The organism is Psychroserpens mesophilus (assembly GCF_000826645.1).
In the GTDB taxonomy this organism is placed as follows: domain Bacteria; phylum Bacteroidota; class Bacteroidia; order Flavobacteriales; family Flavobacteriaceae; genus Psychroserpens; species Psychroserpens mesophilus.
Map to the genome: position 1 here is coordinate 461,373 of NZ_JXJP01000008.1, position 115,343 is coordinate 576,715.

The 115,343-nt window shown below is 33.9% G+C and carries 96 protein-coding genes and 2 tRNA genes (2 of these 98 cut by a window edge); 34 read left to right on the plus strand and 64 right to left on the minus strand.

All coding sequences use genetic code 11. The annotated features are described in order from the left end of the window. A protein-coding gene (locus TD18_RS09455; RefSeq protein ID WP_040251661.1) for an N-acetylmuramoyl-L-alanine amidase family protein crosses the window boundary here: on the minus strand, positions 1–1,071 show its 5' portion. Its footprint begins 51 nt before the window's first position; 1,071 of the gene's 1,122 nt are visible here — the first part of the coding sequence; its start codon is at positions 1,069–1,071; its stop codon lies beyond the left edge, outside the window. Between the two features lie 127 nt (positions 1,072–1,198). Here TD18_RS09455 and TD18_RS09460 point away from each other — a divergent pair, with 127 nt between their 5' ends. Further along, positions 1,199–3,961 carry a putative LPS assembly protein LptD gene (locus TD18_RS09460; RefSeq protein WP_040251664.1) on the plus strand — a complete coding sequence of 921 codons (2,763 nt, stop codon included), beginning with the start codon at positions 1,199–1,201 and terminating at the stop codon, positions 3,959–3,961. A 30-nt stretch (positions 3,962–3,991) separates the two neighbouring features. Here TD18_RS09460 and rimO read toward each other — a convergent pair whose 3' ends face one another. Then, a complete protein-coding gene (gene rimO, locus TD18_RS09465; protein WP_040251667.1) occupies positions 3,992–5,299 on the minus strand; it encodes a 30S ribosomal protein S12 methylthiotransferase RimO in 1,308 nt (435 codons plus the stop codon). A 181-nt stretch (positions 5,300–5,480) separates the two neighbouring features. Here rimO and TD18_RS09470 point away from each other — a divergent pair, with 181 nt between their 5' ends. Further along, complete coding sequence (locus TD18_RS09470) at positions 5,481–6,497, plus strand: serine hydrolase domain-containing protein (RefSeq protein ID WP_241480663.1); 1,017 nt, start codon at positions 5,481–5,483, stop codon at positions 6,495–6,497. Here the strand turns inward: TD18_RS09470 and TD18_RS09475 are convergent. The 14 genes from TD18_RS09475 to TD18_RS09535 all read right to left on the minus strand — a co-directional run bounded on the left by TD18_RS09475 (position 6,494) and on the right by TD18_RS09535 (position 19,768). Next, entirely contained in the window at positions 6,494–8,128 is a 1,635-nt protein-coding gene (locus TD18_RS09475) for an amidase family protein (protein WP_040251672.1), read from the minus strand. The genes TD18_RS09470 and TD18_RS09475 overlap by 4 nt on opposite strands. 42 nt (positions 8,129–8,170) lie before the next feature. Beyond that, on the minus strand, positions 8,171–8,443 hold the full coding sequence (locus tag TD18_RS09480) for a hypothetical protein (protein WP_040251675.1): 273 nt from the start codon (positions 8,441–8,443) through the stop codon (positions 8,171–8,173). A gap of 110 nt (positions 8,444–8,553) precedes the next feature. Further along, on the minus strand, positions 8,554–9,528 hold the full coding sequence (gene ftsY / locus TD18_RS09485) for a signal recognition particle-docking protein FtsY (RefSeq protein WP_040252008.1): 975 nt from the start codon (positions 9,526–9,528) through the stop codon (positions 8,554–8,556). Positions 9,529–9,701: 173 nt separating this feature from the next. After that, complete coding sequence (locus TD18_RS17030; RefSeq protein WP_076616978.1) at positions 9,702–9,854, minus strand: DUF4295 domain-containing protein; 153 nt, start codon at positions 9,852–9,854, stop codon at positions 9,702–9,704. A gap of 7 nt (positions 9,855–9,861) precedes the next feature. Then, positions 9,862–10,044, minus strand: coding sequence for a 50S ribosomal protein L33 (gene rpmG / locus TD18_RS09490; protein WP_007648529.1), 183 nt, complete (start codon positions 10,042–10,044; stop codon positions 9,862–9,864). A 27-nt stretch (positions 10,045–10,071) separates the two neighbouring features. Next, positions 10,072–10,308 carry a 50S ribosomal protein L28 gene (gene rpmB / locus TD18_RS09495; RefSeq protein ID WP_040251681.1) on the minus strand — a complete coding sequence of 79 codons (237 nt, stop codon included), beginning with the start codon at positions 10,306–10,308 and terminating at the stop codon, positions 10,072–10,074. Positions 10,309–10,389: 81 nt separating this feature from the next. Next, entirely contained in the window at positions 10,390–11,637 is a 1,248-nt protein-coding gene (locus TD18_RS09500; protein ID WP_040251682.1) for a CinA family nicotinamide mononucleotide deamidase-related protein, read from the minus strand. Further along, a complete protein-coding gene (locus TD18_RS09505) occupies positions 11,637–11,978 on the minus strand; it encodes a hypothetical protein (protein WP_040251685.1) in 342 nt (113 codons plus the stop codon). Before TD18_RS09505 ends, TD18_RS09500 begins: the two co-directional genes overlap by 1 nt. Continuing rightward, complete coding sequence (locus TD18_RS09510) at positions 11,979–12,590, minus strand: fumarylacetoacetate hydrolase family protein (RefSeq protein ID WP_040251687.1); 612 nt, start codon at positions 12,588–12,590, stop codon at positions 11,979–11,981. A gap of 36 nt (positions 12,591–12,626) precedes the next feature. Continuing rightward, complete coding sequence (locus tag TD18_RS09515; protein ID WP_040251689.1) at positions 12,627–13,403, minus strand: 3'-5' exonuclease; 777 nt, start codon at positions 13,401–13,403, stop codon at positions 12,627–12,629. Positions 13,404–13,560: 157 nt separating this feature from the next. Beyond that, positions 13,561–14,895, minus strand: a complete 1,335-nt coding sequence (locus tag TD18_RS09520) for a dihydrolipoamide acetyltransferase family protein (RefSeq protein ID WP_040251691.1) — start codon at positions 14,893–14,895, stop codon at positions 13,561–13,563. 86 nt (positions 14,896–14,981) lie between these two features. Beyond that, positions 14,982–16,082: a glycosyltransferase family 2 protein gene (locus TD18_RS09525; protein WP_040251693.1), complete on the minus strand. Its 1,101-nt coding sequence runs from the start codon at positions 16,080–16,082 to the stop codon at positions 14,982–14,984. A gap of 6 nt (positions 16,083–16,088) precedes the next feature. Next, positions 16,089–16,706, minus strand: a complete 618-nt coding sequence (recR, locus tag TD18_RS09530; RefSeq protein ID WP_040251696.1) for a recombination mediator RecR — start codon at positions 16,704–16,706, stop codon at positions 16,089–16,091. A gap of 83 nt (positions 16,707–16,789) precedes the next feature. Then, on the minus strand, positions 16,790–19,768 hold the full coding sequence (locus TD18_RS09535) for a VPS10 domain-containing protein (protein WP_040251699.1): 2,979 nt from the start codon (positions 19,766–19,768) through the stop codon (positions 16,790–16,792). A gap of 148 nt (positions 19,769–19,916) precedes the next feature. On the opposite strand from TD18_RS09535, the gene TD18_RS09540 reads away from it, so the two are divergent. Next, entirely contained in the window at positions 19,917–21,395 is a 1,479-nt protein-coding gene (locus tag TD18_RS09540; protein ID WP_040251702.1) for a sodium:solute symporter, read from the plus strand. On the opposite strand, the gene TD18_RS09545 is transcribed toward TD18_RS09540, so the two are convergent. Continuing rightward, the gene (locus TD18_RS09545; protein ID WP_040251704.1) at positions 21,382–21,744 is read right to left on the minus strand and encodes a CoA-binding protein; all 363 of its coding nucleotides are present in this window, start codon (positions 21,742–21,744) and stop codon (positions 21,382–21,384) included. The genes TD18_RS09540 and TD18_RS09545 overlap by 14 nt on opposite strands. Positions 21,745–21,912: 168 nt before the next feature. On the opposite strand from TD18_RS09545, the gene TD18_RS09550 reads away from it, so the two are divergent. Beyond that, complete coding sequence (locus TD18_RS09550; RefSeq protein WP_040251705.1) at positions 21,913–24,399, plus strand: outer membrane beta-barrel protein; 2,487 nt, start codon at positions 21,913–21,915, stop codon at positions 24,397–24,399. 476 nt (positions 24,400–24,875) lie between these two features. Here TD18_RS09550 and TD18_RS09555 read toward each other — a convergent pair whose 3' ends face one another. Next, the gene (locus tag TD18_RS09555) at positions 24,876–25,247 is read right to left on the minus strand and encodes a DUF3703 domain-containing protein (protein WP_040251708.1); all 372 of its coding nucleotides are present in this window, start codon (positions 25,245–25,247) and stop codon (positions 24,876–24,878) included. Between the two features lie 27 nt (positions 25,248–25,274). Then, on the minus strand, positions 25,275–26,285 hold the full coding sequence (locus TD18_RS09560) for a 3-oxoacyl-ACP synthase III family protein (RefSeq protein ID WP_040251711.1): 1,011 nt from the start codon (positions 26,283–26,285) through the stop codon (positions 25,275–25,277). Positions 26,286–26,492: 207 nt separating this feature from the next. On the opposite strand from TD18_RS09560, the gene htpG reads away from it, so the two are divergent. The 9 genes from htpG (at position 26,493) to TD18_RS17385 (ending at position 35,244) form a co-directional block, all read left to right on the plus strand. Continuing rightward, positions 26,493–28,406: a molecular chaperone HtpG gene (htpG, locus tag TD18_RS09565; protein ID WP_040251714.1), complete on the plus strand. Its 1,914-nt coding sequence runs from the start codon at positions 26,493–26,495 to the stop codon at positions 28,404–28,406. Positions 28,407–28,678: 272 nt separating this feature from the next. Then, the gene (gene sqr / locus TD18_RS09570; protein ID WP_040251717.1) at positions 28,679–29,923 is read left to right on the plus strand and encodes a type III sulfide quinone reductase, selenoprotein subtype; all 1,245 of its coding nucleotides are present in this window, start codon (positions 28,679–28,681) and stop codon (positions 29,921–29,923) included. A 22-nt stretch (positions 29,924–29,945) separates the two neighbouring features. After that, positions 29,946–30,260, plus strand: a complete 315-nt coding sequence (locus tag TD18_RS09575; RefSeq protein WP_052461113.1) for a TusE/DsrC/DsvC family sulfur relay protein — start codon at positions 29,946–29,948, stop codon at positions 30,258–30,260. An 18-nt stretch (positions 30,261–30,278) separates the two neighbouring features. After that, positions 30,279–30,794 carry a DsrE/DsrF/DrsH-like family protein gene (locus TD18_RS09580; RefSeq protein WP_052461114.1) on the plus strand — a complete coding sequence of 172 codons (516 nt, stop codon included), beginning with the start codon at positions 30,279–30,281 and terminating at the stop codon, positions 30,792–30,794. Positions 30,795–30,908: 114 nt separating this feature from the next. Next, positions 30,909–31,988 carry a serine hydrolase domain-containing protein gene (locus TD18_RS09585; protein ID WP_084205893.1) on the plus strand — a complete coding sequence of 360 codons (1,080 nt, stop codon included), beginning with the start codon at positions 30,909–30,911 and terminating at the stop codon, positions 31,986–31,988. 120 nt (positions 31,989–32,108) lie between these two features. Further along, entirely contained in the window at positions 32,109–32,693 is a 585-nt protein-coding gene (locus TD18_RS09590; RefSeq protein WP_040251725.1) for a Crp/Fnr family transcriptional regulator, read from the plus strand. A gap of 248 nt (positions 32,694–32,941) precedes the next feature. Continuing rightward, positions 32,942–34,600, plus strand: coding sequence for a serine hydrolase (locus TD18_RS09595; protein ID WP_040251728.1), 1,659 nt, complete (start codon positions 32,942–32,944; stop codon positions 34,598–34,600). 19 nt (positions 34,601–34,619) lie between these two features. Further along, a complete protein-coding gene (locus TD18_RS09600; RefSeq protein WP_040251730.1) occupies positions 34,620–35,093 on the plus strand; it encodes a DinB family protein in 474 nt (157 codons plus the stop codon). After that, the gene (locus TD18_RS17385; protein ID WP_162835792.1) at positions 35,080–35,244 is read left to right on the plus strand and encodes a hypothetical protein; all 165 of its coding nucleotides are present in this window, start codon (positions 35,080–35,082) and stop codon (positions 35,242–35,244) included. The genes TD18_RS09600 and TD18_RS17385 overlap by 14 nt, the downstream gene beginning before the upstream one ends. Before the next feature lie 21 nt (positions 35,245–35,265). Here TD18_RS17385 and TD18_RS09605 read toward each other — a convergent pair whose 3' ends face one another. After that, positions 35,266–35,925: a uracil-DNA glycosylase family protein gene (locus TD18_RS09605; protein WP_040251731.1), complete on the minus strand. Its 660-nt coding sequence runs from the start codon at positions 35,923–35,925 to the stop codon at positions 35,266–35,268. A gap of 83 nt (positions 35,926–36,008) precedes the next feature. On the opposite strand from TD18_RS09605, the gene TD18_RS09610 reads away from it, so the two are divergent. Beyond that, on the plus strand, positions 36,009–36,134 hold the full coding sequence (locus tag TD18_RS09610; protein ID WP_084205900.1) for a 30S ribosomal protein THX: 126 nt from the start codon (positions 36,009–36,011) through the stop codon (positions 36,132–36,134). Here TD18_RS09610 and yaaA read toward each other — a convergent pair whose 3' ends face one another. The 6 genes from yaaA to TD18_RS09640 form a co-directional block, all read right to left on the minus strand. Then, positions 36,135–36,893, minus strand: a complete 759-nt coding sequence (gene yaaA, locus TD18_RS09615; RefSeq protein WP_040251736.1) for a peroxide stress protein YaaA — start codon at positions 36,891–36,893, stop codon at positions 36,135–36,137. 106 nt (positions 36,894–36,999) lie between these two features. Further along, positions 37,000–38,379: a DUF5672 family protein gene (locus tag TD18_RS16695; RefSeq protein WP_052461115.1), complete on the minus strand. Its 1,380-nt coding sequence runs from the start codon at positions 38,377–38,379 to the stop codon at positions 37,000–37,002. A gap of 1 nt (position 38,380) precedes the next feature. Then, positions 38,381–39,556: a glycosyltransferase family 9 protein gene (locus TD18_RS09625; protein WP_040251739.1), complete on the minus strand. Its 1,176-nt coding sequence runs from the start codon at positions 39,554–39,556 to the stop codon at positions 38,381–38,383. Between the two features lie 97 nt (positions 39,557–39,653). Beyond that, complete coding sequence (locus tag TD18_RS09630; protein ID WP_040251741.1) at positions 39,654–39,839, minus strand: hypothetical protein; 186 nt, start codon at positions 39,837–39,839, stop codon at positions 39,654–39,656. A gap of 59 nt (positions 39,840–39,898) precedes the next feature. Further along, positions 39,899–40,936 carry an RluA family pseudouridine synthase gene (locus TD18_RS09635; protein ID WP_040252016.1) on the minus strand — a complete coding sequence of 346 codons (1,038 nt, stop codon included), beginning with the start codon at positions 40,934–40,936 and terminating at the stop codon, positions 39,899–39,901. Position 40,937: 1 nt separating this feature from the next. Continuing rightward, positions 40,938–41,498 carry a PASTA domain-containing protein gene (locus TD18_RS09640; protein ID WP_040251743.1) on the minus strand — a complete coding sequence of 187 codons (561 nt, stop codon included), beginning with the start codon at positions 41,496–41,498 and terminating at the stop codon, positions 40,938–40,940. Between the two features lie 120 nt (positions 41,499–41,618). On the opposite strand from TD18_RS09640, the gene TD18_RS09645 reads away from it, so the two are divergent. Both TD18_RS09645 and coaD read left to right on the plus strand, forming a co-directional pair. Next, positions 41,619–42,593, plus strand: coding sequence for a D-alanine--D-alanine ligase (locus tag TD18_RS09645; RefSeq protein ID WP_040251745.1), 975 nt, complete (start codon positions 41,619–41,621; stop codon positions 42,591–42,593). Between the two features lie 61 nt (positions 42,594–42,654). Next, on the plus strand, positions 42,655–43,110 hold the full coding sequence (gene coaD / locus TD18_RS09650) for a pantetheine-phosphate adenylyltransferase (RefSeq protein ID WP_040251748.1): 456 nt from the start codon (positions 42,655–42,657) through the stop codon (positions 43,108–43,110). A gap of 98 nt (positions 43,111–43,208) precedes the next feature. On the opposite strand, the gene TD18_RS09655 is transcribed toward coaD, so the two are convergent. The 7 genes from TD18_RS09655 to TD18_RS09685 form a co-directional block, all read right to left on the minus strand. Then, positions 43,209–43,859 carry a response regulator gene (locus TD18_RS09655; RefSeq protein WP_040251751.1) on the minus strand — a complete coding sequence of 217 codons (651 nt, stop codon included), beginning with the start codon at positions 43,857–43,859 and terminating at the stop codon, positions 43,209–43,211. Positions 43,860–43,906: 47 nt separating this feature from the next. After that, complete coding sequence (locus TD18_RS09660) at positions 43,907–45,811, minus strand: tetratricopeptide repeat-containing sensor histidine kinase (RefSeq protein WP_052461116.1); 1,905 nt, start codon at positions 45,809–45,811, stop codon at positions 43,907–43,909. Positions 45,812–45,863: 52 nt separating this feature from the next. Then, positions 45,864–47,909, minus strand: coding sequence for an ATP-binding protein (locus tag TD18_RS09665; protein WP_052461117.1), 2,046 nt, complete (start codon positions 47,907–47,909; stop codon positions 45,864–45,866). A 100-nt stretch (positions 47,910–48,009) separates the two neighbouring features. Further along, positions 48,010–49,878 carry an outer membrane protein assembly factor BamB family protein gene (locus tag TD18_RS09670; protein WP_040251755.1) on the minus strand — a complete coding sequence of 623 codons (1,869 nt, stop codon included), beginning with the start codon at positions 49,876–49,878 and terminating at the stop codon, positions 48,010–48,012. An 11-nt stretch (positions 49,879–49,889) separates the two neighbouring features. Beyond that, a complete protein-coding gene (locus TD18_RS09675) occupies positions 49,890–50,432 on the minus strand; it encodes a DUF6252 family protein (protein ID WP_040251757.1) in 543 nt (180 codons plus the stop codon). Positions 50,433–50,592: 160 nt separating this feature from the next. Continuing rightward, entirely contained in the window at positions 50,593–51,543 is a 951-nt protein-coding gene (locus TD18_RS09680; RefSeq protein WP_040251760.1) for a GSCFA domain-containing protein, read from the minus strand. 55 nt (positions 51,544–51,598) lie between these two features. After that, a complete protein-coding gene (locus TD18_RS09685; protein ID WP_040251763.1) occupies positions 51,599–52,558 on the minus strand; it encodes a tetratricopeptide repeat protein in 960 nt (319 codons plus the stop codon). 185 nt (positions 52,559–52,743) lie between these two features. On the opposite strand from TD18_RS09685, the gene TD18_RS09690 reads away from it, so the two are divergent. Together TD18_RS09690 and TD18_RS09695 are read left to right on the plus strand one after the other, a co-directional pair. Then, positions 52,744–58,857, plus strand: a complete 6,114-nt coding sequence (locus tag TD18_RS09690) for an alpha-2-macroglobulin family protein (protein WP_040251766.1) — start codon at positions 52,744–52,746, stop codon at positions 58,855–58,857. 85 nt (positions 58,858–58,942) lie between these two features. Beyond that, positions 58,943–59,317: a DoxX family membrane protein gene (locus TD18_RS09695; protein ID WP_040251768.1), complete on the plus strand. Its 375-nt coding sequence runs from the start codon at positions 58,943–58,945 to the stop codon at positions 59,315–59,317. Positions 59,318–59,369: 52 nt separating this feature from the next. Here the strand turns inward: TD18_RS09695 and TD18_RS09700 are convergent, their stop codons facing one another. The 4 genes from TD18_RS09700 to TD18_RS17035 all read right to left on the minus strand — a co-directional run bounded on the left by TD18_RS09700 (position 59,370) and on the right by TD18_RS17035 (position 63,201). Beyond that, positions 59,370–59,894, minus strand: coding sequence for a DUF4136 domain-containing protein (locus tag TD18_RS09700; RefSeq protein ID WP_040251770.1), 525 nt, complete (start codon positions 59,892–59,894; stop codon positions 59,370–59,372). Between the two features lie 87 nt (positions 59,895–59,981). Beyond that, positions 59,982–60,692, minus strand: coding sequence for an ion transporter (locus TD18_RS09705; protein ID WP_040251773.1), 711 nt, complete (start codon positions 60,690–60,692; stop codon positions 59,982–59,984). 287 nt (positions 60,693–60,979) lie between these two features. Further along, complete coding sequence (gene obgE / locus TD18_RS09710) at positions 60,980–61,978, minus strand: GTPase ObgE (protein ID WP_040251775.1); 999 nt, start codon at positions 61,976–61,978, stop codon at positions 60,980–60,982. A 113-nt stretch (positions 61,979–62,091) separates the two neighbouring features. Continuing rightward, positions 62,092–63,201: an adenylate kinase gene (locus TD18_RS17035; RefSeq protein ID WP_084205894.1), complete on the minus strand. Its 1,110-nt coding sequence runs from the start codon at positions 63,199–63,201 to the stop codon at positions 62,092–62,094. Between the two features lie 176 nt (positions 63,202–63,377). Between TD18_RS17035 and TD18_RS09720 the strand changes: the two genes are divergently transcribed. From TD18_RS09720 to TD18_RS09745, 6 genes are all read left to right on the plus strand, one after another. Next, on the plus strand, positions 63,378–64,535 hold the full coding sequence (locus TD18_RS09720) for a 5-(carboxyamino)imidazole ribonucleotide synthase (RefSeq protein ID WP_040251779.1): 1,158 nt from the start codon (positions 63,378–63,380) through the stop codon (positions 64,533–64,535). Position 64,536: 1 nt separating this feature from the next. Next, positions 64,537–65,019: a 5-(carboxyamino)imidazole ribonucleotide mutase gene (gene purE, locus TD18_RS09725; RefSeq protein WP_040251782.1), complete on the plus strand. Its 483-nt coding sequence runs from the start codon at positions 64,537–64,539 to the stop codon at positions 65,017–65,019. A gap of 216 nt (positions 65,020–65,235) precedes the next feature. Then, positions 65,236–67,269 (plus strand): M3 family metallopeptidase, encoded by a 2,034-nt coding sequence (locus tag TD18_RS09730; protein ID WP_040251784.1) that lies wholly within the window; start codon positions 65,236–65,238, stop codon positions 67,267–67,269. A gap of 77 nt (positions 67,270–67,346) precedes the next feature. Continuing rightward, the gene (locus tag TD18_RS09735) at positions 67,347–67,553 is read left to right on the plus strand and encodes a DUF1731 domain-containing protein (protein ID WP_084205895.1); all 207 of its coding nucleotides are present in this window, start codon (positions 67,347–67,349) and stop codon (positions 67,551–67,553) included. 44 nt (positions 67,554–67,597) lie between these two features. After that, the gene (locus TD18_RS09740; protein ID WP_040251788.1) at positions 67,598–68,149 is read left to right on the plus strand and encodes a sigma-70 family RNA polymerase sigma factor; all 552 of its coding nucleotides are present in this window, start codon (positions 67,598–67,600) and stop codon (positions 68,147–68,149) included. A gap of 2 nt (positions 68,150–68,151) precedes the next feature. Beyond that, positions 68,152–68,403 (plus strand): hypothetical protein, encoded by a 252-nt coding sequence (locus tag TD18_RS09745; RefSeq protein ID WP_040251792.1) that lies wholly within the window; start codon positions 68,152–68,154, stop codon positions 68,401–68,403. Here the strand turns inward: TD18_RS09745 and TD18_RS09750 are convergent. After that, positions 68,386–69,219: a UbiA prenyltransferase family protein gene (locus TD18_RS09750; RefSeq protein WP_040251795.1), complete on the minus strand. Its 834-nt coding sequence runs from the start codon at positions 69,217–69,219 to the stop codon at positions 68,386–68,388. The two genes, TD18_RS09745 and TD18_RS09750, sit on opposite strands and share 18 nt — an antisense overlap. A gap of 122 nt (positions 69,220–69,341) precedes the next feature. Between TD18_RS09750 and gcvP the strand changes: the two genes are divergently transcribed. From gcvP to proC, 3 genes are all read left to right on the plus strand, one after another. Further along, positions 69,342–72,191, plus strand: coding sequence for an aminomethyl-transferring glycine dehydrogenase (gene gcvP, locus TD18_RS09755; RefSeq protein ID WP_040251798.1), 2,850 nt, complete (start codon positions 69,342–69,344; stop codon positions 72,189–72,191). A gap of 108 nt (positions 72,192–72,299) precedes the next feature. Next, a complete protein-coding gene (locus TD18_RS09760) occupies positions 72,300–73,358 on the plus strand; it encodes a 3-oxoacyl-ACP synthase III family protein (protein WP_040251801.1) in 1,059 nt (352 codons plus the stop codon). A 1-nt stretch (position 73,359) separates the two neighbouring features. After that, complete coding sequence (gene proC, locus TD18_RS09765; RefSeq protein ID WP_040251804.1) at positions 73,360–74,151, plus strand: pyrroline-5-carboxylate reductase; 792 nt, start codon at positions 73,360–73,362, stop codon at positions 74,149–74,151. On the opposite strand, the gene TD18_RS09770 is transcribed toward proC, so the two are convergent. After that, on the minus strand, positions 74,152–75,720 hold the full coding sequence (locus tag TD18_RS09770) for a T9SS type A sorting domain-containing protein (protein WP_040251807.1): 1,569 nt from the start codon (positions 75,718–75,720) through the stop codon (positions 74,152–74,154). It lies immediately after the preceding gene. Positions 75,721–75,770: 50 nt separating this feature from the next. On the opposite strand from TD18_RS09770, the gene TD18_RS09775 reads away from it, so the two are divergent. Next, complete coding sequence (locus tag TD18_RS09775) at positions 75,771–76,292, plus strand: methyltransferase domain-containing protein (RefSeq protein ID WP_040251809.1); 522 nt, start codon at positions 75,771–75,773, stop codon at positions 76,290–76,292. A gap of 75 nt (positions 76,293–76,367) precedes the next feature. Beyond that, on the plus strand, positions 76,368–77,216 hold the full coding sequence (locus tag TD18_RS09780; RefSeq protein ID WP_040251812.1) for a glycosyltransferase: 849 nt from the start codon (positions 76,368–76,370) through the stop codon (positions 77,214–77,216). 111 nt (positions 77,217–77,327) lie between these two features. On the opposite strand, the gene TD18_RS09785 is transcribed toward TD18_RS09780, so the two are convergent. Next, positions 77,328–78,134 (minus strand): DNA/RNA non-specific endonuclease, encoded by an 807-nt coding sequence (locus TD18_RS09785; protein WP_040251814.1) that lies wholly within the window; start codon positions 78,132–78,134, stop codon positions 77,328–77,330. Between the two features lie 2 nt (positions 78,135–78,136). After that, positions 78,137–79,780 carry an alkaline phosphatase PafA gene (gene pafA, locus TD18_RS09790; RefSeq protein ID WP_040251816.1) on the minus strand — a complete coding sequence of 548 codons (1,644 nt, stop codon included), beginning with the start codon at positions 79,778–79,780 and terminating at the stop codon, positions 78,137–78,139. A 105-nt stretch (positions 79,781–79,885) separates the two neighbouring features. On the opposite strand from pafA, the gene TD18_RS09795 reads away from it, so the two are divergent. Continuing rightward, positions 79,886–80,623: an MlaE family ABC transporter permease gene (locus TD18_RS09795; protein WP_040251818.1), complete on the plus strand. Its 738-nt coding sequence runs from the start codon at positions 79,886–79,888 to the stop codon at positions 80,621–80,623. Then, positions 80,623–81,390, plus strand: a complete 768-nt coding sequence (locus tag TD18_RS09800; protein ID WP_040251820.1) for an ABC transporter ATP-binding protein — start codon at positions 80,623–80,625, stop codon at positions 81,388–81,390. The genes TD18_RS09795 and TD18_RS09800 overlap by 1 nt, the downstream gene beginning before the upstream one ends. Positions 81,391–81,424: 34 nt before the next feature. Here the strand turns inward: TD18_RS09800 and TD18_RS09805 are convergent, their stop codons facing one another. From TD18_RS09805 to porU, 11 genes are all read right to left on the minus strand, one after another. Next, a complete protein-coding gene (locus TD18_RS09805) occupies positions 81,425–82,921 on the minus strand; it encodes a DUF389 domain-containing protein (protein WP_052461118.1) in 1,497 nt (498 codons plus the stop codon). 2 nt (positions 82,922–82,923) lie between these two features. Beyond that, complete coding sequence (locus TD18_RS09810; protein WP_040252028.1) at positions 82,924–84,003, minus strand: mannose-1-phosphate guanylyltransferase; 1,080 nt, start codon at positions 84,001–84,003, stop codon at positions 82,924–82,926. An 86-nt stretch (positions 84,004–84,089) separates the two neighbouring features. Continuing rightward, positions 84,090–84,689, minus strand: coding sequence for a SprT-like domain-containing protein (locus TD18_RS09815; protein ID WP_040251821.1), 600 nt, complete (start codon positions 84,687–84,689; stop codon positions 84,090–84,092). Between the two features lie 23 nt (positions 84,690–84,712). After that, the gene (locus TD18_RS09820; protein ID WP_084205901.1) at positions 84,713–88,744 is read right to left on the minus strand and encodes an FG-GAP-like repeat-containing protein; all 4,032 of its coding nucleotides are present in this window, start codon (positions 88,742–88,744) and stop codon (positions 84,713–84,715) included. A 74-nt stretch (positions 88,745–88,818) separates the two neighbouring features. Beyond that, on the minus strand, positions 88,819–89,508 hold the full coding sequence (locus TD18_RS09825; protein WP_040251826.1) for an SDR family NAD(P)-dependent oxidoreductase: 690 nt from the start codon (positions 89,506–89,508) through the stop codon (positions 88,819–88,821). Beyond that, on the minus strand, positions 89,495–90,445 hold the full coding sequence (locus tag TD18_RS09830; protein ID WP_040251829.1) for a M20/M25/M40 family metallo-hydrolase: 951 nt from the start codon (positions 90,443–90,445) through the stop codon (positions 89,495–89,497). The genes TD18_RS09825 and TD18_RS09830 overlap by 14 nt, the downstream gene beginning before the upstream one ends. A 113-nt stretch (positions 90,446–90,558) precedes the next feature. After that, positions 90,559–92,229, minus strand: a complete 1,671-nt coding sequence (locus TD18_RS09835) for a pyruvate dehydrogenase complex dihydrolipoamide acetyltransferase (protein ID WP_040251832.1) — start codon at positions 92,227–92,229, stop codon at positions 90,559–90,561. A 3-nt stretch (positions 92,230–92,232) separates the two neighbouring features. Further along, the gene (gene pdhA, locus TD18_RS09840; RefSeq protein ID WP_040251835.1) at positions 92,233–93,231 is read right to left on the minus strand and encodes a pyruvate dehydrogenase (acetyl-transferring) E1 component subunit alpha; all 999 of its coding nucleotides are present in this window, start codon (positions 93,229–93,231) and stop codon (positions 92,233–92,235) included. A gap of 155 nt (positions 93,232–93,386) precedes the next feature. Next, a complete protein-coding gene (gene cdd / locus TD18_RS09845) occupies positions 93,387–93,869 on the minus strand; it encodes a cytidine deaminase (RefSeq protein WP_040251838.1) in 483 nt (160 codons plus the stop codon). Positions 93,870–93,943: 74 nt separating this feature from the next. Beyond that, positions 93,944–95,182: a type IX secretion system outer membrane channel protein PorV gene (gene porV / locus TD18_RS09850; protein ID WP_040251841.1), complete on the minus strand. Its 1,239-nt coding sequence runs from the start codon at positions 95,180–95,182 to the stop codon at positions 93,944–93,946. Between the two features lie 65 nt (positions 95,183–95,247). Beyond that, a complete protein-coding gene (gene porU / locus TD18_RS09855) occupies positions 95,248–99,096 on the minus strand; it encodes a type IX secretion system sortase PorU (RefSeq protein WP_040251844.1) in 3,849 nt (1,282 codons plus the stop codon). A 251-nt stretch (positions 99,097–99,347) separates the two neighbouring features. Between porU and gldJ the strand changes: the two genes are divergently transcribed. Together gldJ and TD18_RS09865 are read left to right on the plus strand one after the other, a co-directional pair. After that, on the plus strand, positions 99,348–101,036 hold the full coding sequence (gene gldJ, locus TD18_RS09860) for a gliding motility lipoprotein GldJ (RefSeq protein WP_040251847.1): 1,689 nt from the start codon (positions 99,348–99,350) through the stop codon (positions 101,034–101,036). Between the two features lie 70 nt (positions 101,037–101,106). After that, positions 101,107–102,372, plus strand: a complete 1,266-nt coding sequence (locus tag TD18_RS09865; RefSeq protein ID WP_040251850.1) for a UDP-N-acetylmuramoyl-tripeptide--D-alanyl-D-alanine ligase — start codon at positions 101,107–101,109, stop codon at positions 102,370–102,372. 98 nt (positions 102,373–102,470) lie between these two features. On the opposite strand, the gene TD18_RS09870 is transcribed toward TD18_RS09865, so the two are convergent. The 11 genes from TD18_RS09870 to TD18_RS09920 form a co-directional block, all read right to left on the minus strand. Then, a tRNA-Val gene (locus TD18_RS09870) sits at positions 102,471–102,545 on the minus strand. 52 nt (positions 102,546–102,597) lie between these two features. Further along, positions 102,598–102,672, minus strand: a tRNA-Val gene (locus TD18_RS09875). A 62-nt stretch (positions 102,673–102,734) separates the two neighbouring features. Beyond that, complete coding sequence (locus tag TD18_RS09880) at positions 102,735–103,955, minus strand: bifunctional folylpolyglutamate synthase/dihydrofolate synthase (RefSeq protein ID WP_040251853.1); 1,221 nt, start codon at positions 103,953–103,955, stop codon at positions 102,735–102,737. Next, the gene (locus TD18_RS09885) at positions 103,955–104,809 is read right to left on the minus strand and encodes a hypothetical protein (RefSeq protein ID WP_040251855.1); all 855 of its coding nucleotides are present in this window, start codon (positions 104,807–104,809) and stop codon (positions 103,955–103,957) included. The genes TD18_RS09880 and TD18_RS09885 overlap by 1 nt, the downstream gene beginning before the upstream one ends. A 34-nt stretch (positions 104,810–104,843) precedes the next feature. Beyond that, on the minus strand, positions 104,844–105,239 hold the full coding sequence (locus TD18_RS09890) for an ExbD/TolR family protein (RefSeq protein ID WP_040251857.1): 396 nt from the start codon (positions 105,237–105,239) through the stop codon (positions 104,844–104,846). Beyond that, complete coding sequence (locus TD18_RS09895) at positions 105,239–105,934, minus strand: MotA/TolQ/ExbB proton channel family protein (protein WP_040251859.1); 696 nt, start codon at positions 105,932–105,934, stop codon at positions 105,239–105,241. The genes TD18_RS09890 and TD18_RS09895 overlap by 1 nt, the downstream gene beginning before the upstream one ends. 67 nt (positions 105,935–106,001) lie before the next feature. Beyond that, positions 106,002–107,396, minus strand: coding sequence for a sodium:proton antiporter NhaD (gene nhaD / locus TD18_RS09900; protein WP_040251861.1), 1,395 nt, complete (start codon positions 107,394–107,396; stop codon positions 106,002–106,004). A gap of 8 nt (positions 107,397–107,404) precedes the next feature. After that, the gene (locus tag TD18_RS09905) at positions 107,405–108,631 is read right to left on the minus strand and encodes a Glu/Leu/Phe/Val dehydrogenase dimerization domain-containing protein (protein ID WP_040251864.1); all 1,227 of its coding nucleotides are present in this window, start codon (positions 108,629–108,631) and stop codon (positions 107,405–107,407) included. A gap of 92 nt (positions 108,632–108,723) precedes the next feature. Beyond that, positions 108,724–110,232, minus strand: coding sequence for a hypothetical protein (locus tag TD18_RS09910; protein WP_040251866.1), 1,509 nt, complete (start codon positions 110,230–110,232; stop codon positions 108,724–108,726). 1 nt (position 110,233) lies between these two features. Next, entirely contained in the window at positions 110,234–110,881 is a 648-nt protein-coding gene (locus TD18_RS09915; protein WP_040251869.1) for a hypothetical protein, read from the minus strand. An 87-nt stretch (positions 110,882–110,968) separates the two neighbouring features. Then, positions 110,969–112,033 (minus strand): anhydro-N-acetylmuramic acid kinase, encoded by a 1,065-nt coding sequence (locus TD18_RS09920; RefSeq protein WP_040251872.1) that lies wholly within the window; start codon positions 112,031–112,033, stop codon positions 110,969–110,971. A gap of 92 nt (positions 112,034–112,125) precedes the next feature. Here TD18_RS09920 and TD18_RS09925 point away from each other — a divergent pair, with 92 nt between their 5' ends. Continuing rightward, positions 112,126–113,268 carry an acyl-CoA dehydrogenase gene (locus tag TD18_RS09925; protein ID WP_040251875.1) on the plus strand — a complete coding sequence of 381 codons (1,143 nt, stop codon included), beginning with the start codon at positions 112,126–112,128 and terminating at the stop codon, positions 113,266–113,268. Positions 113,269–113,321: 53 nt separating this feature from the next. Here TD18_RS09925 and TD18_RS09930 read toward each other — a convergent pair whose 3' ends face one another. After that, positions 113,322–115,343, minus strand: partial view of a helix-turn-helix domain-containing protein gene (locus tag TD18_RS09930; protein WP_040251877.1) — the 3' portion only. It continues 411 nt past the right edge of the window; only the last 2,022 of its 2,433 coding nucleotides appear in the window; the start codon falls outside the window, past its right edge; its stop codon occupies positions 113,322–113,324.

Sequence of the window (115,343 nt, forward strand, 5' to 3'; positions counted from 1 at the left end):
TTGAAAGGCAACAACAAAACTACTCGTGTATCCCTTTTGCTTTGCAATAGCCTCTAACCGTCTAATTTCATTATAATCAGACGTATTTCCAAAATAATATTTATACAAATCACCAACTTTTTCTTTTGAAATATCTGTAAGCCCTTTAAAGTTGTAAGATTTTGGTTCTAAATCTCTTGAGCTTGCTGCTATCTGAACTTTAAATACAATGTCATCAAAAATCAAAGTCTCGTCACCTGGCATAGTAGTCATAACCGGATTAGTTTCTTCGTAAATTGTGTCACTGACGTTTTGTTGCACACTGTTTTTGTATTCAACGATAGCATCTTTAATAGCAATTGCCAACTCTTTTTGTCCTTTTTTAGAATTTAAGTATCTCCCCTCTTGTGTATTTGTTATAAAACCTGTTTCTACCAACACACTTGGCATCACAGTTTGATGCAATACAATAAAACCTGCTTGTTTTACACCTCTATTCTTGCGTTTTAATTTATTGGTGAACTGATTTTGAATATTTGAAGCCAACTGAATACTCTGGTCAAGGTATTCTTCCTGCATTAATGTTAAACCAATATAGGATTCTGGCGAATTAGGATCAAACTCACCATAGTTTTTCTTATAATCCTTTTCTAAAAATATAACTTCGTTTTCAGCTTTAGCCACATTAAAATTAGTTTCATTTCTATGCAATCCTAACACATAAGTTTCAGAGCCATATGCTTGTGAAGTATGAGCATTACAATGTACAGACACAAATAAGTTAGCGTTGGCTTTATTTGCAATTTTCCCTCTGACAAATAAATCGACAAATACATCTGTTTTTCTCGTGTAAACCACTTCAATGTCAGGATTTTTTTCAAGTTCCTTACCTATAGCTAAAACGATACTTAAAGCAATATCTTTTTCTTTATACCCATGTTTTGAGGGTTTCCCAGGATCTTTTCCACCATGTCCTGCATCAAGAACTACAACAAACTTTTCTTTGTTCTTGGTAATATTAGTTGCAGATGTTAAAAAACATGTAAATATTAAGGCAATGGATACGATTATATAATGTAAGTTCGTTTTCATATTTGTACTAACGGTTAATACTTTCGGTTTATTTTAAAATTCCCAGTTTACACGTGTTACGACTGAGTTTCAGGACTTTTTATAATTTGCTCAAATTATAAACTAATCATAAAAAATATATGTAATTTTGGCAATTCAAAAACCGAGCCATACTTTAGCAAAAATACATTTAAAAGCATTGCATACAAAAAGCTTTCATATACTTTTTACCTTAAGTTTTACCGTGTTTATCAACATGTTTTGCTTTGCACAAGAATTGCCAAAACCCAAAGATCCAATTAAGCCAAAACCTATTACAGATTCAACTGTAGTAAAAACAGATTCTCTTTTAGGCTTACCAATGCCTTTTAAGGAAATTGACAGTACACGCAAAGATTCGGTAGCTCCAAAAAAAGAATTTCTTACAGACATCGTAAAGTATAAAGCAAAAGATTATGTATCCTTAAACCAACGCTTGCAACAAACTACACTTTACAACGAAGCTGAAGTAAAATATGGTGATATGACCATTACCTCTGGCATCATTATCATAGATCACAATAAAGATCTGGTGTATGCTGGAAGACTAAAAGACTCTGCTGGAGTTTACTCACAATCTCCTGTTTTTACGCAAGGTTCAAATGTTGTTGAACCCGATTCTATTATCTTTAATACTGTCACAAAAAAAGCCCTGATTTACAATTCTAGAACCGAACAAAGTGGTGGTACTATTATTTCTGAAATCACAAAAAAAGAAAACGATTCTGTATACTTTGTCAAAAACGCTAAATACACAACTTCTGAAAACTTAGATGATCCTGAATACTATTTCTTAATGCGAAGAGCTAAGATTGTTCCAGGAAAAAAAGTAGTAACTGGCCTCACAAACATGTTTATCTATGATGTACCAACTCCAATTGGTTTACCGTTTGCTTATTTCCCGATGACAGACAAGCACACTTCAGGTGTTATTTTTCCGTCTTTTGGTGAAGATAATGGTAATGACAGAGGTTACTTTTTACAAAACGGAGGCTACTATTTTGCTATTAGTGATTATATCGATTTAGCTGTACTTGGTGATTATTACACCAATGGGAGTTACGGATTACGTTTTGAAACGAACTACGCTAATCGATACAGATATAATGGAAATTTAAGTATAAGATATGAAAATCTAATCAATAGTGAAAGAGGATTTCCAGATTTTTCAAAAGCAACTATTTACAATATTCGATGGTCGCACAGTCAAGATGCCAAATCAAATCCCAGTTCAAGATTTTCGGCAGCTGTTAACTTAGGAAGTAGTACGTATTTCAGACAATCTATAAATCAATTAAACCTTTCAAATTCTCAAAATAACACGTTAGCTTCCTCTGTTTCGTATTCAAAAACGTTTCAAGGTGAACCTCAAGCTAACATGAGCATTACTGCGACGCATTCACAAAACACTAATACCGAAGTCATCAACATGACTTTACCAACTTTTCAAGGGAGTGTGAGTCGTGTGTTTCCTTTTGCGCCAAAAGTAGGTTCAAAAAAAGGTGCTATTCAAAACATTAACTTTCAGTATAATGTACGAGCAGAAAACAGAATTCAAACCACAGACTCCTTATTTTTCAAAAAAGAAATGTTTGATACTGCTAAAATAGGAGCCTTACACTCTATTCCTATATCGACCAACTTCAAAGTATTTAAATATTTTAGTATGAGTACCAGTGTTAATTTTGAAGAAAACTGGACGTATAACACGATAAGAAAATATCAAGATGAAGAAGGAGATATTATAACTGAAGACCTGACAGGTTTTGATCGTTTTTATACGTATAATTTTAGTACGAGTATAGGAACTACGGTCTATGGCTTATTTAATTTTAAAAAGGAAGGAAAGGATCCAAAAATTCAAGCCATTAGACATGTGATCAGACCATCTATTAGTTATAATATTAATCCGGCTTTTGATCAATATTACGATTCATTTGAAGTGATCGATGCTGATGGAACAACAAAAGAAGAATACACGCGTTTTCAAGGTTCCATTTTTGGCGCTCCAAATCAGAATTTTTCTAGCGCTTTAGGCTTTTCTGTTGGTAATAACTTTGAAGCAAAAGTAAGAGACAAAGACAGTACTGCTACTGAGCCTAAAAAAGTGATATTACTGAACAACTTAAACTTTCAGACCTCCTATAATTTTGCAGCAGATTCGTTGCGATGGAGTCCTTTAAGAGTTAGTGGTGGAACCTCAATTTTAAATGACAAAATGAGTATCAATTTTGGTGCAACGCTAGATCCATATGCACTAGATAACAATAATCGAAGAATTAACCAGTACAATATTGACAATGGTGGAAGTCTGTTTAGATTAACAACCGCCAATTTGAATATGAGTTATTCTCTTTCAAGTAAATCATTTGATGGTTCTGGCAATCAAGAAAATGATCCTGCCATACAGGAATCGATTAGAAGTGGTGGTCGTGCTGACGACTTGTTTGGAAGACCAGAAGATTTTGCAGACCGACGGCTTACAGATGACGATAAAGACGAAGACAAAGATAAAGCCTTATCAGAACTATATAATTATAAAATTCCTTGGAGTTTGCGCTTAGCTTATGCAGTAAATTATTCAAATAATACGAGACAAAATGAAATCTCATCACATTCACTGATGTTTTCTGGCGATGTCGAGTTATCACCTAGATGGACGGTTGGCGCCTCATCTGGTTATGATTTCAAAAATCAAGGATTTACACTAACACAATTCAGATTTGAACGCGATTTATTATCCTGGCGTCTGAATTTTAGTTGGGTGCCTTTTGGAACCTATAATTCATGGAATTTCTTCGTAGGAATTAAATCCAGTCTGTTGAAAGATCTTAAGTACGATAAACGAAGACAAAGAGACCAACAGCTTTAGGGTTTTCTAAATGGAAGTATTTATTGAGAATTAGGAAGTCATAACTTCTCCATACAAATCAAAGTCTTCTGCTTCAATCACTTTTATAGTTGTAAATTCTCCAGTTTTTAAATAGGTGTTAGATGCATCAATTAGAACTTCATTGTCAACATCAGGCGAATCATATTCGGTTCGACCAACAAAATAGTTACCTTCTTTTCTATCAATTACCACCTTAAATTCTTGTCCGATTTTAGACTGATTCAATTCCCATGAAATTTGAGACTGAATTTCCATAATCTGATTTGCTCTATCGATTTTCACCTCTTCAGGCACATCATCTTCCAGATTATAAGCATGTGTATTTTCTTCATGAGAGTAGGTAAAACATCCTAAACGCTCAAAACGCATCTCTTTAACCCAATCTCTAAGGGTTTCAAAATCTTCTTCAGTTTCACCTGGATAACCGACAATTAAAGTCGTTCTGATGGTCATTTCCGGAACTTTAGCTCTAAACTCTTGTAGCAGTTTAGTGGTCTTTTCTTTCGTAGTACCTCGACGCATGCTCTTTAATATTGAATCACTAATATGTTGTAAAGGTATATCTAAATAATTACAAACTTTAGGCTCACGATTCATGACTTCTAACACATCCATCGGAAAACCAGTTGGAAATGCATAATGCAAACGAATCCATTCAATACCTTCTACTTTTACCAAATGTTCAAGTAATTCAGCCAAATTTCGCTTCTTATAAAGATCCAAACCATAATAGGTTAAATCCTGAGCAATTAAAATAAGTTCTTTAACACCATTAGCTGCTAATTTTTCAGCCTCAATAACAATGTCTTCAATAGGTGTGCTTTTATGCTTTCCTCGCATCAAAGGGATTGCGCAAAAACTGCAAGGTCTGTCACAACCTTCAGCAATTTTCAAATAGGCATAATTTTTAGGTGTAGTTGTTAATCGCTCACCTATTAATTCGTGCTTATAATCTGCACCTAAAGCCTTTAATAACTGAGGCAATTCAGTTGTACCAAAATACTGATCTACATTAGGGATTTCTTTCTGTAAATCTGGTTTATAGCGTTCACTCAAGCATCCTGTCACAAAGACTTTATCAACTTCACCAGCTTCCTTTTTTTGCATAAATTCTAGAATAGTATTTACGCTTTCCTCTTTGGCATTATTGATAAAGCCACAAGTATTAATTACAACAACATTCCCTTCTTCCTCATGAACAACATCTTTACCACTGGCTTTTAGTTGCCCCATCAACACTTCACTATCGTACACATTTTTGCTACAGCCAAGTGTGACAACATTGATTCTATTTTTCTTAAGTGATTTCGTTCTCATAATTAAATTTCAGTGGGCAAAGATACGCAATGATTTGTGATATATTTGCTACAAATGAATTAAACCTTCTGAAATAGGAATGGTCTAAGATTAAATTGAAGTTATGAATCGTTTATATATTTTAACTAATCTGTTTTGCTGCTTACTACTTGTTAATTGCTCTTCAAATGATAGCTCTGATATGGAAACTCCAATAGACCAAACTCCTGAAGTTGAGGCTATTTATTTTCCACCTACTGACGGAAGTGAGACTTGGGAAACCAAATCTGCTTCAGAATTGGAGTGGAATTCAACTCAATTACAACCACTTTTAGATTTTCTTGAAGAGAAAAACACCAAAGGTTTCATCATTCTTCATAACGGAAAAATCGTTGTTGAGTCTTATATGAATAATCATACTGCAACATTGCCATGGTATTGGGCAAGTGCAGGAAAAACCTTAACAACTGCCGTTACGGGAATAGCCCAAGATGAAGGCTTATTATCTATTAATGACAAAGTATCAGATTATATAGGAATTGGCTGGACGAGCAATCCATTAGAAAAAGAAAATTTAATTACCTGTAAAAACTTACTATCGATGACTTCAGGATTAGATGATACTTTAGGTGATGGTATTTCTCCCGAAGATTTACAATACATTGCAGATGCAGGCAATCGCTGGGCTTATCATGGTGTGTTTTTAAAATTACAGGATGTTATTTCAGCAGCAAGCAATCAAACTTGGAACACTTATTTTAATACGAGTTTGAAAGATAAAATAGGCATGTCTGGTTTATGGATTCCTTTTGAAAACACAAATGTCTATTGGAGCAACACAAGAAGTATGGCGCGCTTTGGATTACTTACTTATGCAAATGGTAAATGGAATGACACTCAAATTGTTTCTGAGAATTTTGTAAATGAAGCTGTCAATACATCACAATCAATAAATCAAGCTTACGGCTATTTATGGTGGCTTAACGGAAAATCGTCTTATCATTTACCTCAGTCGCAGTTTGAATTTTCAGGAACTTTAATTCCGAATGCACCAAGTGACATGTATTGCGCTTTAGGAAGAGATGATCAAAAAATTTACATCGTTCCAAGTAAAAAACTGGTGATTGTAAGAATGGGAGAAGCAGCAGATGATACCAACTTTGCCTTATCAAACTTTGATAATGAATTATGGCTGAAAATAAATGCTTTTATAAATTAATCATAGTTTTTTGGTGCAAGTCGCATCTTTGACGCTTGTTCATACACATAAGCCCATTGTAACAAAGCACTTTCTGTTAAAGGTTTTGAAATAAATGTCAAACCTCTAGGAACTCCTGCTTCAGTGTAACCCATTGGAACTGTAAGCGCAGGATATTCTGCAACTGCAGCTTCAGCAGCATGAAAATTATTAACTGATAATATGCCATCTAGATTCTGACGGTCCATAGGAACGTCAAAAAATTGCTTTCCGTTGGTCTTTAATGTGTTTTTTATGGCATCAAACTCTTCTTTTGTACTGTTATCTTTTGAAACACCTTCAAATAATTTTTGACCATAAGGCATGGCTTTTTCCGAGTTTTTTGAATTGAAGTCCATGACATCTTCAATGGTGCTGTAAGTAAGATCTTTATTGGCTGATGTTTTAAAATAGGTCGCTAAATCTGCTTTCATATCTAAATTAAGCAATCTTAAAAAGTCTGGCAAATCAATTTTTTCTTCGGAAATTTCTACAATTTCAGCACCTTGTTCTTTAAGAACATTTATCGCATCGACATACAATTCATCATCCATCAATTCTTTAAATGCTCCAAAGCGTTTTCCTTCTAAACTTGCATCTGAAAGTTCGTTGAAGTAAGACACCGACTTAGGATTTACCGATTTAAAATCATCTTTATCAAGTCCTTTCATTGCATCTAACATGATGGCGCTATCTGTGACATTTTTTGTAATTGGTCCTGGTGTATCTAAGGTTGAAGAAATTGGAATGATTCCGGTTCTACTAAGCAAACCAACAGTAGGTTTTAAACCTACAGCAGAATTCTGACTTGCTGGAGACAAGATTGAACCTGCTGTCTCACTACCTACAGCAGCAGCACAAAAGTTTGCAGCTACTGCTACTCCACTTCCAGAACTTGAACCTCCAGTATCGATGGTTCGTCTTCCATATGGGTTTAATGTTTGTCCACCAACAGCACTATAACCACTTGGACATTCACCACAGAAAAAATAAGCCCACTCGCTAAGATTTGCTTTTCCTAGAATTAATGCACCTGATTCCTTGAGTCGTTTTGTAACAAATGCATCTTCAGTCGTATTGTTTTTTAAGGCTAGAGCTCCAGCTGTTGTAGGCATTTCAGTGGTATTGATATTATCTTTTAATAACACTGGCATTCCAAAAATAGGATGCTTCAATTTTTTATTTAACAGCTCGCGATCCTTTTGCATAGCTTCTTCAATAACATTTGGATTTAAAGAAATTACAGCATTTAACGACAAATCGTTTTCTCTGTCAAATGTTTTAATACGAAATAAATAGAATTTAACAAGCACTTCATAACTTAGTTTGCCTTCAGAAATTTGCTTTTGAAGCGTAGGAATATCTTGGTCCAAAATTAGAGATTTGAGCGCCTCGTACTTTTCTTCAGAAAAATCGGCCAGTTGCTTTTCTAAAGATTTCCAGATTTGTTCATTAGCTATAATTTCAGAATCTAAGATTTTAAAATCTCTAAAATCTTTAGTGGAAATAGCACTAATGCCGGAAGAAGATTCAACGTCTGTCTCTAGGTTTTTAGAATCTTTCTTGCAAGATAATAGAACAAAAAATAGGCAAAGGCTTAAAAAATATCTCATCGTTTCTTTTTTATAAAAATACGAAATACACATGAAACACAATTATGATGTATATGGATTTATATCCATAATAAATTCATAAATATATGATTGATAAAAATAAACCAATAGTGCCAGAGAAAATAATGCATAAACCACTTTAAAATTATACTGTTTTGTTATTATAATGCGACCAGAAAGCACCATTATAATTGCAAAGTATGGTATAATAAAATATGATGGAAAAGCTACATAAGAATTGATATGCTTCGGGATTAATGGATTTTCAGGTTTAGAGATAAGTCCGAAAAGTGGTTGAAGATTTTTAACAAACATTATAACCGAATACATGAAGGTTACAAACGTTATCAACTTTAAAATATAATAATTTTTAAAACTGAAACTTGTAGTCATTATGTAGAGATTCCTCCCAGCACAGGAATTTATTATTTGAAGAAAGAATCGACAAACTCATATTTATTGAAGACTTGTAAATCTTCGATACCTTCTCCAACTCCGATATACTTTACTGGAATTTTGAATTGATCACTAATCCCAATAACAACTCCACCTTTAGCTGTACCGTCTAATTTAGTTACTGCTAAAGACGTCACTTCTGTTGCAGCAGTAAATTGTTTAGCTTGTTCAAAAGCGTTCTGTCCTGTCGAACCATCTAACACTAAAAGCACATCGTGAGGTGCATCACCAACCACCTTTTGCATGACACGTTTTACTTTAGTCAGCTCGTTCATTAAGTTGATTTTGTTGTGTAAACGACCAGCAGTATCAATAATAATCACATCTGCATCTTGATTTACACCAGATTGAAGTGCATCAAATGCAACACTTGCAGGATCAGATCCCATTTCTTGTCGTATCATAGGCACATCAACACGATCAGCCCAAACCTGAAGTTGATCGATAGCTGCTGCTCTAAACGTATCTGCAGCACCAAGCACAACTTTTAAGCCTTTCTTTTTAAACTGATAAGCCAGCTTACCAATAGTTGTCGTTTTTCCAACACCATTAACACCAACAACCATTAATACATAAGGTGTTTTGGAACCATCTGCTTGCTCTGGCAGTTGCGGAATCACATAATCTGTATCTTCTCCTGAATTGGTTTCAGATAACAAACCAGCAATTTCATCTCGTAATATCTGATTTAGCTCTGAGGCACCTAAATATTTATCTTTTGCTACGCGTTCTTCGATACGCTCAATAACCTTTAATGTTGTATTGACACCGACATCACTACTGACTAAAATTTCCTCAAGATTATCTAAGACATCATCATCAACCTTAGATTTACCAGCAACCGCTTTATTTAATTTTGAGAAAAATGAAGTTTTCGATTTCTCTAAGCCTTTATCTAAGGTTTCTTTTTTTTCTGAAGAAAATATTTTTTTAAAAAAACTCATAGTATTGTTTAGTTGTTTGTTGTTCATAAAGGATGTGATTCCTCTAAATTACAAGGCAAATTCCTTGCCTTAAAATTACACTGCTAAAATGGCAGTAAAACACTCAAATATAGCCATAAAAAAACTGCTTTCAAATATGAAAGCAGTTCGTATTTAGATCAATGTTGACTAAATTATTTTTTGTCTAAAAAATCATTGACAAACTCTGGTGCCATTACTGACTCAACAAACATGTAAGCGCCTGTTTTTGGAGACTTTACCATTTTGATCGCTTTTGTAAGTCTTTTAGATCCTGTTTGTAATGATGCTACTGATTTCTTTGCCATGACTTAATTATTTAATTTCTTTATGAACTGTCATACGCTTTAAGATAGGATTAAATTTCTTAATCTCCATTCTGTCTGGCGTATTCTTTTTATTTTTCGTTGTAATGTAACGAGAAGTTCCTGGTTGCCCAGACTCTTTATGCTCTGTACATTCTAATATTACCTGTATTCTATTTCCTTTTTTTGCCATTTTGGGTGACTTTAAGCAGTTACGCTATTATTTTAAAAATCCTTTAGATTTAGCTTCTTTCAATGCAGCAGAAATACCAATTTTATTGATAGTCTTTAATGCTGAAGTAGACACCTTTAAGGTAACCCACTTATCTTCTTCAGGAATAAAGAAACGCTTCTTGATTAAGTTAGCGTTAAATTTACGCTTCGTTTTGTTCATAGCGTGAGAAACATTGTTTCCAACCATCGCTTTCTTTCCTGTAAGTTCACAAACTCTTGACATTTCTTTCTAACTTTTAATTATCTTTCTGTAAAACAGGGTGCAAATTTAGTAAATCTTTATAATATCAACAAACTAATAGTGCTACTTTTTTAAAATTTCTTTTTGTAGCATTTCAAAAGCTTTATTTGCTGCTTTATTAATCACTTTAACGCGATGATTTCCAAAGCTAAATTGTTCAGAATACACTTCGCTTTTTGTAGCTATAGCAATACATACAACACCTAAATCTTCATCTGTATCGTCTTTCGTAGGGCCAGCATTTCCTGTTGTAGCAATGGCATAATCTGTCTTCATAATTTGTAAAACATTTTTGGCCATGGCCTCAGCAACCTGTGTGCTCACAACTGAATATTTATCAATAATATCTTCAGAAACTTTAAGAACATTAACCTTTATATCCTTCGTGTAACTCACAATACTCCCTTTAAAATATTTAGATGCACCTGCATTTGCAGTAAATCGTTCAGCAATTAAACCTCCTGTACAACTCTCGGCTGTTGCGACTGTTTTACCTATTTCAGTTAAATACTTGCCTATTACTGCCTCAATGGATAAATCTTCTTCAAAACCTGCAAATATATCTTCTATTTGTGGCAACAATACATCGGTTTGCTTTTGCATTTCGGCTACAATAAGGTCTTTATTATTACCTTTAGCAGACAAACGTAAACGCACACGACCTAAACTGGGCAAGTACGCTAATTTGATAAACTCTGGCAACTCATTTTCAAAAGCTTCAATGCGTTCGGCTAGAGAGCTTTCCCCTAAGCCATAGGTCAAAAATGTTTTGTGTTCAATGTAAGGGAACTTAAAACGGGTTCTTAATTTCGGAATGACTTCCTCTGTAATTAAGGCTTTCATTTCGTATGGGACACCTGGCAAGGACACAAATACAGTATTATTTTTTTCAAGCCACATACCTGGTGCGCTTCCGTATTTATTCATTAACACCTCGGCTTTTGAGGGCACTAAAGCCTGATCTAGATTGACCTGCATTACAGGCTTTTTAACATATACGTTCCAGAGATGTTCTATATTTTTTCTAACGGAAAGATTTTCAGTTAGTGAATCGTCAAAATAATCTGTAATTGTTTTTTTGGTAATATCATCTTTAGTAGGCCCTAAACCACCTGTTAAAATAACAAGATCGGCATTAGCTTCAGCTTCTGAGAGTGCTTTTAGAATGTGCAACCTGTCGTCTTGTACGGAAGTAATTTGATAGACTGAAACACCGATTTTATTGAGTTGCTTAGCTATAAATGCGGAATTGGTATCCACAATTTGACCAATGAGAATTTCATCACCAATGGTAATTATTTCTGCTTGCATTATATATTAAAGTCTTCTTTGAGTTCTGCCGTTGCATTTTCAACAGCTGTAAGCACGAGTTCTAATTCTTTAGTACAATCTTCTCCAGTTTTTTCAAATTTTCCCCAATCCTGTACTACGATTAGGTCCTGAAGCACACCTAATTCGAAAAGATCTACAGTAGGTTTCATTTTATGAGCAGCCTGATAGGCATTGTAGTAATCTTGTTCTGCCACTGCTTTTTTGAGACGTTCAGCATCAACAGGTACTTCTTCTAAAAATGCGGCCGCTAATGCTGCTATAAAGTCTTCGTCATTATCAGCTAATTCACGTACTCTGTATAATTTGTAATGTTGTTCCATTTATTTTACTGTTATTGAAAACAATTGTTTGTCTTCTATAAATCCGGTTAGTTTGTCATTAGCAATAACTCTGCCAACTCCTGCAGGAGTTCCCGTAAATATAATATCTCCAATCTTTAAAGTAAAATATTTTGACACATATTCGATGATTTCGTCAATTTTGTACAACATTAAACTGGTATTACCCTCTTGTACAATTGCTTGGTTTTTTTGCAAACTGAAATTAATGTTATTAAGATCTTTAAAATCTTGTTTTGGAAGCCATTCACCAATAACAGCTGCACCATCAAAGGCTTTTGCTTTTTCCCATGGCAGCCCTTTTTCTTTCAATTTTGATTGCAAATCACGAGCGGTAAAATCGATTCCTAAACCAATTTCACTGTAATATTTGTGTGCAAATTTTTTTGCAATATGCTTTCCAACCTTATTGATCTTAACCAATACTTCAACTTCATGATGTACATCTTCGGAAAAATCTGGAATAAAAAACGGTTGTTTTTTTAATAAAATAGACGTATCTGGTTTTAGAAAAACTACAGGATCTGTTGGCTTTTCATTTTCAAGTTCTTTAATGTGATCTGTATAGTTTCGACCAATGCAAATCAATTTCATACTGTAGACTAGTTAGACGTGTTAGACTATTTAGATTTAAAGCAATTTATTATTGAAAGCTCTCAATTTAATAGCAGTAAGTACTTTCTTCGTATAAAGTGGAAAGTCTGCGTTAAGCAACCAGCCGAAATAACCTGGTTCATTTTCTAGTACTTCTGTAACCAGTTTACCTTTATGCTTTCCGAATGAGAAACACTCCTCACCTTCTTTAGTGTACGCTATAAATCCTGCGAAATCTGCAAACTTTTTACGCGAACTGAATTCTGCCAAAAAATTAGCATCATTTTCTAATTCTTCGTATTTATCCAATTGCGCTTTTAAAACTTCATAAGTCGCTAGAGTATCGGCTTCAGCACTATGTGCATCATCCAAATTTTTATCGCAATAAAATTTATAAGCAGCACTTAATGTACGTTGTTCCATTTTATGAAAAATAGTTTGCACATCGATGGATTGTCTGTTTTTCATATCAAAATCAACCTCAGCACGCAGCATTTCTTCAGCTAATAAAGGAATATCAAAACGGTTAGAATTGAAACCTCCCAAATCTGAATCTTTAATGATGTTGTGCACCTCTTTAGCAATCTCTTTAAACGTAGGTTTATCTGCTACATCAGCATCTGAAATTCCATGAACTTGCGTCACAACATAAGGAATTGGAATGGTTGGATTTACACGTTGTGTGTAGTTTTCTTCCTTTCCGTTAGGATGGACTTTTAAGATTGAAATTTCGACAATTCGGTCGTTTGTGATATTTATTCCTGTAGTTTCTAAATCGAAAAAACAGATAGGTTTAGTCAGGTTCAGTTGCATTCAAATATATTTTGGATAAAGATAAATAGAATATGTGAAAAAGCGGATTTTGAGTCTTATAAACATTTACATCAACTTTATTCTTTTGACAAAAAAAGCACAATTTTAAAATTGCGCTTTTCTATATATTAATGAGATTCCTGTCTTCACCGGAATTTTAAATTTCTCTATTTGGATCCCAAGCCTCTAAGTAATCTTTTACAGCCTTAACAAATTGTCCGCCAAGCGCTCCATTGACCACACGATGATCATAAGAATGTGACATAAACATTCGGTAACGAATTCCGATAAAATCACCTTCAGGCGTTTCAACGACTGCTGGCACTTTCCTGATGGCTCCAAGTGCTAAAATACCAACTTGAGGTTGATTTATAATTGGCGTTCCCATAATACTTCCGAAGGTACCTACATTAGTTACTGTGTATGTTCCTCCTTGAATATCATCTGGTTTTAATTTATTTTCTCTTGCTCTATTTGCCAAATCATTTACCTTTTTGGTCATACCAACGAGGTTTAGCTGATCTGCATCTTTAATGACTGGAACAATTAAATTCCCATCACCTAAAGCAGCTGCCATTCCTAAATTAATATGCTTTTTCTTGATAATGCTATCTCCTTGAACCGAAATATTCATCATTGGAAAATCGCGCAAAGCTTTGGCTACTGCTTCCATAAATATTGGAGTAAACGTCAGGTTTTCACCTTCTCGTTTAAAGAATTCATCTTTAACTTTTTTACGCCAGTTCCAGATTTTGGTGACATCGGCTTCAATAAAACTTTGCACGTGTGCCGAAGTTTGAACTGACTCGACCATGTGATGTGCAATTAATTTACCCATTCTGGTCATTTCTATAATTTCATCGTCACCATTTGCCACAACAGGTGTTGGAGCTGGTTTAGATTCTGGAACTTTCACTTCTGGAGCAGTTTCTGGAGCTTTTTCCGTATTAGAAGGTGCTGCCTGAGGTTGAGAACTTTTATTTTCTATGTAAGACAACATATCATTTTTAGTGACACGCCCTTCTTTTCCTGTGCCTTCAATGCTATCTAATTCGGCTTGAGAAATCCCTTCCTGCTTCGCCATATTTTTAACTAATGGCGAATAAAAACGCTCTCCTGAATTCACTATAGGTGAAGCTGTTTCTTTTGCAGCAACTACTGTTTTCGTGACTTCTGCAACAGCAGGCGATTCTTGAACGGCTTCCTTTACAGGTTCTGATTTAGGAGCTTCAGCTGAAGCATTACCTTCACCAGCAATTTCAATTATAGCTATAGTTTGACCAACCTGAACGACATCATCAACATCGAATAGTTTTTCGATTAAAACACCATCAACTTCACTAGGTACTTCACTATCTACTTTATCTGTTGCAATTTCTAAAACTGCTTCATCTGCTTCGATAGTATCACCTACTTCTTTTAACCAAGATGTTATTGTTGCCTCAGCAACACTCTCTCCCATTTTAGGAAGCTTTAATTCAAATTTTGCCATATCTGTAATCTAGCGTCAATTATTCATTTAACGATTGCAAAATTAACGAAAAATCAATACAATCGTTGCGATTTTTTCAATTAATTCTAACTAAGTTGTATAACAGCTCCTCTTGTTTTAGAGCTATTACTTCCGATGATAAAGTTAGAATTTTTTGGTAGAATTTTGAAGGTCGCACTACAATTTTTAGGTGTATCGGACAGTATTTCGATAATTGACTTAAAACTGAGATAATTATTGTCTAAAATATATTCGGTGTTATCTTCGTAGGTATCTATTTGTTGACGACACGCTAATTTTTGTTGTAATACGTTTTCAAGTAAAGGATTAGGTTGAGAACCTACAAGTATATATTGTTTCGGATTTACATGAACTTTTTCTGAAGGCTTTAAAAAGGAAGCTCCCAATTTAATTCCAATCCAAACTAAGGCATCAAAAACCACATTAGATTTAAAGTGTTTATTATAAAAAATCTGCATGGCACCATAAAACCGATTCGCATAGGCTTGATCTTTAAGTGTGCTTTCACCTTTGAAATGAATTATAGCAACTTTGCCATTATATGTATTGTTGTATTCTGCTTGTTCAACCTTATACGATAGATCGATATCTTCGCCATACATAAAGTAATCTTCATCAAAGCCTTGCACCTGATTATAGATGTCTCGTTTCATAAGCATAAATGCACCAACAAAAACCGAAGCATTTCCTATACTTTTTTCGTTTAAATCAGACGTATAATATGATTTAGAAAAACCTAGCATTTTTTTTATAGCAATCAGTGGTCGTGGCACATTTCGCTTACTTTCCGGCAGAAATCGACCTTGACCATCAATAAGCCTACAACCTAAAATTCCAAGATTTGACTGTTGATCTGCAAATTGAAGTAAATCTTCAAACGTGTTCTCTGCAACAACTGTATCTGGATTTAAAATACAAACATACTCACCTATAGCTTCTGCTACTGCAATATTGTTTCCTTTTGAAAATCCGAAATTATCTTTATTCTCAATAAGCTTTACCTTTGGAAACATAGTCTTAACCATAAGACAGCTATCATCTGAAGACTGATTATCAACAACTATAATTTCGGCATCAATATGAACCAGTGACGCTTCAACACTTTTTAGACACAACTCCAAAAAATAGCGAACATTGTAGTTTAATATGACAACCGATAGTTTCAAATTTGATTACGATTTTAGAGACGCTTCAAAAGGAATTCGATTAATGATACTTCTTCCCAACGTAATTTCATCGGTATATTCCAATTCGTTTCCTACTGAAATTCCTCTGGAAATCGTTGATGTAATAACCTCAAAATCCTGAATTTGTTTATAAATGTAAAAGTTGGTAGTATCGCCTTCCATCGTTGAGCCCAAAGCAAAAATAAGCTCCTTAACATAACCTTGCTTCACTTTATCAACTAACGATTTGATGTTAAGTTCATTTGGACCAATCCCATCCATCGGTGAAATTTTTCCACCTAAAACGTGATACAAGCCACGAAATGAACTTGTATTTTCAATAGCCATGACATCTCTAATATCTTCAACAACACAAATGGTGTCCTTTAAGCGATGTGGATTGGCGCAGATTTCACAAAGGTCTGTGTCACTAATATTATGACAACTTTCACAAAACTTAATTTCACTTCTCATTGAGTTTAAAGCTTGAGTCAGATTTAAGGTTTGAGATTCGGGTTGACGTAATAAATGAAGAACTAAACGCAATGCTGTTCGTTTACCAACTCCTGGCAACTGAGACATTTCGTTGACCGCATTTTCAAGTAGTTTTGAAGAGAATTCCATAGCTGCGAAATTACAATATAATATGACGCTAAAAAAACCACTTCCGAATAGAAAGTGGCTTTATTGTTTTGTTTAAATCAAGACTACTCAATGACAAGTTTTTTCGTAACCACACCATTTATTGTGTTAATGGATACAAAATAAAGTCCTGAATTGTAATGAGATGTGTCTATTTTTAATGTATTCAGTAAACTTTGACCTCTAGTATAATACATCATTTTACCCAATGAATTATAAACTTTAATGGTTACTTGCTCACCTTTATCCCAAGCGAGACTCACTTGATTTTTTGCTGGATTAGGATACATTGAGATGGTGTTTAATTCAAAATCTTCAACACTTAGCGTATCATCAAAAAGATCCGATCTCCACAGTCCACGACCATAAGTTGCCGCATAAATCTTATTATCTGCAGTATTGATTTCAATTTCACTAATGATAACGTTAGGTAAATTATTACTAAACGGCTGCCATTCGGAAAAGGTATTATTAATGTAAAACACACCGTAATTCATTCCGAGGTATAATCCATCATTATCAGTATGATCCCAAACCAATGCACGAGCACTAAAATTTGGCAAATTAAATCTGTAGGGCGTCCACGAATTACCTCCATTCGTTGAGACATAAACTTTATCTGCACCTGTAGTTGCAATAGCTATTTTATCTGGATCGGTTGGATGAATTGCAATTGAATTAATGGAACCAGAAAATCCGGTCAATTGACTCCAAGTACCAATAACTCCACCCGATGATGTTTTATATAAACTATTGCCAATAGCAGCGTACATAGTTACACTATCTGGACCAATTTTTAAGTGATTTAAATTTCCTCCAAAGTTTTGTGAGATAGACACCCAAGTATTTCCACTGTCTGTTGATTTATAAACCTCATCATAACCCGTATAGATAACATTTGTTAAATTCGGATCTTGTTCGAAGGGTGTGATCCAATTACCAGATTTACCTTCTGGTGTCACTATACCACTAGAGTTATTTCCTTCAGTAATGGACCTGTAAAGGGATCCAAATTGTGATGTTCCGTAAATAATATTACTATTATTTTTGTCCACAAAAGTTTCCATGCCATCTGCACCAAGCCAATCTCTCCACAGACCATCTGAACCTAATACCGAAGTTCCATTATCTTGTGAGCCACCAGAGACTATTACAGGATTCGTTTGACTTATTCCTATTCTGTAAAACTGTCTAATAGCAAGTCCAGGTGTTAAGTCTCTATAATAAGAACTAGTTACATTTAAAGGATTATCTGCAACGAAAATTCCACCATCACTACCAATATATAGTTTGTAGCCGTCGGTATCATTTCCAACGTATTCCATAATATCGATATCTGCATGACAGTAACCAATGTTTTCGAATGCTGCATTTTGAGGAATCCATTGGGAGGTGATACTAAAATTGTTACCTCCATCAATAGAACGCCAAGACAAAACACCCGCAATATGAACATCTAATGCATTTTGAGGATTAACTACAATATCCATATCTCTCGGAGCTTGTCCTGCAGTATCATTTGCAGTTGAGCTATACCCAAAGTAATTTTTTCCTGTATGGTCTAATTGTGTAAATGTATTTCCGCTATCTGTTGATTTATGAAAACCAGCAAAAACACCTCCTGAAGCTTCAAGAACATAAACAACATCAGGATCATCAGGTGATACACCAATCATTTTTGGTCCGCTGGAAAATGAATTTGACAAATTTTCAAAGCCATCTTCAAAAATGGTTCCTAATAAAGGGTCTTCAATTGAAATATCATCAAGTGTTAGACCTCGACCGTAATTAGCAGTACCTTCAAAAGCTATATAATATTCTGAACTTGTATTAGGTAAATTTAACGTAATATCGTTCCAAGACGCTGATTCTAATGTATAGCTATCAAGCTGAGTCCAACTCCCTCCAGCCGAAGATTTATACAGAACTCTTAAAGTATCTAAATCTCCTTCCCAATTAACATTCGTAAAGGAAAAGTTCAATACAGGATTAGTTGCATCTGCGAGATTCAAAGCTGGAGTCACAAGGTTTGTCACAGGCGATGAAAAGTTACTCACATAACATAATGCCATTCCATTGCCAGTTCTAGGAGCTACAGTGTTATTTTGATTAGAACCTGAAGTGGTCCAGTTATTTGTACCAGAAACATACTCTTGAGTCCACTGCGTTAGTGCCTCTGGAGCTGAAAATGTCACACCACCATCGGTAGAAATGAAATAGTCGTTACCAGTTGCATAAATCACATTCGTATTACCTGGTTTAAACTCTATATCGTAGCCATTTGTTGCACGACTATTGACAATCGTCCAATTTAAGCCTGCATCAGTAGATTTATAAATTCCTCCACCTTCAACTGTGCAATACATTTTATTAATATCGACTGGATCAATAAGTATTTTATTAACTGTACCATTTCCAGTATCTGAGTAAAAATTCCAGGTTATTCCAGAATCTGTTGATCTAAATATTGTACCTCCACTTGAACCCCAAAAATAAATCGATGGGTTTGTTGGGCTCATAGCCAGAGCACTTACCGTTAGTGTTGATAGATTATCTGTAAGGACTGTCCAAGATGAACCTCCATCTAGTGATCTCCATACACCACCTGTATCTGCACCAGCAATTATATGATCTGGGTTAGCAGGTTCGATAGCCACAGAGGTTACGCGACCAACCCCTGGATTCCATCCAGATGTCTGGTTCCAATAATCTGGACCTAAAGGTTGCCATGCACCAACCGCAGTTCTTGCTTCACCGTAATTTTGATTAACGTAACTGTTGTAACTTGCTAATTCGTTGAAATAAAATTCTGGAGTTGGAAGCATCCCATTCTCATCCATATCTTGTAACGCCTGATATTCCCAACGTTTGTATGGTTTGTATCCTTTCCCACGTTCGGTACCAACCTCTGCAAAATAGGCTTCAGCACTTTGTTGAATTTCTTGTACTGTATAGGTTCCTTTAGCTATCATTTGTCTGTATTCTTGAGACCAAGAAACCATTGCTGATACTAAAAACACAATAAGTAGATAGTAATTTTTCATTTTTAGAGGATTTAGGTAAACTAAAATAACACCCTTACAATCTGTATTGAAGAAAACAAGTTTGTTTATAATAAATTACTTAATATTGTTTGCGATTTTTTTTGTAAATATAAGGTTTTCAAAAAAAAGAAATGTTAAAAACCTAATTATGTCAACTACCGCTATCATACTATTAATCCTTGCTTATTTTAGTGTGCTTATTTTAATATCCTATTTTACAGGGAAGGAAGATACCAATGAAGCTTTTTTTAAAGCCAACAAGTCTGCTCCATGGTATCTTGTTGCTTTCGGAATGATTGGTGCTTCACTATCTGGTGTAACATTTATTTCAGTTCCTGGAGCTGTTGAAGTCAAACAATTTGGTTATTTTCAAGTTGTACTAGGTTACTTTTTTGGATATCTAATTATAGCATATGTGTTATTACCACTATACTATAAGATGAATTTAACATCCATTTACACCTATCTCAAAGAGCGATTTGGTGTTACGAGTTACAAAACTGGATCTGTTGCTTTTTTAATATCAAGAACTGTTGGTGCTGCTTTTCGATTATTTTTAGTTGCTAAAGTGTTACAATTACTCATATTTGATAACATTTACATTTATGACGATTATACCATTCCATTCCCGGTTACGGTTATAATTACTATCGCACTAATTTGGTTGTATACGTTTCGAGGCGGAATTAAGACCATCATATTCACCGATACACTACAAACCTTATTCATGCTGGTTTCGGTAGTAGTCACTATTTCCTTTTTAGCGAGCGCATTAGATTTAAACAGTATTTTAGAAATCTATACGAATGTAGCAGAAAGTAAGCTCAGTAAAGTGTTCTTTTTTGAGGACGGAAACAATCCACAGTACTTTTTCAAGAGTTTCTTTGCTGGTGTTTTTATAACGATTACCATGACTGGCTTAGATCAAGATATGATGCAAAAAAACTTAACCTGCAGAAATTTAAAAGATGCACAAAAAAATATGATTAGTTTTAGTGTGATCCTGGTTTTTGTAAATCTACTTTTCTTAGCCTTAGGTTTATTACTAACTCAATATGCTCAACAGCATGGTATAACTGCAACAAAAGATGATTTATTTCCAACAATAGCGATGCTACCAGAAATTGGAGTTGTGACTTCAGCTTTCTTTTTATTAGGACTCATTGCTGCTGCTTACAGTAGTGCAGACAGTGCTCTTACTTCGTTAACCACCTCTTTTTGTATTGATATTATAGAACTCGAAAAGAAACCACAACAAGATCAAAAACGGGTTCGCAAACAAATTCACATCTTATTTAGTTTAATATTAGTTTTAGTTATCATTTTGTTTGACGTACTTTTTAAAGATGTTTCTGTAATTTGGGAGTTATTTAAAGCAGCAGGTTACACATACGGACCATTACTAGGCTTGTTTGCTTTTGGAATATTAACTAAAAAACATATTAAAGACAAATATGTATGGATCATAGCTATCGTAGCACCTTTATTATCTTACTTAATTAACATGTACTCCGCAGAATTACTCAATGGTTACAAAATAGGTTTTGAAATTTTAATAGTTAATGGCTTTTTAACTTTTGTAGGCTTGATGTTTATTACAAAAAAATCTAAACTTAGTATTGATTAGTCCCTAATAAAACTAAGGTACAAGACTCTTCGAAATTTATCTTATTTTGTTTTAGTATATTCTGAAACTCTTTGTTCTCAGTTCCTGGATTGAAAATAATCCGTTCTGGTTGTAATGATATAATATAGTCGTAAAACGCTTTTTGGCGTTCCGCATTTAAATATAAAGTTACGGTATGCACGTCTCTATAAGGCATTAGATTCGTATCTATATTCACGCCTGCAACTACACCTTCTTTTAGTCCGAAAGCAACTACCTCTTGATTATAATTAACCAATCTGTTAATAGCAATATTTGAGTATCGCTGTGGTTTTAAGGATGCTCCTATGACTAAAGTCTTTTTTTTCATAATACTGTATTTGTCGCAAATATTTCAATTAATAACTCCTACGTATAGCAGGCTTCTGTTAAAAAGGTGTTAAGTAATGTTAAAACCAGTAACACAACTCAAAAATAAACGTCTATGTGGTAACAACCTATTCTGAAAAGAATAATTTATAACTCAATCAATCAAAAAATGAAAAACATTACACTTTTGTGTATGCTATTCCTATCGGTATGTGCATACGCTAATCCAACCGAAAATGTTGCAGCAAGACATGGTACGATATCTGGTCGTGTTATTGATGCATCGCTCAATCAACCCTTACCTTACGTAAATGTAATTATTAAAGATTCTAACGATAAAACCATCACTGGTGGCATCACTCAAGATGACGGTACATTTCAAATAGAAAACATACCTGAAGGCGAAGTCACACTTAGCGTTCAATACATTGGTTTTAAAACACTTAAAAAGGTTTTAACTATTAGCAAGGATAATTATACAATTAATGTTGGTGACATTTATCTAGAAGAAGACATCGCTAGCTTAGATGAAGTGACAGTTGTTGCCGAAGTGACTACCATTCAACAAAAGGTAGATCGAAAAGTGATCACCATTGGTAAAGACCTCACAACTTCTGGTCCGACCGCTGGTGATATTATGAATAATCTGCCTTCAGTAAATGTAGATCAACAAACAGGAAATATTAGCTTGCGTGGTAACGAAAATGTACGAGTAATGGTGGATGGAAAACTATCAAATGTTCCTATTGCTCAGCTTTTAAAACAGATTCCTTCAACATCTATCAAGCAAATTGAACTCATTACAAATCCGTCAGCAAAGTATAATCCTGAAGGTATGAGTGGTATTATTAATATCATTCTTCATAAGAATACGACGATTGGTTTTAATGGAAACATTAATGTAGGATTAACGAAAGAAATATTCGCGAAGTTTAATAGTTCGATCGATATGAATTACAGAAACGGAAAATTTAATTTCTACGGAAACTATGGAAACAATATTGGCCAATATGCAAATTACGGTGAAATTGAACGTATAGATTCTGAAACAACCCAAGCATTTGATTTTGGTAATAAAAACAAATCTCATTTATATAAAGTGGGTGTCGATTTTTATATGAATGACAACAATACCGTTTCATTTTTCACCAATCAAAATTTGTTTAATGGCATTGGAGAAGGCACAACTGCTGTACAATTTCCAAATCAACCTTTGCAACTTCAAAACTTTAATAATGATACCGAAAATGTAGTTTCTCAATACAATGGTATTTACAACCATAAGTTTAATAAGGAAGGTGAAAAAATAGATTTAGAAGTTGACTACAGCGTCTTTGAACAAGATGAAGTTGCAAATTTCAAATTTACAAATATTCCGTTTCCTCCAAACTATGTGGATTTTGTAAATACAAACAGAGATCAAACGGTTGTTAATTTAGATTACACCAATCCCTTAGATGACAAAACTAAATTAGAGGTTGGTGCTGAAGCGCGTCTTTTTGAAACGAATATCGATTACAATTCTACTGGACTTTCGGTAAACCCAATACAAGATGCCATACCAAATAATGGTGATGAATTTATAGGAACACCCAGTACAGATTTTGTTTACAAAAGGGATATTTATTCTTTATACGCAACCTTTGGCAAAACTTTTGAAAAATGGAGTTATCAGGTTGGTGTAAGAGCAGAAACAGTTACCGAAGATGCTTCGGCCTTAAGTCAATCTGAAAACGGACTTGAAAACAACACGTTTGAAAATGATTACATTCAAGTCTATCCTTCAGCATTTGCAACCTATTCTCCAAGTGAAAAAAACACCTATCAAATGAGTGTGAGTCGTCGTGTAGACCGACCAGGTTTACAGCAAGTTAATCCTATTAGAGAATGGAGTACGCCTCTAGTGTCGTCCTTTGGAAACACAAATTTACAACCACAGTTTACCAATTCGGTCGAATTCAATTATACTAGAAATCTTGAAAATGGAAGTGTAACTGGTGGTGTGTTTTTCCGTCTGGTTGAAGATGAAATAAACAGAGCTGTTTTTATTGATCGATTAGACATCAACAAGAATATATTAACGTATGATAATTTTGAAAACACCACTGCTTTTGGTATCGAATTAAGCAGTAACTACAGACCAACAAAATGGTGGAGTTTAAATGCAAGTTTTGATTTATTTGCCAGAAAACAAAAAGGTATTGCCGAAACTTTAACTCAACCTTTAGATGTAGCCACAGCAAATGATATTGAACGATCTACTATTGAAGTTGACAATATCGTATATAACCTAAGATGGTTCAACAATTTTAAAGTTACTAAACAATTAAACCTTTCCATTTTTACAATGTATAGAGGTGAAGAAAAAGGATTACAGTTTACAAGAAAACCAATGTTTATGCTAAACACTGGATTACGCTATAGTTTCTTGGAAGATAACAGAGCAACGTTTAGCTTCAATTACAGTGATATTTTAAATACCATGAAATTTGAATTTGAAGGCGACAGACCATATCCTCAGGTTGGAGAATTTAATTGGGAAAGTAATACTTGGAACGTCGCGTTATCTTACAGATTTGGTGGTGGAAAGTACAGAGCCTTACAACGTAAAAACAGAGATGATAATGAAAAATCTGGAAGCGGAGGTTTTATGTAAATCATTAAAAATAAATCAAAGTACATTTAATAGCCTACATAATAGTTGATGGTTAGTGTTAAGTTTGGTTATTAAATGTTACAGCCCGAAGCCCACAAGCTTCGGGTTTTTTATAAAATTATGTTAAAAACTGATAATCAACGTAATGCAATAGCACTTCATACGACTAAGCATCTATAATAGTGATCTAATCTCTTAAGAATTAGCCCTATGTAATTACAAAGTTTTTAGATTGATTAATAGCAAATGGTCCGTAGATTTTATCTGCGGACTTTTTTTATGTTAATTAAAACGTTAAATATGAACTTTGATATAATAAAAGTAAAGTTTTAGCGTCTAAGTAAATGTGATAAGTTTTAAAGTTAATCAGTTTAACATATCACTTGTTTTATAGTTTTAGTGTTAGTGAGAATTGGTTAATAGCGAGGAAATCCGGAACTGAAAAGTTTCGGATTTTTTTTAGATTACATTCTCATTTAGTTGATTCCTGATTTCACAAAAATATCTTGTAAATCCTTTTCTATTGGATAAGATTTTAAAGGTGGAACATTAGCTCCACCAGGATTTCCAACAGGAATTTTACCAACAAAAGATTTAACTCCACCAAAAATAAGGCGTGGGATTTGTCCAATAATCTCGGTTCTATTTTTAATTAGAATTCCGAAATGTAACATCTTCCAATGAACTAATGTGTGTGCATAAGGATATTTTTGTCCGATAATATGTGCACGCTCTAAGTGATTCCAAGCCTTAATAAAATTTCCGCATGACAATTCGTTCTCATATATTTCTAATTCTGAGTTAAAATATGGTTTAAGTTCTTTCGGAATTGAAGTATAAAATTTCATGATTTTATTATTTAGATTCACAATGAATTACCATTTCATAATCACGCTTCCCCAAGTAAATCCGCTACCAAAAGCAGCCAACACCACTGTATCGCCTTCTTTTATTTTACCTTCTTCCCAGGCTTCAGTTAAAGCAATTGGAATGGAAGCAGCAGTTGTGTTTCCATATTTCTGAATATTATTAAACACCTGATGATCTTCTAATTTAAATTTACGCTGAATAAATTGTGCAATACGTAAATTCGCCTGATGCGGAATAAGCATATCAATATCATCTACTTGTAGCTTATTTTTCATTAAGCCTTCCATAATCACTTCACTAAAACGAACCACTGCATTTTTAAATACGAATTGTCCATTCATATATGGGAAATAACTTTCATCATTTGGATCGTTATCAGCAAGAATATCACTTACCCAACGTTTGCCCATACCTGGAGCAATTAGCACTAATTCTTCGGCATGTTCACCTTGAGAATGTAAATGTGTAGATAAAATCCCTTTAGAAGAATCTTCTTCTCTGGTTAATACCGCAGCTCCTGCGCCATCACCAAAAATCACGGTCACACCTCGTCCTCGTGTCGTTTTATCTAATCCGTGAGAATGCAACTCACTTCCGATAACCAAAATATTTCTATACATCCCTGTTTTGATAAAATTGTCAGCTACAGACAACGCATAGACAAAACCCGAACACTGATTACGAACATCTAAGGCACCAACCGTTTTTATATCTAAAGCATGCTGAACCTGAACACCAGGACCAGGAAAGTACATGTCTGGACTCAAGGTTGCAAAAATGATAAAATCGATATCATTTTTATCAATTCCAGAACGTTCAATAGCAATTTTAGCAGCTTTCACTCCCATTCCAGCTGTTGTATCTTCTGTACCTTTTACAGCCCAACGACGCTCTTTAATTCCGGTTCGTTCTTGAATCCATTCGTCATTTGTATCCATCATTTTGGATAAATCATCATTGGTAACTACATTGTCAGGAACATAATGTCCTAAACCTATTATCTTGGAATTGTACATAATATAATTTAGTATTAAATAAGTATTACAAATTTAACTATTTAAGTCCTATTCCAATCTGTATTCGTTATGCATGCATAACATCATAAAAATGTCAGTTTGTCACCTTATGCGTCTTGGTACTTTTTTTGACTAGTACATGTGAGTAAATTAAAATAATCATTAACAAGATTTCTGCCTTCGCAGGAATGACAAATAAATTATATCATGACAAAAGGAAACATTAATGTATCGGTAGAAAATATTTTTCCGCTCATTAAAAAATTCTTGTACAGCGATCACGAAATATTTTTACGTGAATTAATTAGTAACGCTACTGATGCCACGCTAAAACTTAAACATCTAGCTAGTATTGGCGAATCGAAGTCAGAATACGGAAGCCCAATAATTGAAGTTAAGATTGATAAAGAAGGTAAAAAACTTCACATCATTGATCAAGGTTTAGGGATGACCGCTGAAGAAGTTGAAAAATACATTAACCAGGTTGCATTTTCTGGTGCTGAAGAATTTTTAGATAAGTATAAAGATTCGGCTAAAGATTCTGGAATTATTGGTCATTTCGGATTGGGATTCTATTCTGCGTTTATGGTAGCTGAAAAAGTTGAGATCATTACAAAATCTCATACAGATGCTCCAGCTGCACATTGGACCTGTGATGGTTCACCAGAATTTACTTTAGAAGCTTCAGACAAATCAGAAAGAGGAACAGAAATTATTCTTCATATTGCCGAAGATTCAACAGAATTTTTAGAAGAAGCCAGAATTAGAGAATTACTTCTTAAGTATAACAAGTTTATGCCTGTTCCAATTAAATTTGGAACTAAAGACATTAACGATCCTGATTTCACGCCTAAAACAACAAAAGATAAAGACGGCAAGGAAACCACTGAGCCTCATAAACAAATTACAGTTGATAACATCATCAATAATCCTAATCCAGCATGGACGAAACAGCCAACGGAATTAGAAGATGAAGATTATAAAAATTTCTACAGAGAACTGTATCCAATGCAGTTTGAAGAGCCTTTGTTTCATATTCATTTAAATGTTGACTATCCGTTTAACTTAACAGGAATCTTGTATTTCCCTAAGATGACGAATGATTTGAATATTCAGAAGGACAAAATTCAGCTGTATCAAAATCAGGTGTTTGTAACCGATAATGTGGAAGGCATTGTTCCTGAATTTTTAACGATGTTAAGAGGTGTTATTGATTCTCCAGATATTCCTCTAAATGTTTCTCGTAGCTATTTGCAAGCTGATGGAGCAGTGAAGAAAATCTCATCTTACATTACTCGTAAAGTTGCAGATAAATTGAAATCCTTATTCAATTCTAATCGTGAAGATTTTGAAAAGAAATGGGATGACATCAAAATCGTTATCGAATACGGAATGCTTTCCGAAGAAAAATTCTTTGAAAAAGCAGATGCATTCGCTCTATATCCAACGGTTGATGGCACATTCTACACCTATGAAGAATTATTCAACAAAATTAAAGCGAAGCAAACAGATAAAGATGACAAACTAGTAATCTTGTATGCTTCTGACAAAGATGCACAACATTCATACATCGAGTCGGCTAAAGCCAAAGGTTATGAGGTTTTATTATTAGACTCACCAATTGTATCGCATTTAATTCAGAAGTTAGAGACTACGAAAGAAAATATTTCTTTTTCACGAGTTGATGGTGATCACATTGATAATTTAATTAAGAAAGATGAGACAGCAATTTCTAAATTATCTGAAGAAGAGAAGACTGCCTTAGATACCTTACTAAAGGAAACGATTTCTTCTGAAAAATTCATGGTGCAATTGGAAGCTATGGATAGTAACGCAAGTCCGTTTATCATTACCCAACCTGAATTTATGCGTCGTATGAAAGAGATGCAACAAACAGGTGGTGGCGGCGGAATGTTTGGAATGGGTAACATGCCAGAAATGTACAATCTTATCGTGAATACCAACTCTGAATTAGTTAGTGAAATTCTAAACACCAAAACCAAGAAAAAGCAAGAACGTTTAATAAATCAAAGTTTAGACCTAGCGCGCTTATCGCAAGGTTTGCTTAAAGGGGAAGAGTTAACTAATTTTATCAAGCGCAGTTATGACATGATAAAGTAGTTAAATTATCTAGAGATTAATATACATTTTAAATTTAAGCCGCCTTTAATCGAGGTGGCTTTTTTATTTAAAAAACTTTCTCATTGTTAATGAATACGTAACACTAGTTACATTCCAGCATGACATATATCATATTATTTTGAAAGAGGATTATTTACCTTTAAGTAGTTACTGAAGCTAAGAATCATAAAGTCACTAAAAGCTGTATGTCTCAATTGAATTCATTGGTAAACGCATACAGCTTATGACCTAAACCGATAAAAATAGATATAATGAAAGAGCTACTCATATTAGGCGCAGGCACATCAGGAACAATGATGGCAAATCATCTTAGAAAAACGCTTCCAAAAAAAGAATGGAATTTAACTATAGTCGATCAGGAAGAAACCCATTATTATCAACCTGGCTTTTTATTTCTGCCTTTCGATTTGTATAAGTCTAAAGATGTCAAAAAGAAAATAGATAAGTTCATTCCGAAAGGGGTTAATTTAATTAACGCAAAAATTGAACGTATAGATAAGGATAATGATATCGTATGGCTTAAAAATGATACATCTTTAAAATATGATATTTTAATTATTGCCACAGGCACTAATATCGCTCCTCAAGAAATTGAAGGCATGTTGGGCGATCATTGGTACCAAAGCGTATTTGATTTTTACACGTTTGAAGGCGCAAGAAACTTACGCAATAAATTAAGACAATGGGAAGGCGGGAAACTTGTGGTGCATATCTCTGAAATGCCTATTAAATGTCCAGTGGCACCTTTGGAATTCGCTTTTTTAGCAGACTCTTATTTTATTAATAAAGGCATGCGAGATAAAGTTGAAATTACTTATGTAACACCTATGTCTGGAGCATTTACAAAACCAAAAGCAACTGAAGCATTAGACTATTTGTTAAAACAAAAAAACATCAAAGTTGTTCCCGATTTTAATATAGAACGTGTCGATGCAGAGCATAAAAAAATCATAGATTACGGAGGTGAAGAAGTTTCTTATGATCTCCTGGTAACTGTTCCAACAAATATGGGTGACGCAATGATTGAGCGCTCAGGATTTGGTGATGAATTAAATTTTGTACCAACCGACAAAGCAACGCTTCAATCCAAAGTAAAAAACAATATTTTTGCTATTGGCGATGCTACAAATATTCCTGCATCTAAAGCAGGTTCTGTCGCACATTTTGAGGCTGAAATCCTAACCGATAATATTATGAGATATATAGCAGGAAAAGCCCTTAAAAAAGAATATGATGGTCATGCCAATTGCTTCATAGAGACAGGTCATGGAAAAGCTTTATTAATAGACTTTAATTACAATCAAGAACCAGTAAAAGGCACATTTCCATTTCCAGGTATTGGTCCATTAAGTTTATTAAAGGAAACGCATATGAATCATATGGGAAAATTGGCTTTCCGATGGATTTATTGGAACATGCTAATCAAAGGTAAACACATTCCGTTTGTATCTGCAAAAATGGATACAGCAGGAAAGGAATTAGAAGAATCAAATTAATCATAACTTAAATTTTAAAACAATGGTAGTAGAAAAAATATATGGCGAAGTTTGTGTTACTTGTAATGAACAAGGATATTTAACCGATTTAAATCAATGGACTAAAGACATCGGATTAGAAATCGCTAAAGAAGAAGGCATTGAAATGACTGATAAGCATTGGGAAGTCATTGATTACCTAAGAGATCAATGTAAAAAACAAGTGCCTCTGAGTATTCGAAAAATAGGAAAAAGTGGCGTGGTGAGTATTAAAGAATTCTATCAATTATTTCCAAAAGGCCCTTTAAAAATATCAAGCAGAATAGCAGGAATCCCAAAACCTGTAAGCTGTATCTAACGCATTAAAATATTAATCATGGAAAATACGATAACAAACCCAACGGCTGAAAAAACAGAAGATAAAAAACCCATCAAAAAAATGATGCTGATTCTTTCTAAAGCAACAATAGATAATGTATACGCATGTTTTATTCTTGCTAATGGCGCCAGAATGGAAGGCATAGAATCTGAAATTTTCTTTACGTTCTTTGGCTTAGAAGCCATTCAAAAAAAGAAATTAGAACATTTACATGTTGCTACAGTTGGCAATCCAGGCATGCACATTCCTACTCTTCTTGGTGGTTTACCAGGTATGGAAGCGTTAGCAACAAAAATGATGAAATCAGAAATGGAAAAGCTTGATATTCCACCAGTTGGGGAGTTTTTAGAAATTCTTGCTGCCTCTGGAACAAAACTTTGGGCTTGTAAACTAGCTATGGATATGTTCCATATTGAAAAGGAACATTTAATTGATGATCTTGATGGTGTTTTAACTGTTGGTGATTTTTATACTCGTGCACAAGGAGACAATACGCAACTCATGTTTATATAATATCTTCTAGATTACATAATAAACCACTTTGTTCCTTCAAGGTGGTTTTTATGGTTCTAGTTATTAATAAAAAACTTAACTTGTTTCCATCAATCAAATTCCAAATAATTGCTCATGAACAAGTTCGTTATTACATTCGTTATTCTAAACATGATCACCTTGTGTTTAGTCGCTCAATCAAGAACTGAAATATCAAACAGCTTATTTAAAAGCTTAAGCAATGATGGCCATGTAGTTGGGGCATCAGCTGGATATTGGGTTAACGGACAAACATTATGGGAATCGTCCATTGGATATGCCAACCAAAAGGACAAAAAAGGTTTCAATGTAGACACCAAAGTTCGTATTGCATCTATCGCTAAATCAATGACAGCGGTTGCTGTTATGCAATTAGTAGAACAAGGACAAATAGATCTTGATCTTCCAATTGACACCTACATTTCTGATTTTATTCAAAAAGGAAAAACCAAAATCACAACAAAACATATTTTATCTCATACGTCTGGAATAAATGCATATAAGAACAAAAAAGAAGCTGAAAACACAATCAATTATGAAACTCTGAAGGATGCTTATGACGTTTTTAAAGACCGAAAATTGCGCTTTGAACCAGGAACAGAATACTTTTATACCAGTTATGGCTATGTGGTACTCGGAATGTTAATTGAGAATGTTTCAGGCCTATCTTATGAATCATACATGAAAACTTATATTTGGGATAAGGCTGGAATGACACATACAGGCGTTGAAAAGTTTAATGAAAAACCAGAGCATTCTTCTGAACTATATCATAAACAAAAACAATTTAAACTAATAGAAGCCATCCCTAACAACCTAAGTAATCGCGTTCCTGGAGGTGGATTGTACAGTACTGCATCAGATATATTACGTTTTGGAAATGCTTTACTCAATTATGATTTAATTCGTGAAGACACACTAGCGTTGATGCTGCAACATCATAGTTTAGAAAAAGTAAACAATGGTTATGGTCTTGGTTTTTACCTTTATGGAAAACAACCTAATGAAAGCACTATTTATGGTCATGGTGGTGCACAAACTGGTTCCTCAACACAACTGTTTGTAATACCCAGTCTAAAAACTGTAGTTGTTGTGTTATCAAATACATCTGGAGCTGGAGAACATGTTTCTGCTGTTGCCGGAAAATTAATTGACATTTCGCAAGAGCAAGACTAAACAGCTTCACTTTGTCATAAAAACGTCAGATAACCTAATTTATCATTAGAATATCGTTGCTTATACACATATTTGAAAGCTTTTACGTATTTTATAGTAAGAATTAAGTTTTTTTCAAAAATGCGATCTGATAACACGGTCATATATAAGGTTTTCAAAGATCTCAATTTCTCTCAAGCAGAAATAAAGATCATAGAAGCTGCAATGGAGAAGATTGTTTTAAAAAAGGGAGTTATACTTATTCAAGCAGGTGACAATGTAGATGCCATGTATTTCATATTAGATGGCTGCCTAAGAACTTTCTACATTGATAGTCAAGGAAAAGAACACACTATCCAATTTGGAATAAATGATTGGTGGATTACCGATTTTACGGCATTTTTCACAGAATCTAAGGCCATAATGAATTTAGAAGTATTACGTGATGCCATAATTTATAAAATTTCAAGAGATGCCCGAGAGTATATGTTTGCGCAGATTCCTAAAACGGAAACCTTTATCAGAAAAAAATTGGAAAACGCTTATGCCGCTTTCCAAAAACGCATACTTTCAAATTTGTCACAAACAGCAACAGAGCGTTATTTGAACTTTATTTCAACATATCCTAATATAGAAAAATCGATTAAAAATTACCACATTGCCTCTTATTTAGGAATAACAACAGAAAGCCTAAGTAGAATTCGAAAAGAGTTAGCAAAACAGTAAATTTCTTATCATACATCAATTTTTTTATTCCTAGATTCATATATCTTTGTCGCATAATTGGAAATAAATATCCCCTTTATAAATCCCTAATGATTAATAGCTAAAAAAGCGCAAGTAGAAATACCTGCGCTTTTTTTATGACTTAAAATTATACTGTTAAAATAATTAAATCAAAATACTGTAACCTAATATCATTTTAATCGTCCTATATAAAATCGTAAATTTCAGCAATCAATTCTACAATCATTATGACAATCAATTCTCTATCATTAAAACTAAGCTTCATCTGTGCATTTTTATTTGTTTCTGTAGCTGCTGTATCTCAAAATCTTGACGAGCAACTTAACACTTATCTTGACGAACAAGGCTTTACAACCGAATCGCCAGGATTATCACTTCTAGTTGCCAAAGATGGTAAAACCATTTACAAAACTGGTTTAGGAATGGCTGATTTAGAGAACGATGTCAAAGCAAATACAAATCATGTCTTTGAAATTGGTTCAATTACAAAACAATTTACGGCTGTAAGTATCTTAATACTTGAGGAACAAGGTAAGTTGAGTGTCGATGACGACATCACAACATACATCAAAGATTATCCTACTCAAGGCAAAACCATTACAATTCACCATTTATTAAATCACACTTCTGGTATAAAAAGTTACACAAACATGCCGAGTTTTATTCAACATGCCAGAACAGATATGACTCCTACTGAACTCATTGACGTGTTTAAAAATGAACCAATGGAATTCGATCCTGGAACCCAATATAATTACAACAATTCAGGTTATGTTATTTTAGGTCATATCATTGAAATCGTTTCCGGACAAAGTTATGCCGATTTCTTAAAAGCCAATATTTTTGACAAGCTAGGCATGTCTAATTCGTTTTATGGCAGTATGACTCAAATCATTCCAAATCGTGCTCGAGGTTATTCTGAAACGGAATCAGGTTTTAGAAATGCCGATTATTTAAGCTTAACCTTACCTTATGCTGCAGGCTCTATCATGTCAACTACCGAAGATTTGCTGAAATGGCAAAATGCTATTAGTGCGAACACCTTAATTTCTAATAACACATTAAACAGAGCTATTAATGGTTCTAAATTAGATAATGGCGATGACATTCCTTATGGTTATGGCTGGATAAAAGGAAACATTAGAGGCTCAAGAACCTATGAGCATTCTGGTGGAATTTTTGGATACTCTTCAAACGGTATTTTCCTTCCGGAAGAAAACATGTACATTATAGGTTTGACAAATTGCGACTGCGGAAATGTTGGAGCAATAACTACAAACGTAGCTGCCATAGCTTTAGGTAAACCATTTCCGAAGAAAGAAGATGCTATTGCTTTAGGTAAAGAGCAAATGGCCAAATGGGTTGGCGCTTATGAGTTTGATGGTGGTGTGATTAGACATATTACAATTAAGGACAATCAATTATTTAGTCAACGAGAAGGCAGCATAAATCTTCAAATTTATCCAATGACTGAAACTAACTTTATTTTTGATGGTGGTGATGTGTCTTATGATTTTTATATGGAAAACGGAAAACGTATGACAAAATTCACAGCCAGTGGAAATACACTTATTGGCCATGGAATTGACAAAGCGCCTCCTGCTGAAAAGTCAGAAATGAGCTTACCTGTAGACGTCTTATCACAATATGAAGGAAAATACGAATTACAACCAACATTCATTATTTCAATTGTAGTTAGAGAAAATCGATTGTTTGCTCAAGCCACAGGTCAACCTGAGTTTGAAATCTTTGCTACCGAAAAAGACGAATTCTTTTTAAAAGCAGTTGCTGCTGAAGTTTCATTTAACAGAAACTCCAATGATGTCGTTGAAAGTTTAACATTAAAACAAGGCGGACAAGTAATGCCTGCAAAGAAGATTGAATAACTTCTAGTATATTTGTCTTATGGAATCTTCTAAGCAATTAGCACAACGTTTTAGGGAACTATTTCTAAATGGAACATGGATTGCTAACACCAATTATCAAAAACTTCTCACTGATGTAAATTGGCTACAAGCGACTCAAAAAATAGGTACGATTAATACCATTGCTGTTCTAACTTTTCATATCAATTATTATGTGGAAGGTGTTTTACAAGTAATTGAAGGAGGTTCTTTGGATATTAGAGATAAGTATAGTTTTGATGCGCCTAGAATTACTTCTGAAGGCGACTGGAAGTCTTTAAGAAACCTTTTTTTCAAAAACACTGAAGTCTTTGCAAAGCACATTGAATCCATGACTGAAGACCAATTAGAATCAGTCTTTGTAGATGAAAAATACGGTTCCTACCGAAGAAATATTGAGGGCTTAATTGAACATAGCTACTACCATTTGGGTCAATTGTCTCTCATTAAAAAAATGATATATGAAAAAAGATAACAGATCTACGATTGGAATTGTGTTAGGTGTTGCCATTGGTACAGCTATAGGTGTTGCCACAGGAAAATTAGCGTTATGGTTAAGCATAGGGGTTGCACTTGGTGTAGCCTATTCCGCTAAAGTTAAAAAGGAACAGAAAAAAGATCATTAGTTGCAAAAACCTATTTCACGGCTAAGAAAAAAACTCGCGATACTGCATCACGCGAAAATCGAAAGTATTGAATTCTGGGTTTTTAGATTTTAATTTTTTGTACAACGGCAATCGACTTATTGAAATATTTGCTGCTCCTGAACCTGAAGTTAATGAAACCGTTTTAATCATTCGCTGATCATCTAAAACAAACTTATGAATTCTAGGAACTTCATTGGATACAACTTCTAACTTCAGATGAAACGCTTTCATATGTTTTCTGAAAAAATATTCTGGACCATTTTTACTATTTCCGCCTGTAAATAATAAGGTATCAATATTTGGATACACTTTTAAATACTGAATTATATTTCTAAGCTTAATGTTTTTCATTCCTAAATCTGAAGCATCAATTTTATCGCGTTCAGCACTTTGTACTATGTCGCAAACGCCAATGTTATGTTTGATGAGAAAATTTTTTCGTTCATCAACAGCGGCTTTCGAATTATCATATCTTAAATTAAGATTATGGATTTTATCAATAAATAACCAAAGTGAGTTGTAATGGCTTCCGTAGCAAAAATCAACATCTTGTTCTAAAAGATCTCCTGTCGAAAAACGTGGAGGAGGCAAGGTACCAACAATTAATTTCGTTGTATCTTCTTGAATAAAGGGCTGGTATGGATGTATATGATTGAACATGATGGATTCCTGACTTCGCAGAAATGACAGTTGGACTTTTAATTAAATTTCGTTATCTTATAAAGATTGTAAAACACAGAGCAATGGGAAAAGGTGATAAAAAATCAAAACGAGGAAAAATTCACAAAGGAACCTTTGGCACTCGACGACCTAGAATAAAAAAACGACCAAGAACCGAAGATAAAATCAATCCAAATAAACGCAAGTAATTATCTGGTAAAGACTAATTCTTTGTCTGAAGACAAACTTTCAGTAAATCTGTAATTATCATAGTTAAACCCTTTGATATCTTCCAAGGTTTTTGCATCCGTATCAATGATGTAGCGTGCCATTAAACCTCTTGCCAATTTTGAAAAAATACCAATGGTTTTATATGTACCGTTTTTCAATTCCTGAAATTTGATATCAATCACTGGTACTTTTAACACCTTAGTGTCTATGGCTTTAAAATATTCATTACTCGCCAGATTTAAAAAAAGCTCACCATCTTTCAATTCTTTATTTAAGGCTTCAGTCACTTGTTTTCTCCAATACTCATATAAATTTTTGCTTTTACCTACTGGAAATTTTGTTCCCATTTCCAAACGGTAAGGCTGAATTAAATCCAGAGGTTTTAAAACACCATACAATCCTGATAATATACGAACTGTGTCTTGAAGTTGATTTAATTTTTTAGTATCGATGGTATAAGCATCTAAGCCTCTGTACACATCACCATTGAATGCATAAATGGCTTGCCTCGCATTATCCTTAGTAAAAGGCAAACTCCACTCCTGATTACGCTCGTAGTTTAATTGTCCGAGATTATCAGAAATATGCATCAGCTTAGATAAGCTTTTAGCCGATTTCTTTTTCAATAATTTATTCAAACGTTCAGCTTCATTTAAAAAACAAGCTTCCGTTGTTTTGGTTGTTGGCAGTTTACTATCGTAGTCTAATGATTTTGCAGGAGACAATACTAATTTCATACTTTGTGATTTTCTATTTTCAAAGTTACGATTACAGAAACTAAAATTCAACATAAGAATTTTTTAATTTCAATAGTATAATAAGTAGAATTTATCCTAAAAGCAACTAATCCATTGTACCTTCCTGAAGCACTTGCCAAGTAAAGTTCAAATACAAATCACTTCTAGCCTCCATAGGATCTCTATCATCAGATCGAACAATTTTCATCTTCTTATCTAAAATTTCAAGATTTCGACTGGTATCTCTTATCAGTTTATTGTGTTGTGTATGTTCAAAATACTTATGTTCTTTATGCACAATATTTGAATAACTATACATATAAAATTTTGTGCCAATTGCTTTTTGAAGAAAATAGAAAAACACATCATCCTGACCATAAGCTCCAGAAAATTCTTCATCAACACCTTTTGTTCTTAGAAAAACCTCTTTGTTCATAAAAAACACATTAAAATGAGGATCAACTCGTTTCATTCCTGCATAGGTTATAAATTTAAATATGGAATTTCTTGGTGGATGAAAATAGATTAAACTCTCAAATAAATTTTCTGGGAAAAAGATATCTAAATCAGTAACTACAATATTTTCAGACTTAGCAAACTGAACACCCAAATTTCTTGCTCCTGGTTGATTCCATTTAATATTTTCATTAATTCGAACTAAGGTATAATTCAGTTTAACATCATCGGCAATCGTAATCGGAGTTTTTGAACCATCATCAACAAATACAAAATGAATTTGTTTCAAAATATCTTCTTTGTATGTGCTGTAAATTTCAATTAGCTCTTTTATGGGATCGTAGGTGTTATCTTCTAAGTAATATTGAACAATATAAGTTAGTCTAATATTAGATTGCACAAAATGTTCTTTAAAGTAAGAAATGTATTTTTTGTGTTTTATGGGATTTGTATAGGCATCAATATCCCAAGAAGAAATATCTGCATTGTGATACCCAAACTGTTGATTCCAAATTCCATTCTCTACCGCAAATTCATGAGCAATTTCCAACGAAGCAAATTCTATACCTTTATGTTCCAAATAGGTTTTATAGGTTTTACAAATACTATAATCTTCTGGGTGAACAATTTCAATTTGTGGGTCTTTAGCTAAAATTTCAAGAAGTTTTTTTGAGCGAAGACTAAAGCCTCCATTACCCATTCCCCATTTTGCTGGAGCACCTATATAATCATAATTTAAAAACTTCGGATTCCATTGTTTTGGATTTAAAACAAAACCATCATACTGAATGATAAGAACAAAATCAGTATCAACATAATTATGGAGTCGCTTGATCATAAACTCACTATAAGCTTCAATCGTATTGATTTTTGGAATGTTCACAATTCGATTATCATCAGATTCAAAATGTGTTAACAGTTTAACTTCTTTAAACTTAATTTCTTTCTGAGAGACATCTGCAGCATAAATCAATCGTTCTATGTCAATACAATCAATACCTAAAAGGGTTACATTATCTAGATTAATCATACTAATACTGGTGTTTTACAGAAGTCAAGTCAGGAATAGCCACAAACAGCTCAAGTTCAATTAGAGCTTGAAAAATATCTCTAAACTGATATGGAATAGTATCAATATTGATATGTGTTTCACCTAAATTATGTTTCATAAACGCAAAGCTTTCTGAATCTTTTATATCAATTAGATACTCATTATCCTTACTTTGAAAAATGATACTATCGTCTTCAAATATAAAGCTGAAGTCTGGGTTTAATTTATAAATTAAGGTTTGCTTAATATTCATTTTTTTGAACAAACGATATAACAAAAACATCATTTTTTCCGGTGAGACGTTATTTAAACAAACTCGATTTTCACAAGCTAAAATCACATGATAATTACACCTTAAACCACAATTTCCTCGTTTTCCCCATATAAGCTCAACCTGTTCAGAAAATGCTCCCCAAGAACCTGGTCCGGTTGGTCCGTAAATAGTTAATATAGGAATATTAAAAGCACCAGCTAAATGTGTGATTCCTGCATCATTTCCAATATGAAAAAATGCTCCAGAGACTTCTTCTGCAACAACATCGATGTCACCTGTAATGAGTTCATATTTCAAATTCGGAATAGTAAAATAAGGCTCAGGGTTCGGATCGTTCGGACCAATTATAATTTTTGCTTTTAACTCAGGAAAATCCTCATGAATATGCTCAATGAGTTTCGCATAATAATCAATTGGCCAAGCTTTTAATAAAAATCCTGCTCCTGGATGAACTGTGTAATACAATTCTTCAGAATTGGTTTTTTCAAAATATGGATACTGATTTTTAGATTTTTTAATATCTGGAAACAGCGCAACAATACCATCTTTGTAATGCTCAATAGAATGTTGCTTCACTTTCTTATGTGTATGATAGGTAATTTGAGGCCGCTTTTCTAAATCGTTTTGAAATTTCGGATAGTTACCTAGTTCAATGACCTCATCAAAATCGTCTTCATTAACCTCATTTTCATCAATTACAGAGATTCCTTTGAGATGTTTTCTGAATAAATTAACTAATCTTGGTTGCGTGGCATAAGTCACAACATTGAACTTCTGCTTCAGCATATAAAGCGAAGGCATTGTAAAAAAAATATCTCCTATGCCTCCATAACTTTTGTAAACCAGAATTGATGTGTTTTTTATTGAATTAGCTTCAGACATAGATTGCTTAAATATAAAAACTTCCTTCTTGCATCATTATGCTTAAAGGAAGTTTACTAAAATTTTAAAGTTTTGAACTATTTAAAAAGGACAGGTTTTAATAACCTCCATCGTAGTAACCATTATCATAGTATCCATCATCAAAATACTGGTCATTGTAATAACCATCATCAAACATTCCGTTATCGTCATCATCTGATGAACATGAAACACCTACAATACTTGCTACAGATGTAATTAATAATGTTTGTCCAGTCTTCTTTATAAAATCTCTTCTTTTCATGTGTATGTGGTAATATCCTTAAACAAAAATAACAATTTATTTTAATTTGTGTGTATTATTTATTCCTCTGTATGCTTAGCGTACTGACGCCATTTTTCGATACATAGCTGCATATCTTCGGGAATGGGCGAGTCAAATCGCATCTGCTCTCCAGTAGTTGGATGCATAAATCCTAAGGTTTTCGCATGTAAAGCCTGTCTTGGCAATAGTTTAAAACAGTTATCTACAAACTGTTTATATTTTGAAAACGTAGTGCCTTTTAATATGCGTTCTCCTCCATAACGTTCGTCATTAAATAACGTGTGACCAATATGTTTCATGTGTACTCGAATCTGGTGTGTACGACCAGTTTCTAGTTTACAAGACACTAATGTTACATAGCCCAAACGTTCAATAACTTTATAATGTGTTACAGCTGGTTTGCCTTTATCTTCATCATCACCTTCAAAAACAGTGTTCTGTAAACGGTTTTTAGGATGACGACCGATATGACCTTCAATCGTTCCTTCATCGTCTTCAATATTTCCCCAAACTATAGCGACATATTCACGCTCACTAGTTTTATTGAAAAACTGTTTCGATAAATGTGTCATTGCTTTTTCCGTCTTAGCAATCACTAATAATCCACTGGTATCTTTATCAATTCTGTGTACTAATCCAGGACGTTCGCTACTGTTATTTGGTAAGTTTTCAAAATGAAACACCAAAGCATTAATCAGTGTTCCCGAATAATTCCCATGACCTGGATGCACAACCATTCCGGCAGGTTTATTTACCACTAGTAATTGGTCATCTTCATAAACTATATCTAATGCAATATCTTCGGGAGTCAGCAAATATTCGTAAGGTGGATGTTCTAAAAGAACCCGAATCTTATCTAAAGGTTTTACCTTATAATTAGATTTTACAGGAGTTCCATTAACATAAATACTGCCATCTTTTGCTGCTGCCTGAATTTTATTACGAGTGGCATTTTCAATACGATTCATTAAATATTTATCGATACGAAGAGGTGCCTGACCTTTATCGGCAACAAAAGAATGATGTTCGAATAACTCGTCATCATTCGCATCTGTTGGTTGTGTTGTAGTTGTCATGTTAGTTTGATGAACGATTTCCATTACCTAATACAACATCTATTTTAGACGTTAAAGGCAACATGTCACCAGCTTTTATGGTTTCGCCATTATGTTTAATTGCAAGCACTTCGTCTTTACCAATATCATCAGCATAAGTGATTTTACCAACTTCAAAACCAAGGGCTTCTAAGGTTGGTTTGGCTTGACGAAATGTACGACGTACAATATTAGGTACTGCTACTTTTCGGTAGCCTGACGGATTTAAAATTAAATAAATCTTTCTGTTTTCTTTTACCTGACTACCAGCTTCAGGATATTGTTCTATAACCGAATACTTAGGGTATTTAGGATTGAAATTGGCTGAGTCTTGAATTTCCATTGCCAGATCTTTATCGCTTAATTCAATCTTTACGGTTTCAATTGTTTTTCCTTTTAAATCTGGAACCTGAATAAACTCACCATGATTGGTCGTACTTCTCAACCACCACATCATTAAAAAAACAAGAACAATGATGGCCACAATTGCTAGTGCTAATTGTTTAAAAAATGTTTTGCTGGTTATAAATTTGATAAAACTCATGTCATAATTTAACTGTTGACAAATATATAAAAACGAAAGCGTTTACTTATGTGTTTATTTGGTATTTTAGCTTAACTGATAATTCTTTAGTTTTATTGTTTGTAAAACAAATTAGGCATAATGAAAAAAAATATAGCCATCATCATGGGAGGTTATTCAAGTGAATATGAAATCTCCCTTAAAAGTGGACAAGTCGTTTACAAATCTCTTGATAAAAATAAATACAATGCATATCGCATTCATATTTTTAAAAACAAATGGGTTTTTGTGAATGATTTTAACGAGGAATTTGAAATTGATAAAAATGATTTTTCTGTTCGTGTCAATGAAACTAAAATCAATTTCGATTGTGTGTTTAATGCCATACATGGTTCTCCTGGCGAAGATGGTTTTATGCAAGGCTATTTTAAACTATTGAATATGCCTCACACTAGTTGTGGTATGTATCAGGCTGCTTTAACGTTTAATAAACGCGATTGCTTAAGCACTTTAAAACCTTATGGCATCAAAACAGCTGAATCTTATTTTGTCAATTTAGGAGATCATATAGACGAAGAAGCCATCGTTAACAAAGTAGGATTACCTTGTTTTGTTAAAGCCAATCGTGCTGGAAGTAGCTTCGGAATTACAAAGGTTTATAGAAAAGAAGAACTTCTCAACGCTTTAGATGTTGCCTTTAAAGAAGATGATGAAGTGATTATAGAATCTTATTTAGATGGTGTTGAAGTTTCTGTTGGTGTGATTACTTATAAAGGAAAAGTTACTGTGTTACCTATAACTGAAATCGTTTCAGACAATGATTTCTTCGATTATAAAGCTAAATACTTAGGAGAATCTCAAGAAATTACTCCCGCTCGTATTGATGATGACCTTGCTGAAAAGGTAAGAAACACGGCAAAAAAAGTATATGACGTTCTAAAATTAAAAGGGTTTAGCAGAAGTGAATACATTTTTAAAAATGGAGAACCTCACCTTCTGGAAGTCAATACCGTTCCAGGTTTAACTGAAGCAAGCATCTTACCACAGCAAGCAGCAAAATCAGGTATAAGTCTAAGTGATTTATTTGAAAATGCTATTGAAGAAGCACTCAAATAATTAATATTTATATTTGTAATACAAACCTTAAATGATATTTCTGCTTTAGCAGAAGGTACAAATGAAACGAGCATTATTTCCTGGATCTTTTGATCCCATAACTTTAGGTCACTATGACATCATTAAACGAGGCATCAAGCTTTTTGATGAAGTTATTGTTGCTATTGGTAAAAACGCCGACAAAAATTACATGTTCTCACTTGAGCAACGAAAATTGTTTATCGAGAATGCCTTTAAAAATGAGCCAAAAGTTAAAGTGGTTACCTATGAAGGTTTAACTATCGATTTTTGTAAAGAAATTGACGCCCAATTTATATTAAGAGGTTTAAGAAATCCTGCCGATTTTGAATTTGAGAAAGCAATCGCACATACCAATCGAAAACTCTCTAAAATTGAAACTGTGTTTTTATTAACTGCTGCGCAAACCTCTTATATTTCGTCTTCAATAGTGAGAGATGTCATCAGAAATAATGGCGATTATACAGTTTTAGTTCCTGAAAGTGTAACGCTTAAATAAGGTTTCACACATGAGATTTCTCGTCACGTGTTCCTCGTTCTGTCGAAATGACAAATTTTTATTTCTTCCATTGAACTCAAAAAAATATTAATCTGATATTAAATAAGATTATTTTTCTTCGCTTTTTGAACCGCTTCCAATTTGTTGTGAACTTGAAGTTTACGGTATATATTTTCAATATGTTTTCTTACTGTACCTGTGGACAATATCAGATTTTCAGAAATCTGAATATAATTTAGACCTTTACTTAAATGCTCCAATACTTCAGTTTCTCTATTGGTTAATTTGATATCTTCCTTGTCCTTTTCATTTTCAATACTCATTGGGTTTCTGAGTAATTTCAACGTTTTTAAAGCAATAGAAGGATTCATTGCAGCGCCTCCATTTAGTGTATCAATGATGCCATCATGAAGATCTTTTGCATTGATTTCTTTTAGTAAATAACCATCTGCTCCAGCTTTTATAGCATTAAAGATATTTTCATCATTATCAAAAACGGTAAGCATGATAATTTTGATGTGAGGATACTTTTGCTTGATAATTTCTGTCGTTTCAATACCATTGAGCACAGGCATTTCAATATCCATTAAAATCAAATCAATATTGTGATTGTCTTCAATTTGAGCCAGAAGATCAGAACCATTCATTGCTGTACATTTGATATTGAATGTATCAAAAAAAGAAAGTTTTTCTTTTACCGCTTTTATTAAAAAGGTGTTATCGTCAACTATGGCAATCTTAATAGACATACAATTGGTTTTAAAAAATGAAAAGTTACGAAAATCTAAAAGTATTTCTATACGTCATTTGTCGTATATTTCTTTAAGTCATTTATTTGCAACTGAATATGAGTTCCTTGGTTTTTGTTAGAAATCACACTAATTTCTCCGTTAATTTCAAGCGCTCGCTTTTTCATATTATGAATACCGTTTCCTAACTGCTCATTTTCAATATCAAACCCTTTTCCATCATCAATTACATCAACTTTAAGTTGGTCTTCAGTGTAATTAAATTCTACTGAAATTGTATTCGCGTCAGCATATTTTAATGCATTATTAATAGCTTCCTGAATGATGCGATACACATTCATTCCTTGAACAGATGACAGTTTAATATGTTCATTTTCTGAAGTATTCGTAATAAAATTAAAGGTAACAGTATTTGAAGTAAGGTTAGCTTTATCGATAAAATTAGAAATTCTTGATTGTAAATCTTCCAAGCTAATTTCATTTTTATTCATTGCCCAAATGGTATCGCGTAATTCGTAAATGGTTGTGGTTGTAAATTCACTTATCGTCTTTAGCTTATCTGAAAGTTTCTCAGGAAGTTTAAATCCGTATTTAAGATTATCCAACGACGAAATAATAAAGGTCAATTGTGCACCAATATTATCGTGTAAATCTCTTGAGATTCGCAATCGTTGTTCCTGAAGTCTGTTTTGTGTTTCAATTTTTAACAAGGCATCTTTAAGTTCATTTTCCTTTTTTAATTGTCTGTTTTTTAGTCGTTGCTGACTGTAAAACAAATAACCTAACAAACTCAAAATAACAGCCAGAACAGCTAATCCTAAAAGCTGCGTATTCTTTTCATTTAATTCTAATTCTTGTTCAGCTAAATCAGCTCGCTGTGATAATATTTCTTTCTCTTTTTTTTCAGTTTGATATTCAATTTCTAACTCTGTAATCTTTTCATTGGTTTTAATATTAAGTAAACTATCTCTATATACAACCAGCTCTTTAAAATAACTTAGAGCTGTTTTGGTGTCATTTTTAGCTTCATAATATTTTGAATAATTATCTAGAGCAGACTCAATATCGACAGCTATTTTAGACTTTTGAGCAAAATGCATTGCACTATCGATATAGGCTTTAGTACCATTTAATCTTTCAGTTTCAATTAAGACATTCGCCAGATTATTATAGCTTGCGGAAATACCAGCCATATCTCCAATTGATTTTTCGATGGCTAAGGACTTTCGAAAATATACCAATGCGGAATCAATTTCATTTAAATAATAATATACTGCTCCAACATTATTGACCGATTCTGCCATTCCTTTTTTATCATCGAGTGCCTCTTCAATTTCTAAGGAATATTTGAAATAATCGAGCGCTTTTTCCAATGCACCATCATTTGCGTAAATAATAGCGATGTTATTATATACCTCAGATATGCCTTTTTTGTTATCCAGACTTTCAAAAATATCTTTCGCTTTCAGATGATACTCAATTGCTTTTTCATTAATTCCATTATAACTATACACCAAACCAATACTATTGTAAGTCGTGGCTATCTCACTTTTCATGTTTTTTGCCTGATAGATATCTAAAGCACTTAAGTAGTTTTTCAAAGCCTCATCATATTTCGCAAGGTTTCTATTCACGACTCCAATATTATTATAAGCCGAAGCTTTTAGTAGTGAATCATTAGTGCTTAATGCTTCTGAAGACAATTGCTTTGCTTTCTCAAAATTGCCTAAATCTCTGTTGACAATTCCCAAATTATTTTTAGACTTCGAAATCTGAAACTGGTCGTTATTTTCTTTAGAAATTCGGAGTGCTTCCTCTAAAATAGTTAATGCCTTTTGAGGATCATTTTTATATAATGCCATTGCAGAATCGTTAAGCATTGCAGCGTTTTGTTGTGCACAAATAAAAGATAGTGGTAAAACCATCAATAGCACGAATAAGAAGTATTTCATGGCTTAGTTAATTAATAGCGAGAAAAAGATACAAATTTCCAAGGTAACCTTTTTACACCTTCAGAATAATTTGAGTGCCAGAATTTTGCTCGGAAACCATAGCAAGTTCGCCTCCAATATGCTTAGCACGCTTGTCCATATTGGTTAAACCACTTCCCTTCTTCACTGAATTGACATCGAAACCGTTTCCATTATCAGAAATGGTAATTTTAAGTTGCTCTTTGAATTGTTTAATTCGAACTTTAATTTCGGTCGCAGACGCATGTTTTAAGCTATTATGAATGGCTTCCTGAATGATACGATGAATATTCATGCCTTCAATTGAAGACAAGGTTTTTTGCTGATTTACACTATCTTCAACATCAAACGAAAACTGAATATGATCATCGTACACATGGGCTTTATCAATGTAGTTGGAGATTCGGGATTGCAAATCTTCAAATGTGATTTCGTTTTTATTCATTGCCCAGATGGTATCTCTCAATTCGTATATAGTTTCAGAGGTAAACTCACTTATTTTATTAAGTTTGGACGTCAACTTTTCATCTTTTATATCGAAACCATATTTTAGATTATCAATTGATGAAATGATAAAAGTAAGCTGTGCACCAATATTGTCGTGCAAATCTCTTGAAATTTGTAATCGTTGTTCCTGCAAACGATTTTGAGTTTCAATTTTTATAAGCGCATCTTTAAGTTCATTTTCTTTTTGAAGTTGTTTGTTTTTTAGTTTTTGCTGATTAAAAAACAAATAACCTATTACTCCGAAAATAAATGCAAGTCCAAGCAGACCATAAACCTGATAGTTTTTTTTCTGAATGGTTAATTCTTGTTCGGCAAGATTAGCACGTTGCTTCAGAATTTCTTTTTCCTTCTTTTCAGTATCGTATTTAACTTCTAAATCGGCAACTGCCTGAGCATTTCTATCTGAAAAAATAGAATCTTTTACTGCTATAAATTTTGCAGTATGAGTGCGTGCTTTTTTAAAATCACGCAACATGTAATAACTTTCAGCTGCATGAAGATTTAAATCTGCAGACATGCCTTCAATATGCGGAAACTTCTTAATGAGATCAAATCCTTTATTAGCGTAATTTAAAGCTGTTCTTGGTTGATTTATTTCGTTATATAATGATGTTAAATTACTAAATGTTGATAATGAACCTTTTTCATCAGCAACAAATCCTTCGGGTTTATCAAGTGCTTTTAAATAATGTTCAATTGCTAAATTGTAATCGCCATTATTATAATAAGCATTAGCCAGATTATCTAAAACTCTATAATAATCTATTAAATTTTGTGAACGTTCAGCAATAATCAAAGCTTTTTTATAAGCCATAATAGCGTCATCAATTCGTCCTAAATCTTTAAGGTTAATTCCTATATTATTTAAAGAAGCCACCTGATCTGTTTCTAAATTTAGTTGTTCTCTAATCTCGAGTGCTTCATTGTGATACTTTAATGCCTTCTCATTGAGATTCATTTCCTGATATATGAGCCCAATATTATTTAAATACACACTACGCCCTTGAACGCTTCCATCATTATCATTCATTTTTAAGGCTTCAAAAAAATATCGTAAGGCTTCATCAAATTCACTTCTATTCCAATGAAACATTCCAAGGTTATTGATACACATAACCTCAATGCTCTTAAAATTATAATCTCTACTTAGTTTCAGTGCTCTGGAAAAATAATAATTCGCTGAGTCAGATTGACCAGTAACATCCATATAAATACCATGAGTATTGGTGAGTTCAGTTAGCCCAAAATTGAACTCAGCAGTTTTTGCAAGTGATTTTCCTTCATTTATAATTTGAAGAGCTTTATCAGTATCATTAAATATATAACTGAAGGCAATTTTGTTTAACATTCTAATTTTTGTAGAATCATCTTTAGTAGAACGCGCAACCGTTAACAAGCTATCTAAATTTTGAGAATAAGAGAAAGAAACAAAGAAAAGGACAAGAAGTGATGAAAACTTAATTCTCATTTTAGGATATAAAAAAAGCATCAGAATTGATATGTCTTTTGGGACGATAAAATTAGCTGATGCTTTCTTAAAAAATTGATTAATAGCAAAACGAATATATAACATAATGAGGATGGTGTGTCTTTTTTTTCGACAAGTTGCAATTAAAAAAGATTAAGCGTAATCCTACAAAAATTACGCCCAATCATAATCTCAACAACAAGATTTAATTATTAAGATTGTATGTAAAAATGGTTCTGTCATTAGCTTTATAGTACAGATAACCACCAAATTCATCAACTTGATATTCTGGTTTTTTATCTTTTAAAATAATTTCTTTTTCTACCATCCCACTATCTTTATTTATCTTGACCAAACCTACACCGTCGTCTAACTTGGTTAAAATAAATTGAGCATTTTCTGTTGCCGCTGTAGCTTTAAAACGTTTAAGCATTTCTGCAATTGAAGCACCTGAAGCCGCAGCCATACCATCACCAAAATCGGCGTAACGCTGACCTCTGTCGGTATATCTCCCTAAACTATTTCTATTTTGATTAGCGGCATTGTAAGACGCTACTGCAGTAGTTGCTGTTGCCACAGCTGTTACTCCAGCAAGGATAGCTCCGAAAGCACTTTTACCTGGTGCTCGATGATATTCGTGCCATGATGTTTTACCATCCCAATCTAAGAGCATCATGTTTTGATCTGAAGTTAACAAAATGCCTTCATTTCTAACTTCAACTCCTGTTGGATCTTCTTTACCTTCAAATTTAGATTCAGCTAAAGTTGTTGCTTCTCCGCTTGCTTCATCTATGGCAAATAACTCATCATCTGCACTAATTAAGTATCTGTTATTTTTACTGTCGTAGCATGAGCTAATAGCAGCAGCTCTTTTATATTTTAAGGGTTTATTCCAGATTTGTTCACCTGTTTCAAGATTTACAATATTGGCATCTTCAGATGTAATATAAATTAAGCCTTGTGGTGTTTCTGCCATCGTTAAAATATTTTCACCTGTTTTTAATGGTTTTTTAAATAAGGTATTGCCTTCATAAGAGATTTTGTTTATTCCACCAGAAGCAATTCCGAATAATATCCCATCATCCATAATATAAAAATGCTGAACATAACCTTTAGTTTTTGGTGCTTTTTCCCACAAATCCTCACCTGTTGTAGCGCTAAACATGGTTATTTTTGATTCTGAAGCAGCTCCAAAAGCTCCATCTCCTCCTGCAACATCACTTACAACAGCTAAACCTTGAGGTAAGATTTGAAAATTAGAGACGTTTCCTTTTACTTTACGCTCGTCTTCCCATGCTTCGCTCCCATTGGCATTAATTTTATAAATTCGCGTATTCTTTCCATTAGCTGTTCCCGCAAATGCATAAATGTCAGTTTCCGATAGATTATTAGTCATCCAGCTCACATTCTTGACTTTGTTTTCCCAAACAGTTTCGCCTGTTTTCGTTTTAGCTAAAATCCCTTGACTTGTTGGAATTAGCAATTTATCTTTAAGTAGTAATGGTCGTCCTGTTACCATAAAATTTTTCATCGTCACTTTTGTTGGATCGATTAAATTAAATCGGTAATCTTCTGCTCCAGTATTTAAATCATAAACTGCTACAGCACTTGCATATTTTTCATTTGCACGTCGTTGACCACTCACAACTAATTTATTCTGTGGCATCATGACATCGCAGGTGTAAACTTGTTTCCAACCGTTATCTTCAGTACTAAAGAGTTTTTTTCCAGACATATAATCAATAACAGCCTTTTTTGTTGAAAGATTAGCAAAGCCTGTCTGACCAATAATAACATAAGGTGCCTGAGGTACATAAAATAATTCTTCAGGTTTTACACGTCCATAATCAGTAAAATTAAATAACAAATCATTTTGACCTGGTTTAATTCCGACCAATCCATCGTTAGTTGCGACAACTACTGTTCCCCCTTCAGTAATGGTCATTTCATTTATTTTTGCACCTAAGTCATAGTTATGATCTGGTGTTTCTGCTTTTTGAGCATATAGTGAAGTTGCACTCATTACGAATGCAACCATCACTAAGCTCTTAAATTGAATTAATAGCGTTTTCATCTGGATAAGGTTTAGTTTACAACCTTTTCAAGGTTAAAAGAACCTTCTGTAATCGTTTTGATAGATTGATCACCACCAACATTTTTACATGTAAAATTAAACGTTCCTTTAACTTTAGTATCTGTGATCTCTGTGATTACAAGCTCTCCTGCAACAGTATCGTCGTAAGGCGCCTGCCAGATTTCAGTTGTAGAGTTTTGAGGGTTATTTAAATTTACATCCGTTTCTGAATAAGATGCACTATTAAAAATGTTACTTCCTCCACCTAAAGGATAGGTACCAGTTCCATCAAATCCGAAAACTGAAAACGAAAATGCCTGTGCTGTTGTGCTCGTCGCAATAATTACTAAATTTTGGCCATCGTTTGCAATAGTTGCTGAAGATGAAAGCGCTAACGATTGAAAGTTATTTCCATTTACTTTCGCTACCATAACTCCTGAAGGAGTTCCACTTTGTCCTGGATCGCCATCTCCTGTATCATCATTTGAACATGATGTAAAAGTTACTGCGGTTAATGTCATGATTAATACCATGAAGTTTTTAAAATGTCTCATTGTTGATTGTTTTTGAGGTTAATAATGACACAAATTTGTCATAAAATAGAAGTGCAAACAATACGTCATATGACGTATATTTTCACAAAGACTTGAAAAACAGGTATTTAATTCAATAATCGCAGTGAAAAGTCAGAAAAATTAAATGTCAATAAGAGGTTTAAAATTGAATATGATGAAATTGAGATTGCAAATCAGCTTGTTTAATTTTTAAATTTTGAAGAAATAATTGATGCGCTTCAGACACCACATTAAATGGTCGATGCTTCAGTCCTTTTTGAATTTGATCAACATCTTGCATCGTTTTGTTTGACTCTTCAGAAATCCAAATTTGATGAAAACGCTCCCAAATATAGCGTATAGCCAAAGCATTTGGATGCAACATATCATCATTATAGAATCTGTAATCGCGCAGTTCGTCTAGCATGATTTCGTAAGACGGAAAATAATACAATTGCTGTCTTGGTTCTACAACCTGATGTATAGCAGAAATTAAATGCGACTTACTTTGGGTGTTTTCAACAAAACCATCTTTTATATGGCGCACAGGCGATACTGTAAATATAAATGATACTTGAGGGTTTACGCTTCTAACTAAACTAATGATGGCTTCAAGAGATTCTGAAATAGCTTCAACAGATAACAATTCTTTTAAAAACTTCTTTTGAGGAACTTTATGACAGTTAGCAACAAACGTATCAGTTTCTATCAATCGATAAGCCCAAGCTGTTCCTAAAGTTATTACGATATGAGATGCCTCCTTTAAAAAATCATGAGTAGCACTAATTCGTGTGTTTAATGCATTTAACACATCTTCCTTTAATCTTCTGCTTAATTTGGAATGCGCTTCAAAACAGTGCCATTGTTCATTGTGAAGAAAAATATCTGCTTCTGAATACTGTTTCTTATTGACTGCATTTAAAAGCAACTGTTCAATAGCTAAGGGATGAAATAAAATTCCGAAGGGATTGTCAAATTTCTGAAACTTATAATATTCAAATTTTTCAGCCATGTATTCAGAAAAACAAGAACCAATCAATCCTATTTTAGAATGATAATCAATTTGATTGTGTTGTTGTGGTTGAAGCGGAAGTCTGGTTTGAAGTTCCATAAAAAAGTGATGTTATTTAAAAGCTTAAAGATAAATAACTCCCTTAAACCTGATACTAAAGTTTCAGAATATCTGATTTCTCTTCCTGAAACACTTCTATCTTAGGTAAAGCTGCTATTGCTAAATCAATATATCTTAAGGCTTCAGATTTGTCTCCTTTATGCTTCTGAATTTGTGCCAACCTGTAATGTGCCCAAGCTTTAGGCACGCCATCTGCCGCTGAATAATTTTTAATATAGATTTGTAAACATTGCTCACCTTTATCTAATTGTAAATTGTATTCTGCAGCGACTTTTCCTATTTGATAATGTAATGCATTTCGTTTATGTTTAACTTGTGCTTCTTCAATATTAGCAATGGCTTTTTCAGGCTTTTTTTGAGTTTCATAAAGATGAGTAAGTTTATCAAAACAGGTTAATGATCCTCCAATCTTAATCGCTTTTTTATAATATTCTTCTGCTAATTCAGGCTCATTATCATATTCATAAATATAGCCTTTAGCGAGATATCCATCGACTTTTGACAGGACTTCTAACTCTTCAGCATACTTAAGTGATTTGCTTTTACTTCCACCAACAATACCAGGCAATTGCATGTACAATTCAACTAATGCCCATCGTGTATTAACATGTTTAGCATCTAATTCTGCTGCTTTCAAAAATGCAGATTTTATATCACCAATATAAGCTACTGCTCTAAGCTTACTCACGCTCAATGCTTTCATTCCTAAAGCACCACCATATTTGTAATGATAATTTGCGACGTACGGTTTCTGCTCTACTAATTTTTTGTAAGACTCAATAGCCTCATCCCATTTTTCCTGCTGGCCATAGGCATCACCAAGCAATTCAATACCTTCTATATCATTCGGAGCTTCAATGAGATAAGCTTCTAAGGCTGTTTCAGCTTGATTGTATTTTTTGTTCTGAAGGAATTGCTTTGCGGTATCTATTGTAGAAGATTGACCTAAACCAATAAATGGAACTATTAAAATAAAAATAAACAGAGGTCTCATATATAATAGTTACGCAAATTAATTGTTTTTAGTTTCTTGGTATTGTTTTTGATTTTGAATCAACAAAGATAATGTGTTTACAGTTAAAATTTATAACTTCACTAAATCAAACGATTCAATCGCTCATTTGTTATTTAGTAGTTGAAGTTTTGAGTCTAAATTGAACACAATTTAAACACCTATTCATGAAATTAATTACCAATATATTGATGATCTTATGCTTTGCGAATTTTTCTGCTGCTCAATCTGATGATTTTGAAACCTTATGGAAAACCGTCTCAAAGCACGAATCTGAAGGCTTGCCTAAATCGGCTTTAAAAGTTGTCGAATCCATTTCGCAGCTCGCCAAAACCCGAAATAACACACCGCAACAAATAAAAGCTTTGCTTCATAAGAGCAAATACATCCTAACACTTGAAGAGGAAGCGCAACTTAAAATTGTTGAAGACTTTAAAACTGAAATCTCCAAAAGTAAAACGCCTACTAAAAATATTCTTGAGAATATGTTAGCCACGATGTATTGGCAGTATTTTCAACAGCATCGTTATCAATTTTACAATCGTACCAATACCTCTAAAAAAGTAGATGACGACTTCAGAACTTGGGACTTACAAACCTTATTCAGTGAGATACAAACACATTACCAGAACTCTTTACACAACGGACTCATCCTTCAGCAAACACAACTTTCAGATTACAAAGACATCATTAACGAACAGGAAGGATCTAAAACGTTTCGACCTACACTTTTCGATTTACTGAGCCATAATGCGCTTCAATTTTATAAAACTTCTGAAACTGCCATTTCGAAACCTGCGTATAAATTTGAGATCGACAATACATCGCTATTAGGTCCAACAAAAACATTCACTGCTGTTCAATTAACATCAAAAGATTCCACTTCGCTTCAATTACAAGCACTTAAAATTTTTCAGGAATTAATTCAGTTTCATTCAAAAGATGCTAATCCTGAAGCATTAGTAGAAGTTGATTTAGAGCGTTTAAAATATGTTGTGCAACATGCAACCTTTGAAAATAAAGATGCCGTCTTATTGGAAACATTGCAATCTTCAAGTGATCGCTGGAAATCACAACCTGTGTCTGGTTTATATGATTTTGAAATCGCCTCGGTCTGGTATCAACAAGGACAACAGTACAACCCAACGACAAATCCTGATGTACGTTGGAAACTCAAAGAAGCACTCGCTTTATGTAATATTGTGATTAGTCGTTATCCAAACAGCAGAGCTACACAACAATGTGAGGTCTTGAAATCACAAATTCTATCAGGTCGATTAGGTCTGACAGCAGAAACAGTGATTCCTATTAACAGTTACTCTAAATTTTTGGTGAGTTATACGAATGTTGACGCTTTAAATTTCAAAATATATAAGGTGAGCCTGTCTCAAAAAGAAACTTTTGAAAACATTTACAGACCTGAAGAAAAATTAAGTTTTCTGAAAAACAAAAATACGTTTACAACATGGAACACGTCCTTAAAAAATGAAGGTGATTATCAAAATCACACCACAGAAGTTGTCGTTCCAAAATTTGAAAACGGATATTACATTGTGTTAGCTGAAAGCGCTGACAATAAAAATACCTTTGCTACCCAAGTACTTCAGGTGACAGATTTTGCTGTTATCGATCGTTCTTCAGGAAGTGATATGATTTACCAGATCATCGACAGAACCAACGGAAACCCAATACGTGGGGTTTCAGCAACCATTAAGTACAAAAAAGATTATAGCAACCGATTTTATTCAGATATCTTAACATCTGATGCTCATGGCGAAATTCGTTTAAAGAAAACGTCTGAGCGTTATTTCAATTTGAGTATAGCCCTTTCAAAGGAAAACCAATCGGCTTTTTTTGATGGTTATTATGCTTACAGAGATTATGAACGCAACTCAGATAACATCAGTTACAATTCGTTTTTATTTACAGACCGAAGTATTTACAGACCTGGACAAACCATTTACTTTAAAGCGATTTTGCTGGAGCGTCAAAGAGGCAAATCCTCTCCTTTTTCTGAACAAAAGGTATCTGCTACGCTTCACAATGTCAATGGAGAACAACTTACAAAATTAGAATTTAAAACTAATGATTATGGGTCAATTGCAGGCGAATTCATTTTACCAGGTTCAGGTTTAAATGGTCAGTATTTTATTCAAATCACAACGACCAAAGGTGACATTAGACAGAATAATTATTTTTCAGTAGAAGAATACAAACGACCAAAATTTGAAACCCAATTTGAACCCGTTACTGAAACTTTTAAAGTTAATGATTCTGTTGTTGCTAAAGGAACTGCTGTAGCCTATGCTGGAAGTAACATCACTAATGCCAAAGTTGTGTATCGCGTGGTGAGAAAAGTGCAATATCCTCGTTGGTATTATTGGTACAGACCTTGGTTTAACAGTGAGCCACAGGAAATTTCACATGGAGAAACAATCACAGATGATAAAGGAGTATTCGATATTACATTTAAAGCGCTTCCAGATGAAAGCGTTGTCAAAAGTTCGTTACCAATTTTCAACTATGAAGTTACAGCAGACGTCACAGACCTCAATGGCGAAACTCAAAGTGCGACTACCACAATTAATGTTGGTTACCATGCATTAACTGCTCATATTTCAATTGCTGAACAATTAGATAACACAAAAAAAGACCATAAACTCAACATTTCTACTAAAAACTTAAATGGTGAATTTGTTCCAGCGGAAGGCAGTATCAAAATCTATAAGCTCAAAGCTCCTGATCGCGTCTTACGTCCAAGACCATGGAATACTCCAGATTATCAGGTGATTTCTTCTGAAGAATTTAAAACCAAGTTTCCTCATGAAGCTTATACCAATGAGCAAAACCCTGTTAACTGGGAAAAAGGCAAACTAGTTTTTGAAGATTCATTTGACACTAAAGATTCCAAAGAATTAGCGCTTGGCAACATCAAAAAATGGGATTCTGGTCAATATATCATTCTGTTGGAAAGCAAAGATAAATTTGGTCAAACCGTTACTGACGAAACCAGAACAACCTTATTTAGCGACTCTGACAAAACCTTATCAGATCAACAGCTATTTAATGTTTCAACTAATAAAAATCAATACGCTACTGGAGATACTGTAGAGCTCACTTTAGCTTCTGCAGCAGAAAACATCACAGTTACTGTAAGTGTTGAAAAGAATCAAAGCATCATCAACACCTATGTTATTACATTAAATAACAATAAAAAAACGATTACGATTCCAGTTACTAAAGACGATGTTGGCGGATTTGCAATTCATTACAGTTATGCTGCTTTCAATACATTTTCAGGCAGTCAGATACCAGTAAATGTGCCTTATCCAAAAAGTGATTTAGACATTGAAACGAGCACGTTTAGAGATAAGCTTCAACCAGGAACTGATGAAACCTGGAGTTTTAAGGTTAAAGGTCCGAAAGGCGAAAAAGTCACTGCCGAAATTTTAGCGAGTATGTACGACATGTCGTTAGATCAGTTTCAACCACATGCATGGACGTTCAACCCAATACAAAAGCCAACCTATTATTCAAGGTACGGACTAAGCGGACGACAAAGTTTTGGAGTTGGAGTATTTAGAGTTCATAACCAGCAAGCAAATTATCCTGGTTATCAGCAGCAACAATATGATCAGCTGAACTGGTTTGGGTTTTATTTTGGAAATAGTTATAGTTACAGATATAATATAGAAATAGTAGAAGATGATTCTGAATTAGAAGAGGTTGTTGTTGCGGGTTTTTCATCAAAAAGTAAAGATGAATTAACAAGTGCTGTTATGAATGTCTCTACAGAATCTATTTCTGGAGATGCATTAGGAATGACATATATTCCAAAAAACAAACAAAGTGGAGGAACCATATTATCTGAAATTTCAGAAAAAGAAAAGGAAGAAGAACAAAAGTTAGAAACCATTAAAGTTCGTAAAAACCTTCAGGAAACCGCGTTTTTCTTTCCACAGTTACAAACCGATAGCGTAGGTCATGTAAGTTTCAAGTTTACAACACCTGAAGCTTTAACCAAGTGGAAACTTCAGTTATTAGCTCACACCAAAACCATGGAAAGTGCTGTATCAACCTTAGAGTCTGTAACTCAAAAAGAATTGATGGTCATTCCTAATGCACCTCGATTTTTACGTCAAGGTGATGTGATTTCAATAAGCACTAAAATTTCTAATCTTACTGACCAAAACTTATCAGGTCAGGCTAAATTGATACTCACAGATGCCATTTCTGGAGAAGACATCACTCAAAAACTGGAGATGCTTCCTGTTTCAGACTACGCAATCTTCAATGTTGATGCAAAAGGAAATACACAAGTGTCTTGGACTTTAAAAATTCCTGAAGACCTTCAAGCCGTAGAATATAAAATCCTAGCGAAGTCAGGAGATTTTAGTGATGGTGAGCAAAATTTCCTTCCTGTACTAACAAACAGAATGTTGGTGACCGAAACCTTACCCATGTGGATTAAAAGTAACGAATCGAGAACGTTCACTATGGATAAATTGAGAACCACTACCTCAACAACTTTAAAACACCATAAACTTACTTTGGAAATGACGTCAAATCCAGCCTGGTATGCTGTGCAAGCTTTGCCTTATTTGATGGAATATCCTTACGAGTGTAATGAGCAAACGTTTAGTCGTTATTATGCAAATGCTTTGGCAAGTCATATTGCGAATAGCAATCCGAAAATCCAGGAGGTGTTCAACCAATGGAAAAATGCAGATGCGCTACTATCTAACCTAGAGAAAAACGAAGAATTAAAGTCCATTTTAATTCAGGAAACACCTTGGTTACGAGATGCTCAAAATGAAACCGAACAGAAAAAACGCATTGCCTTATTATTCGATTTAAACAAAATGAATTACGAGTTAGATGCTGCAAAACGTAATTTGAAAAACAATCAAATGCATAATGGTGCATGGCCTTGGTTTAAAGGCGGAAGAGAAAACCGTTTCATCACACAACACATTATTACTGGTTTTGCGCATCTTTCAAAGTTGAATGTCGCATTAAGCGCAGACGAGACGCAAATGATTAGCAATGCTATGTCTTATTTAGATGCTGAATTTGTAAAAGAATACAAGAACATCAGAAAATACAATCCGGAAGCTGATTTATCTAAAGACCATTTAACCAATACGCAACTTCAGTATTTATATATGAGAAGTTTTCTTCCAAACTTAAAAACCTCTAAAGAAGTTTCAGACATTATGGATTACTATTATGATCAGATTAAAACCTATTGGCTAAAAAAATCCTTGTATTCAAAAGGGTTGATGACTTTGGTTATGCACAGACAACAAGATCCTAAAACAGCTGGTAAAATTTTAAAATCATTGGAAGAAACCAGTATTACTTCAGATGAATTAGGCATGTATTGGAAAGAAAACACGAGTTCGTGGTATTGGTATCAGGCACCAATTGAAACGCAAGCTTTGCTAATAGAAGCGTTTTCAGAAGCTGGATCTATAATACTAAGTGAAGCAAAACAACTTGAAACTGTAGATAACTTAAAAATCTGGTTGTTAAAGAACAAACAAACCAATCAATGGAAAACCACAAAAGCAACCTCTGAAGCGGTTTACGCCTTATTATTACAAGGAAGCGATTGGTTAAGTGTAACAGATATGGTTGATGTGGTTATTGGCGGACACGTGATTGCGCCTTCAAAACTAAAAGATGTTGAAGTTGAAGCAGGAACTGGTTATTATAAAACGTCTTGGTCTGCTGAAGAGATCAATCCTTCAATGGCAACTGTTGAACTGAACAAAAAAGGTAAAGGGATTGCCTGGGGAAGTTTATACTGGCAATATTTTGAAGATTTAGACAAAATTACTTCAGCCAAAACACCATTATCTTTGAAGAAGAAACTCTTTAAAAAGACCAATACAGCTACTGGTGAGCAGATCACTGAAATTACTGCAGAATCAGAATTGAATGTTGGTGACTTAGTAACAGTTCGTATTGAATTACGAAGCGATCGTGACATGGAATTTATTCATATGAAAGATATGCGAGCAGCTGGTTTGGAGCCTGTGAATGTGTTATCTCAATACAAATGGCAAGACGGATTGGGTTATTATGAAAGTACAAAAGATGCTTCAACCAATTTCTTTTTCGACTATTTACCAAAAGGTGTTTATGTATTTGAATACGATTTAAGAGTGAATAATGCTGGTAATATGAGTAATGGCATCACAACCATTCAAAGTATGTACGCTCCAGAATTTAGTAGTCATAGTGAAGGCGTTAGGATTTTGGTTGGTTCTAATTAACTGTTAGGAAGTTAGTAATCGTTCGACAATATCAAACTTATAGTTAAAATTACTATATTTAAGATACTAACTAATAACTAACAATATGAACTCAAAAGTTTTTATGGTCTTGAGAATTTTACTCGGACTTTTCGTTTTAGTCTTCGGACTTAATAAATTTTTAGAATTTTTGCCAGCACCTGAAGGCATGTCTGAAGATGCTATGGCCTATTTTGGCGCATTGATGAATTCAAAAACTATGGCACTTGTAGCTGTTGTAGAAATTGTTGCAGGATTAGCATTAATCTTAAATAAATTTGGCGCATTACTTGCTCTCATTTTAATGAGTGTTTCTGTAAATGCTGTTTTATTTCATGCTGCTTTAGATCAAGCAAATATTGCTGGAGCCTTGGTTTTACTCGTCTTAAACATTGCTGTTTTATTTGGTTATAAAGACCAATACAAAGCTTTATTACATTAGAAAAACTATTCACAAGTAAAAAGAGGCTTAAATTAAGCCTCTTTTTTGTTTTTTATTTTATTTCCGGAGGAAACCCTTGAAGCACTTTAGTCACTATGGCTTGAAACTGAACTTCACGTTTTTCAGGAGAGGCATTCGGGCTGTAACTTGACTCTGAAACCGCCTGCCAGAACAATCCGTTTTTATTTTCGTCAACAAACTCGAAAATAATTTGACGGTTTAATTTATTTTGTCCCACAGGAATTCCAATAGAAACTCCACCACCTACGCGACCTCCTGTTCCACCAACACCTACTCCAACATTGCTTCGAGATGCTTCTTGGTATTCACTACTTTTAATATCAATAAAAAAATCTGGTGTTTCAGATAATGAATACCCATGGCTTTGCATGGCTTTATCCAATGCATTTAAAAGTCGTTTGGTATCTAATTCGCTTAGTCCAGTATTTAAATCGGCGTAATAATTATAGGTCTTATAAGCTTTAAAATCTGTTGTTTTCTCGTAATCATAATTCACACGTACTGGTGCACAAGATGATACGAAAAGTATCATTAAGAGGATTGAAATATTTTTCATTTACAATTTTGATGAGATCCTAATTTACATTAGGATTAGTTCAACTAAATCAATTTAAAAATTGAAGTTTCACTAAGATAACAAAAATTATTCCGTTTCTTTTGTATCAACCGACTTCGTTAGTGCAGAAGAAATTATTCCTGTTGGAATGGCTACAATTCCCAATCCGATCATCAAGATGAAAAACGTAAACACTTTTCCGCCAACAGTAATCGGATAGACATCACCATAGCCTACAGTTGTTAAGGTGATAATTGCCCACCAAAGGCTATCAAAAATGGATGAGAAATGTTCGGGTTGGGCTTCATTTTCAAAATAATAAATTCCAACTGCCGAAAAATAAATAAGAATTAATGTAATAAACACAAAGAGTAGAATTTCCTCTTTAGCCGATTTGATAGCTCGCGTGAAATGGTTCATCGCTTTATTGTAACGCACTAATTTTAAAATTCTGAATAATCTCAAAAAGCGTAATGCTCTTAGCGAACGTAAATCAATTCCGAAGGATAAGTAAAACGGAAGAATGGCTAATAAATCGATGATTCCGAAAAAACTAAATATAAATTTAGGCTTACTGTCAGCAACATAAATCCTTAACACATATTCCATAGTAAAGACACTAACACTAAACACTTCAATAGCATAGAGAATTGATTTCGTCTGAGGTTTGAGATTTGGAATCGTTTCTACTGAAAATGTAACTATCGAAACTAAAATTAAAGCCTGAATAAAAAATGCAAAATAACGACTGGTAGGATTGTCATTAATTTCTACAATGCTTTTAATTTTTTCTTTCATTTTTGATACCTTATAATTTGATCGCAATATATTAAAAATCAGACCTAAATTATAAAAGTCTTATCGATTTTGCGTTAAGGATGGAGGCTTTGTTGGAGCTCTTTTTTACTTTTATCTCGGCTGCGATCGATATGACAAATAAAAAAAAAAGCGACTGCCGAGAGACTGGTCTAGTTTTACTGTAAGGTTTAAATGAAAAGGGTTCTAATTTAAGACCTACAAGATTTTGAAAACCTTGCAGGTTAACTTATAAGACGCCTTACAGGAAAAGTAGAAACGCCAGAAACTTAAACATTAAGCATCTTCCAGAGTTTATCCTTTAATTCTGTAATGCCTTTTTGAGCAACAGAAGATATAAACATATAATCAATTGGTAAGGTGTTATCTAATTCTGCTTTCATTTCTGCCTGAAGCTCTTCATCAAGCATATCACTTTTAGAAATGGCAATCATTCGTTCTTTATCCAGCATTTCAGAATTGTAACGCTTGAGTTCATCTAACAAAATATCGTATTGTTTACGAATATCTTTAGCATCTGCAGGAATTAAAAACAGCAAAATAGAATTGCGTTCAATATGACGCAAAAAGTAGTGACCAAGTCCTTTACCTTCGGCTGCACCTTCGATAATTCCCGGAATATCTGCCATGACAAAGGTTTGAAAATCGCGATACTTCACGATTCCTAAATTAGGTTTAAGGGTTGTAAACTCGTAATCGGCAATTTTAGGTTTTGCAGCAGTGATCACAGATAGCAAGGTCGATTTTCCAGCATTTGGAAATCCAACCAGACCAACATCTGCTAATACTTTAAGCTCTAAAGTCACATGCTTTTCTTCCAGAGGTTCTCCAGGTTGTGCATAACGTGGTGTTTGGTTTGTAGAGCTTTTAAAATGCCAGTTTCCTAGTCCGCCACGACCACCTTGAGCAACGATTCGTTCTTCGTTGTTTTCGGTAATTTCAAACAAAACTTCGTCGGTTTCGGTATCTTTAATCACAGTTCCTAAAGGCACATCTAGATAGACATCTTCACCATCAGCACCAGAACTTCTGCTCTTACTTCCATGTTCGCCATGGCCAGCTCTGGCATGACGTTTAAATTTGAGGTGTAATAAGGTCCATAGATTTTCATTACCACGAATGATAATGTGACCTCCTCGTCCACCATCGCCTCCATCTGGACCACCTTTCTCTATATATTTTTCGCGATGTAAATGCGCAGAACCTTGTCCGCCTTTACCAGAAGACACGTGCATTTTTACGTAATCAACGAAATTTCCTTCAGTCATTTGTTTTTGTTTAGTTGTTTAATGTTTTGTGTAGTTGTTTAGCTGTGTATGTGTTTGATGTAAACATTTTATAAATTATAAAATCCAAACAACTAAACAAATAAACGTCGCAACTAAAGCTTATCAATTACCGCATTAAGACGCTTAGTAATTTCACTAATGCTTCCGACGCCATCAACTCCAAAATATTTATCCTGAGCTGAGTAATAGTCTTTCAAAATAGCTGTTTTTTTGTAATATTCGGTGATTCTGTTTCTAATAATAGACTCGTCAGCATCATCCTTTCTACCACTTGTTTTTCCGCGTTCTAATAAACGTCCAACCAAAACTTCATCATCCACTTCAAGAGCAATCATAGCATTTATCTGAGAATCTTTAGAATCCATTAATTTATCTAAGGCTTCGGCCTGAGCATTTGTTCTTGGAAAGCCATCAAAAATAAAGCCCTTAGCATCACTATTTTTTTCAACCTCAGCACTCAACATATCAATAGTAACCTGATCTGGAACCAACTCACCTTTATCCATAAAAGATTTAGCAAGCATCCCTAAAGCGGTTTCATTTTTTATATTGTATCGAAACACATCTCCTGTAGAAATATGAACTAGGTTGTATTTGTCTTTTAAAAATTCTGCTTGCGTTCCTTTACCTGCACCTGGAGGTCCAAATAGCACTAAATTTGTCATGTGTTGTGTTGTTTTTAATTGATATATTTCTGGTAAATCTCTACCTAATCCGTTGTAATCTAATCCATAACCTACGATGAATTTATTTGGTATTTCGAGACCTACATAATGTAATTTAAAATCTTTTTTATAAGCTTCTGGTTTATAAAATAAGGTTGCTATTCTGAGTTCACCAACATTTTCATTTTCAAAAATGCGATGCACTTCTTCCAACGTATTACCAGAATCGATAATATCTTCAAGAATAATCACTTTTCTACCTGTCAGATCCTGAGTTAACCCAATAAGTCGTTGAATGTCTTCGGAAGATTTTATGCCTTCATAAGACGCCAACTTGATAAATGTCACTTCACATGGCTTTGGATATTTTTTTACAAAATCACTCACGAACATGAACGATCCATTTAAAATCCCAATAAAAACAGGTACATCGTCTTTAAAATCATTTGCAATCTCATCAACCATTCTCTGTACAGCAGTATCTATTTCTGCTTCAGAAATAAAAGGTTTAAAGTATAAATCGTTGAGCTTAATCACTTGTTTTCAAATTTAAAAAAACAAAGATAATCAATAGATTGTCGAATACCGATTTTTGAATTCCATTTTTGCTATGGCTTTCTATTTTATAATGTATTTTTGTAGTGCAATATTTCGAATTTTAAAGCAGAAGACGTTTTAGCTGCACTCATGGTCACAATTATTACTAATTACAAATGACAAATTATTTTTCTTCAGATTTCAAACTCGGTATTCTTGGTGGTGGTCAATTAGGCAAAATGATGCTTTACACCACTAGAAAGTTTGACATTTCAACGTATGTCATGGATGCCAGTGATGAAGCGCCTTGTAAAATTGCCTGCAATACATTCATCAAAGGTGACTTAATGAATTATGACGATGTTTATAATTTTGGAAAACAGGTAGATCTTCTCACTTTTGAAATTGAAAATGTCAATGTGAATGCTTTAGAGGCTTTGGAAAAAGAAGGCAAAAAAGTGTATCCGACTTCAAAAACACTGCGCGCTATTCAAAATAAAGCCACTCAGAAATTATTTTACAGAGATCATCAAATTCCAACATCAGATTTTACGCGATTTGCATACCTTTCTGAAATTGAAGATGCTATCGACAATGGTGGATTGGAATTTCCGTTCGTCTGGAAAGCTGCTCAATTTGGTTACGATGGGAATGGTGTAAAAGTCGTACGAGAACTTTCCGATTTAGACACTTTACCAAAAGGCGAATGTATTGCTGAAGACTTAATCCCATTTAAAAATGAATTAGCAGTAATAGTTGCCAGAAATCCTTCAGGTGATACAAAAACTTATCCTGTTGTAGAAATGGAATTTCACCCAGAAGCCAATCAGGTTGAATACGTTATTTGTCCGGCACGAATAGATGATTCTGTTGCGAAAAAAGCGACAGAGGTTGCTTTGAAAGTTTCAAAAGCTTTTAATCATGTCGGACTCCTAGCTGTTGAAATGTTTCAAACTCAAGAGGATCAGATCTTAGTGAATGAAGTTGCTCCAAGACCACATAATTCGGGCCATCAAACCATTGAAGCCAGCTATACATCGCAATTTGAACAACATGTTCGCGCCATTTTAGATTTACCTTTAGGTCAAACGGAAAGCAAAGTTGGTGGTATCATGGTTAATCTGGTTGGTGCTGAAGGCCATACTGGTGACGTTGTTTACGAACATATAGAAGATATTATGAAACTAGATGGTGTAACACCTCATATTTATGGAAAAAAACACACCAGACCGTTCCGTAAAATGGGACATGTGACCATTGTAAATGAAGATTTAAATAAGGCAAGAGCAATTGCTGAAATTGTAAAAAACACAATAAAAGTTATAAGTAAGTAATATGGGAAAAGTAGCAATTATTATGGGAAGCAAAAGTGATCTTCCAGTTATGCAAGATGCTATTGATATTTTAAAAGAATTTAAAATTGATGTTGAAGTAGATATTGTTTCAGCACACAGAACACCAGAAAAAATGTTCGATTTCGGAAAAAACGCACATTCTCGAGGCATCAATGTCATCATTGCTGGTGCTGGAGGCGCTGCGCATTTGCCAGGAATGGTAGCGTCGTTATCACCTTTACCTGTTATTGGAGTTCCTGTAAAAAGCAGTAATTCAATTGACGGTTGGGATTCTGTCCTATCTATTTTACAAATGCCAGGTGGAGTTCCTGTAGCGACTGTAGCTTTGAATGGCGCAAAAAATGCTGGTATTTTAGCAGCACAGATTATAGGAGCTTCAGATAAAGACATTCAGAACACAATAATAACTTACAAAGAAAGTTTAAAAACGAAGGTTATCGATTCTTCAAAAGATTTAGCATAAAAAAACCTCGCTATAAGACGAGGTTTTTAAGCTATTAATCAACTATTTGTATAGAGTTGGTTAACTCCTTTAAAAATAATTATGACAAAACTAAAATTTATTTTGTCATAATATCAAAAAGTTATGATAAATAATAAACAAAGTAATTCACAATTTGCATTATCGTAAGGAAACGACTACTATTTAGGTATTTATCTTACAAATTCATAAAACACCATGACAATTTTAAATACACCTTTCAATACATTATATCAAACTGCTCCATTTTCGAAAATTAAAAACGAGGATTATTTACCCGCTTTTTTAGAAGCCATAAAAGATGCTAAAGCAGAAATTGAAACCATAACAACCAATCCTGAAACACCAACGTTTGAAAACACTATCGAAGCCTTAGATTTTTCAGGTGAGCAATTAGATCGAATTTCCAGCATTTTCTTTAATTTGAATAGTGCTGAAACAAATGACACCATTCAAAAAATCGCTCAAGAAGTTTCTCCATTACTTTCAGAATTTAGTAATGATATTACATTAAATGAAGATTTATTCAAACGTGTAAAAACTGTTTATGACAATAAGGATAGTTTTAAACTAACAACAGAGCAAAAAACCTTACTCGATAAAAAGTATAAAGGCTTTTCAAGAAATGGTGCTAATTTACCTGAAAACAAGAAAAGTCGTCTTCGTGAAATCGATAAACAACTAAGTCAGTTAAAACTAAAATTTGGTGAAAATGTATTAGCAGAAACTAATGCTTACGAATTACATATCACCAACGAAGATGACTTATCAGGATTACCTGAAGGCGCCAAAGAAGCTGCTCAGCAACTGGCAGAAGCAAAAGGAAAAGAAGGCTGGCTAATTACTTTAGATTATCCGAGTTATATTCCGTTTATGACTTATGCCGACAATAGAGAATTGAGAAAAGAACTCGCTATTGCTGCTGGAGCTAAAGCATTTAAAGGCGACAAACTTGACAATCAAGAGAATGTTTTACAAATTGCGAAGCTTCGTCATGAACGTGCCAATCTATTAGGTTACAAAACACATGCACATTTTGTATTGGAGGAACGCATGGCAAAAACACCTGAAAAGGTAAAACAATTTCTAAACGAACTTTTAGAAAAAGCAAAACCAGCTGCTGAAATAGAGTTTAAAAACCTTGAAGACTTTGCTAAAGATTTAGATGGTATTGAAACTCTTCAAAAATGGGATGGTTCCTATTATTCTGAAAAATTAAAGCAAAAATTATACAGTTTAGATGACGAACAGCTCAAGCCGTATTTCAAATTAGAAAATGTTATTGATGGTGTATTTGCTATTGCCGAACGTTTATACGATTTGAAGTTTGAAGAAATCGATACGATTGACAAGTATCATGAAGATGTGTTAACCTACAAAGTAACAGATTCACAAGGCAATTTGGTCTCAATTTTTTATGCTGATTTTTTCCCTAGACCTGGCAAACGAAATGGTGCCTGGATGACGGTTTACAAACCACAGTATATCAAAAATGGTGAAAATAGCAGACCGCATATTTCTATCGTATGTAACTTTACGAAACCGACAAAAAGCAAACCTTCACTGTTAACCTTTAATGAAGTAACGACGTTATTTCATGAGTTCGGTCATGCGCTTCATGGCATGTTGGCCAACACTACGTATCCGAGTTTATCTGGAACAAGTGTGTTCTGGGATTTTGTTGAGTTACCAAGTCAGGTTTTAGAAAACTGGTGTTACGAAAAAGAAGCCTTAGAATTGTTTGCAACTCATTATGAAACAGGAGAACTCATTCCGATGGAACTTATTGAAAAAATAAAAGCTTCAGCAACCTTTCATGAAGGCATGCAGACCTTAAGACAAATAAGTTTTGGATTATTAGATCTGAGTTGGCATAGTCAAAACCCAAACGCTATTACTTCGGTAAAAGCACATGAACATAAAGCATTTGAAAACACCAAATTGTATCCTGATGTGGCTGAAAACTGTATGAGTACGTCATTCTCTCATATTTTCCAAGGTGGCTACAGTTCTGGCTACTATAGTTACAAATGGGCTGAAGTGTTAGATGCAGATGCGTTCGAATACTTTTTAGAACAAGGTGTGTTTGATAAAAACGTTGCTCAAAAATTTAAAGATCATATCTTATCACAAGGAGGTATTGAAGATCCGATGACGCTTTACAAACGCTTCAGAGGAAAAGAACCTCAGCCTGATGCATTATTAAAACGCGCTGGATTGATAGCGAAATAGATCGTATTTCTAGCACTATCTATTAGACTTCAACTACACGCGATCTGAGACCTAAACCAACAGACAATGAAACCTTAATGAGAAGTTTTAGGAAGGTGATGAAGGTTCCATTTGGAGTTTCTCATCCTAAATGGCTCATTAAGTCTGGAGCTAAATTAATTGGAACTGAAGCTGAATTAGTTCTTAAAAGCAGAAATGTAATCCCTCAGCGATTATTACATAGTGGCTTTAAATTCCAATTTGTTCAAATAGAAAAGGCCTTATCGAATTTATTACTATCCTAATGTTTTATTGCTTATTTTTGAAATAAAAATTTTCAGAAAGAGAAATGCCAAAACACGTTATTGATCCTAACCAATGGATAAATTTGTATTCCGATTATCTTTTTAATTACACAATCACAAGAGTAAATGATAGTGAAATTGCGAAAGATTTGGTTCAGGATACGTTTGTTGCTGGTTTAAAATCTATGAAAAATTTTAAAGGAGAAGCCAGTGAGCGTACCTGGCTAATCTCCATTTTAAAACGAAAAATTATTGATCATTATCGTAAAATGAATTCTAATAAAGGTAAAGCCGAAGTTAGAATGACTTACAGTACAGACGAAAATGAAGGAGATTGGCTTGAAGAACGTGTGGCTGATCCTTTTGATAAAACGGCTGAAGACACTATTGAAAATACCGAATTAGGTTTCGCAATCGATCAATGTTTAGAGAAATTACCAGAAAAGCAAGCGAAAGTTTTTGAAATGAAAACTATTTTAAATTATGACACTGAAGCTATTTGTAATGAATTGAATATTACTGCGTCTAATTTATGGGTAATTATCCATAGAGCTAGAGTCGCTATGGCAAGCTGTCTTGAAAAAAATTGGTTTTAATAATGAAAGGTAAATTTTTTATTCCATGTGATGAAGCGAATCATGTCTGTGATAAAACACAATACAAAGAGGCAACGCTGTGGGAAAAAATTAAGTTAAATATTCATTTAATTTATTGCTTTGCGTGCAGAAAATACACAAAGAAAAATTCGAAATTAACAAAACTTGTGGCAAAAAAATCTGTGACCATGGACACTGCTGCTAAAGCAAGTTTGAAATCTGCTTTTGAAAAAGAATTAGCTAAGCACCAATAACACCAACAACCAGAAAATAGGTAAACTTTCTACCCAAAAAGCACTGTAATATTTTCCTTGTTGCTGTGTTGAAAATTTTAAAAATAAAACGCTTACTAAAACTATTCCTATCAATGATAGTAAGTGATTTATATGGATATTATTCTTAAAATATTCTAAAGACACTAACACTAACGACAGTAATAACCCAGCAACTTTTGTTGACCTCACTCCTATACGCTGCGGAATGGTTGATAATTTCAAACTATCATAATTCAAATCTCTGATTTCAAAAGGCAACATAAGTAAGACGACAAAAATAAAACGTTGTACTGCGCTAATAATAACATCGTCAAATATTTCAAATTCATTATTAATTAAAGGCAGGCATACGGTTACTCCTGACCAAACTAATGCAATGATATAAATTTTAAGTCCGCTAATACTTCGTAATTTTTTCTTCTTATCCACAAAAATACGATTGGGCAATAATGGAATTGCATACAAAAATGTGACAGCTCCAAATATTAGAATTGCAATTAGTGAAGCCGTATTTAATCGTAACGCAAAAAAGCACATGGCTAAAAAACAAAGTAAAGAAAATACTTGAATGGCCTTTAGCTTGTTAGAAAGGCTTCTATGATGAAATTTTGCCAATCCAAAATACTTTACAAAGTTATAACCTGTAATAGAAGCAAATCCCACAAAACATAACAAATTTGAATCTATGGAAACATTAAATTCTAAATAGGTAACACACGTCATTGCAACGATGGCTAAAGCCACATGAATACTACTGTTGATATAAAAATCAAATACCGTTTTTAAGACACGCATAACACAAAAATAACGAAACTGTTAATAACCAATTCAAATGGTTGAAAAGTTTCATTTTCGTTAACATTTTAAGGTCAATAATTCCTTAATTTTGCATCATAAAATTCAACACAAATAATTTAATGAATACAGCAGATTTTTCACTTCGTCACATTGGTCCGAGAGAAGCAGATCAAAAACACATGTTACAAACGATTGGTGCGGATTCTATGGAACAATTAATCCATCAAACTATTCCTGACGGGATTCGCTTAAAATCCGATTTAGATTTAGACGAACCAATGAGCGAGCAAGAATATTTGCTTCATATCTATAACCTTTCAAAGAAAAATAAAGTCTTTAAAACATATATTGGTTTAGGGTATCATCCAACCATCATGCCTGCTGTAATTCAACGTAACATTTTAGAAAATCCAGGTTGGTACACTGCTTACACGCCTTATCAGGCAGAAATTGCTCAAGGACGTTTAGAAGCGCTTTTAAATTTTCAAACCATGGTTACCGATCTCACAGGAATGGAGATTGCCAATGCGTCGCTTTTAGATGAAAGTACAGCTGCAGCTGAAGCCATGAGTTTATTGTTTGCTGTGAGAGAAAGAGATCAGAAAAAAGCTGGTGTCAATAAATTTTTTATTTCTGAACATATCCTTCCTCAAACCTTATCATTATTACAGACCAGAGCAACACCAATAGGCATTGAACTGGTTGTTGGTAAAGAAGACGAATTTGATTTTTCTGAAGATTATTTTGCTGCTATTTTACAGTATCCAGGAAAATTTGGTCAGGTAACTGATATCAAATCCTTCATAGAAAAAGCAAATGCTTCAAATATAAAAGTTGCTGTTGCAGCAGACATTATGAGTTTGATTAAACTTGAAGCTCCTGGAAAATTCGGTGCTGATGTCGTGGTTGGAACTACACAACGTTTCGGAATTCCTATGGGATATGGTGGTCCGCATGCAGCATATTTTGCTACAAAAGAAGCTTACAAAAGAGATCTTCCAGGTCGTATTATTGGTGTCACCAAAGATGCAAATGGCAACAGAGCTTTACGTATGGCTCTACAAACTCGTGAGCAACATATTAAACGTGACAAAGCGACATCAAATATATGTACAGCTCAAGTTTTACTTGCTGTAATGGCTGGGATGTACTCAGTATATCACGGACCAAAAGGCTTAGAATATATTGCCAACAACATTCATCATAAAGCAGTTGCTATTTCCAATGCCCTTGGTAAATTAGGATTTGAACAGGCAAACCATTCTTTTTTTGATACCCTTCATATCAAAGCAAACGCAAAAGCGATAAAGGCTGAAGCTGAAAGCAAAAAAATAAACTTCTATTACCCTAATGATAACGAGGTTGTCTTATCAATTAATGAACCGACTACGCTAGAAGAGGTCAATAAAATAGTTTCAGTTTTTGCGAAAATTGCGAATAAACCAACTGTTGAAATTCAAGAAATCCCTAAAGAAAATGCTATTGATTTTAAATTAAAACGTCAATCTGAATTTTTGCAGGAACCCGTATTTAATTCACATCATTCTGAAACAGAATTAATGCGATATATTAAACAATTAGAACGTAAAGATTTGGCATTAAATCATTCTATGATTTCATTAGGTTCTTGTACAATGAAACTTAATGCTGCGTCTGAAATGCTTCCTTTAAGCTGGTTTAAATGGGGAAAAATACATCCATTTGTTCCAATAGAGCAAGCTAAAGGCTACCAAATTGTTTTAAAAGAACTTGAAGATCAACTAACAGAAATTACGGGTTTTGCAGGTACATCATTACAACCAAATTCTGGAGCACAAGGTGAGTTTGCTGGATTAATGGTGATACGTGCTTATCATGAATCAAGAGGTGATCATCATAGAAACATCTGTATTATTCCGTCGTCTGCACATGGAACAAATCCAGCAAGTGCTGTTATGGCAGGAATGAAAGTTGTAGTCACCAAATCTACTGAAAAGGGAAATATTGATGTTGACGATTTAAGAGAAAAAGCAGAATTGCATAAAGATAACTTAGCTGCTCTTATGGTAACTTACCCATCAACTCATGGAGTCTATGAAGCTTCTATAAAAGACATAACCAAGATCATTCACGATAATGGTGGTCAAGTATATATGGATGGTGCAAATATGAATGCTCAAGTTGGACTCACTAATCCTGGAAATATTGGAGCAGATGTGTGCCATCTTAATTTACATAAAACCTTTGCCATTCCTCATGGTGGTGGTGGACCAGGTGTTGGTCCGATTTGTGTAGCCAAGCAATTGGTTCCTTTTTTACCTAGCAATCCATTAGTAAAAACCGGAGGAGACCAAGCAATTACAGCAATTTCTGCGGCGCCTTTTGGGTCTTCATTAGCCTGCTTAATTTCTTATGGCTACATCAAAATGTTAGGTGCATCTGGATTAAAACGCTCTACTGAAGTTGCTATTTTAAATGCAAATTACATTAAAAAACGCCTGGAAGGATCTTATGAAACCTTATATTCTGGTGAACTTGGACGTGCAGCTCACGAAATGATTATTGACTGCAGACCTTTTAAAGCTCATGGTATTGAAGTTGTTGATATCGCAAAACGTTTAATGGATTATGGTTTCCATGCTCCAACAGTATCGTTTCCGGTTGCAGGAACCATGATGATTGAACCAACAGAAAGTGAAAGCAAACAAGAAATGGATCGTTTTTGTGATGCAATGATTTCCATTAAACATGAAATTGACAGTGTATCAAAGGACGATGAAAATAATATTTTGAAAAATGCTCCTCATACTATGGATATGATTACTGATGATGAATGGTTACTCCCTTATACACGTCAGCAAGCTGCTTTCCCACTAGACTATGTAAGAGCTAATAAATTCTGGCCAAGTGTACGTCGAGTAGATGACGCTTATGGCGATAGAAATTTAATCTGTACATGCGCACCAATTGAAGCCTATATGGAAGCTTAAATAGGACGTTTGAACATCGTAAAAACAAAAGGCAATTTATTAGCATTTGATTAAATGTTAGTATATTGCCTTTTACTTTTAATAGTATAAATTATACATAACTTTTTTATGAGTATCAAAATCACTGGAACTGGAAGTTACATTCCGAAAATGATAGAGAAAAATGAAGATTTTTATCATCATGATTTTTTAAATATTGATGGATCATCAATAAATCACCCAAATGAAATAATTGTAGATAAATTTAAGGCAATTACAGGCATTGCGGAAAGACGCTATGCAGATGATCAATTAACATCTTCAGATTTGGGATTTTTAGCGGCTCAAAAAGCTATAGAAGATGCTAATATTAATCCTGAGGAATTAGATTATATCATTTGTGCTCACAATTTTGGAGACGTTAAAGCTAATACCATTCAAAGTGATATATTACCATGCCTTGCTTCTAGAGTCAAACACAGATTACGAATTAAAAATCCAAAATGTGTTGCTTACGACATTTTATTTGGATGTCCTGGTTGGGTTGAAGGCGTAATTCAAGCTAAAGCTTTTATCCAATCTGGAATGGCTAAACGTTGTCTGGTTATTGGTTCTGAGACTTTATCTCGTGTAGTAGATAAACACGATCGAGATTCGATGATTTATTCTGATGGTGCAGGCGCAACTATTGTAGAAGCGTCAGACGAAGAAGGTGGTATTTTAGCTCATGAAACTGCATCATTCACATATGATGAAGCCTACTATCTTTACTTCGGAAATTCAAACAATCAAGAGCTCTGTAAAGACACTCGCTACATTAAAATGCATGGTAGAAAAATCTATGAATTTGCTTTGACGAATGTGCCGTTAGCCATGAAAACATGTTTAGATAACAGCGGTGTAGATATCAGCGACGTCAAAAAGATTTTAATTCACCAAGCTAATGAAAAAATGGATGAAGCGATTATAAAACGTTTCTACAAATTGTATAAAAAAGACGCACCAGAAAATATCATGCCTATGAGCATTCATAAGTTAGGAAACAGTTCTGTAGCAACAGTTCCAACACTCTATGATCTGATTATCAATAATAAAATGGAACACCATTCTATTAACAAAGGTGATGTTATTATTTTTGCAAGTGTTGGTGCAGGAATGCATATTAATGCCATAGTTTACAAGCATTAAAATGAATCAAAAAATAGCAATTATAGGTGGTGGTAATTTAGGTCAGGCTATCGCTTCTGGTTTAATGTCAGAAGATTATATTGCTTCAGATTTAACAATTACACGTCATAAAATTGAGCTATTATTCGATTTTAAAAATCGAGGTGTTAAGGTTACTACGAATAACTGTGAAGCTGTACAAACGTCGCAGATCATCATTATTGCAGTAAAACCTTATAAAATTCAATCGGTTTTAAAAGAAGTCTCGCCTTACATCACTAAAGAACATTTACTAATTTCAGTTGTTAGTGATTTTACCATTGAAAGCATTGCTTCAGAATTACAATCGACTCCAGTGATATTTAGAGCGATGCCTAATACAGCGTCTTCAGTTAATGAATCGATGACATGTATTGCATCTCATAATGCTTCCGAAGAAAATATTAAAACGGTCACTTCTATATTTAATGCTTTAGGAAAAACCATTTCAATTGACGAACAACTTATGGATGCTGCAACCGTCTTAGGTGCCTGCGGAATAGCTTATGTACTTCGCTTTATTAGAGGCATGATTCAAGGTGGTATTGAAATAGGTTTCGATGCAAAAACTGCAACCCAAATTGCAACACAAACTGTAAAAGGCGCCAGTGAATTATTATTACAAAAAGGTAATCATCCGGAAGCTGAGATTGATAAAGTAACAACTCCTAAAGGTTGTACAATTGCTGGATTAAATGAAATGGAACACCAGGGCTTTAGTTCCGCATTAATTAGAGGTATCAAAACCTCTTATGATAATATTGCAGACGATTAATTACTTTTTTAACAATCTAAATGTTGAAATACTATTTGATGTATTCATCGTTAATTGGATGAAATACGTGCCATCACTTAAACTTGAAATATCATAAACGTTTTCATTTTTTTTATCCATTTCTTTTATTAACCTACCATTAACATCAAAAATATTGATTTTAAAACCATCTTGACTATTTGTTTTTATTGAAAAAAATGTATTAGTAGGATTAGGAAATAACTTAAAATCATCTTTATTTTCAATGTCCATTACAGATAAAACTCTAACCAATTTTAATACCCAAACGGCTCCTTTTTGAAAACCATTTTCGCTATCACCATATGCTCCAACTACCAAACTTAATTGACCTCCCAAATTCCCAACAGAACTGACTGAAAATCCAAAGTAATTATCTTCACTAAGATTTTCATTGAAACCATTCAAATTAGTAGCATATTTTTCAAAACTATCTACCGTTCCATCTTGATTTAAATTAATTATGTAGAAAGAACCTGCGTTTTCATTAGTTCCATTAACATACCCACTACTTCCAACTAGAATTTCTTTTTTACCATCCTCATTAATATCCATTACATTAGCTATAGACTTTCCAAAATGAGAAAACTGAGATAAGGTATCTGTAAAACCTCCAACAGTTTCACTAATTTTCTGATGACTAGAAACAGTACCATCACTATTAAGAAATAAAATATAAACTGCTCCTTTATTAAATCCGCCATCATCATCACGATAGGCACCTACAGCCAAATCAATAACACCATCATTATTTAAATCTCCAATATTGCATACAGAACCGCCAAAAGAATCTTCTATATCTAGAGTTCCTGTGAAACCACCAGATGTTGAACTTATTTTTTGATAATTATTTACCGTAAAATCTGCATTTAAAAACAAAATCCAAACAGCTCCTTTTTCTAAACCACCATCACCATCTCGTCTTGCAGCAACTGCAATATCTGTATGTCCATCTCCATTAAGATCTCCTAAACTTTCAATATCTGTCCCAAAAACATCCCAAACATCTAAACTTCCACCAAAACTCCCTTCTACACTACTTATTTTCTGATGAGAATAGACTGTACCATCATTATTTAATGACAATATCCATATAGCGCCATGTCTATAACCACCATCACCATCATATTCAGCGCCTACAGCTATTTCTGTTTTTCCATCACCATCTAAATCACCTAAATAAGAAATAGATGCTCCGAAAATATCCCACTCTTCTAGAACTCCACTAAAACCTCCTGAATTGTTTCCGATTTTTGTATAATTGCCAACAGAACCTGTACTGTCAAGAAATAAAATATAAACTGAACCAGCATTTAAAGCACCTTGATTGTCTTTTAATGAACTAACTGCTAGGTCAGGAACGCCATCATTATTTAAATCACCAATACCTTCTACTGTGTAACCAAACCAATCTTCCGATTCTAAAACTGCATTAAAATTGCCATTAGAATCATTAATTTTAGTTTGTGATGCAACGTTATATACTTGAGAAAAACTTAAATTGCAAACCAATGCTAAGGTGAGAGTTAAAATTTTTGAGTTAGATTTCATTTAAGAGATTTTTTTGATACAGCCTACGGCGATTAACAAATATAACAAAAATGTACGAAGGAAAATTTCCACATAAAAGATACAAGCTTACTTTAGAGTTTCTTAACAAACACATAGATAGTTCAAAAACTATATTAGATTTAGGAGTTCGAAATCCGTTTACCGAAATCATGATCCAAAATGGATATTCTGTTGAAAACACCTCTGGTTTGGACTTAGATTTAGACACCTCTGAAATAAAAAATTCAAACGCAGACGTGGTAACGGCCTTTGAAATCTTTGAGCATCTTCTTTCTCCTTTTACTGTTTTAAAGTCAATACAAACTGATAAATTGGTTGCAAGTGTTCCGCTTAAATTGTGGTTTGCATCTGCATATCGAAGTAAAACTGACCTTCGAGACAGGCATTATCACGAATTTGAAGACTGGCAATTTGACTGGTTACTTGAAAAATCTGGCTGGAAAATCATTGCTTCAGAAAAATGGACAAATCCAGTAAAAAAAATTGGAGTTAGACCGATTTTACGTAGGTCTACTAACAGATATTATATCGTATATGCTGAAAGATTGTAAATTTGAAACTTTGAATTCCAGATTCCCATTCGTTTTCTTTAGATTTGAAAGTAAGCATTTACATTTGAGTTTTAAATGAATTTCTACATTGTCATTCCAGCCCATAACGAAGAAGATTCTATAGGCTTAACACTTGAATCTTTAGCAGAACAAACGCTTTTGCCTAAAAAAGTTATTGTAGTAAATGATCATTCAACAGATAAGACAGTGTCTATCATCCAGAAATATGTAAATCAGCATCATTGGCTAAATTTAGTAAACACGAGTTCATCAAATGAACATATTCCTGGTTCGAAAGTAATTAATGCATTTTACAAAGGTTATGAAATCCTTGATGAAAATTATGATATAATCTGCAAGTTTGATGCAGACATCATTCTGCCAAAAGATTATCTAGAAAATATAAAACTCCTTTTTGAAACCGATAAGTCAATAGGCATTGCTGGTGGATTAGCGTATATTAAAAGAAATGGTGCTTGGGTTTACGAAAACATCTCCAATAAAAATCATGTTCGAGGACCTTTCAAAGCTTACAGAAAATTATGTTTTGAACAAATAGGTGGCTTAAAAACATCTATTGGCTGGGATACAGTAGATACTTTACTCGCAAAATATCATGGATGGAAAGTGGTCACTGACAAAACCTTACATATAAAGCATTTAAAACCTACAGGTTTTAGTTACAATACCTCATCCAAATATTTGCAAGGTGAAGCCTTGTATAAAATGCGTTACGGATTTACAATTACTTTAATTACCGCTTTAAAAATGGCACTAAAAAAGCGAAGTTTTAACATTTTTATTAATTATATGAACGGCTATTTTAAGGCCAAACGCTCTAATTTGGAATATTTGGTTACAGAAGATGAAGGTAAATTTATCCGGAATCTTAGATGGAATGGGATTTTCGAAAAATTCAAGTAACCCTTTGTCAATTGTATCAATTAATGAGAACCTGAAATCGAAGATTCATCAATACCTTAGTTTAAAATATATTTAAGAATAATCAAGTTCAAGATGCCACAACTAACAAAACTAAAAACTCCAACCTTTATAGCTGCTCGACGATTCTAGTTTATTTTCTATACCATCTTCAAGCTCTGAAAAGAAATCAATTCCTGTCAATTCTTCAATTTGATCAACAGATACGACAAACTTATATAAAGGTTGATTTGAATCTTCATGAGGCATTAAAAAGGCAATCATCTTTGCATTTCCGGTATTTGTGTCAATTAATACTTTATAAAATTGATTTGGAACACTCACATCTTCGTCTCCAATGGTTTTCATTTCACCTTTTAAAATTCCACCAGTAATTACAAAAACACCATCATATTTTCCTGCCCAATACCTTACCTTCTGCTCAAGTGTATTCCAGATACCAGAATTGAATTGATGCTCTTGCGGACTGATATTACTAGTTAAAAATGTTTCATCATGTGCTTGTTTACTAAAACGTCTGTCACCTGCAGGACACAAATGACCTCTGTCGTACCCTGAATTTTTATAGTTTCTCCAATGTGCAGCTCCAGTTTTAACAGCCTCATCAATTTCAAAATATGGTCGCTTAAAATTGGTATTAGATAAATGGGATTTTTTTAATTCGTAAGCCACCCATTCGGCTTGTTCATGAGTTTCACTGTATGACAACGAATAGTGTTCGTGATGTACAATTTGTCCTGTAGTGCTTGAAGGCAGGAAGTATTCGTTTGTATTGGTTTTAACTGTTGAGCCTTCTTTAATAATTTCTGACGCTTCTTTAGACTCTAGAACATATTCGTAACCAAAAATTGCTAGAATTAGGAATAAGGCTATGACGGAATATAAGGTTCGTTTTTTCAAAATTAATCGATTACAAATTCTAAAGGTTCACCAATGGACGCATTTGGAAAACTAATTCCTAAAAGTGCTGAAATGGTTGGCGCAATATCAGTAATATATGTACGCTGCAACGTTTGTCCTTGCTTAATCCCCTTTCCGAAGAACAACAAAGGTACATGCGTATCATAATTAAATCCGGAATGATGATCTGTACCTGTTCTATTCCAATTGGTATCTTTAAAGACTTCAGGAGTAAATGTAAACAAAATATCTCCAGAGCGTTTTTGGTGATGTCCATTATACAACATCATTTCCTGATATCCTGATGATTCAGGAAACAAGTTAATTTCTGAAGTTATATACACATTACTAATTAACTTATAACTTAATAATTTGCGAGATACTTTAGTTTTCAATTCCTGAAGATCAATCTCATGAGCTTCAATTTTTTGATGATCTAAAAATATCTGATTATTTATTCTGCTCAAAGCCAAATCTGAAACCTTATAAGTGTCGAACAAATACGCGTTAACATCGTTCAACATTGCATTTAAATCAAACAAGCCTGAAGGAATTTTACTATCTTTCAAATAAGCAGGTACGTGAGGTGCTCCATGATCTGAAGTTAAAAACACGGTATATTCTCCCGTTCCAACCATTTCATCTAGAGCCTTAAACAAACGTTCAAGTTCAAGATCTAAACGTAAGTAGGTATCCTCAACTTCGATAGAATTCGGGCCATAATCATGTCCAACTTTATCTGTACTGGAATAGCTAACTGTAAGAACATCAGTAATATTATCTTTCCCTAATTGTTCGGCTTCAATCGCTTTGATGGTAAAATCGGTTATAAGACTATTTCCAAAAGGCGAATTCGCTACCACATGAAAACCACCATTGTCAGTCTTTAATTCGTCTAACTTATGGGGAAAACCTGATTGATGTTCACCTTTCAACACACGTTCATAAGCGTTAGCATCCACTCCACTTTCTTCATAAGAACTAATATCATATAGAGTATTCCAGGTTTTGAAATAACTCTGGGCTTTCCCTGAAGCATTAAACTCATTTACCCATTGAGGTAGCGCATCCATATAAAATGTACTAGAAATCCAGTTGCCCTCTCCACCATGTTCATAATCCCACCAATAGGCAGCATTTGCAGTATGACCTGCAGCAAATACAGCGCCTCTATGTTTTACAGAAATCCCAATAGTTTTTCCTTTCATTTGGGTAAATAATCGATTTTCGTCAGCAAAAGTTGTGACCAACATTTGAGCTGGAGATTTTTTTCCGTCTTTACTTTTTGTGCCTACAGGTTCTACCGTAAGATCTTCTACACAATTGATATTTCGCAATAGTGTTTTATCAAACCAATCATTTCCTATTATGCCATGGTATTTTGGCGTAGTTCCTGTAAAAATTGAAGCATGGCCTGGACCTGTTTTAGTTGGTATATAATTGTAATGATTATTTTTACATTGATACCCTTCATTTATCATTCGCTTGAATCCACCTTCTCCATATTTATGATAAAACCTGGTTAAATAATCATATCGCATTTGATCCACTACAATTCCTACGACTAGTTTTGGATTATCATTTTGTGACTGTAAAGTGTTTATGACAAATAAAATACTGAAAAATAAGAATACGTTCTTTAACATAATAGCGTGCTTGAAGTTTCAAAAATACAGATTTTAGAACATCGAAGTTTAAATTTAAGGTTAAATAAGATTAGTTTTTTTACTTTAGCATAATCAAAATTCGCTATGCAATACCTTCATAATATTGGCACCTATTTTTTAATGATTGCTGAGATGTTTCGCAAACCTACCAAATGGTCTGTAATGCGAACGCTCATCTTAAAAGATATAGATGACTTGATTATTGGATCTTTAGGTATCGTAGCCTTTATTTCGTTTTTTGTTGGTGGTGTTGTTACGATTCAAACAGCATTAAATATTAGCAATCCACTAATTCCAAAATACTTAGTCGGCTTCGCTACGCGACAATCTGTGATTTTAGAATTTGCGCCTACATTTATTTCCATTATTATGGCTGGTAAAGTAGGCTCTTTTATTACATCCAGTATCGGAACGATGCGAGTTACAGAACAAATTGATGCCTTAGAGGTCATGGGAATTAACGCTCTTAATTATTTAGTGTTTCCAAAATTTATTGCATTAATGCTATATCCGTTTGTAATTTCAATAGCCATGTTTTTAGGCGTTATAGGCGGAATGGCTGCCTGTGTTTATGGTGGATTTAGCACTTTAGAAGATTATATCACTGGTGTTCAAACTGATTTTATTCCATTTCATATTGTATATGCCTTTATTAAAACGATTGTATTTGCATTTCTTTTGGCTACCATCCCATCGTTTTATGGTTTTTATATGAAAGGTGGTGCACTAGAAGTTGGGAAAGCCAGCACAACATCGTTTGTTTGGACGAGTGTCATGATTATATTATTAAATTATATACTAACCCAAATGCTTTTAAGCTAATGATAGAAGTCACTAATGTAGAAAAATCATTTGGAGATGCTCATATTTTAAAAGGCATCAGCACTACTTTTGAAAAAGGAAAGACCAGCTTAGTTATTGGTCAAAGTGGTTCTGGAAAAACGGTATTCTTAAAGTGCTTATTAGGCTTGTTTACTCCTGAATCTGGAACTATTTCTTACGATGGAAAAATTTATTCTCAGTTAAGTGATGACGAAAAACGAAATTTAAGAGCTAAAATGGGAATGGTATTTCAAGGCAGTGCGCTTTTCGATTCGATGACCATTGCTGAGAATGTGATGTTTCCCTTACGCATGTTTACCAAACAGAGTAAAAGCGAAATGGAAGATCGTGTGAATTTTGTACTCAACAGAGTTAATCTTACTGATGCGCATCATAAAATGCCAAGTGAAGCTTCTGGAGGCATGCAGAAACGTGTTGCTATTGCAAGAGCTATTGTTAATAAACCTATGTATTTGTTTTGTGACGAACCTAATTCTGGTTTAGATCCAAAAACGGCCATTGTCATTGATAACCTCATTCAAGAGATTACAGATGAATATAACATCACTACTGTAATTAACTCTCATGATATGAATTCTGTAATGGAAATCGGAGAAAAAATCGTATTTCTAAAAGATGGCTACAAAGCTTGGGAAGGCTCTAAAGAAACCATTTTTAAAACAGATAATGAAGTTGTAACAGACTTTGTATATTCTTCTGAATTATTTAAAAAAGTAAGAAAAATGTACATTGAAGAAAACGAATAAAGCATTCATCATCTTCAATGTATTAATCAAGTTTTTAGTCTTCCTTTAAAATTAAAATTCGATCCTCTTTTAACTTGTCGTTAAGCCAGGTCTTAATCTCGTTTTCTTTCAATTTTACCAGACTATCATTTAGTTTTGAATTCCATTTTAAGCTCACCACAGTTACCGTGTCAACCTTAATAAAATCAGATGATTCTAACATTTTAGCATAGCCGAAATATTCCAAATCTGAAAACCTGATTTTAGCATCTTTTGCCACTGTAGAATACAAAACATTATCGGTATTTTTTACTCTGTTCTCTAATTGATCATTCAAACTAATGACATTACTTTTCAAAGTTTCTATTTCCTCTCTCAACCCAGTAATAATGTAATCTTTTTGTTCTAAATCTATAGTTGCTTTATCATAGAGTTCGATAATTTTATCTGAACTTCTATTTTTATTTCCACTTATTCTTAAATCAAAGGACTGAATGTTTTCATAGCCTTTAAGCTCATTTTCTAAATCGGTTATAGTTGCTTCTGCTAATTCTCCATTAAAATATAACGAAATTGTTCTGGCATCCATGTCCATATTCTCACGTTGCAACCATAGATTAGGATTTGGTTCAATTTCATTCTTTATAAAGTTTTTATAGTCACGTTGGTACTTACTTTCTGTTAACACATTCAAAAAGGTCCAAACAGCAGGCACCATAACTAAAACAGCGACCAAAGATGCTAACTGAGCAATACGTTTACGTTTTTTAGAGTTAGCGTATTTAAGCATCGGAAAACGCAATATCTTTAAGACTAAAAATGTAGCTAGTGCAATAAAAATAGTGTTGATGGTAAACAAATACATGGCTCCACCAAAATACTGAAAATTGCCTTCAGCCAAGCCGTAACCAGCAGTACATAAAGGAGGCATTAAAGCCGTAGCAATGGCTACACCAAATATTACAGAGGCAATTGTTCCTTTTTTTGTTCTGGCAATTATTAATGCCAAACCACCAAAAAATGCTATTAACACATCACGAATATCAGGACGTGTTCTTCCTAAAAGTTCTGAAGTTTCTTCACTTAAAGGAAACAACCAGAAAAACAAAAAGGCCGTTAATAAACTCAGCACTATCATAGTTGCTAAATTGATAAGCGACTTTCTTAAGGTGTCAATATCGTTAATAGCAATTGACATTCCAACACCTAAAATCGGACCCATTAGAGGAGAAATAAGCATGGCTCCAATAACTACAGCTGTTGAATTGGCATTTAATCCAATCGATGCCACAAAAATTGAACACACTAAAATCCAGGCTGTAGCTCCTTTAAATGGAATATCGCCTTTTATAGCCTGAATGGTCGCATCTCTGTCTGTATCATCTCTAAAATCAAGAAGCTCAGTAAAAAAATGAGTCATGCTCTGGAAGAGTCCCTTGGCATCTTTTCTTACTGCCTCTTTAGATTGTTCGACAGCTTTATCTTTATTCATCTCATTCGTTGCGCGCTGCTGCTCTTCTTCAGAAAAATTGAATTTACTTTCTTCACTCATAACTATCCGTAATGCTCTCCAAAAGTTGACTTCACCTTCTGGAGCACTTTTTTAATATCTTGTTCTTTTGCCTTCGGAAAGATAAGCAAAACTTCGTCTTTATCTACAATAATATAATCCTGTAGCCCATCAACTACCACAATTTTATCTCCTTTCGTTCGAATCATATTACCTGAAGCATCTTCAGTTAAAGTTCTGGCATTAACAACAGCATTATTAGCTTTGTCTTTATCAAGCTTATCATAAAGACTTCCCCAAGTCCCTAAGTCATTCCAATCAAAGGTAGCTGGCAATACATATACATTTCGAGAAGATTCCATTATAGCATAATCAACTGAAATATTTTCAGCTTTCTTATAATTTTCACGTATAAAATCGTCTTCTCGTTCAGTGTTATACACCTCGATTCCGTTTTTAAACAGTTGGTATAATTCAGGTTGATTCTTCTTATATGCATCGACTACACTAGAGACACTCCACATAAAAATACCTGCATTCCATAAAAAATTTCCCTGAGCAATAAACTCCTTCGCAGTTTCATAATCTGGTTTTTCACGAAATTGATTTACAGGTTTTATATCCGAATTATTAGACTTATCATATTCAATGTATCCATAGCCTGTATTAGGAAAGCTTGGTTGAATTCCCAATGTCATAAGTGCGTCATTTTGCGAACAGAAATCAAAAGCTTGTTGAACATTACTTGTAAAAGCAGCTTCATCTTCAATCCAGTGGTCACTCGGAGCGACAATCATAACAGCATTCTTGTTTTCTTTCTGAATTTTTAAAGCTGCATATAAAATACAAGGTGCGGTATTTCGCATGGCTGGCTCCAAGACAACCTGACGCTCAGTTACATCTGGCAATTGTTCAAAAACCAAATCGTTATAACGTTCATTGGTTAAAATGAAGATATTTTCTTTCGGTATTAAATTGGCGAGTCGATTAAACGTTTTCTGAATAAGCGTGTCTCCTGTTCCTAACATATCGTGAAATTGCTTTGGAAAATCTTGCGTACTAACAGGCCAAAATCTTGATCCTACTCCTCCAGCCATCAATATGGCATAATAATTTTTATTCATTAAAATATATGTTTTGTCATTTAGAACATATTGAATAATTTCTTTAAAAAAAAGACTTTTCAACTATGTTCATCAAATTGACATGGTTAATCGTTTAGTATTTCTACCTCAGCATTAGGATTAAACAAGTATAAACGTCCTGTTTTAATCTCTACACATTCAAATCGTGTTCGACGTTGTAGTCCTTTCTTAAAGATACGACCATTGTATAATTTGAATGTGCTGTGCAAAGGTAATTCAAATATAAATGTTTTATCGTTTGGAGCGTCGAATTGCTTTAATGCATAGGCGAGTTGAATATCTGTATCGCTGGATGCCTTCGGATTTTTAAAATGCTTAGCCATAAGTGGTAAGATTTCAACAGGAAAAATTTCAGGATTTAAAAACGGTAACATTAAATGCTGAAAGGTTCGTTTCCATTCTATTCCGTGAGGTTTAATTGCTTTTCCGTAATTTTTAAACGCTTCAAAATGGGCTATTTCATGCAATAAAGTGATAAGAAACCTATAACAATTTAGATTAGAATTAACGGTAATTTGATGCTTTCCGTTAGGTAATCGCCTATAATCACCATGTCTGGTTTTACGTTCCTGCTTCACTTTAACTACAAGACCATCATGTTGTAATAATTCCAAAACCTTTGGAATTGCTTTCTCTGGAATATATTCCTTAAGGGTTGTTTGCATGAGGTGAAGGTGATAAACGCGTATTAGTTTTTAAATAACAACATTACAGAATTTCCATTGACATATAAAATGTATAAGCCTTCGGATGTGTCCTGCGGAAACTGAAGTTTTGTTCTTCGGCTAAACTCATTAAAATCTGAATTAAGAATAGTTATTTGTCGTCCTCTAATATCAAACAAACTAAACGCATCTGAAGCATTGGTATTAGTGATAAAGACTTCAAAATTCACAACTGGATTTGGAAATACGATTTGACGTTCGTCTTGAAACGAATTGACTTCACCACTAAAGTAAGGCACTGCAAAATCGAAGGCATCACGACCCACTTTTTCACCGATTAATCTGCCTGGAAGATCATCTGCTGGTGGATGAATACCTCCCCAAATTCTAGATAAACTTGTTTGATCTGAAGCGTCTCTGTACGTTGCCCATTGCAAAGTAACATCTACTGAAGGTCCTTCCTCAAAAACTAAAAACTCATTCTGTTTTGCTACAAATTCTCCAATACCACCTGGAAAAAATTCACTACCAGTAATTTTTGTTAGTACTTCAGCCGCAGCTCTTGAATATGTTGAGTGACCTGAAACAAAACCTGCAAAAGGAGGTGTTACAAATGTTGGACGTTGATATGGCCACCAATTTTCGGCTAAAATCCATCCTACACCAGCTTCATCGGTGTCTTCATCATCGATAAAATCTGGACCTCTCCAGGTATAAAGTTTTATTTTTCCGAGATGCTGATTTGTATTTCCCGCTAGAGGGTCTCCAGACTCAACCACTTCAATATAGCCTTCAACCAAAGGAATTCCTCCGACATTGTAATTATCTAAATTTTCATTAGTACTTTGACCTAATAGCGCCATGTATCGAATTGCTGAAATTGGTCTCACGTAATCATACCAGCCTTTGATACTCCATGCCGAAATAGCAGCATCGTGCATAGTTCCTCCCAAAATAAAATACGATTTCACATCCCATTCTAAATCATCAAGAACTTCTCCCTCACCTTGAAACTTTTTTTCTAATAAAGGATGTTCATTAACATAGTTTAAAATAGTAAACCAGTGACCTGGAGGCGTTTCAGAATCAGGACCATCAGCCCAAAACTCAGCCAGAACCCTTGCATAATCACCTCTAGGAACTATATTAGATTGATATGATTCTCCAGTTATGGGATTTTGGGAATGACCACTACCAATATCACCTCCTTCAAAAACATTATAAAAACTAGGATAATCTTCATATTCTGTAGGAAATTCATCGATGTTTGTATTCCCTAACGAACCTGGAGAAATGTCCCAAAGCACGCCATCATCAGGATCAAGATGAGAACCCCAAATTGACACCATTGAAAAACCTAATTTATATGCATCACTGGATGTGTTATTTTCTGTTAAACTCAAATATGGTGGTGCACCTGGATCGTTATAAACCTTGTAAGAATCTCCATTTCTTTCATAAGTGGCACTTTCTCCCTCGCTCATGGCGAAAGTCCAAACATTTCCCCATTCGGGACTCAAAAAATCTATTGTAGAACCAAGAATAGGATTACCACTTTGGTCAATAAACGTATCCAAACTTAAAGGCTGCCAACGATTAGGATCTTGCATTTCTATAGTCGTTGGAATCACTGGAGCCAATGAAGAGTTAACTGGTTCATAATACGCGTTATCAAATTGCGTGAGCTCTCTTGAACCATCCATATTTCCGTAAGCGATAATGGTTTCGGCGACATAGTTTCCTAATGCTGCAGCATTACCAAACTCGTAAACTGTTGATGTAGCAGTTTCGGTATTATAGCCTAACTGCTCCATAATTAATTCAAATAAACGTTGAGACGCTTCTGCATTAGGAGAATTTTGAAAGCGATAACTTAGTAAGCGATACATAGCATAACTAATAGCTTTTTTTCTAGATGCTTCAATACTTTCAATTGGAATAAAGTCCTCAATCGTACTACTAAAACCGTTATAAGAATTACCTATTAGATATGGCCTGGCAACCTCATCATAAATGGCCCATATATCATACATAGCAACACTGGTATGAAATAAATTTCTGGCGTGAACCGTTGGTCTTGCAAAGTCATTTCTTATTGCTTGAAGTAACACTTCATTCCATATTCTAGCAATAGACACGTCTTCAGGAATTTGATTTATGTTTAATGATACGTCAACAGATTCCTCCAGACTGAAACAGGTTCCGTTTGTTTCTCTCACGCTTAGCCGACCAGTTTCATTTAAGCCCCATTTCACTGTGACACTATTTGTACCTTGCCCTTCTATAATTTCACCACCTGAAATTTGCCAAATAGCAGTGGAACCAGATGAAATAGGATAGGTATACATTTCAGTAACCAAAAATCCTGAAGAGGTATTCCCAGAAATTTGAAAAGATTGTAAATACGTACAACTCCCATCGTCTAAGACTGCATCAGGAGTATATGTGCATGAATTTGGATCTGTACAGCCATAAATTTTTTCACTTGGCTCAATATCTAAAGTCGTAATTCCATCTCCTTCAATGGCTCTAACCGTAGTATTTGCATCTAGATTTTGATAGGTTTCAATTAATCCTGAAGGCCATTTTATTTCTAGCTCTGAAATTATAGTTTCATTACCTAAACCGAAGTGAACCGGTTGAAGACTTTGAGACACAAATCCAACTCCAGTGTAGTAGCGTTTAAATGTTCCGAGATTAGTCGTAATCGTTACCGTTGTTCCAATGGCATCACGATTAGAGACCGTTCCTTGAAGTAATAATTTAAACCAATTTTGAGTGATGGATTCATCAAAATTTAAAAGCTTATTTTCATATAAAAATGAGGACTGATCAGAATTTGTTAAAAAAATGTCTAAATCACCATCATTGTCGTAGTCAAAATCAGCAACACCAACACTAACTGTTAAATCATTAAAACCTACAGTTTCAGAATTATCTTCAAAACCATTCTGACCTTCAATGGCTAAATTCTTATAATATACATTACGTTCGGTAGTACGATCTTCAAATACGTAACCATTGGCGATAATTAAATCTTCATCGCCATCTAAATCAAAATCCGCAAATTGTGTTCCCCAAGACCAACCAGTTTCAGTAATGTTATTTACAGCTGACTCTTCGGTGAAATTATTAGTCCCATCATTTTGAAGTAATACATTCTCATCAATTCCTGTTATAAAAATATCAAAAGCACCATCCAGATTGAAATCACCTAAAGTAATTCCCATATCATTAATAATATTATCCAATCCATAACTTTGTGCATCTTCAAAAAAACTTGTACCTGCTTGGCTGATATACAAGTCGTTTGCTTTATCAAAGTCATTTGTGACATACAAATCCATCCATCCATCATTATTAAAATCGAAAGGAATTGAAGTATAACTAGCCACAGGAAAATCATCATTTAGACCAGTCTCAGAAGAAACATCTTGAAAAGTTCCATTACCTAAATTCTCGTATAATTTATTACTTGGACACTTACGCCAATCACTTATATAAATATCTAAAAAGCCATCATTATTATAATCAAACCATGTTGCACCAGTATTTCTACATTCATTGAAACCCTGAATTCCAGCACTTTCCGTTACCTCTACAAACGTTCCGTCACCTTCATTATGAAAAAGCTGAACATTATATATATGTGTAAAAAAAAGATCAGGATAGCCGTCATTGTCATAATCTCCAAAAAAAGCACCATACTTAAAACCATCTAACGCATTTGTCTCTACTGTTTCGTCCTCAGGAGTTAATAAATTCACTAAACCAGATTCTTGAGTAACATCGGTAAACGTTCCGTTATTATTATTTCTAAAAAGTCTACTATGGCTTTTTTCTATACCATCTTCATCGATAGCCTTTGCTACCACAAAAACATCTAAATCAAAATCGCCATCATAGTCTGCAACTGCAACGCCATTATTTTCCTCTATAGCACCTAACCCAGAAACTATTTCTACACGTTCAAACGTTTGTCCAAAAAGTGCATTATTGTTTGTGATAACTACAATTATTAAACTATATAAAAGACAGGTGAAGTATGGTTTCATTTTTGTGAAATTCATTTTTGTAAAAATATTAAAAACTCTTCAAGATAAATATTGTTTAGTCTTTGAATAGCTTATTAAGGTGTTGAATTAGAAACCTGCAACACTTTACCATTATAAAATTTATTTCCGGTTATAGCAAACTGTTCTATATATATTGCCATTTCTCTTGCACTAGTTGGTGCTTTATAATCTGGAAACGCTTCTTTGAGCATTTCAGTTTGCACTGCACCCAAAGCCAACACATTAAATTGCGGACCCGTTTCTTTATATTCTTCGGCAAGTAATTCAGAAAGTGTAATTACTGCGCCTTTACTCGAACTATAAGCCGCTAAACCCGGAAATTTCATACTTCCCTGAATCCCTCCCATTGAGCTGATGGTTACGACGTGGCCATCACTTTTCATAAATGGCAATACAATTCGTGTCATTTCTGAAACACCAAAAACGTTAGTTTCGTATACTTTTGAAAAATCTTTAAATGAAGTCTCAGAGAAAGGTTTATTGAGCAACAGTCCTGCATTGTTGATTAAAATATCGACATGTTTCCATTCATTTTGAATAAACTGTTCTACCTTTTTGTAATCATCTTCTTCACATAAGTCAAAAGCGAAAGATGAAATATTATCAAAATGAAGATTACTAATTGGTTTTGCATTTCGTGATAATGCCAGTACATTATGGCCTTGGTTAGCAAATAAATGTACCAATTCAAAACCGATACCACGACTGGTTCCTGTAATAATTACATTTTTACTCTGACTCATACATTACAATTTCTTTGGTTGGTGTGTTGCTCATCTGCTCTATAGCTGGAATAATCTTATTTATAAGGTCGGCCATAAAATCGAAATTCAATTCACTAATTTCGTCATCGACATGATGGTAGTAATCAAAATTAGTCAAATCACAAGATGAAATGGTTTGACATGGTAATTTAAATTCCTGATAAAACGGATAATTATCTGAACGTTTAAATAAGCTATATTTTTTTGAAACATCAGAAAATCCTATAAGGTTATTACCAACATACGCATTCATTTTCGAAGCCATATTTGATAAATCATAACCAGAAACAAAAGCCTCATAATCTCGATCTTTCAAGGGCACTCCAATCATTTCAAAATTGACCATTGTATATAAGTCGAGATTTTCAGTTTTTAATTGTTTAGCTAAATGCTTTGATCCTAAAAGCCCCATTTCTTCAGCAGTAAATAAAATAATCATGAGACTACGTTTGTTATTCTTTTTAGTTGCAAAATATTTAGCCATTGCCAAGACACCTACAGTACCAGTAGCATTGTCATTAGCTCCATTTCCAATAGAATCATTTTCAACGGTTTTTCCTAATCCGATATGATCATAATGCGCTCCAAGAATAATGACTTCGTCTTTAAGTTTGTCATCTGTGCCTTCAATAAAACCAACAATATTAAAAGCTTGAATAGAGTCTGCTATTTTAAAATGATTCCTGTAGGTTTCAAAATAAGGCTTTACACCATAAGACTTCAACTGATTTTCGAGATAAGCTGCTGCAACTTCAATACCATCACTACCTGTCATTCTACCTTGTAATTCATCAGAAGCTAAAAAGCCAACCATGTCTTGAACTTCAGTATTGGTTATGGTGATTGATTCATGTTTTGGTTCTTTCTTACAGCTAAAAATGAGCAGAATAAGGCACAAGGGCAAGAGGTATTTCATAACTACATTTATTTTTTTTCTAAAGATAAAAAAACCTGAATTGAAAAAAATCAAATCAGGTTTTTATTATAAGAGATTCCTCGACAATACTCGGAATGATGTCTAAATACTATTTACACTAACATCGTAACTGGGTTTTCAATGTAGCCTTTCAAAGTTTGAAGGAATTGCGCTCCAGTAGCACCATCTACAGTTCTGTGATCACAAGCCAATGTTAGTTTCATTGTATTACCAGGAACTACTTGTCCGTTCTTAACCACAGGTTTTTCTACAATTGCTCCAACAGATAAAATTGCTGAATTTGGCTGGTTGATGATTGATGTAAAACTCTCAATACCAAACATTCCTAAATTAGAGATGGTAAATGTACTTCCTTCCATCTCTTCTAAAGATAATTTCTTATTTCTTGCTTTGCCTGCATAGTCTTTTACTGCAGCGCCTATTTGAGGCAAACTTTGCTCATTTGCAAAACGTACCACAGGAACCAGTAAGCCATCAGGGACAGCAACAGCAACACCAATATGCACGTGATTATTCAATTGCATTCTATCGTCAAACCATTGCGAATTCACTTGTGGATGTTGTTTTAAAGCTAAGGCACAAGCCTTAACAATCATATCATTGTAAGATATTTTAGTATCAGGCAACGAATTGTATTGTGCTCTAAAAGCGATCGCATTTTCCATGTCAAACTCCACATTCAAATAATAATGTGGTGCCGTAAATTTAGATTTCGCTAAATTTTTAGCAATCGCTTTTCGCATATTTGAATTTGGCACTTCATCAAAATCTTCTTGACCTGTTGGTACAAATTTACCAACTGATGCCGATTGAGCTGCAGGAGTAAAGTTTTCAATATCACGCTTTACAATTCGTCCATTTTCACCAGAACCATTAACCTGAGATAAGTTAATCCCTTTTTCTTCAGCCATTTTTTTCGCTAAAGGAGATACAAATACTCTTCCGTTTGTAGTTGACTTTGAAGGTTGAGACTTCTCGGCTACATTTGAAGGAGCAGCTGCTTCTTTTTTAGGCGCTTCAATAGCTTTGGTTTCTTTTTTTGGTGCATCTTCTTTTTTTGCTTCGGAAGCAGAGCCTCCTACTTTAAAGTTTTTTGCAATAGCAGAAACATCTGTGCCTTTCGGACCAATAATTGCTAATAATGCATCAACTTTTGCTGATTCACCTTCTTGTAAACCAATATGTAATAATGTGCCAGACTGGAAAGACTCAAATTCCATTGTAGCTTTATCCGTTTCAATTTCTGCAAGAATATCACCTTCTTCTACATCGTCACCAACTTTTTTCAACCAGGTTGCAACAGTACCTTCTTCCATCGTATCGCTTAAACGCGGCATGGTTACTACGGTTACACCTTCAGGAAGTTCTTGGCTTTCTGATGCATCTTGAGATGCTTCGTTCTTATTCACAACGTTATCTTCTTCAGATTTATCTTCAGCAGACTTGATGTCCTTAGAGTCGTCGTCTTCCTTTTCTAAGTTATCTTCTGAAGTCTTTCCATTTAAATATTCTGAAATATCCTCACCTTCATCACCAATGATTGCTAAAAGTGTATCAACTTTAGCAGTTTCTCCTTCTTGTATTCCAATATGTAGCAAAGTACCTTCATTGAAAGATTCAAACTCCATTGTTGCTTTATCCGTTTCGATTTCCGCTAAAATATCGCCTTCTTCAACTTTGTCTCCTACTTTCTTCAACCAAGTAGCAACAGTCCCTTCCTCCATCGTATCGCTCAAACGCGGCATGTTAATTACTTCTGCCATAGCTTATATTTTGTGTTGTATAAATGGATAATCTTCTTGCTCATAAACTGCATCGTACATGACGTTCATCTCAGGATATGGTGATTCTTCAGCGAATTTTTCACATTCACTTACTAATTTCTTAACACGTTTATCAATACCTTTAATGTCATCTTCTGTAGCATATTTCTTTTCTAAAATGATATCTTTTACCTGAGTAATAGGATCTATTTTTTTATACTCAGCAACTTCATCTTTTGTTCTGTAATGCTGTGCATCAGACATTGAATGCCCTCTGTATCTGTATGTTTTTAACTCTAAAAATGTTGGTCCGTCACCACGACGAGCACGTTGAATTGCTTCATCAAAGGCTTCAGCAACTTTTACAGGATTCATGCCATCTACTGGTCCGCAAGGCATTTCATAACCTAAACCTAATTTCCAAATTTCTGTATGGTTTGCTGTACGTTCAACAGAAGTTCCCATAGCATAACCGTTATTTTCACAAACGAATACCACAGGTAATTTCCATAGCATTGCCATGTTAAACGTTTCATGAAGAGAACCTTGACGAGCTGCCCCGTCGCCAAAGCAACATAAAGTGACAGCATCACTACCATGGTATTTATCACCAAAAGCAATTCCGGCACCAAGGGGAATTTGTCCACCTACGATACCATGACCACCATAAAAACGATGTTCTTTAGAAAAAATATGCATCGAACCACCTAAACCTTGTGATGTCCCAGTTGCTTTTCCATACAACTCAGCCATAACACGTTTAGGATCTACACCCATTCCAATCGGCTGCACATGATTTCTGTAAGCCGTAATCATTTTATCTTTAGTGAGATCCATAGCATGAAGCGCTCCTGCTAACACAGCTTCTTGGCCATTGTATAAGTGAAGAAATCCTCTCACTTTTTGTTGAATGTATACTGCAGCAAGTTTGTCTTCAAACTTTCTCCAGAACAACATGTCTTCATACCACTTTAGGTAAACTTCTTTTGTTACTTTTTGCATTTAATTTTGTATTGATATAAAACAACTACTTCAGATTAATTATCTCAAGCTTCTATTATCAAATCCTAATGTATCATATAGGATATGCGAATAACAAAAGTAACACTTTAGATAGTAATGAAAAAACTGAAAATCGTAAATTTATTACGAAATCGTTATAGAAAGCTTCGATCGAATCCGAGTGGTAATAAATTTGCCAGTGAATTCGATTTTACAACCTTACCTGTTTCGCCCATAAAGTAGATTTCAATAGGCGATTCTTGCTTGACTTCATATTCAGCAATAGCTTGTCTGCATGCACCACAAGGAGGAATTGGTGTAATTGTTTGATTTATTCTCGATCCTGCAGTTAATGCCATTTTTAGCATTTTAGCTTCAGGATATTTAGCTCCTGCATAATAAATTGCAGTTCGCTCTGCACACAATCCCGAAGGATACGATGCATTTTCTTGATTATTACCTGTAACTATTTCATTATTATCTAGCAAAATTGCAGCACCAACACTAAATTTAGAATAAGGTGCATACGCATTTTTACGCGCTTGAATAGCTTTTTCCATTAAGGAAGCAATATTTGAAGGCAACTCGTTAAAGTCATCATAAACGGTTAGGGTAGATTCTATTTTAATATCCTTCATTTCATGTTGTATTAGACAAAAAAACTATTGCTTTAAGAAACAATAGTTTTTTTATTTGATATTAATACTCAATTCTAGTATTCATCATATTCATTATCTCCAAAGTTAAACACAAGAGAAAAACGTAATGTATTCTCTAAAGGACTTTGAATTTTTGATGCAGAAAACAAGTATGACAAATCAATATTTATTGTTGTGTATTTGAAACCAGCTCCTAAAGCAAAAAACTTACGTGCTCCTTTTTCTTCACTTTCATTAAAATAACCTGCTCTAAATGCAAATGAATCTTGGTAGGTGTATTCTGCTCCCAGAGACCAAGTAAATTCTTTAAGCTCTTCACTAAATCCTCCTGGAGCGTCTCCAAATGATTGAAAAATCCCTTTTCCGAAGCCTACATTATTCTCTTGACCAGCAATGATATAGTTTTCTTCTTCTTCGAGCACCTCATCTTCATCTTCCTGAAACCCTGGAGTTTCTCCACTTTCGTTATACTCGATACGAGTCCCTCGAACAGGAGGTGTAGGCACTAATAGTTTTGTCACTTCAGCAGTGACAGCTAATTTATTGTAATCGTCAAAAATAAAATCAAAACCACCACCTAGACGTAAAGTTGTTGGCAAAAAGTTTTCGCGACCACCATCATCATACTTGATTTTTGGACCTAAATTTTGAATGGCGAAACCACCTCTCCAGCGACCGTTAAAACTATCATAAGCCTCTTCTTCACTTTGGTAAAACCCTGCAATATCAACTCCAATAGAACTCGCAGCAGACGCATTAGCATCGACAGCTTGAATTCTTAAATCTGATCGCAAATAGCGAAGAGCAACAGCCATTGAAAATTGATCTGCAAGACGTAAAGAGTAGGATGCGTCAAAAGTTAATTCATTAGGTTGTTCAATGAGTGCTTCTGAAAATTCATCTTGAACGATCTCAATTTCTCCTAAACTAAAATATTTGAAGCTTACCGCAAAAGCACTACGTTCATTAAGTCTATTAAAATAGGTGAAATTTCCGAGAAAGATATCATTTACCAATCTGCTTAAATAAGGTGTATAATTGACTCCAATACCTGATTTAGATAAAGAAAAGGCATATTTTGCAGGATTCCATTGTTGTGAATTTGCATCTGCTGATGTTGCAACACCGACGTCTCCCATACCAGCTGCACGAGCATCAGAAGCAATTAATAGAAAAGGAACTCCAGTAGTTATAACTCTTGAGTCGGCACTATTAGGAATGATAACAGTTTCTTGTGCATTAGTCATGTTAAACAATGAAACTGTGATAAGGGCTAAAATGTATTTTTTCATCTGTAATTTGTTATCTTTTTAAGCAATTTTAAATCACCTAGCAATTAGGCAAATATAAATCTTTATTATAGTATTACAAGTTTTTCAATTTTTTCAACTTGTTTATTTAAACGATTAGATCTTACTTTTAGTTTATAAATATAAACACCTTTACCAATTTTATCTCCAAAATCGTCTCTGCCATCCCAAACAATATCTTTTGAAAGTGAACTTGTAACTTTACTTCCTCCATTTGTTTGTCCATTTAGAGTTCTTACCAATTTACCAGAAACTGTAAAGATCTGTACTGAAACGTCTAAAACATCAGGACTATTGTGATTGAACCAAAATTCGGTGTAATCAATAAATGGGTTGGGATAATTTAAAACATTATCAATGACCAAGTCTTGGTCTTTATCAAATACGACAAATTGAATTTCGGCAGTTGATGAATTATTATAAACATCCCAAGCTTTTAGGGACAAGGTATGTAAACCTGGTTCTAAGTCTCTAAACGGATAGCTTACCTTTCCATTTTGATAATCATCAACATTGGCTTGATAATAATCATTTAAAATAAATGGATTGGTTTCATCACCATCGATTATTGCAACAATGTCATGACCAATTCCACTAGCAGTATTAATACCGTTTTCATCAGATAATTTTGCCAAAAGCGATGGTTGTTCATTAGTAATGCCGCCAGAAACAAAATTTTCGTCATTCATAAAAAGATTAATTACAGGACCAATATTATCTTCTACTGCATTTTCATTAATTCCACCAACTTGTATATCGAAACTGGATCCAGCTCTGTTTTCTAAAGGAAGTGTTCTCATGGTATAAAAACTCACTTTACCAGGACCCACTGTAATACCGATATCTCTTGGAACGACAAATTCAAATTCAAACTCTCCGTTAGAAACCGTTGCCTGTCCTTTAAAAATAACCTCACCTAAAGTCTTGAAATCCATTACGATAGGCTGACCATTACTATTTTGATTATCATTATTTAAGGTTTGCCTGTCAATGTCCTTATCATAAACCGTTGCCGTTAATATGCCATTATAATCAGCTATCAAGTTTCCTGATTCGTTTACTACTTCACCAGATAATTTTACTTTACCTAGCGCTTGCAATACATCAGTATTTTCACCAATAGGCACATCATTAATTTTTGTTAATCTTACATCTGGTTTTGCAAAAGCTAGCTTCATTGCTGGATCACCAATAAACCAAACCAATATTTTTTGAGCGTTACTGCTAATCGCAGGATCATTTTTTGATTGGCGTAAAGCTTCTGCAACCGATGGATATTCATTAGATCCAAAAGCAAAAAGATAAGGCTCTATTACCACATTAAATGCTTCACCTAAACTCACAAAAATTTGTCTGGTAGTGGTTACTAAACCAATAGCGCCACCTTTTGTATTCCAGTATGTAAACTCTCCTGCTGTTTGTCTTAAAGGATCATCAAACTTAGTATATTCACAGGTTACTGTTATAAATAGATTATACTTACACGCATTAGCAACTTCTTTAGAATCATTTTTATCAAAAATACGTTCAGAAGCTAAGCCGTCTTCACCACCATGACCAAAGTAATTGACCACGAGAGCACCAACATCTATAGCATCTCTTATTTCCTTATTGACTAATGGGTAACGTTGACCTGCCGAAGAAGATTCTTGAAGGAATGCATCAGAATGAATCTTTACAGCATTTAAAAACGGTTTTTCTTGAGTAATGGTATTTGCAATATCATCCGTAGTTTGCTGAAGTTCTGCTTCAAAAGGTACATCTACATCATCAGAAATCATCAAAAGATTATTTCTCCAGCTCCCAAAAGAAGCTTCCGAATAATACTCATCAATTTTGTCAACTAATTGTTTCGCCTGTTGAGGTGTACTTGCTAAAATACGACCTACAGCAATATCAGCTCTGTTTGAGGTAGACATGTCGCCTTCATTATCATCCATCATGGCGTAAAAATCATCAGAAACAAATGAACTTGTAAGGCTAAAACTGTTATACGAAAACCAGGTAGGTACAATATTGGTATTATTAGCTATCCTGTTTTTGTAATCAAAAGATGCATCTCCAAAAAGACATAAATACTTTAATCTTTTATCTGGCGAACTTGCATTATGATAAACATATCTCACGAAATTTCTAATGCCACCGATATCTTGATTTCCAGAACTAAACTCTTTGTAAATTTGATTCAGTGTGACAACTTTAACATTTAAATTGTATTGCTGTCTGTTAATTTCGGCCAATCGTTCTGCCTGCGATAACAAATTATTAGGAGTAACAATAATGTAGTCTATATCTTGGAATTCGCCTTGATTATTTTTAAAAATAGTGCCTTTAAGGTTCTGGTTACTTACAAAGGAATTTCCATCTCTCAACGGCTGAAAAAAGTTTTGATTACCAATAGCGATATAATGTTTAAGACTACCCGAAATTGCCTTAAATCTAAAATTTGAATCTTGGTTTTCGTTTGATATGCTCGTTACATTATATTTATCTGTAATATCCCAAACCTCTTTCACATTCGAAGCGTTAGCCAAAGCATATTCTACGATTCCATCTGAGGTTGCCACTGTATTATTTTTAAAACGCAACTGTCCACCAGTATAAGTCAGCGCTCTTGTAGCTTCAACAGAAACGTAATCTAAATATCCTAAGGATGAAGGCACGCCACTGTTGTTATATGTTATATTGACATTTACTTCAGAAGATGTTATAGGAATATTTCCTTGATATGCTCCTCCAGTAGCCAATATACCATCAGTTAAACCTATTGGAGAAATGGTTCCAACATCTGCTGAATTTACTTTGATTTGCATGGAGGTTTGCACATCAGATATCGCAGCTACATAAACCTTAACTTTTGCTGGCTCAGTAGTAACAACATTTGGAAAACTGAACGTAAATGTTTTTTCGTTATCAATATCAAAACGATCTCCGAACCATCGTCTTCCTAATTTACCTATGTTAAACTCGTCAACCTCATGAAATCTATAATCTTGAAATGTATCAATTGTATAGTCTGGGTTTTGATTAGGTTGGATTGCTGTTTCGATACGTTTTCCGTAAGAGCCTCCAAAATTAACATAGTAATTAGCTCTATTAGTGTAAGGATTAATATTGGTGTTAATCTCTCCATTTTCAACATTACCTGTTGGTCCTTCAGCATAAAATAAGATATAATCTTCATCATTAAATACACCGTCATTTTCGCCAACAAACTTAATTGCATTTTCGGTAAGGTCTATTGGGTAAAATGCATTATTTGGCATTGGTAGCATGGCACCACCATTTCCGTAAATTTTGATAGTTCTCGGATCTACATCAGTGTTAACACCAATATCTTGTAAAAAACTTTTAGTTATTTTAAAAACACCTGAATTCTCAACATAAAAGCGTCTCCAACTACCAGAGTTCAAAACAGAATTGACAATTTCCTGACTATTAGATGCACTTCTGTTAGATGATGAAGCTAAAGAATAATTTATTGTGAATGATGTAATCTTTTTAAATATTCCGTTGTCATTAATAATCGGACTAACCTTAAGAAAAGCATATGATTTATTTCTATCAATAGAATTAGATAACTTTGCTTTAATAGAATTTGGTATTAAATCTTTCGATAACGCTTTTAGCTCGCTAACTGAGATAACTTCATACGAAATATTAGACACAATAAGAGAGTTCTCATTTAGTAATGTATTGGTTTCCCATTGAGACACAAAATGTAAACCTTCTGAATCGCTGTAGTTATAATTTTCCTTATTGAATCCAGGCAATTCAAATTGATAAGAAGAAGTTTCTAGTGTTCTTGTACCATCCCATTGAATTACAAATTGTCTTTGTTGAGTAAAAGCGAATGTACTGCACAAGATAAAAGAAATAAATAACAGTTTTTTCATAGTATAAATAACGACTATAATATCATGTTATTATAGTGTTTCAATTTTTTATTCAAAATTACAACAATATTTGATTTAACCAACCGTTATTAAAGTCAAAATACATCGATTAACTGAGTAAAAGTCCGTTATATTGCATAAAAAACAGGATGAAATGCAACTTTTTTTAAATCTATTTGCCAAAAAATGTTGTTAATTTACCTTTAATTGCTATATTGCGTCTCTAAAATTTAATTAGCTTACTTAAAAGTATGGATATGAAAAACGTCTTAAACCTAAGGATACTATTAGCCCTAATGATATCTTTAACAATTGTTGGTTGTAGCAGAAACTCTTCAGACAAGAACAGTTCAAGAGCCACAGGATGGAAAATTAATGACAAAAATGGTGGTTTTCAATACAATGACAAATTCCAAGAACAAGAAACAAGTCCTGGTTTAGTTTTTATTGAAGGTGGAACGTTTACAATGGGTAAAGTTCAAGATGATGTTATGCATGATTGGAACAATACACCTAACCAACAACATGTGCAGTCCTTTTACATGGATGAAACAGAAGTCACAAACAAGATGTACACAGAATATCTTGATTATATCAAAAGAGTTTATCCTCCAGAAGAAGATAACTACAGATTAATTTATCAAGGTGCTTTACCTGACACTTTAGTATGGAGAAACAGATTAGGATACGCCGAAATGATGACAGAAAATTATTTACGTCATCCTGGCTACGGAGAATATCCTGTAGTTGGCGTAAGCTGGATTCAAGCTGTAGAGTTTGCTAATTGGAGAACTGACAGAGTGAATGAACTTTATCTTGAAAACGCAGGTTACATTGAAAGAGACGCAAAATTAACTGCTAGTGCTGATAGTAATTTTAATACCGATACGTATTTAAATGCTCCAACTTTAACTTATGGAGGAAATGACAGTATTATAAATCCGGAAAAATCTAGAAAAAGAGTCCAAGTTACTGCGGCTGGAGACACTATAAATAACTATGCCAGAAGAGAATCTGGTATTATTTCTCCTGATTATAGACTTCCAACGGAAGCAGAATGGGAATATGCTGCCTTAGGAATGAGTGAATTAAGGAGTTTTAATGTGTATAGAGGTCGTAAAAAATATCCATGGGATGGTCAGTATACACGTTCAGGTAAAAGAAAAACCAAAGGTGATCAATTAGCAAACTTTAAACAAGGTAAAGGTGATTATGGTGGAATTGCAGGTTGGTCAGACGATGGTGCTGATATTACTGCACAGGTAATGAGCTACGAACCAAATGATTACGGTTTATATGATATGGCTGGAAATGTTGCAGAATGGGTTGCCGATGTGTATCGACCAATTGTTGATGATGAATTTAGTGACTTTAACTATTACAGAGGTAACGTGTACACTAAAAACGCAATTAATGAAGATGGAACTGTAAAAGTTGTAACTCCAGATGAAATTGTATTTGATACATTAAGTAACGGTCAAGTAGTTGCCAGAAATTTACCTGGTGAAATATTACAAGTTCCTGTTGACGAAGATGAAACATACTTAAGAACAAACTTCGACAGAAGTGATAACAGAAACTTTAGAGATGGAGATGCAAGATCGTCTAGAAGTTACGCAACAGATTTTGATGAAGAAGAAGATGGTGTAGATGCAGAAGCGGCTATGACAAGAAAAATGTATAATTCTCCGAAACATAACATTCAAAGAGATTCTACAGGACAAGTAATTAAAGAATATGACACTTCAAACCAAAGAACGTCAATGATTAATGATGAAGTAAGAGTTTACAAAGGTGGATCTTGGAGAGATAGAGCATATTGGATTGATCCTGCACAACGTCGATATTTCCCACAAGATATGGCTACAGATTACATTGGATTTAGATGTGCAATGTCTAGAGTAGGTTCAAAATCCCAAGGCGGAAAGAAACGAAATTAATATATCTATTTATTACAAATAAAAAAGTCCTAACTATAAACGTTAGGACTTTTTTATTTAAATTTATTTTATGACAATAGAACAAATTTATAAGGCATTTTTGGAGTGCGACTCCATATCTACAGATACAAGAAAAATTAATTCCGGCTGCATGTTTTTTGCTTTAAAAGGAGATAATTTTAATGGAAATATGTTTGCTTTAGAAGCTTTAAAAAAAGGAGCTAGTTATGTGATTATTGACGAAAAACAGTATGCAAAACATGACCATTGTATTTTGGTTGAAAATGTATTACATACTCTTCAAGCATTAGCCACTCACCATAGAAAGAAATTGGACATACCAATCATAGCTCTAACAGGCAGTAATGGCAAAACCACCACCAAAGAATTGATAAATGCAGTTTTATCTACTACTTATAAAACCTCTGCTACCAAAGGAAATTTAAATAACCATATTGGAGTACCTCTAACCCTTTTAGAGTTTAAAGCTGATACTGAAATTGGCATAGTTGAAATGGGAGCAAATCATCAAAAAGAAATAGAATTTCTATCCAATATAGCACTTCCAGACTACGGATTGATCACTAATTTTGGAAAAGCACATTTAGAGGGCTTCGGAGGCATTGAAGGTGTTATTAAAGGGAAATCAGAATTATACGACCATCTTAAATCACATCAAAAAACTATTTTTGTTAACGATAATGATCAAACTCAGATAGAACAAATCGGTAATTACAAAAAAGTTATTCGTTTTGGCTCTAATATGAAAATGTTAAGCGCACAACCTTTCGTAGTATTGCAATTTAATAAGATAAAAATTGTAACCCATTTAACTGGAGCCTATAATTACAACAACATAGCTGTAGCCATTGCTGTAGGAGGATATTTTAAAGTAGATGATGATTCCATCTCAAAAACAATTGCAAATTATATCCCTTCAAATAATCGTTCTCAGATTATAGAAAAAGGATCAAATCAAATTATTTTAGATGCTTACAATGCTAATCCAACAAGTATGATGGCTGCATTGGATAATTTTGGAAATTTAAACAGTTCTGAAAAAGTAGCCATTCTTGGAGATATGTTTGAATTAGGAGAAGCGTCTCATATGGAACATCAATCCATTTCAGATTATTCACAGAAGTTTGACATCAATAATATTTTCTTAGTGGGAAAGCTCTTTTTTGAAACGGTGAATCATTCAGATAAAATAAAACGTTTTAAGTCTTTTGAAGACTTAAAAACAGAATTAGCGAACAATCCGTTAAATAATAAATATCTACTTATTAAAGGCTCTAGAGGCATGGCATTGGAAAGAGTATTGGATGTATTATAAGTGTAATTGAATTTGCCTTTTTAAACCTCCTTGATGAGAATATTTTAACTTTTATAAATAAAAAAATCCATACTTTAATATGGATTTCAAATTTCATGTGGGTCATACTGGATTCGAACCAGTGACTTCTACCCTGTCAAGGTAACACTCTGAACCAACTGAGTTAATGACCCTATTCAATAAAACTAAAAAAGTTCGCATATGATGCGAACTTTTTTGTAGTTGTGGGCGCGAAGGGATTCGAACCCCTGACCCCTTGGGTGTAAACCAAGTGCTCTGAACCAACTGAGCTACGCGCCCTTATTATTGGACTGCAAATATAGTCTAGATTTTTAATTAGCAAAAGCTTTTTATAAAAAAAATTAAATTATTTCTGCTACAACAAAAGTACTTCCTCCAACATAAATCAAATCTTCTGCTTTTGAGTTTTGCTTAGCAGAATTAAGTGCTTCATTTACCGTCATATAACACTGACCTTTAAAGCCATTGTTTTCAAATTTTTCTCTTAGCTTATTTACATCCATTCCTCTTGGAATATCAGGTTTACAAAAATAATACCTTGCGTCTATTGGCAAAATAGGCAATATAGAATCCAAGTCTTTATCATTTACTACTCCAAAAACCATATGAAGCGCATCAAATTTCTCTTCTCCTAATTGTCTCATCACATAAGTCAGTCCTTCTTTATTGTGAGCAGTATCACATATAATTTTAGGTTGTTCTTGTAACACTTGCCAACGACCTTTTAAAGTTGTGTTTTTTGTAACATTTTTTAAGCCTTGGATTAATTCATTATCAGAGATTTTAAATCTCTTTTGAGTATTTAAGACTTTTATAGATTGTACAACCGTTTTAATGTTGTGTTTTTGATAACTTCCTTTTAAATCACTTTTAAAATTTTGTGTTACTAACTGATCAGCAAAATAAATTTCTGAAGCATTTTTTTTTGCTGTATTAATAAATACATCTTTAGTTTCTTTCTGTGTTTCTCCTATGACCACAGGAATATTAGGCTTTATAATTCCCGCTTTTTCTGAAGCGATAGCTTGATAAGTAGTTCCTAAAAATTGGGTGTGATCAAAACCAATATTTGTAATTACTGAAACTTCCGGAGTAATAATGTTTGTTGAGTCTAACCGACCTCCTAAACCAACTTCAATTATAGCAATATCAACCTTTTGCTTAGAAAAATAATCGAAAGCCATACCAACAGTCATTTCAAAAAAGGACAATTCATTTTGTTTAAAAAAAGACAAGTTTCTTTTGATAAATCCGATAACAAACTGCTTACTGACTTCTTTGCCATTAATTTTAATACGTTCTCTAAAATCTTTTAAATGTGGAGACGTGTAAAGTCCAACTTTGTATCCAGCCTCCTGAAGTACCGAAGCCAGCATATGACTTGTAGAGCCTTTGCCATTAGTTCCTGCAATATGTATGCTTTTAAAAAAACGTTGAGGATGATTTAAATGCTTAGCTAAAAGAAGAGTATTTGACAAATCGACTTTATATGCAGATTTACCTTGATGTTGGTACATAGGCAACTGCTTGAACATCCAATTTACAGTCTCTTGATAGTTCATCAATTTGTAGGTGTAAAGTTGACACTTACTTTACCGTATTGTCGAGTAGGAGCTTTGGAGTCTGCTGGCCATTTATAGGACATCGCGATTTTTTTTGCTTGAGCTTTCAAACAAGATGTTGCATTATTACTTCCTTTAACACCTGGAGTAGCCTCAATAACTTGACCGTTACGGTTTACAACAATATCAACAACTATTAAACCATATTCGTTTTCGCAACCATCATAAAGGATATAATTAGGTGTTCCTCTTCCATTTAAACCATAGCCTACACCTCCATTTCCCGAACCTGGAGTGCCTTTATAAGGTGCATACGGACTTCCATCTAAATCACCTTTATCTCCAGGACCATCACCTGGACCTTCACCATCTTTTGTAGGTCCATCAGATTTAGTAACGCCTCCAATAAGTGCATCGAGTTTATCCTTTTTCTCTTGTTCCTCCTTAGCTTTACGTTCTTCTTCAGCTTGTTTTATTTGCTTAAGACGCTCAGCTTCAGCTTTGACTTTTGCCTCAGCATCTTTTGCTTTTTTAATAGCTATCGCTTCAGCAGATTCATTAGTTAATACATCTTCAGATTTACTATTAGATGCTGTGGTTTTTTCGGGCTGAGCTTTATCTGCTTGAGTATCTTCTTTCGAGATATCTTTTGTAGGTCTTGATTTTATAGGTTCAGTAGGTTGAATGTTTCCTGAACCAACTGGAGAATTTCCAAAATTAATTGCAACACCATATTCTTCTGGTGGATCCATATATGGAGGACCAACCACAAACAATAATAATACAAGAATTACAACAATAAGTGCTGTAATTTTTGCTGAATTACGTTCGTGTTTTGTTTTTAGGTATTTCATAGAGTTCCTACTGCAAACTTTATTCCGAAAAAAATTAATTATTTGGTTTTACAGCCAAAATGACTTTAAACTTATTACGGTTAGCGATATCCATCACTGTTACAACATTTTCGACTGGTACTGATTTTTCGGCACGTAAGACTATCGTTGGCTGTTCTTGACCTGAGAGCATGGTGATTAATTCTGATTCAAGCATACTTCCACCAACTAATTTTTGATCGATATAGTAGTTAAGATCTTTAGTAATGCTTACCGCAACAGATTGTTTATTTTCAGTTTTTCCACTAGCCTGAGGTAACAAAATATCAATAGCATTCGTTGTGACCAATGTAGAAGCAAGCATAAAAAATATCAATAACAAAAACACAATATCTGTCATTGAAGACATATTGAATTCTGGTTTTACTTTATTTCTACCTCTAATGTTCATTAAATTGGCTCGTTTAAGTGATCTAAAAATTCTAATGAATTTGACTCCATTTGATACACAACTTTATCGGTTCTAACCACTAAATGATTATAAGCCGTGTAGGCAACAATACCAACGATCAAACCAGCAACAGTAGTAGTCATCGCAGTATATAAACCATCAGATAATTGTTTGATATCGATTTGTCCTCCAGAATTAGCAATTTCAAAAATGGATAATATCATTCCTATTACAGTTCCAAGAAATCCAATCATTGGTGCAATACTGGATATCGTAGCTAAAACACTAACATTTTTTTCTAAGCCATATAACTCTAATCGACCAGCATTTTCTATTGCTGTATTGATGTCTTCCAACGGTTTTCCGATACGAGTAATACCTTTATTGATTAGTCGGGACACTGGCGTGTTAACCTGAGCGCAAAGCATTTGAGCAGAGTCAATTTTACCGTTACTCACGTGGTCTTTTATCTGATTCATAAAATTAGCATCTACATTTGAAGCTGCTTTAATCGCAAACAAACGTTCAAAATAAATATAAATGACTGCAATTAATAAAATGAATAATATAGCGATTATGACTTGTCCCGCTAATCCTCCGCTGCTTATCAATTCAATAATAGATAGCGTTTTTTTAGTAGATTCTGAATCAGTGAGCAATTCAGTTCCCTCTTGAATATTACTTAGTAATATCATATTAAAAAAGTATTGAAATTAATTATATTAGTGTAATAACGTCTATTTTAGTTCAAAAGTATGCAAACTATAATAATGTTCTGGTAAACATAAATGCAACTGCTCCAACTAAAAAGCCAACTAATGCAAGCCATGATATCTTTTTAATATACCAGAAGAAATCTATTTTCTCCATTCCCATAGCTACAACACCAGCTGCAGAACCTATGATTAGCATGCTTCCACCTGTTCCAGCAGAATAAGCTATAAAATGCCATAATTCATTATCAATAGGCTCAGAAAACATTCCCAAACTTGCCGCAACCAATGGTACATTATCAATTACTGCAGAACCTACGCCAAGCAATAATACTACCAAATCAGAAACTCCTTCACCATGCAATTCTGTACCGAGCATTGGCATTGTATCCTGTAATGTTCCTGCAAATCCGAATAGAATTCCGAGAGATTCTAAGGCAGCCACAGCCATTAAAATTCCGAGGAAAAATAAGATACTCGGCAATTCAATCTTAGATAATGAATGGTGAACCGGACTATGGCTAGAATGTTCTTTGTGTTCATCTGAATCAATACCAGAAAGTGCAAATTTCGAATTGCTATAAATTTCAGCAAAAATGGCTACAACACCTAGGGCTAACATCATACCAACATAAGGAGGTAAATGCGTTACTGTTTTAAAAATTGGTACAGAAATAATCCCTCCGAGTCCAAGATAAAGCATTGTAGAACTAAACTTACTTTTAGGTTTGTCTGTGTCAACTTCTACTTTTTCTAAGGTTCCTTTAAACGCTGGCATAAACGAAGCAATAAAGGTAGGCACCAACATACATAATAGAGAAGGCACAAATAAGTATGCAAAAAGGTGTCCTGTAGTCACTTTTTTGCCAATCCACAACATGGTAGTTGTCACATCCCCAATTGGCGACCATGCACCACCAGCGTTGGCTGCAATAATAATTAAACCTGCATACCAGATACGAACATCTCTATCTTTTACAATTTTTTGAAGAATAGAAATGAGAACAATAGTTGCCGTTAAGTTATCGATAATTGCAGATAAGACAAACGCTAATATTGCGAAAATCCATAGAATTTTACGCTTACTATTCGTTTTTATAAAACTCTTTATTGTTGAAAAGCCATCGAAATAATCAATGATTTCAACAATCGTCATTGCACCTAATAAAAACACAAGAATTTCAGCAGTTTTACCCAAATGATGTAGCAAGGTTTCTTCCATAATATGCATCTTGCTCTCATGACCTAAAGACGCAAAACCATCAACTAAACCATGATTTGCAGAATCAAACCATTGAGTAAACGAATCAATTCCTAAAGAAATAAGTGCCCAACTAATAGCCATCATGACCAAAGCAGGAATTAACTTATCAATTTTTATGCTATGCTCTACTGTTATGGCTAAATAGCCCAATACAAAAACTAAAATTATAATTGTTTCCATAGGTATCTTTAAATAAGTTGACTTAATGCGATTTCAAAAGCAGTGGCACTCACTCCTGTCTTTGTGTTATTGGTTGCGTAAACATTTTTAATAGCTTTATTAATGATTTCAGACGTATCATTAAAGATAGCCTCATCTGTCATTTGAACTTTTCGTTCCATGAAATAGGCAAACACTCTTGCCATTCCACAATTTGAAATAAAATCGGGAATAAGACTTACTTTATTATCTGTATGTTCCATGATTGGACCGAAAAATATTTCTTTATCTGCAAATGGCACATTTGCTCCACAGGAAATCACTTCTAAACCAGTTTCAATCATGTTATCAATTTGGTCTTGCGTTATTAATCTAGAAGCTGCACAAGGTGTGAAAACCTCAGTTTGAAGTGACCATATTTTCTGATTAATCTCTTCAAAAGGAATGAGATTATCACTGATTAATGTGTTCCCATTTTTCTTTAAGTAAAGTTCTGTAATCTCATCAAAAGTGAATCCTTCTTCATTGATTAACCCTCCTACTCTATCAATAATCCCAACGACTTTTGCTCCCATTTGAGCTAAGTAAAAAGCTGCTGCTGCACCAACATTTCCAAAGCCCTGAACCACAGCTCGTTTTCCAACAATAGAATCACCATGAACGTTATAAAAATGTTTAGCGGCTTCAGCCACGCCAAAACCAGTAATCATATCTGCAACTGTATATTTTCTGGCAACGCTAGGCGAATATTTTGGGTTTTCTATAACTTTTATTACTCCATGTCGAAGCTGTCCTATACGATTGATTTTATCGGCTTGAGTTGGTTTGAAATGCCCTTCAAAAACACCTTCTTGCGGATGCCACACACCACTTTCTTCAGTGATTGGAATAACTTCATGAATTTCATCTACATTTAAATCACCACCTGTTCCGTAATAGCTTTTTAGCAATGGAGAAACGGCCTGGTACCAACGTTCTAAAACACCCTTTTTTCTTGGGTCTTGAGGATCGAAGTTTATACCTGATTTTGCACCACCAATTGCAGGACCTGAAACCGTGAATTTTACTTCCATGGTTTTGGCTAAAGACAATACTTCATTCATATCGAGTCCTTTACGCATTCTTGTTCCGCCTCCTGCTGCTCCTCCTCTCAGAGAATTAATTACTGTCCAACCTTCGGCTTCAGTTTCAGGATCTTTCCAGTTAAAAACAATTTCAGGAGCTTTGTCTTCGTACTTTTGAAGTAAGTCTTTCATTAAGATAGTTAGTTATATTTCAGCAAATATAAAAAACAAAAAATGGCTTTAAAAAGTAAAGCCATTTTATTATTGTTAAAAGATATTAAATTTTATTTCAAGATTAGTTTTCCGTATTTATGCATCTCTTTTCCAATGGCATAGATATAAAAAACCTTATCTGAAACCTGTAAGGTTTGCGTAGGTGCAAAGTCGGTATATTCTTTGGCTCCTCCTGTTTTACTATTCCAAAATGGAGTCGTGACTATATTACCTTCAGCGTCAAAAGAATGTAAAACAATTGCCTTAGCATTGATCTTATCATAACCCATAACTATCTTTTTATCTTTCAAGATAGATTCCTTTTCATTGGCTAAAATAAATAGCTCACCATGACTTAAAAACGGGTAAAATGAACCTACTATTTCCATTCTGTTCATGTACTCTTCTCCATAACTTATAGGTACTTCATAAGCCACGTTGCCATCAATATCGAACTTTATAACAATTCCTGGTCCGAACCTATGTTTATAATTATATTCAAAATTTTTACCTTCAATCGCTTCGCTATCTTTAGAATAACAATCTCCAATAAGATAAATGGCTTCATTATCGATTAAAATATCCTTCACTTTTAAATCAATATAACCTTTTCCTAAAACACGTTTTATCGTTTCTTTTGCCCATTCTTGATTTTTAACAAGTTTTCCTTCAGTAATATTATAGATAAAAAAGCTGCTGTCTTTTGCTCCACCGACCGAAATAGCCGGTTTAGCATTATCTGTTGCAAAACCTATGAGATACTGAGAATGATTAAACGTGATCACTTTACTATCTGAAATGTAAAATCCTTCAGCTGAAGCTTGTTGCTCCTTAACATCGTTACCATTAATTGTTATAATAGTCGTTATCGGATTCTTTTTAGACGTATCAGTTTTTTTAATAATAGTAACTATGTTATCATGTTCAACAAAAAGATTTTCATTATAAGCTCGATCACTTTCAAAAGACAAGGTTTGAGAGGTTTCTGTAAGCTTCTTTAAATTCTCATCAAAAGTAAGGACATCAATAGCTTCGTTCGTTTTCTTTTCAAATGGTTGATTAACCAAAACAGCAAACTTGCTTGCATCAGAAGAACTTGCTATTTCAAAAAAACCTGAATTATTTACTTTTTCAATTGGCAGAGTAAATAATTCTATAACGTCTGAAATCTGATGCGTTTCATTATTATAAATTTGAGCATACAACGCATTCTTACCATCCTTTTTAACTGCTACATGAGAAAAGAAATACAATTTATTATTACCCTCAATAACTTTTAAAAGCGTTGCATCTTTTTGAGAGCGCATTGGCAATTTAAAATCTATGGATGACAATGGAGAACCTGATGCATCGAACTTTGTGATATAGATAATTTTAGGTGCATAAAACTGAGATCCTAATTCTTCAATACTGTACACTGTGAATCCAGATTCTGAGGGAAATACCATTACAGGGTTTTGCGATCCTACAACTGTGCTATTAGAATGTTCTGCCCATTCAAAACTAGCTAATTCTTCCTCTTGAGCTTGTAAAGTAAATGCACTAATAAATATGCAAATACCAAAAAATAAATACTTCATATTAATGCGCAAAGTGTGCGTTGTATTCATTAACAATTTTCAGAATACTTAAGATTCTGTATCCTTCTTCTTTATCCTTAATTTTTTTAGCTAATTCTGGATAATCAGAAACATACTTGCTCATCACATTCTTAAAACTAAATATTACCTTAGATGAGGCAAACTTTAGATAATCATCTCCATCTTTAACGGCTAAAACTTCCGTTTGAATTTTAGTACCATCAAAATCTAAAGAAACCTCTGTGTTTCCTTTTTTAGAAAGTGTCATTTCTGCTCCTTTATCATCTTCCACTCTAATGTAGTAATCAAAAAGACTTATTTTACCATCGACTGTTCTCAATAAAAATACTTTTGTTTTTCCGCTTAAACCTTCGTAAGGATGCGTCTCATAATAGTCATTTTCAATTTTATAAGCCTTCAAATCTTCTGGGTCATACACGACTGGCTTATCATCTAAAGTCTTGAAAAATTTAACTTTACGCTGACTTTTAATTTTGAGGAATCGTTTTAAATAGCCTTCAATTTTCTCACCTTTATTGGTAATCACGTAACCCGGTAATTTTTCGGATACATCTTCCCAATTGTCATCAATTTGAGAAAAACCGAAACTTGACATTAAAACTGCAACTACTAATACTAAATGTTTCATTTAAAATAAGATTTTATAATTTATCCTTGTGCTTACAAAACTTAAGCCAAAGTGTACAAATGTAATTAATTACTTTCTGTAAAAACATTAATATGAATGAATAATACCCGAAGAATGATTATGCTTAGCTCCTGTAACACTTGCCAAACAATTGATCTCATTTCTCAATCTAAGAACACCGAGAAGTCCGAAAATAAGCGCCTCTTTATATTCAATGATAGCTTCGGAAGGAATAATGATTTTATTCTGACTCAGATCTTTCAAACGATTCATAAGAAAAGTATTGTAAACACCTCCACCTGTTACTAAAACTGAAGCCTTTGCGTTCTGTTTCAAGATTGTATTAATTTGAATCGCAATATGCTCAACAACTGTTCTTAAAACATCTTTAATTTCTAGTTGATACGTGTCAATCATTGGAATGACTTTAGAATTGATCCATTCTAAGCCTAATGATTTCGGAAAATTTTGATGATAAAACTCTAAAGTATTTAGCTGTTTTAGCAGTGAGAGGTTTAGTTTTCCTTGAGAAGCTAAGTTTCCGTTGTTATCGTACTCCAAATTAATTTTCTTACAATAATAGTTTAACACAATGTTTACCGGACAAATATCGAATGCGATGCGACTAGACTCATTTTCAAATGAAATATTAGCAAAGCCACCAAGATTAAGGCAGTAGTCGTATTCTGGAAACAAGAGCCGATCTCCTATTGGAACCAATGGCGCTCCTTGTCCGCCAAGTCTAACATCCTGAACTCTAAAGTCACAAACAACTGTATGGCCAGTTAATTTTGTAATCTTCTGTAAATTACCAATTTGATAGGTTAAGCCCTTTTCAGGCTGATGCAAAGCAGTATGACCATGAGTACATATGGCATCAATAGTATTTAATTGATATTTTTCAATGAACTTAGAGATGATTTCGGATAAATAGGTGGTATAATCTTCATCAATCTGCTTTATAGTTTCTATATGGTAATTGACAAGATTCGATAATTTGTCTTTCCATTCTTCAGTATAAGAAACCGTTTCAGCATTATGAATTTTAAATGCCCAGACATCATTAGCTTCAAAACTGATGTAAGCTAAATCAATTCCGTCCAGAGATGTTCCAGACATCACGCCAATGACATTATACTTTGATTTTATCATATTCAGTAAAAATAACAATACTGATTGAAAATATGCTAATAAAGAGTTATCTTTGACATCATTTTTTATCAAATCAATAATTATAAATTACTATGGATTTTAGTTTAACTGAAGAACACATTATGATTCGCGACGCAGCTCGTGATTTCGCACAAACCGAATTACTTCCAGGCGTTATAGAACGTGATAATACACAAACATTTCCTCAAGAAATTGTTCGTAAAATGGGTGAACTTGGGTTTATGGGAATCATGGTTGATCCTAAATATGGTGGAAGCGGCATGGATGCTATTTCTTACGTGCTTGTTATGGAAGAACTATCAAAAATTGATGCATCTGCATCAGTTATGGTTTCGGTTAATAATTCGTTGGTTTGTTATGGGCTTGAAGCTTTTGGTAGTGAAGAACAAAAACAAAAGTATCTTACAAAATTGGCTACTGGAGAATATTTAGGTGCGTTTTGTTTGAGTGAACCCGAAGCAGGTAGTGATGCTACATCTCAAGCAACTACTGCTATTGATAAAGGAGATCATTATGTCATTAACGGAACAAAAAACTGGATCACGAATGGAGGTCGTAGTGATGTTTATTTAGTCATTGCGCAAACCGATAGAGATAAAGGTCATAGAGGAATTAATGCTTTTATAGTTGAAAAAGGTATGGAAGGATTTGATATAGGACCAAAAGAAGATAAATTAGGAATTAGAGGAAGTGACACGCATACTTTACAATTTAATGACGTAAAAGTGCCTAAAGAAAATAGAATTGGTGAAGATGGATTTGGTTTTAAATTTGCAATGAAAACGCTTTCAGGCGGGAGAATTGGTATTGCAGCGCAAGCTTTAGGAATTGCTTCTGGAGCATATGAGTTAGCTCTTAAATATTCAAAAGAACGAAAAGCCTTTGGAACAGAAATTTGCAATCATCAAGCAATTGCATTTAAATTGGCAGATATGTATACCGAAATTGAAGCAGCTCGAATGTTAGTGATGAAAGCTGCCTGGGACAAAGATCAAGGTAATAATTATGACATGTCTAGCGCGATGGCGAAATTGTATGCTAGTAAAGTAGCTATGGAACAAACAGTTGAAGCCGTTCAAATTCACGGTGGTAATGGATTTGTAAAAGAATATCATGTAGAACGATTGATGCGTGATGCAAAAATTACTCAGATTTATGAAGGAACTTCAGAAATTCAAAAAATTGTAATATCAAGAGGTGTTATTAAAGGATAAATAATCTAACTTACTATAAAAAAAGGCTTCAGAATAAAATTCTGAAGCTTTTTTTATTTTGATAATTCGTCAAGTACTAACCGTAATTCAACGTATGAATATTTGTCATCGATTTGATGCTTAAGGTCTGAAAGGCTATCAAAAGTTTTAGTTGGAATAATTGACTTTAGTTCTGAATAATGCGACTTAGATATAAGATCAATAGTTTTAACTTCTCCAGAAGGTATAAAACTAGCGAGGTGTCCATAGATTGTATTAATGGTCAATTCACGTGCGTTGGCAATTTCTTCGACAGATTTTCCAGATTGAAATAATATTAATGACTCTTTTTTAGTATTGCTTTTTTTCCGGGTTGAGTTTTGTGTATTAATACCCTTTGGATTCGGAATCGAAGTTATATTATTCGATTCACAATAGGATGTTATGACTTCAATAATTTCTAAGCCATACTTTGCTACTCGAGTTTTTCCCATACCATGAATTTCTTTTAATGCAGAAATAGTTCTAGGAAGAATTTCACACAATGCATAAAGCGTCTTTTGTGTAAAAATTTGATAGTGGATGAGACTTTCCCGATGAGCGATAGTATTTCTTAATTCACGAAGTAATTCAAAAAGTTCTGAATTAGCTAAAGCATTAATGGGGAGTTTCTTAAGTTTCTTAGGCTTTTCTTTATTTAAAAAAATAGACTTTCCTCTCAATTCTAAAAATTTGGTCGTTTCAAAACCTTCTTTCAAACCGTCAAAATAAAGATTTTTCTCAGCTAATAATTCATCTATTCTATCTAGTTGAGTTTGTATATCAGATTCAATTTTTTTATTATCTGTAATAAAAATCAATGTATTATAAGGAATCTCAATGGTCTTATTAGTCTCAGACTTAAAATAATCTAATGCTTTTAGAAACCGTTCTTGTAATTTACTATTATTTTGAGGTTCTTCAATTCCATTTGATAAGTCTAAAATCTGTAATTTAAAACTATGACAAACTTTTAGAAGTTTACTTACTGCCGTCTTTAAATTATGCAATACAGGGTCTATATTGCCTTCAATACTTCTTTTATTATTATAATAGATATCTAAAATACGATGAAATGGATAGATAAATGAATAGTAATCAAAGGTTTCTAAAATTAGCGTCAATTGAAACTCTTTTTTAGAGTCATTTAAAATAGTTTCGTCAGGTTGACTTTCTTCTGCTTGTTTATTAAAATCAATCACATTAGAATCACTAATTATATGATTTGAATTAATTTTATTTCTTAAAACCAAGCCTTCTAAACTTTTACATCTACTAATAGCTACATATGTTTGTCCGTGAGCAAATGCGCCTTGAACATCAATTATTGCTTTTTCAAAAGTTAATCCCTGGCTTTTATGAATCGTAATTGACCAAGCCAATCGCAATGGCATTTGAGAAAAAGAACCTATTACACGTTCAGAAATTGCCTTAGTATTATCATCAATGGTATAAGTAATATTTTCCCAAATTTCAGGAGTTGTAACAATATTAAAATCATCGTCAGGGCATTTTACTATCACTTCGTGCTTATCTAAGAAAATTACTATTCCTATTTTACCATTAAAAAAGCGTTTTTCAATGGAACTATCATTTTTTATAAACATGACTTGAGCACCTACTTTCAAAACTAATTCCTTTTTATTAGGACACAAATGATCAGGAAAATCACCTTCGATAATAGCATTATAGGTTTGAGATTGAGTGTTTAATTTATCAAGTTCAAACCTATTTGTTTTTTCTGCTATATTATTATGGGTAGTTAAAGATATATAGCCTTGGTTAGGCTGAGGAATAAAATCAGGTCTAAATAGTTTATTCAATTCATCTCTTGATGATTTCGACAATGAGTTAGCTCTAATTTCATTCAGTATTTTAATAAATTTAGGGTCACTTTGTCTGTAAACCTGTTTTAATTCAATAGTAATAGGATCACATTGATTATATGCCCTACTATTAAAAAAGAAAGCATTACTATAATATTCTTTTAATAAATCCCAATCATTATGTTTAACAACAGGAGAGAGTTGTTGCAAATCTCCTATCATTAAAAGTTG

Coding starts and splice junctions, on each gene's coding strand:
- TD18_RS09670 (WP_040251755.1), bottom strand. CDS start 49,878: ATGAAAACGCTATTAATTCAATTTAAGAGCTTAGTGATGGTTGCATTC.
- TD18_RS09515 (WP_040251689.1), bottom strand. CDS start 13,403: ATGCAACTGAACCTGACTAAACCTATCTGTTTTTTCGATTTAGAAACT.
- TD18_RS17385 (WP_162835792.1), top strand. CDS start 35,080: ATGAAAAAAGATAACAGATCTACGATTGGAATTGTGTTAGGTGTTGCC.
- TD18_RS09825 (WP_040251826.1), bottom strand. CDS start 89,508: ATGAGTCAGAGTAAAAATGTAATTATTACAGGAACCAGTCGTGGTATC.
- gldJ (WP_040251847.1), top strand. CDS start 99,348: ATGGATATGAAAAACGTCTTAAACCTAAGGATACTATTAGCCCTAATG.
- TD18_RS09730 (WP_040251784.1), top strand. CDS start 65,236: ATGACAATTTTAAATACACCTTTCAATACATTATATCAAACTGCTCCA.
- porU (WP_040251844.1), bottom strand. CDS start 99,096: ATGAAAAAACTGTTATTTATTTCTTTTATCTTGTGCAGTACATTCGCT.
- TD18_RS09805 (WP_052461118.1), bottom strand. CDS start 82,921: ATGAGTGAAGAAAGTAAATTCAATTTTTCTGAAGAAGAGCAGCAGCGC.
- coaD (WP_040251748.1), top strand. CDS start 42,655: ATGAAACGAGCATTATTTCCTGGATCTTTTGATCCCATAACTTTAGGT.
- TD18_RS09885 (WP_040251855.1), bottom strand. CDS start 104,809: ATGAAATACCTAAAAACAAAACACGAACGTAATTCAGCAAAAATTACA.
- TD18_RS09865 (WP_040251850.1), top strand. CDS start 101,107: ATGACAATAGAACAAATTTATAAGGCATTTTTGGAGTGCGACTCCATA.
- TD18_RS09595 (WP_040251728.1), top strand. CDS start 32,942: ATGACAATCAATTCTCTATCATTAAAACTAAGCTTCATCTGTGCATTT.
- nhaD (WP_040251861.1), bottom strand. CDS start 107,396: ATGGAAACAATTATAATTTTAGTTTTTGTATTGGGCTATTTAGCCATA.
- cdd (WP_040251838.1), bottom strand. CDS start 93,869: ATGAAGGATATTAAAATAGAATCTACCCTAACCGTTTATGATGACTTT.
- TD18_RS09820 (WP_084205901.1), bottom strand. CDS start 88,744: ATGAAACCATACTTCACCTGTCTTTTATATAGTTTAATAATTGTAGTT.
- TD18_RS09720 (WP_040251779.1), top strand. CDS start 63,378: ATGACAAATTATTTTTCTTCAGATTTCAAACTCGGTATTCTTGGTGGT.
- TD18_RS17030 (WP_076616978.1), bottom strand. CDS start 9,854: ATGGCAAAGAAATCAGTAGCATCATTACAAACAGGATCTAAAAGACTT.
- TD18_RS09575 (WP_052461113.1), top strand. CDS start 29,946: ATGGTAGTAGAAAAAATATATGGCGAAGTTTGTGTTACTTGTAATGAA.
- TD18_RS09815 (WP_040251821.1), bottom strand. CDS start 84,689: ATGCAAACAACCCTTAAGGAATATATTCCAGAGAAAGCAATTCCAAAG.
- TD18_RS09770 (WP_040251807.1), bottom strand. CDS start 75,720: ATGAAATCTAACTCAAAAATTTTAACTCTCACCTTAGCATTGGTTTGC.
- TD18_RS09685 (WP_040251763.1), bottom strand. CDS start 52,558: ATGAGACCTCTGTTTATTTTTATTTTAATAGTTCCATTTATTGGTTTA.
- TD18_RS09655 (WP_040251751.1), bottom strand. CDS start 43,859: ATGTCTATTAAGATTGCCATAGTTGACGATAACACCTTTTTAATAAAA.
- TD18_RS09550 (WP_040251705.1), top strand. CDS start 21,913: ATGAAAAACATTACACTTTTGTGTATGCTATTCCTATCGGTATGTGCA.
- TD18_RS09600 (WP_040251730.1), top strand. CDS start 34,620: ATGGAATCTTCTAAGCAATTAGCACAACGTTTTAGGGAACTATTTCTA.
- TD18_RS09645 (WP_040251745.1), top strand. CDS start 41,619: ATGAAAAAAAATATAGCCATCATCATGGGAGGTTATTCAAGTGAATAT.
- TD18_RS09745 (WP_040251792.1), top strand. CDS start 68,152: ATGAAAGGTAAATTTTTTATTCCATGTGATGAAGCGAATCATGTCTGT.
- TD18_RS09555 (WP_040251708.1), bottom strand. CDS start 25,247: ATGAAATTTTATACTTCAATTCCGAAAGAACTTAAACCATATTTTAAC.
- TD18_RS09500 (WP_040251682.1), bottom strand. CDS start 11,637: ATGCAAGCAGAAATAATTACCATTGGTGATGAAATTCTCATTGGTCAA.
- rpmG (WP_007648529.1), bottom strand. CDS start 10,044: ATGGCAAAAAAAGGAAATAGAATACAGGTAATATTAGAATGTACAGAG.
- TD18_RS09630 (WP_040251741.1), bottom strand. CDS start 39,839: ATGAAAAGAAGAGATTTTATAAAGAAGACTGGACAAACATTATTAATT.
- ftsY (WP_040252008.1), bottom strand. CDS start 9,528: ATGAGTTTTTTTAAAAAAATATTTTCTTCAGAAAAAAAAGAAACCTTA.
- recR (WP_040251696.1), bottom strand. CDS start 16,706: ATGGAATTCTCTTCAAAACTACTTGAAAATGCGGTCAACGAAATGTCT.
- TD18_RS09760 (WP_040251801.1), top strand. CDS start 72,300: ATGAGTATCAAAATCACTGGAACTGGAAGTTACATTCCGAAAATGATA.
- gcvP (WP_040251798.1), top strand. CDS start 69,342: ATGAATACAGCAGATTTTTCACTTCGTCACATTGGTCCGAGAGAAGCA.
- TD18_RS16695 (WP_052461115.1), bottom strand. CDS start 38,379: ATGATTAATCTAGATAATGTAACCCTTTTAGGTATTGATTGTATTGAC.
- TD18_RS09625 (WP_040251739.1), bottom strand. CDS start 39,556: ATGTCTGAAGCTAATTCAATAAAAAACACATCAATTCTGGTTTACAAA.
- TD18_RS09605 (WP_040251731.1), bottom strand. CDS start 35,925: ATGTTCAATCATATACATCCATACCAGCCCTTTATTCAAGAAGATACA.
- TD18_RS09480 (WP_040251675.1), bottom strand. CDS start 8,443: ATGTTTGTTAAAAATCTTCAACCACTTTTCGGACTTATCTCTAAACCT.
- TD18_RS09830 (WP_040251829.1), bottom strand. CDS start 90,445: ATGAAATACCTCTTGCCCTTGTGCCTTATTCTGCTCATTTTTAGCTGT.
- TD18_RS09475 (WP_040251672.1), bottom strand. CDS start 8,128: ATGAGATATTTTTTAAGCCTTTGCCTATTTTTTGTTCTATTATCTTGC.
- TD18_RS09880 (WP_040251853.1), bottom strand. CDS start 103,955: ATGAACTATCAAGAGACTGTAAATTGGATGTTCAAGCAGTTGCCTATG.
- TD18_RS09505 (WP_040251685.1), bottom strand. CDS start 11,978: ATGGAACAACATTACAAATTATACAGAGTACGTGAATTAGCTGATAAT.
- TD18_RS09750 (WP_040251795.1), bottom strand. CDS start 69,219: ATGCGTGTCTTAAAAACGGTATTTGATTTTTATATCAACAGTAGTATT.
- rimO (WP_040251667.1), bottom strand. CDS start 5,299: ATGAGAACGAAATCACTTAAGAAAAATAGAATCAATGTTGTCACACTT.
- pdhA (WP_040251835.1), bottom strand. CDS start 93,231: ATGCAAAAAGTAACAAAAGAAGTTTACCTAAAGTGGTATGAAGACATG.
- yaaA (WP_040251736.1), bottom strand. CDS start 36,893: ATGAAATTAGTATTGTCTCCTGCAAAATCATTAGACTACGATAGTAAA.
- TD18_RS09775 (WP_040251809.1), top strand. CDS start 75,771: ATGTACGAAGGAAAATTTCCACATAAAAGATACAAGCTTACTTTAGAG.
- TD18_RS09890 (WP_040251857.1), bottom strand. CDS start 105,239: ATGAACATTAGAGGTAGAAATAAAGTAAAACCAGAATTCAATATGTCT.
- TD18_RS09660 (WP_052461116.1), bottom strand. CDS start 45,811: ATGAAATACTTCTTATTCGTGCTATTGATGGTTTTACCACTATCTTTT.
- TD18_RS09510 (WP_040251687.1), bottom strand. CDS start 12,590: ATGAAATTGATTTGCATTGGTCGAAACTATACAGATCACATTAAAGAA.
- htpG (WP_040251714.1), top strand. CDS start 26,493: ATGACAAAAGGAAACATTAATGTATCGGTAGAAAATATTTTTCCGCTC.
- TD18_RS09905 (WP_040251864.1), bottom strand. CDS start 108,631: ATGAAAGACTTACTTCAAAAGTACGAAGACAAAGCTCCTGAAATTGTT.
- TD18_RS09535 (WP_040251699.1), bottom strand. CDS start 19,768: ATGAAAAATTACTATCTACTTATTGTGTTTTTAGTATCAGCAATGGTT.
- TD18_RS09800 (WP_040251820.1), top strand. CDS start 80,623: ATGATAGAAGTCACTAATGTAGAAAAATCATTTGGAGATGCTCATATT.
- TD18_RS09920 (WP_040251872.1), bottom strand. CDS start 112,033: ATGATAAAATCAAAGTATAATGTCATTGGCGTGATGTCTGGAACATCT.
- TD18_RS09545 (WP_040251704.1), bottom strand. CDS start 21,744: ATGAAAAAAAAGACTTTAGTCATAGGAGCATCCTTAAAACCACAGCGA.
- TD18_RS09925 (WP_040251875.1), top strand. CDS start 112,126: ATGGATTTTAGTTTAACTGAAGAACACATTATGATTCGCGACGCAGCT.
- TD18_RS09675 (WP_040251757.1), bottom strand. CDS start 50,432: ATGAGACATTTTAAAAACTTCATGGTATTAATCATGACATTAACCGCA.
- TD18_RS09810 (WP_040252028.1), bottom strand. CDS start 84,003: ATGAATAAAAATTATTATGCCATATTGATGGCTGGAGGAGTAGGATCA.
- TD18_RS09690 (WP_040251766.1), top strand. CDS start 52,744: ATGAAATTAATTACCAATATATTGATGATCTTATGCTTTGCGAATTTT.
- TD18_RS09470 (WP_241480663.1), top strand. CDS start 5,481: ATGGAAACTCCAATAGACCAAACTCCTGAAGTTGAGGCTATTTATTTT.
- pafA (WP_040251816.1), bottom strand. CDS start 79,780: ATGTTAAAGAACGTATTCTTATTTTTCAGTATTTTATTTGTCATAAAC.
- TD18_RS09520 (WP_040251691.1), bottom strand. CDS start 14,895: ATGGCAAAATTTGAATTAAAGCTTCCTAAAATGGGAGAGAGTGTTGCT.
- TD18_RS09585 (WP_084205893.1), top strand. CDS start 30,909: ATGAACAAGTTCGTTATTACATTCGTTATTCTAAACATGATCACCTTG.
- TD18_RS09540 (WP_040251702.1), top strand. CDS start 19,917: ATGTCAACTACCGCTATCATACTATTAATCCTTGCTTATTTTAGTGTG.
- purE (WP_040251782.1), top strand. CDS start 64,537: ATGGGAAAAGTAGCAATTATTATGGGAAGCAAAAGTGATCTTCCAGTT.
- TD18_RS09695 (WP_040251768.1), top strand. CDS start 58,943: ATGAACTCAAAAGTTTTTATGGTCTTGAGAATTTTACTCGGACTTTTC.
- proC (WP_040251804.1), top strand. CDS start 73,360: ATGAATCAAAAAATAGCAATTATAGGTGGTGGTAATTTAGGTCAGGCT.
- TD18_RS09700 (WP_040251770.1), bottom strand. CDS start 59,894: ATGAAAAATATTTCAATCCTCTTAATGATACTTTTCGTATCATCTTGT.
- TD18_RS09735 (WP_084205895.1), top strand. CDS start 67,347: ATGAGAAGTTTTAGGAAGGTGATGAAGGTTCCATTTGGAGTTTCTCAT.
- obgE (WP_040251775.1), bottom strand. CDS start 61,978: ATGACTGAAGGAAATTTCGTTGATTACGTAAAAATGCACGTGTCTTCT.
- TD18_RS09835 (WP_040251832.1), bottom strand. CDS start 92,229: ATGGCAGAAGTAATTAACATGCCGCGTTTGAGCGATACGATGGAGGAA.
- TD18_RS09610 (WP_084205900.1), top strand. CDS start 36,009: ATGGGAAAAGGTGATAAAAAATCAAAACGAGGAAAAATTCACAAAGGA.
- TD18_RS09705 (WP_040251773.1), bottom strand. CDS start 60,692: ATGAAAGAAAAAATTAAAAGCATTGTAGAAATTAATGACAATCCTACC.
- TD18_RS09915 (WP_040251869.1), bottom strand. CDS start 110,881: ATGAAACATTTAGTATTAGTAGTTGCAGTTTTAATGTCAAGTTTCGGT.
- TD18_RS09910 (WP_040251866.1), bottom strand. CDS start 110,232: ATGAAGTATTTATTTTTTGGTATTTGCATATTTATTAGTGCATTTACT.
- TD18_RS09780 (WP_040251812.1), top strand. CDS start 76,368: ATGAATTTCTACATTGTCATTCCAGCCCATAACGAAGAAGATTCTATA.
- TD18_RS09590 (WP_040251725.1), top strand. CDS start 32,109: ATGCGATCTGATAACACGGTCATATATAAGGTTTTCAAAGATCTCAAT.
- TD18_RS09560 (WP_040251711.1), bottom strand. CDS start 26,285: ATGTACAATTCCAAGATAATAGGTTTAGGACATTATGTTCCTGACAAT.
- TD18_RS09635 (WP_040252016.1), bottom strand. CDS start 40,936: ATGACAACTACAACACAACCAACAGATGCGAATGATGACGAGTTATTC.
- porV (WP_040251841.1), bottom strand. CDS start 95,182: ATGAAAAAATACATTTTAGCCCTTATCACAGTTTCATTGTTTAACATG.
- sqr (WP_040251717.1), top strand. CDS start 28,679: ATGAAAGAGCTACTCATATTAGGCGCAGGCACATCAGGAACAATGATG.
- TD18_RS09640 (WP_040251743.1), bottom strand. CDS start 41,498: ATGAGTTTTATCAAATTTATAACCAGCAAAACATTTTTTAAACAATTA.
- TD18_RS09665 (WP_052461117.1), bottom strand. CDS start 47,909: ATGTTATATATTCGTTTTGCTATTAATCAATTTTTTAAGAAAGCATCA.
- TD18_RS09680 (WP_040251760.1), bottom strand. CDS start 51,543: ATGGAACTTCAAACCAGACTTCCGCTTCAACCACAACAACACAATCAA.
- TD18_RS09895 (WP_040251859.1), bottom strand. CDS start 105,934: ATGATATTACTAAGTAATATTCAAGAGGGAACTGAATTGCTCACTGAT.
- TD18_RS09580 (WP_052461114.1), top strand. CDS start 30,279: ATGGAAAATACGATAACAAACCCAACGGCTGAAAAAACAGAAGATAAA.
- TD18_RS09740 (WP_040251788.1), top strand. CDS start 67,598: ATGCCAAAACACGTTATTGATCCTAACCAATGGATAAATTTGTATTCC.
- TD18_RS09795 (WP_040251818.1), top strand. CDS start 79,886: ATGCAATACCTTCATAATATTGGCACCTATTTTTTAATGATTGCTGAG.
- rpmB (WP_040251681.1), bottom strand. CDS start 10,308: ATGTCAAGAGTTTGTGAACTTACAGGAAAGAAAGCGATGGTTGGAAAC.